Raw genomic sequence first — 111989 nt, forward strand, 5'->3', positions numbered from 1 at the left:
CGCCGCGGTGGAGGCGGCGACCGGCCGTCATCCGGCCCTGCCGCCGCGCATGGCGGATCTCTTCGAACGGCCCGAGCGGCAGACCATTCTGAAGAACGATTATGCCACCGTGCGGAATTTCATCGAAACGCGTAGAGTAAAAGCATGACAGTCAGGATTGGCACACTTTCCAACGGTATGCGGGTGGTCTCCGAGGCCATGCCGCTGGTGAAGACCGTTTCGGTCGGCGTCTGGGTCGATGCCGGCGCGCGCGACGAAACGCCGGAGATCAACGGCGTGGCGCATATGCTCGAACATATGGCCTTCAAGGGCACCGAGCGCCGTTCGGCCCGCGCCATCGCCGAGGAGATCGAAGCGGTCGGCGGCCATCTGAACGCCTTCACCTCGCGCGAGCAGACTGCCTATTACGCACGCGTCATGGCCGAAGATACCGGTCTTGCGCTCGATATCCTGTCCGACATCCTGCTGCATTCCGTCTTCGATGCAGAAGAACTGGAGCGCGAACGCGAGGTCATCATCCAGGAAATCGGCCAGTCGGAAGATACGCCGGACGACATCATTTTCGATCATCTGCAGGAAGCGGCTTTTCCGTCGTCGTCGCTGGGTCGTTCGATCCTCGGCAGCGTGGAGCGTGTCAGCGGCATGCAGCGCGGCGACCTGCAGGGCTTTCTGGATCGCTTCTATCATGGCCCAAGTCTGGTACTGGTCGCGGCTGGCGCCGTGGATCACGACCGCCTGATGGCCGAGGCCGGGAAGCTTTTCGGCGGTTTGAGCCGCATGCCGCGACCGCAGCAGCAGACCGCTCGCTATGGCGGCGGCGGCGAACGTCGCGCCGTGCGCGATCTGGAGCAGGCGCATGTCGCGATTGCGCTGCCCGGCCTCGCTTTCGACGATCCCGATTATTACGCGATGAAGGTCTATGCCACCGTGCTGGGTGGCGGCATGTCCTCGCGGCTGTTTCAGGAAGTGCGCGAAAAGCGTGGCCTGGCCTATTCGGTCTATGCCTATCCGTCTTCCTATCGCGATGGCGGCCTGATGACCGTCTATGCCGGCACCGGTGGCGAGAAACTGCCGGAACTGATGCCCGTGCTGGCCGATGAACTCGGCAAGCTCTGCGGTCGCGTCGATGACGACGAATTGCAACGCGCCCGGGCCCAGTTGAAGGTCGGGCTGGTCATGTCGCTGGAAAGCTCCGGCGCGCGTATCGAGCAGCTGGGGAGCCAGATGCTGCTGTTCGGCAGGCCGCTCGATATCGACGAGGTGCTGGCGGCGGTCGACCGCGTCGACGCGGCCGCGGTCCGCAAGGTGGCGGAGCGGGTGATGCGGTCGGCAAAGCCCACGGTGGCAGCGTTAGGTCCGGTCGAACGGCTGGAAAGTTACGACCGCTTCGCTGCACGGTTCGGCTGAGGCGAGAGAGGCGGGGAGGGGGAACATGCTGTTCGGCCGCTTCCTTCCTCCGCTTGCGCCCATCCTGCATGGCGAAAAACTCTATCTCCGCGCGCCCGATATCAACGACTACGATGCCTGGGCGACCTTGCGCGCCATCAGCCGTGAGCATTTGCAGCCCTGGGAGCCGACCTGGGCGGAAGACTCGCTGAGCCGGGATGGCTATCGGCGCCGGCTGGCGTGGTTCGAGCGGCTGCGTCGGCAGGAGCATGGCGAGGCCTATTTCATTTACCAGCGTCGTAACGACAATCTGGTCGGGGGCATCACGCTGTCGAATATCCGTCGCGGCGCCTCGCAATGCGGCGAACTGGGCTACTGGATCGGCAGCCCGTTCGCCGGGCAGGGGCATATGGGGGTGGCGCTGGCGGTGATGCTGCGGCACTGCTTCGAAGTGCTGAAACTGCACCGGATCGAAGCGGCCTGCCTGCCCGAAAATCTGCCGAGCCGGCGGCTGCTGGATCGTGCCGGTTTCCGCACTGAGGGCCTGCTGCGCGAATATCTCAAGATCAACGGAGTCTGGCGCGACCACCAGCTTTATGCGCGACTGGCCGGCGACTCACTGCCCGAGGCGTGATCAGGGCTGGGTCAGGCGTGACCTGCGGTGCTCGACAGTTTGGCGACGTCGACACCGATCTTGCGCACGGCGCGATCCCACAGATTGTCCAGGCTCGTTTCGAAGATAAGCTCGAAATCGGCAGGCACAGCCAGCCAGGCATTGTCCTGGATTTCGGCGTCGAGCTGGCCCGCGCCCCAGCCGGCATAACCAAGGGCGAACAGGCTGCGTTGCGGACCGGTGCCGGTGGCAATGGCGCGCAGCACGTCCAGCGTCGCGGTCAGACCGATGCCGATGGTCTCGTCGATCTTCACGCTGCCCTGGCGCATGTAGTCGGTCGAATGCAGCACGAAGCCGCGTCCGGTTTCGACCGGTCCACCGAGACGCACAATGATGTCGTTGTCAGCAGTCGATTCTATGCCGAGCTGGGTCAGCAGATTGGGAAAGGTGAGTCCCGGATAGGGCTTGTTGATCACCAGGCCCATGGCGCCCTCGGCATTATGCGAGCACATATAGATGACGGTGCGCGCAAAACGCGGATCGGCCATGCTCGGCATCGCGATCAGCAACTGCCTTTCGAGATAGCCGGATATCGCCTTTTCGCTGGTGTCGGTCATGACCACACTCCGGTTTCACCCGAATGTTACCCCACCGGCCCAACTTGTCCACATCGCCAGCAGATGACAGGTCTTGCAATTGGCAGGGCAGCATCCAGACTCGGGCCATGATCAACACCATTCGCAGCCCGGCCTCGCTTGCCGGTCTTATTATTGCCGCGTTTCTGGCCGTTTGGCCTGGCGCGGCGACCATGGCCCAAAACCTGCCGCTGCAGAATGTTCCGATGAAAATTGGACTGATTCAAGGCAGTGGCGATGAGGCGGGATTGCATATCCAGCTGTCGCCCGGATGGAAATTCTACTGGCGCACACCGGGCGAGGGTGGCGTACCGGCCCAGTTCGACTGGACCGCGTCGCGCAATGTGGCCCGGGTCGATGTGGCATGGCCGGCACCGCGGCGCATCATCATCGGAAAGACCGAACTCTACGGCTATGGCGGGGAGCTGGTGTTGCCGCTGCAGGTCGAGCGGCAGGAGGCGGGCAAACCTTATGGTCTCGATCTGATGCTGGAATACGGCGTGTGCAAGGATATCTGCATCCTGCGCAATGATCGCTTGGTATTGCGCAGTCAGGAGACTCCGGCGTCGGAAAATCTGATCCTGCTCGCGAAATGGCGCGCACGCGTACCGCAACCGGCAGCGCAGGCCGGCCTGCAGCTGGTGTCGCATCGCCTCAAGCCCGACCGGCTTGTCGTGACGCTGCAAAGCCAGGTGCCGTTGCAGAATCCGGACCTGTTTGTGGAAGGCTCCCCTGACAGCTGGTTCGGCCGCCCTGAGGTCAATCTGGGCGTGAATGGCCAGGAGGTCCGTTTCGAACTGCCGGCAGGCTATCCGCCGGACAAGGCGAACCAGCCGCTGCGGCTGACGCTGGTTGACCGGAATATGCAGGCCGAACTGGTGCTGCCGCCCTGACCCTTGTTTCAGTGCCCGGAGCAGATCATTTTACCCGCCGTATTCGCTAGTACCGGCCAAGATTCAAACTCATAAGAGGAAACCATGACTATCAAGGTTGGCGACCGTATCCCCGATGCCACGCTGTACGTGATGTCCGAACAGGGCCCGCAGGCCGTGAAGGCTGCCGAGTTCTTCAAGGGCAAGAAGGTTGCGCTGTTCGCCCTGCCGGGCGCTTTCACACCGACCTGCTCGGCCAAGCACCTGCCGGGCTTCATCGAGAAATATGACGACCTGAAGAAGAAGGGCGTGGAAACCGTCGCCTGCCTCTCGGTCAATGACGCCTTCGTGATGGGCAACTGGGGCAAGGCGCAGAATGTCGGCGACAAGGTGGTGATGCTGGCCGATGGTTCGGGCGAACTGACCAAGGCGATCGGCATGGAATTCGATCTCACCGCCCGCGGCATGGGCGTGCGCTCGCAGCGCTACTCGATGCTGGTCGACGACGGCGTGGTGAAGCAGCTGAACCTGGAAAAGCCGGGTGCCTTCGAGATCTCGGATGCCAACACCCTGCTCGGCCAGATCTAAGCCAGCAGGTTTGAATGCAAAGCCGGTCCGGGTTTACCGGGCCGGCTTTTTCTTTTTCGACGGCTTGATGCTGTCGCCGGCGATTTCAGTGGCAGCGTTGCGGGCCAGAACGTCGACGCGTTCATTCTCGACATGGCCGTCATGGCCGCGCACCCAGTGCCAGCTCACCTTGTGCGGGGCGACGGCTTCTTCGAACCGCTGCCACAGGTCGACATTCTTCACCGGTTTGCGGTCGGCGGTCTTCCAGCCGCGTGCTTTCCAGGAGCGCAGCCAGCCGGTGGCGCCATCGATTACATATCGGCTGTCGGAATAGAGCGCCACAGTGCAAGGCTTCTTCAGAGCCTCCAGCGCCATGATGGCGGCCAGCAACTCCATCCGGTTGTTGGTGGTGTCTGGCTCGCCGCCGCTGAGTTCCTTCTCGGTCTCGCCACGCCGCAGCAGGGCGGCCCAACCACCCGGACCCGGATTGCCGAGGCAGGCACCGTCGGTGAAGATTTCCACGGACTGCAGATCGCTCATTTTCAACGTTCGATGCCGTAAGCCGAAGCGCCCAGCACCTGACGGTGGAATTTCAACTTCTTCCAGTATTCCAGTGGATCCTTCGGCTTCACCAATGCACCCGGCACCTGGTTGAGCCAGTCATACAGTCGCGTCAGCAGGAACCGTAAGGCCGAGCCGCGCGCGAACAGCGGCAGGGTATGTACCTCGCCATCGGTCAGCGGGCGCACGCTTTCATAGCCACTCAGCAGCGCGCGGGCCTTGGTGACGTTGAAGGCGCCATCGGCCTCGAAGCACCAGGCATTCAGGTTGATTGCCAGTTCGTAGGCGAAATAGTCATTGCAGGCGAAATAGAAGTCGATCAGGCCGCTGAAGCTTTCACCGATGAAAAACACATTGTCGGGGAACAGGTCAGCATGGATCACGCCATGAGGCAGCGGCCGGTCGCCGGCGCGACCGGGCGTTTCCGGCCAGGCGGCTTTCAGCGCGTCGTATTCGCGCGCGATTTCATGGGCCAGGCCGGGTACCACGGTATCGGCTTTGTCGGCGCAGTCGGCGACCAGCTTGGCCCAGCCATCCACGCTGAGCGCATTCGGCCGGTGCATTGGAAAATCCTTGCCGGCCAGATGCAGCCGTGCCGTGGCGGCGCCGAGTTCGTTGCATTGTTTAGCGGTGGGCTTCTTCGGCCAGACGCCGTTCAGGAAACTGATGATGGCGCAGGGGCGGCCGGCCACTTCGTTCAGCAGATTGCCGTCGCGGTCATGGATCGGCGTCGGGCAGGCCAGGCCTTTCGCTGCCAGATGATCCATCAGGCCGAGGAAGTAGGGCAAGTCGTCACGTTTCACCCGGCGCTCGTAGAGCGTGAGGATGTAGTTGCCGGTTTCGGTGCCGAGCAGGTAGTTGGAATTCTCCACACCTTCGGCAATGCCCTTCACCGACAGCGCGCAGCCGAGCTTGTAGCGTTGCAGCAGGGCAGCGAGCTGCGTTTCGTCGATTTCGGTGTAGACGGCCATGGCGGGATGCGGATTAGGCGGCGGATGCGTCGAGGGCGACCGGCAGTTTGAACTGCACGGATTCGGTGGCGGTGGCGATTTCACGCATCGACACGTCATAGCGGTCGCGGAAGGCTGCGATCACTTCCTCGACCAGCAGTTCCGGCGCGCTGGCGCCCGCGGTAATTCCGACGGATTTGACGCCTTCCAGCGCCGACCAGTCGATCTCGCTGGCGCGCTGCACCAGCAGGGCGATGCGGCAGCCTTCGCGCTTGGCCACTTCCACCAGACGCAGTGAGTTCGACGAGTTTGGCGCGCCGATCACCAGGACGGCCTCGCTGTGGGCGGCAATTGCCTTCACGGCGACCTGACGGTTGGTGGTGGCGTAGCAGATGTCTTCCTTCTTCGGGCCTTCGATCTGCGGGAAACGCTGCTTCAGCGCGGCAATGATATGCGCGGTGTCGTCGACCGACAGCGTCGTCTGCGTGATATAGGCGAGCGGTTCGCCGGCCGGCGCCTGAAGCGTGGCGACATCGGCTACAGTTTCGATCAGCAGCACGGCGCCGGGCGGCAACTGGCCCATCGTACCGATCACTTCCGGATGGCCTGCATGGCCGATCAGCACGATCAGGCGGCCTTCGCGATGATGGCGTTCGGCTTCGCGATGCACCTTGCTGACCAGCGGGCAGGTGGCGTCGAGGTAGGAGAGCTTGCGGGCTTCGGCATCGGTGGGCACCGACTTGGGCACGCCATGGGCGGAGAAGACCACATGTGCGCCGGCCGGAACTTCATCCAGCTCGTCGACGAAGACGGCGCCCTTGGCGGCCAGGTTGTCGACCACGAAGCGGTTGTGCACGATCTCGTGCCGCACATAGACCGGCGCGCCGAAACGTTCCAGCGCCCGCTCCACGATCTGGATGGCGCGGTCGACCCCGGCACAGAAGCCGCGCGGTGCAGCAAGTACCAGGGAGATCGAAGGGCGGTCGGCGGAGGTCATCGGCAGTGCGTCACTCTTGGGCGTCACTCTGGGGGCGTCACTCAGGTCCGGGCAGTGATTTCAGGCCTGAATCAGCTATTTCATTTCAATAGCTTGCAGACCTGTCGCTTGTCTCGGGGAAGCCCCTCTTCTATACAGGACTGGCCCGGGAAACTGCTGGGCAAACTAATACACTCGCCTCGCGAAGGAAAGGCCGCCTGGATGCTCCGGTGTCGTTCCGCTCGCCCTGCCTCACCGAAGCTTTTGCCATGACCCTGCAGTCCTTCCGTTTCCCGCTGATTGCCCTGACGGCCGTTATGCTGGCTGGTCTGCTCTCCGCCTGCGGTGGCAATTATCAAAACCGCATGCCTGCCTGCCCGAAGGTCGGTATTCTGGGCGACGCGAGCAAGGCGACGCAGTATCGCGACGGTCCGGGCCGCGACCTGACCGATGTCACCTTCGAAACCGAGCTGGTCGATTTCAACGGCAACTGCAAATACGAAGACAAGCAGACCACGGTGATCATCAACTTCGTGCTGCAGGTTGGCGCCACCCGCGGTCCGGCCGCCACGCAGGCGGAAGCCCAGGTGCCCTATTTCGTCGCCGTGGTCGACAAGCAGCAGAATATCCTGTCGCGCGAGCGCTTCGTGGCCCGTATCCCGTTCAAGGCCGGCCAGCGCCGCGTGATCGTCGCCGACGAATTCGAACAGGTTCTGCCGCTGCAGGGGCGTCATACCAGCGAATTCGAGATCCTGGTCGGGCTCGAAATCCCGCAGGACCAGTTGAACCGCATCCGCCAGCAGCGCGGCTTCTGATCCCGCGATCATGGAACGTGTCCGCAACCTGTTGCCGGGGTTGACCGTCGCCGCCACGGTGGCGCTCGCTGTCGGCTTTATTGCCGATCATTACGGCGGCCCGCAATTCCTGCTCGCGTTACTGCTGGGCATGGCGTTCAACTTCCTCAGCACCGATGCCCGCGTACGCCCCGGCATCGACCTGTCGGCCCGCACGGTTCTGCGCATCGGCGTCGCCCTGCTCGGTATCCGCATCACGATGGACCGCATCACTGAACTCGGTCCGGTGCCGATTCTGCTGGCAGTCTGCGGCGTCACGGTCGCTATCAGCACCGGCCTGCTGCTGGCGCGTCTGGCCGGGCGCAGCCGCGAGGAGGGCCTGCTGTCGGGCGGCGCCGTCGGCATCTGCGGTGCGTCGGCTGCCATGGCGATTTCGGCAGCATTGCCGCGCTCACCACAGGCCGAGCGTCTTACCCTGCTCACCGTGATCGGCGTGACGGCGTTTTCCACCATCGCGATGATCATCTATCCCGTCCTGGCGAAGATCCTCGGGCTGGACGAAACCGCATCCGGCGTGCTGTTCGGCGCCACCATTCATGACGTGGCGCAGGTGCTGGGCGCCGGACTCACCGTGTCGCCGCATGCTGGCGATGTGGCGACTTTCGTGAAGCTGGTGCGCGTCGCCTGCCTGCTGCCGGTCGTCGTCGGCATCGGGCTCATCTATCGTACCCGCGCCGCCAGTGCCGGCACACAGACCCAGCCGCTGCTGCCGCATTTCCTGCTCGGCTTCATCGCGCTCGTCGTACTTGGCAGCGTGATCCCGCTGCCGGCCATTGTGGTCAGCAGCGTTTCGGAAGTATCGCGCTGGTGCCTGCTGATCGCGATCTCCGCGCTCGGTGTGAAGACCTCGTTCGCCGAACTCTTCGCGCTCGGCTGGAAACCGCTCGCGCTGATCCTGACGGAGACGCTGGTGCTGCTCTGCTTTGTGCTGGCAGGCCTATTCCTGTTCTTCTGAGCCGCCCGGCGTTTCTCTGGCCCAGTCCTCGGCCCAGCCCTGCAGGGCCATCAGGTTCGGTTGCAGTCGCCGGGCCGCTTCGGTAAGGGCGTAGCCCCGGCCGCCATCGTGGATGACCAGACGGGCTGCACGCAGCTCCTTGAGCCGCTGCTGCAGCACCGTGGGGGAAACCCCGTCACAGGCCGTCTGCAGGGCCCGGAAGGTCAGCGGGCCGCCCTGCAATTCCCACAGCACGCGCAGGCTCCAGCGGCGCCCCAGCAGGTCCAGCAGCGCCATGATCGGACGCCCGGTGGCGGAACCGCGGACGGGCTGGTGGGGCAGGGGTGGTTTGGCGGACATTTTTGGCCCTTGCGCTACGGATTTAATAGCACTAGTTTGCTACTGAATTCATAGCATAGCAGAAAGGCCGGCGCCATGACCCGTCTCGCTCCACTCACCCAGCCCTATCCGTCCGAGGCCGCTGCCGAACTGGCGCAGATGCCGGCCGATATTGGATTGTTTCGCACCGTGGCGCATAACCCGCGCGTGCTGTCGCGCTGGCGCGGCGGCGGACTGCTCGACAAAGGCTCGATCACGCTGCGCCAGCGCGAGATCCTGATCCTGCGCACGACGGCGAAGCTGAAAGCGGAATACGAATGGGGCGTGCATGTCGGCTTCTTCGCTGCGAAAGCCAAATTCAGCGATGCGGAAATCCGTGCCAGCGTGCATGGCGATGCTGCGGCCTGGCCGACGGCGGATGAATCCGTGCTGATCGAATTCGCTGATGCGCTGGTTACCACCGGCACGGTCGATGACACGCTCTGGCAGAAAGCGGCGGCCCATTATAAAGCCGACCAACTGATCGAGATCATCGCGCTGGTCGGCTTTTATCATCTGGTGTCGTTCACGGTGAACGCGACCGGCGTGGCGCTCGAACCCGAAGCGCCACGCTTTCCCTCAGCTTAGTAGGCGAGCGCGCAACCGTCCTTGCGCGGATCGGAGCCGGCCTGCAGCACGCCATTGACGCCGTCGATGAGGATGGCCTGACCGCCGCCATGCGGCATTTCGGCCTGCTTGATCTCGTGGCCGAGATTGGCCAGCCCGAGCAGCACATCTTCGCGGATGCCGCGTTCGGCCTCGAATTTGCCGGCAGTGTGGAAACCGCGCGGGCAGTCGATGGCTTCCTGCACGTTCATGCCGAAATCGACCATATTGGTCAGCACATGGCTCTGGCCGACCGGCTGGAAACCGCCGCCCATCACCCCGAAGGAAAGCCAGGGCTTGCCGTCCTTCAGCGCCATCGCCGGAATGATGGTGTGCAGCGGTCGCTTCCACGGTTCGACGCAGTTGAGATGGCCGGGCTCGACCTTGAAGCCGGCGCCGCGGTTCTGCAGCAGCACGCCGGTTTTCGGGCTGGTCAGCGCCGTGCCATAGGGCCAGAACAACGAGTTGATGAAGGAGCAGGCATTGCCCTCTTCATCCACCACGCTGAGATAGACGGTGTCGCGATAGGACTGGCCGCCGACCGGGCCCGGCGGGTCCATGGCTTTCTTCATATCGATGCGGCCGCGCAGTTCATCGGCGAATTCCATCGACAGCAGCTTCTGGATCGGCACATCGGCAAAGGCGGGGTCGGCCACGTAAAGGTCGCGCGCCTGGAAAGCGAGGCGGGTGGCCTCCGCTTCGATATGGAAACGCTCGACGCCGACCGGATCGTATTTGCTTAAGTTGAAGCCGCTCAGGATATTCAGCATCAGCAGCGTGATGATGCCGACGCCATTCGGCGGGATCTCCAGAATCTCGACATCCTTGTAACGCGTAGCTATAGGCTCGACCCAGAAAGCTTCCTGGGTGGCGAAATCTTCCAGCGTATGCGTGGCGCCGAGGCCGCGCAGGTAGGTCACGATGTCTTCGGCGACCCAGCCGGTATAGAAACCGTCGCGACCTTTGGCAGCGATCTCGCGCAGCACCTTGGCGTGTTCGGGCTCGCGGAAGGTCTCGCCGAATTGCGGCGGCCGGCCGTCCTTCAGCCACATGCGGGCGGTATTGGCATCGGCCTTCAGCTTGGCCTCGTTGCGGCGCCAGTCGGTGCTGACGCGCTCGGTGACCGGAAAGCCTTCCTCGGCAAACCTGATCGCCGGCTGCAGCAATTCGCCCAGCGGCATCTTGCCGAAACGCGCATTCAGCTTGCTCCAGGCATCGACGGCGCCCGGAATGCTGACGGCATGCGGCGAAGTCAGCGGAATTTCATTCAGGCCCTGCCTGATCAGCAGGTCGGCGGTCAGGCCCTTCGGCGCGCGGCCGGAGCCGTTCAGGCCATAGACCTTGCCGCCTTTCTTCGTATCGGTGCCGGCCGGCGCGTAGAGCACGAAGTTGTCGCCGCCGATGCCAGTCGAGCCGGGTTCGACCACGCCCTGCACGGCGCAGGCCGCGATGGCTGCATCCGTGGCGTTGCCGCCGCGTTTCAGAATCTCGATGGCGGTGATGGTGGCAAGGCTGTGCGAGGTGGCGGCGGCGCCGTGACGGCCCATGGCCACGGAACGGCCAGGCAATTGCAGATCGCGCATGAGGTCGAAACTCCGGAGAAGGCTGATGCGATCAGCCTACACCAGAGCAATCCGCATGCGACAGGCCTGCGTTAAATTTCATCTCTGCGCGCGCGCTGCTTTGCGAAAGAATCCGCGGCCCCCGATCGCGTATGGGCCTCTTCGCGTTCGCGCCTGCGCAATTGGTACAATTGGTCCCGCCCGGCCTCATACTGTTTCGGCCAGCTCGTGCCGCGCCAATCGTAATCCGCGGCAGCGTGGAGCGTGAAATACGGATCGGCCAGATGCGGACGGGCCAATGCGCAGAGATCGGCGCGGCCCGAGGCCACGATGGTGTTGACCTGATCGGCAGATGTAATGGCGCCGACGGCGATGGTGGCGATGCCGGCCTCCTGCCGGATCGCATCGGCGAATGGCGTCTGGAACATGCGGCCGTATTGCGGCTTGGCCTCGGCGGTGGTCTGCCCGGCCGAGACATCGACCAGATCGCAACCATGGCTTTTGAGCATCTTTGCGATCTCGATGGAGTCTGCGACCGAGAGGCCGTCCGGAACCCAGTCCACGGCCGACAGGCGCACCGAGATCGGGCGTTCTGCCGGCCAGGCGGCGCGCACCGCGTCGAAGATTTCGAGCGGGAAGCGCAGACGGTTTTCCAGGCTGCCGCCATACTCGTCGGTGCGCCGGTTGGTCAGCGGCGAAATGAAGGTCGAGAGCAGATAGCCATGGGCGAAATGCACCTCGATCATGTCGAAGCCAGCAGAGATCGCCAGTCTGGTTGCGGCGACGAAATCGTCGCGCACAGCATCCATGTCGGCCCGCGTCATGGCGCGCGGCGTCTGGCTGTCAGCGTAATAGGGCAGGGCCGAGGGCGCGACGATCTCCCAGTCCTCGCCCTTGGGCAGGGGGCGGTCGTAACCGCCTGACCACGGCAGCGTGGTGGCGCCCTTGCGGCCGGCATGGCCGAGCTGCACGGCGATCTTCGCCTTGCTGTTGCCATGGACGAAATCGGTGATGCGGCGCCAGGCTTTGGCCTGCTGGTCGTTCCACAAGCCGGTACAGCCCAGCGTGATGCGGGCCTCCGCCGCCACGTCGGTCATCTCGGTAATGATCAGTCCGGCGCCGCCGACGGCACGGCTGCCCAGATGCACCAGCGTCCAGTCGTTCGGCAGCCCTTCCTCGACTGAATACTGGCACATCGGCGAAACCACCACGCGGTTCTCCACCGTCATATTGCGCAGGCGGAAGGGCGTGAACATCGGCGGCGGCGCGGTCTTGGGCGCGGGCGTGCCGAGGTCTTTCGCCGTCTTCTCGGCAAACCAGCGGTCGATCTGCCCGATGAAGCCAGGATCGCGCAGGCGCAGGTTTTCATAGGTGATGCGCTTGGAGCGCGACAGCAGGCTGAGCGCCAGCTGGATCGGCTCGAAGTCGCGATAGCGGTCGGTATGCTCGAACCATTCCAGCGAGACCTGCGCCGCATGCTGCAGGATCGAGACTTCGGTCTGGCGGGCGTCTTCGAACGCCTTCAGTGCGGCGGGAATGGACGGATGGCCGGCATTCAGCGCACGGCTCAGTGCGATGGCATCTTCCATCGCCAGCTTGGTGCCCGAGCCGATCGAGAAATGTGCGGTATGCACGGCATCGCCGATCAGCACGACATTGTCATGCACCCAGCGTTCGCATTTGATCGTCGGGAAAGTGCGCCAGAGCGACCGGTTGGTCAGCAGCTTGTGGCCGTTGAGCTGCTTCGCAAACAGCGTCTCGCAATAGGCGGTGGTATCGGCTTCGCTGGCCTTGTCCAGCCCGGCGCGCTGCCAGGTTTCTTCCGTGGTCTCAACGATGAAAGTCGAGAGGCCGTCCTCGAAGCGATAGGCATGTACCTGGAACAGGCCATGCTCGTTCGCCTCGAAGATGAATGTGAAGGTGTCCAGTGGCAAAGTTGTGCCCAGCCAGACGAACTTGCTGCGGCGCCAGTCCAGGCTCGGTTGGAAAGTCTGCTTCCAGGTCTCGCGCACCAGGCTGTTGATGCCGTCCGCACCGACCAGCAGGTCGCAGTCACGGCGTAAGGACTCGAAATCCTGCTGCTCGCTGCCGAATTTCAGGATCACGCCCTCAGCGGTGCAGCGCTCCTGCAGGATGTGCAGCAGCTTCTTGCGGGCCAGCCCGCAGAAACCATGGCCGCCCGAGCGTACGGTCTCGCCGCCGGCCACCACGTCGATCTCGTGCCAGTAAGCGAAATTCTGGCGGATCGCCTGCGCGGTTTCGGCATCCTCGGCGAGGAACTGGTTCAGGGTCTCGTCAGAAAACACCACGCCGAAGCCAAACGTATCGTCGGGCTGGTTACGCTCGTAGATGGTGATCTGATGGCCGGGATCGGCCTTTTTCATCAGCAGAGCCAGATACAGGCCGGCCGGACCGGCCCCGACGATGGTCATGCGCATTGGATTACCCCTGGTCTCAGGCCGGCCTGTTCCACACGAGCCCCGGCCGGTATCCGAATGCAATATATTTTATATTTAAAATAATTTCCGGCAAGCGGCTCTTTTGCCATTACGTCAGGGCAGGGCGGTCAGCGGGCGCGTGCGGCGGTCAGGCCGAAAGCGGCCAGGGCAATGCCGAAACAGATGCGCGACAGTTCGCCCGGCGATAGCGGCACGAAACCGAGATAGCGGTAGCGGGCGAGTTCGGCGAAGGCGAGGGCCAGCACGCCCAGCAGCAGCCAGCGTGCCGGGACCGGGCGGTGACGCAGGCCGACCAGAACGGCGAGCATGAGGATGCCGAGCAGGATCAGCGGCAGCGGCAGGCTGCCGAGCGGCAGGCGGTCGGCAGCGACTGCAATCGCCACGGCGATGGCAATACCCGTGTACAGGGTGGTGCGCTTGGAACCGGGTGGAATGATCAGGCTGAAGACGGCGCCAAGTGCGATCGCGACCAGACCGAGGGTGAAGGCCAGGTAGCGCAGGTCGGATTCCAGTCCCGCCAGTCCCGACCAACCGGTCAGCGCGGTCAGTTCCGCCAGTGCAATCGCTGTATGCAATGCGCCGCCCACGCCCCAGAACAGCGCAGCAGGGATCGGGCTGCGGGCCACCAGCACCAGACACAGGATACCGCCGAGCAGATAAACCATTTGGGCGATCAAGGCGATGTCAGGCATGGCTGCACTATGCCGGTGCGACCGGGGTGCCGCAAGCCGCCGCCAAGTGACTGGAAGCCGGCTGAAAATGCAGGAAAAGTCGTGGCAGATGCTCTGTTTGGCGGGGTTGACGCCTGCCGGGGGTGGGGCTATAACCCCGGCCTCGAATTGGCCGCAAGGCATCTTACAAACTATCGGAAATTCCAAGCTATGGCTCAGCATAAGTCCGCGGAGAAGCGCGCCCGCCAGACCAAGAAGCGCACGGCAGTCAATCGTGCCCGTCGCAGCAAGGTCCGCACCGCTGTAAAGACCCTCGAAACCGCGATCGCCTCCGGCGACAAGGCTGCCGCAGCGGCCGCTCTGAAGAAGGCGCAGCCCGCCCTCGACAAGAGCGTGAGCGCGTCGGTGGTCCAGAAGCGCACCGCCTCGCGCAAGCTGTCGCGTCTGAACGCCCGCGTCAAAGCTATGGCTTGATTTAGTCAGCCGCATCCGCGGCGGACACAAGCTGTACTACATAAGAACATCGCCCGTCTGTTTATGCAGCGGGCGATGTTTTTTTATGCGTCTGCGAAGGACGATTTACGCCGCAGGTATGTTCGCAGACGTTTTATCAGCAGCGGGATTAGTTCGTGCGCTATACGCCCACCGCGCAAATTCGCAACGGCAAGTTCCAATTCTGCAACAGGTAAAAATATTTTTGGGGGAGTCATCATCTGTCCGCTTGCGTGGCCCTGATGATTTCCCTTTAATGCCCCGGCTGCCGCTTGTTGAAGAGCTTTTGAGGCCGCCTCGCGTAGCAAGAAATTTGCTTCGCTTTCGGGGATGAGCTTCAGGGCACGGTCTTGAAAAAAGATCGCAGTGCTGAAAATCACTGCTCCGCAACTGACAGCACGCGTGACGAAAACATAGATTTGAAACAACAAAACGTAACGCGAGGTTGGGGATGTTGGCTTCGGTGATGGCGGGGGATAAAGACTATGCTGGCGATATCTCGACGACCGAAGCCTGGAGCCAGCTGGCGAACGACCCCGACGCGCTGCTGATCGACGTCCGTACCCAACCTGAATGGAGCTTCGTCGGTTCGCCTGATCTGGGCAAACTCGACAAGCGTCCCCTGTTCGTGTCCTGGCAACTGTATCCTGAGATGAGTGTGAACCCGCGTTTTGCCGATGAATTGCGCAGCCAGGGCGTGAAGCCGGGCCAGGCGCTGTATTTCCTCTGCCGTTCGGGTGCCCGTTCGCGCGCCGCTGCCAAGGCCATGACGGCCGCCGGCCTCGGCCCCTGCTATAATGTTGCAGGCGGCTTTGAAGGCGATCTCGACACCGACAAACATCGTGGACGATTGGGTGGCTGGAAGGCTGCCGGTCTCGCCTGGATCCAGAGCTGAGGTCGGTCATGGTCAAGTCATCTCAGCCGCAGCCGCAATCCGTCTCCATGTCCGAACTGTCGGACAGTCTGCATCCCGGCGCCTCGGGCGAGCCGCTCGATGTGCAGTGGCAGCGGGTCCGCACCCGTCTGCGCGTCTCCTTCGGCGATGCCGCCTTCAATTCCTGGCTGAAGCCGCTGGCGCTCGCCGATGAGGGTCTCGCCAAGGACGGCGATGTGCATCTGGCCGTGCCGACCCGTTTCATGCGCGACTGGGTCGCCAATCATTATAGCGAACGCCTGCGCGAAATCTGGCGCCTGGAAAATGCCGACGTGCGCCGCGTGGTCATCCACGTCCGCCCGACCGCATCGACCCAGCCGCCGCAGGCCGGCAAGGCGATGGCGGCGACCGTGCCGGCCATCGAGCCCGGTGCGCCCTCGGGCCTGACCGCCCGTCCGGCTTCGACCGGTTCCGCCTCGGTCCGTCCGGCCCTGCAGGTGCGCGACATGGACGATGTCGAGCGCGAACTGTCCGCGCCGCTCGATCCGCGCTTCACCTTCGACAGCTTCATCACCGGCAAATCCAACGAGCTGGCCCGTGCCGCTGCCTTGCGCGTGGCCGAGAGCCCGACCGTGACCTACAACCCGCTGTTCCTCTATGGCGGCGTCGGCCTGGGCAAGACCCATCTGATGCATGCGATCGGCTGGCATATCCGCCAGCGCTTCCCCGAGCGCCGCGTGGTCTATCTTTCGGCCGAGAAGTTCATGTACCAGTTCATCCGTGCCCTGCGCTTCAAGGACACGATGGCCTTCAAGGAGCAGTTCCGCTCGGTCGATGTGCTGATGATCGACGACATCCAGTTCATCGCCGGCAAGGAAAGCACCCAGGAAGAGTTCTTCCATACCTTCAACGCGCTGTGCGACCAGAACCGCCAGATCATCGTCTCGGGCGACCGTTCGCCGTCGGATCTGGAAGGCATCGAGGAGCGCATGCGCTCGCGTCTGGGCTGGGGCCTGGTCGCCGATATCCATCCGACCGATTTCGAACTGCGCCTCTCGATCCTGCAGGCCAAGGCCGAGAAGAACGGCCTGACCAACATTCCGCAGGAGGTGCTGGAATTCCTCGCCCGCCGCATCACGTCGAATGTGCGTGAGCTGGAAGGCGCGCTGAACCGCATCTCGGCCTATGCCAGCCTGGTCGGCAAGCCGGTTACCGTCACTTCCGCTCAGGAAGTGCTGCAGGATCTGCTGCGCGCCAACGACCGCAAGGTGACGATCGAGGAAATCCAGAAGCGCGTCGCCGAGCATTACTCGATCCGCTTCGCCGACATGCACAGCCCGCGTCGGGCGCGTGCCGTGGCGCGTCCGCGCCAGGTGGCGATGTATCTGGCCAAGCAGCTCACCTCGCGCAGCCTGCCCGAAATCGGCCGTAAATTCGGCGGTCGCGACCACACCACGGTGATGCATGCCGTGCGCAAGATCGAGGAGCTGCGCGAGATCGACGCCGCCTTCGCGGAAGACATTGATTTGCTGCGCCGCAAACTGGAAAGCTGATTTTTCAGCAAAATCCAGTAAAATCAAATAGATAGAATTTACAAGGGCTCGTCGGAAGGCGGGCCCTTCGCATATGCAAAAATGGGCTCCGGCAGGGCCAAATCCCTCGCTAGCACAGGGGGGCTTTGATATACTTAACAGACTCGGCAGCTGCTGCCGCAAACCAACAAAAACATGACCGGTTTTCCACCATGAAACTGACCATCGAGCGTGCTGTCCTGCTGACCGCCCTGAGCCATGTCCAGAGCGTGGTGGAGCGCCGCAACACGATCCCGATCCTGTCGAACGTGCTGCTGGAAGCCGATGGCGACAAGCTGGCGCTGACCGCGACCGACCTCGATATCGCGGTGGTCGAGAAGCATCCCGCCAAGGTGTCGAAGTCCGGTGCCACCACGGTGGCCGCGCATACCTTCTACGACATCGTGCGCAAGCTGCCCGAAGGCGCGGAGGTCGAGCTGACCTTCACTGCCGCCGAACAGCGCCTCGACCTGCGCGCCGGCCGCTCCAGCTTCAAGCTGAGCTGCCTGCCGAAGGAAGATTTCCCGGTGATGGCGGCGGGCGAACTGCCGCACGGCTTCACGCTGCCGGCCGACCAGCTGCGCCGCCTGATCGACAAGACGCGCTTCGCCATCTCGACCGAAGAGACGCGCTACTACCTCAACGGCATCTACGTGCATGCCGCCAGCAGCGCCGGCGTGCCGATGCTGCGTGCGGTCGCCACCGACGGCCATCGTCTGGCCCGCGTGGAATCGCCGCTGCCGGCCGGTGCCGCCGGCATGCCGGGCGTGATCGTGCCGCGCAAGACGGTGAACGAGCTGCGCAAGCTGCTGGAAGGCGGCGCCTCCGAAGCCCGCATCGAGCTGAGCGACACCAAGATCCGTTTCGCCATCGGCGACCTGGTGCTGGTGTCGAAGCTGATCGACGGTGCCTTCCCTGAATACGAGCGCGTGATTCCGCGCGACAACGACAAGGTGATGGAAGTCGACAGCAAGGCCTTTGCCGCCGCCGTCGATCGCGTCGCCACCATTTCGACCGAGAAGAGCCGCGCGGTGAAGATGTCGCTGAAGCCGGAAGGCATCGAGCTTTCCGCCACCAGCCCGGACCAGGGTTCGGCCTCGGAGCAGCTGACCGCCGCCTACAGTTCGGCGCCCATCGAGGTCGGCTACAATTCGCGTTACCTGCTCGACATTGCCGGGCAGATCGAGGGCGAGAATGCCCGCTTCCTGCTGGCCGATGCGCTGGCGCCCACCGTTGTGCGCGATCCGAGCGACGACGGTGCGCTCTATGTGCTGATGCCGATGCGAGTCTGATTTGGCCGTAAGCGCGGTACGTGTTGCAGACCAGGCGTATGAGGGCGTAACAGCGGGCGGTACCGCGGTTCTGTCACTCCGTCTGCGCGACTTCCGCAATTATGCCGACCTGCATCTGCGCCTGAGCGGCGGCCCGGTGGTGCTGACCGGACCGAACGGCGCCGGCAAGACCAATATCCTGGAAGCGCTGTCTTTCCTGAGCCCCGGCCGCGGCCTGCGCCGCGCGAAGCTTTCGGATGTCAGCCGCAGCGATTGCACCGGTGCCGGCTGGGTCGCGCACGCCGATCTCGCCAGCTGCGTCGGTCCGGTGTCGGTCGGCACCGGTCTGGCCGAAGCGGGCGAGGACGACGGCGCCGAGCGCCGCGTCGTGCGCATCAATGGCGAGGCGGCGTCGAGCGCCAACGGCCTGGTCGAGTATCTGGATGTCGCCTGGCTGACGCCGCAGATGGATCGCCTGTTCGTCGAGGGCCTGTCGACGCGGCGGCGTTTCATGGATCGCCTGGTCTACGGTCTGGATGGCGGTCATGCGCGTCAGGTCGCGGCTTATGAGAAGGCGATGCGCGAACGCAACCGCCTGCTGAAGAACGCCAGTAGCGTATCGGGGGCCGATGCGGTCTGGCTGGCGGCGCTGGAAAGCCAGATGGCCGAGCATGGCGTGGCGGTGGCGGCCGCCAGACGCGACGGTCTGGCCCGTATCGAGGCCGGCATGGCGCTGGCCAGCGGGCCGTTCCCGAAGGCGCGGCTGGCGGCGCAGGGCACCGTCGAAACATGGCTGACCGAGATGCCGGCGCTGGCCGTGGAAGAGAGAGTCCGGAAGCTGCTGGCGGAAAAGCGCGGCATCGACCGAGATGCCGGCGCGGCCACCGAAGGTCCGCATCGCAGCGACATGGCGGTGTGGCATGCCGACAAGGACCAGCCGGCCGCGCAATGCTCGACCGGCGAACAGAAGGCGCTGCTGATCGCGATCACGCTGGCCAATGCGCGGCTGATCCGGGCGCGGCGCGGGATTGCACCGCTGATGCTGCTGGACGAAGTCTCGGCGCATCTCGATGTCACGCGCCGGACGGCATTGTACGAAGAGCTGCTCAGCCTCGGCGGGCAGGTCTGGTTGACCGGCACGGATGAGGACCTGTTCGCAGGACTTGCCGGCCAGGCGGAATTTTTCACGGTCAGCGACGGCGTTGTGACGCCGCGGGCCGTTATTTAGAGGTTGTGAAGCGATGAGCGAAGCAGTGAACCCGCAGGGCAACGAAGGCAACGGCGAGAATTACGACTCCTCCGCCATCAAGGTGCTGAAGGGNNCTGCATCACATGGTCTATGAAGTGGTCGACAACGCCATCGACGAGGCGCTGGCCGGCTATTGCGACGAAGCCTATGTCGGCCTCAATCCCGATGGCTCGGTCACGGTGCGCGACAACGGCCGCGGCATTCCGGTCGACATCCACCCGGAAGAAGGCGTCTCGGCCGCCGAGGTCATCATGACCCAGCTGCATGCCGGCGGTAAATTCGACCAGAATTCCTACAAGGTGTCGGGCGGCCTGCACGGCGTCGGCGTGTCGGTGGTCAATGCGCTGTCGGTGACGCTGGATCTGCGCATCTGGCGCGGCGGCAAGGCCTATCACATGCGCTTCCGCCATGGCGAAGCCGAAGCGCCGCTCGCCGAGGTGGGCGAAGCCGGTGGCAAGCGCGGCACGGAAGTCACCTTCCTGCCGTCGTCGGAGACGTTCACGAAGACAGAATTCGACTACAACACGCTGGAGCATCGCCTGCGCGAGCTGGCCTTCCTCAACAACGGCGTGAAGATCGTGCTGGAAGACCTGCGCGGCGTCGAGCCCAAGCGCACCGAGCTGCGCTACGAGGGCGGCGTCGAGGCTTTCGTCGCCTATCTCGACCGCAACAAGACGCCGCTGCACAAGCCGCCGATCGCCATCCGTGGCGAGCGCGAGGGCATCAGCCTGGAAGTCGCGCTGGAATGGAACGACGGCTATCACGAGACGATGCTGTGNNAAGGAAAAGGTGGCGATCACCGGCGAGGATTCGCGCGAAGGCCTGACCTGCGTGCTGTCGGTGAAAGTGCCGGACCCGAAATTCTCGTCGCAGACCAAGGACAAGCTGGTGTCGTCGGAAGTGCGCCCGGTGGTGGAAAGCATGGTCAACGACCTGCTGGCCAACTGGCTGGAAGAGCATCCGCAGGATGCCCGCCAGATCATCGGCAAGGTGGTGGAAGCCGCTGCCGCCCGCGAAGCCGCCCGCAAGGCGCGCGAACTGACGCGGCGCAAGGGCGCGCTGGATATTTCTTCTCTTCCCGGCAAGCTGGCGGACTGCCAGGAGCGCGATCCGGCCAAGGCCGAACTCTTCCTGGTCGAGGGTGACTCGGCGGGCGGTTCCGCCAAGCAGGGCCGCAACCGCGCCAACCAGGCCGTGCTGCCGTTGCGCGGCAAGATCCTGAATGTGGAACGCGCGCGTTTCGACAAGATGCTGTCGTCGCAGGAAATCGGCACGCTGATCACGGCGCTGGGCACCGGTATCGGCCATGACGATTTCGACGTGGCGAAACTGCGCTACCACAAGATCATCATCATGACCGACGCCGACGTGGACGGCGCCCATATCCGCACTTTGCTGCTGACCTTCTTCTTCCGCCAGATGAAGCCGCTGATCGATGCGGGGCATCTCTATATCGCCCAGCCGCCGCTCTACAAGATCAAGCGCGGCCAGTCGGAACGCTACCTGAAGGATGAGGCGGCGCTGGAAGATTTCCTGATCAGCGAAGGCATCGAGAATGCCGTGCTGAACCTGCATGACGGCAGCCAGCGCGCCGGCGGCGATCTCAAGACGCTGCTGGAACATGCGCGCCATGCCCGCATGCTGCTCAACGCCATCGGCAAGCGCTACAATCCCTGGATCGTCGAACAGGCCGCCATTCTCGGCATGCTGCAGACCGAGATCGTCTCCGATCCGGCCAAGGCCGGCCCGGCGGCGGAAGCGCTGACGACGCGGCTCAATGCGCTCACCAATGAACTGGAGCGCGGCTGGGTCTGCGAAGCGACGGGTGACGGCACCATGACGGTGCGGCGCGCCCTGCGTGGCTATACCGAAGGCTATGTGCTGGATGCCCAGCTGTTCCGTTCGGCCGAGGCGCGCAAGCTCAGCGAGATGGCCGGCGAAATGCAGTTGACCTATCTGCAACCGGCCGAACTGCGCCGCAAGGACGAGAAGCATGTCATCCAGGGGCCGCTCGATCTGCTCGAACGCGTGCAGGCCACCGGCAAGCGCGGCATCACCATGCAGCGCTACAAAGGTCTCGGCGAGATGAACCCGGACCAGCTGTGGGAAACCACGCTCGACACCGAGGCGCGCAGCCTGCTGCAGGTGAAGATCGACCACGCCGAAGAGGCCGACAACGTGTTCGAGACCCTGATGGGCGATGTTGTCGAGCCGAGACGCGAATTCATCCAGGGCAATGCGCTGAATGTGGTGAATCTGGATATTTGACTGTTTGTCGAGAATGGGATGTTTATCGCTGCGGCGCTGGACATGGGCTTTGTTGTCGCCCGGATTGAGGGTTCCCCGAACGCGTATTTCAACATCGGCCGACCGAAGCCGGAAAAGCCGCCGGGCCGGTCTGCCATCCTCGCCTCTGCTGCCAACGGGCCGACCTGGGATGCTTGGCGGAATATCATGGTGGCGGCTGTGAATGCCGGGCTGGACCAGGGTCATTTTGGCCTTGAGCCGGACGACAACCGGTTTGAAGGCCAAGACCATGTCTACCGCTTCGATTTGGAGGGGCTGCCCGGCATTGCCTATGTCCGGGCCATGGCGGATGGCGAGCTGATACTCCATGCGGCCATTAACGGGTCCAAGCAGGCTGAGCAGCGCATTCGGGTCGGAATGTCAGGCCTATTGGGTGGCGAGGGCTTTTCTGAGGGGCGGATGGAGCGGTTGGACCGGAAGTACCTGCATTCGGTCAGGCCCTATACGTCGTTCCGGACGACGCTGCTTTTCCAGGTGTCTGAAATGAAAGTGGAGCCCAACGGCTTCACGACAATGCCGCCGCTCCAGATTTGACAGCTGAGGCGCCGGGAAACCGGCGCCTCCAACTGGCGTCCGTCTCCGTCAATCCAGCTGACAGTCCAACAAGCCTGTCCCTAGGGACCGATTGCCTGTGTAGATAACACCTTAAAGTAATGTTATCTACATACGGCATAATATGGTATAATATTGTTTTATATATGATATTTTAAATGATAACATTAAAATTGAATAATAACATCAGTGGTGTTAGTATTTAATATCACTGTTAGGATTTATAGATGGCCCGTGAACGTGAACTCGGTACAGAGCAGTTAATCGATTACCTCGCCACGAACCTGAGCGCCAACTTGGTTATGGACCCAAGCTCGCTTCAGAGCCGGCTGCCAATTGTCCTGAGCAGGAAATTTAAACTGCTTGATTCCTTCATCTTCGGCAGGCGGGTGGTCTTCGCCGTCCTAGGGGCCAAGGCCCAGGTCAATCCGAAGGAAGTCCAGAAGCAACTTGATGTCATCAGCAGGATGGCGGACCACAAAGCGGCCGTTATCCTAGTGGCGGGACGGTTGCCATGGCCAGTTCGCGCACGTCTGAAGGAAATGGGAATTCAGTTCGTCATTCCCGACAGAGAAATTTTCCTGCCCAATTTCCAGCTTATCTCGACCGATCGCGGTCACAGCGAAGTAAATTTCGGGGACAAGTTCACGCCGTCTGCTCAGGTTATTCTCTTTGGATACCTCTTGGATCGAACAGAAGGCGCGATCAATTCGTCGGAGCTTGCAGCCTCGTTGCACATCACGCCCATGTCGGCAGGACGAGGTCTGGATCAACTTGAAGAGCTTGACCTGGTCGAGACCTCAAAGGAGGGGCGTGAACGACATTTCCGTTTCCGGCACGACAAGCATGAGCTGTTTGAGCGCGCGAGAAAGCACATCGCGAGCCCCGTGAAGTCTACGAAGTATGTCGCGAGCGGATTTGTTGACGATCTATTGGTCCTCGCGGGTGATACAGCCCTATCCGAGATGACAATGCTCAGTCAGAAGTCCCTAACAGTGTATGCGGTGGTGGCAAATGCGTGGAAGGGATTGGTCTTTTCACGGAAGTTGATTGAGACGAGAGAAGAGACCGCCGATTTTATTGTCGAGACATGGCACTATGATCCAGTGTCACTGAGTAGCGGTTCACTTGCAGATCCGCTTTCGATCTATGCGCAATTTAGAAATTCGGATGAGCCACGAGTAAAGCAGGCCGTGGGCGAGGTATTGGAGACGATGGAATGGTGGCGGGAATCGAAAAATTCAGAGATTACCTGGCAGGGCACGAACAGAAATATGTGATCATCGGGGGCGCTGCCTGCGAATTGGTGTTCGGCGAGATTGGGCAGGGTTTTCGCGGCACCAAAGATATCGACATGGTGTTTTGTGTCGAGGTTGTGGGCGCCGACTTTGCGGAACAGTTCCGTGCCTTCCTGGAGGCTGGTGGATATACCGCGCGCGAGCGTAGCAATGGCCGCAAGGAATTCTATCGGTTTCATAAGCCGACGACAGAAGGTTTCCCGAAGATGATTGAGATCTTCGCTCGGAAGCCTGGGATTATCGACTTCCCGGAGGATATGAAAATCATCCGTATGGAGGTCGAGGACGGCATTCTGAGCTTGTCGGCGATGCTGCTGAACGACGACTACTATAATGCGCTGGCTGCGAATGGACGGGTAGTCAACGGCCTAACTGTGCTCGATCAGGGAATTCTGGTGCCGTTCAAGGCGTTCGCCCACATAAACCTCCTAGAGGCCCGGGCAAACGGCGAGACGGTGAAAAATGGTGACATCGAGAAACATCGCGAGGACGTGTTCGGGCTCCTGGGGCTCCTGCCGACAGAGGGTGTGGTCGAACTTCCTGATGCATTGCGCAACGACTTGCGCAAGTTCATTGCTGCGGTCGAGGACGCGGGATACGAGCCTGCTGCCGCGATTGGCGTGACGCAGGCCGAAGGAATTGTGATCCTTCGACGGGTCTACGCTCTTTAGACAGCCTTCGCCTTTGCGAGCGACCTGCTCGCGCAAAGGCAATAGGGCTATTTTACCGGTCGACGACGCATGATGGTGTCTCCTACCGGGGAGTTTTTCAGCTTCCGGAAGCCAAATTTTTTGTACCACGCGATCGTCTGAGACATGTTCATCTCAGAGCCATCGTCTTCCTCGCAACCGTCTGCAACCCCTGCGGGGCGTAGATAGATGCGCTGCGAGTGATGGTCGGCCAGGTCGCACACGAGTTTCATGGCTTGTGTGCCGTAGCCTTTGTGGGGCGGAAAGGCATCTATCCCAGTGAGCCAGACAGAGTTCTCTCGCGGATGCCAGTGCAGTGATATCGGATCGAAGTCTATTGCGATTTTGCGGCCAATTTTATTGACGCGCAGAAGCTTCTTCGCCAGCTCTTCGAATTGATATGCGTCGATGTTGGTCGGCTTAGTCATGAGTACTCCATTTTTCCTGGGAGTACCGGCGGGAGCCTAAGCCGCCGAAACCCCGCGATTGCGTGGTTCGGTCGGTAGGCCCGCGCTTGAAAGCGCCTTCGGACGATCCCCGTTGGGACCGTGTTTTTCTGAAAACCCGACGTCGTGAATACGATTGTAGGGCTGAGCAGCCCGCAAGGCAAGATGGCGACTCGCGGCATTCGCTGCCTCTCCGCAGTACCTTCAAGTCATTCATTCGATTTGATTTTCGGTGGACTGGCGGCATCATCGTCACAGATCGGGTCGTAGGAGAGTCGCCGAAATGGATTCAGAGGAAGCAACTGGCCCGGCAGCAGAACTGGGCGTCATCGCGCTCGTCGATCCTGAGAAAGGCAAGGCGACGTCCGCAATGCTGGATGAGGCTGCAAGCCGGTTAGACGTTTTTGTGGCTTCAGAGCCACCGGCGCCGTATGTTGCTATCGCTCATTACTTCCGTGCCAACCTGCACTCGCATCGAGCGAGCATGACTGGTGAGATGAAGGAATGGTCGATCGACAGGCCAAACTGGAAGGCTGGAATATTCGAATTGCGGGCGGCGTTAAGGCATATCTGGAGCGACGTTTCGGCCGCACAGCAAACCGACGCCCCGCGCTGGCTGATGCGCGAGCATACACAGGAACGTCTCGGCGTGCGGGGCAGGGCTTCATAGTCGTTCGTGTCTTCAGGGCGCTGCTCGACGGTATCCACCGCTTCCTGATCGTCTGCGAACCCGAGATGCGACGGCGCTGGCCGCGTGCCCCTGTTTCGAATGCGCCCACGCCCTGGTCGCAGCGCATCATGCCGATCCTGTGACGAACCGCGCCGCGAAGGACGGGAAGCCGATGAGCCCGGGGCGGGTGGTCTGAAAAAAGCAAAAACCCGGCCGCGCAGGTGAGCGCGGCCGGGTCGAAGCTTGTCGCGCCTGTCAATTGATGGGCAGTGCGCTCGTCCGTTCCGGCAGGCCTTCCGAAAACACTTTCGGGTTCTCCGGGCCGGTGACATTCAGGAAGCCGGCCAGGCCGCGATTGACCCGCGACAGGGCGTGGTCCACCAGCACATAGGTGCCCGGAACCTCCAGTTTGAAATCCGCGAACATCGCGCCGCCCGGCGGCACCGAGACGGTCTGCACGTTCTTGACCGTGCCGCTGGTCACCGATCCCATCGGATAGATCTTGTCGAAGATCTCGCCGATGACATGGAAGGAGGAGGTGAAGTTCGGCCCGCCGACGCCGAAGAAGATGCGGATCGTCTCGCCGGTTTTGGCCTGCAGCGCGTTGGCGTTGCTCAGCGCACCCACCGCACCGTTGAAGACGAAATACTCCGGCCGCTCGTTCATCAGCTTGTCGTGGCTGTGGTTGAGTTCGCCCTTGGTGCCGAACGGCTCCTCGGTGTAGATCTCGCCCTGCATGACGTAGAACTCGCGGTCGACCTTGGGCAGGCCCTCCTCGGGCTCGACCAGGATCATCCCATACATGCCGCTGGCGATGTGCTGCGCCACCACGGGCGTCGCGCAGTGATACACGTAAAGCCCGGGGCTGAGCGCCTTGAAGGTGAAGCCCTTGGTTTCGCCCGGCGCCGCTTCCGTTGCCATGCCGCCACCGCCCGGGCCGGTCACCGCATGGAAGTCGACATTGTGCATCATGACGCTGTCATCGGCGTTCTTCATGGCCACTTCCACGGTGTCGCCAACCCGCACGCGAACGAAGGGGCCGGGAACCTTGCCGTTGAAGGTCCAGTATTGATAGGTCGTGCCGTCATCGAGCTGGCCGGTCACCTCAATCGTCTCGAGGTTCACCTTCACCCGCTGCGCGCCACGCCGCACCAGCGGCCTGGGCAGATCGGTGGGGCTGCGCACGATCGGGTTGACACCCGCAACGCCGGCCGGCGCACCATGGCCGTGGTCGGCATTATCGGCCATCGCAGGCAGGCTGAAACCGAGAGCTACGGCGAGGGCAAGTCCGCTTGCCGTCGCGGTGAGAGTCTTGAGCATACCGCGCATGGTGGTCTCCTTTCGCGCTGGGTATGGCTGTACTGTAGTGACGCGGTGTGGCCGCTCTTTGTGCAATCGCAAACCGGGCCGCAGCTTCCCCGCCACAGGCTGCGGCAGAAGCGCGCAGGCGGAATAGCCGGTTGGTGCCGCGTTGGGCTGCCCTGTTTCCGGGACTTGCCATTGCCTGCAGGGAGAGCTGTCATTAGTCTCGATCAGGAAATGAAGGCCTTCCCGGCTTTGTCATGGTCAAATCACCAACTGGGCTCGTCATCACGCATGCAGGGTAACGGCTTTCTCGCCATCTGGAGCGACGTGTCGGCCGCGCAGGAAACCGACTACCTGCACTGGCTGACGCGCGAGCATACGCAGGAGCGGCTCGGCGTGCAGGGCTTCCTCGCCGTCCGCGTCTTCAAGGCGCAGCTCGACGGCGTCCACCGCTTCCTGATCGTCTACGAACTCGAAGACGCCACGGCGCTGGCCGGGCAGCCCTATCTCGACCGCCTGAATGCGCCCACGCCCTGGTCGCAGCGTATCATGCCGATCCTGCAGAATTTCGCCCGCGGCGGCGGGCGGCGCGTGGCCTCCGCCGGCCACGGGCGCGGCGGCGTGGTCGCGGCGCTGCGCTTCGCCGCGGATGAACTGCCCGCGGCCGGTGTGGTCGAGCGCCTCGTCGGCCATGACCGCATCGCGGCTGCCCATCTGCTGGAAACCGACCGGGCGCGCACCGGCATCAAAACCAGCGAGAAGGGCCTGCGCGCCAACGATGGCGCCTTCGACGGCCTGCTGCTGATCGAGGGTCTGGACCAGGCGGCGGTGCGCGCGGCGCTGGGCGCCGTCCCGTGGCCGGCTGCCGATGCGCCGCCGCTCTACACGATGGTCTTCGCGCTGGCCGCGTCGCGGTAACCGGGCCGCTTCGCGGTCACCGGCGGCGCCGGGGCTGACGGCAGCCGGATTGACTTCGGGGCCGCGGTATTGTAGTATAAGTTATTGTTTTATAATGTGTTTTTGGAATAACCGGCAGATAAGCCGGCGCCGGCCGGCGACAAGCCCCGGACAAGCCGGAACAAGGGTCAAATAAGCAAAAATAAGGGTGATATAAGCTCAAACAGACTCGGGATAAGCGCGTACAACGGCCTGTCCCGATGCGGCAAGAGATTGAAAATTCTGGGAAAATGGTGAAATCCGGGCCGGCGGTTGCAGCCCGTCGGGCGGCTGACTAGGCTTTGCCGGATTTCACTCCGGAACAGGCGGTCGATGACACGGCGAAACCAGCTCCTGCCCGCGCGCGGATGCGCGTGATGGCCCGCCGCTCCCGTCCCTCCATCCTGCTGATCGGCCATGGCGCCATTGCCGCCGAGGTGCGCGCTGCCGCGCTCAGCACCGGGCTGTTCGATGTCGGCGCCGTGCTGGTGCGGCATGAAAAGGTCGGCAGCGTCGGCGCCGAACTGAACGGCTACAAGGTGATCGACAGCCTGGAAGAACTGGATTTCAAACCGGTGCTGGCGGCCGAATGCGCCAGCCATTCGGCGGTGCGGCAGCATGGTCCGGCGATTTTGCGGTTGGGCATCGATCTGGTGATCGCCTCGGTCGGCGCGCTGGGCGACGAGGCGCTGCATCGCGATCTGGAGGCGGCGGCGACCATCGGCGCTGCCAAGCTGATCCTGCCGGCCGGCGCCGTGCCGGGCATCGATGCGCTGAATGCCGCCATGCTGGGCGGGCTGGAGCAGGTGTCCTACACCTCGCGCAAGCCGCCCGCCGCCTGGAAGGGCACGCCGGCCGAAGACCTGCTCGATCTCGACAGTCTGGAGCGCCCGGCAACCTTCTATACCGGTACGGCGCGCGCCGCCGCCCGCAACTATCCGAAGAATGCCAATGTCGCGGCCACCGTGGCGCTGGCCGGTCTGGGCTTCGATGCCACCGAAGTGCGCCTGATCGCCGATCCGAGGGCCGGCAGGAATCTGCATGAGATCGAGGCCGTCGGCGCCTTCGGCCGGATGAATCTCAGTATCGAAGGCCAGCCGCTGCCGTCGAATCCGAAAACCTCGTCGCTGGCCGCCTACAGCACGATCCGCGCCATCCTGAATCGCGTGCGGACCACGGAAATCTAGAGGGGAAGCCCGTCGTCATGAAGAAGTCTGCCAAAAAGGCGAATGTCACGCCGCTCACGCCGCCGGCCAAAGCGGTCGCCGCGCTGCCGCCGCCGCTGATCGCCGGCATGTTCGCCGAAGCCGGTGTGTTGCTGCGGCCGGGCCGCGCCGACACGATTGCAGCCACCCTGGGTACGGCGCTGGCGAAATTCCGCGAGCAGTCGGTACGTCTGCCGCTGGAGCGCGAGCCGGGTCTGTTTCCGGTGCTTGTCGCCGAGGCGAAGAAGAAGGCGAAGCGGAAATGAAGAAGAAAGCCGTGACGAAGACAAAGGCGCCTGCCGCCGATCCGGCGCTGATGGGCCTGGCCGAAGCGGCGCGCGCCGTAGCGCAGGGCAAGGTGACCTCGCAGGCATTGACGGAAGCCTGCCTCGCCCGGATCGCGAAGTGGCAGCCGCGCGTGAATGCGTTTCTCCAGATCGAGGCCGACGCGGCATTGAAGGCCGCCAAGGCCGTGGATCGCGCGCGCAAGCGTGGGGCTGCGCTGGGTCGTCTGGCCGGCGTGCCGCTGGCGCATAAGGACATGTTCTATCGTGCCGGCAAGCAGTCCAGTTGCGGTTCGGCGATCCGCCGGCACTGGAAGGCGACCGAGACCGCCACGGCTTTGCAGCGGCTCGATGCAGAAGGCGCGCTCGATCTCGGCCGTCTCAACATGGCGGAATTCGCCTTCAATCCGACCGGCCATAACGTGCATTACGGCCATGCGCGCAATCCGTGGAATACCGACCGCATCACCGGCGGCTCGTCCAGCGGTTCGGCGGCTGCTGTAGCGGCGCGCATGGTGTTCGGTGCGCTGGGTTCCGATACCGGCGGCTCGGTCCGCCAGCCGTCGCACTACTGCGCCTTGGTCGGTATGAAACCGACCTGGGGCCGCGTCAGCCGCGCCCATGCCATGCCGCTGAGTTATTCGCTCGACACCATCGGCCCGATGACGCGCCGGGTCGAGGACAACGCACTGCTGATGGAGATTCTCGCCGGCGCCGATCCGCTCGATCCAACCAGCAGTCGTGAGCCGGTCGGGCAGTATGTCGCCGCCGCGAAATCCGGCAACGTGCGCGGGCTGAAGCTCGCCGTGCCGCGCCGCTATTTCTGGGACAAGCTGAATAAGCCGAGCGCCGAATGCCTTGAGGCTGCGCTGAAGACGTTCTCGAAGCTGGGTGTGAAGATCGTCGAGATCGCGCCGCCCGACATGGAGGCCATCGCGGCGGCCTGCATGGTGATGGTCTCGGCCGAGACGGCGGCCCTGCATGCGCCCTGGATGCGCACGCGGCCGCATCTCTACGGCGATCTGGCGCGGATGCGGCTGGAGAATGGTCTGGCGCTCAGCGCGGTGGATTACATCGATTCGCAGCGCTGGCGCGGCGAGGCGATTGCCGCCTTCCTCACATCCATGGGCGATGCCGATGCGGTCTTTGCCCCGGTGGCGGACCGTACGGCACCCGGCATCGACGAAACCGATACGGCCGGCCGGCCGCAGGCCGGCAAGATCGTCGCCACGCTCACGCGCCTGAACCGGCCGATCAATTATCTGGGCCTGCCGTCGCTGGCGGTGCCGGCCGGATTCGTGCGCGGGAAAATGCCGTGCGGCTTCCAGCTGATCGGCCGGCCATTCGCGGAGGCGATGCTGTATCGCTTCGGCGGCGCCTATGAAGCAGCGCAGCCGGTGTATCAGATCGCGCCGGTGTGAGTGTTATTTCTGTTCCTCGAAGGGCAGGCCGACATAATTCTCGGCCAGCGAGGTCATGGCGGCGCGTGAGCTGACCACGTAATCCAGCTCGGCCAGTTGCACTTCGTTTTCGAAGCTGCTGCGTTCGTCGAATTTGTGCAGCAGCGAGGTCATCCACCAAGAGAAGCGCTGCGCCTTCCAGACGCGACGCATGCAGATATCGGAATAGCCGGCCAGTCGATCACTGTTATTCTTGCCGTAGAAGCTTTCCAGCGCGCGGGACAGATAGCGCACGTCGGCGACGGCGAGGTTCATGCCCTTGGCGCCGGTCGGCGGCACGATATGGGCGGCGTCGCCGGCCAGGAACAGCCGGCCATGCCGCATCGGGCCGGCGACGAAGCTGCGCATCGGCGTCACGCCCTTCTGGAAGATCGGGCCTTCCGGCAGGCGGAGGTTGTCCTCACCTGCCAGGCGCATGTGCAACTCTTCCCAGATGCGGTCATCAGGCCAGTTGGCAATATCTTCGTCGGGATCGCATTGCAGATACAGCCGCGTGATCTCGGGCGAGCGCATGCTGAACAGCGCGAAGCCGCGGGCATGGTTGTTGTAGATCAGTTCTTCCTGCACCGGCTTGGATTTCGCCAGGATGCCGAGCCAGCCGAAAGGATAGACGCGCTCGTAAACCTGCTGGATCGAGGCCGGAATCGCCGGACGGCAGATGCCGTGGAAGCCGTCGCAACCGGCGATAAAATCGCAATCCAGCCGCTGGTCTTTGCCGGCCTTGTCGCGCCAGGTGACGTAGGGTTTGTCGCTTTCGAAGTCATGCACGGCCACGTCGCTGGCCTCGAATTCGATCCTGCCGCCGTCTTTCAGGCGCTGCGCGATGACGTCTTTCACCACCTCATGCTGGCCATAGACCGTCACGGCCTTGCCGGTCAGGTCGACGAAATCGATGTGGTGGTTGCGGCCGCGGAAGCGCAAGGTCGTGCCGTGATGCAGCAGGCCTTCCTTGTTCATGCGTTCGCCGAGGCCGGTGTCGTTCAGTACATCGACGGTGCCCTGTTCCAGCACGCCGGCGCGGATGCGGCCCTCGACGTAAGCACGGTCGCGCGCTTCCAGCACGACGGACTCGATGCCGGCCAGATGCAGCAGGTGCGACAGCAATAGCCCGGCCGGGCCGGCGCCAACGATACCGACTTGGGTACGCATGAAATTCCTCTCCCAGACAACAGTCGCAGAATGGCCCGATGTGGCCTTCAGGGAAATGGACTGAGCGGCCTTTGTCTTGTACTTTTGCGCTGCAGGGTGGCAGCGAGGCGATGGTATCGCCGTGCCGGATGCGCGCCGAGGATTTCGCCCAAATGGTTGATAAAATTCCGAGATTCTTCCTCTATGGCGAGGCCGACCAAGAGGCCGGGCTGCACTTCCTGCATGTCGAAACCATTCCTGCCCGCAGTATCTTGCACGATTGGCACATCGCGCCGCATCGCCATTCCAACCTGTTCCAGCTGTTGCTGGCGGTGGGTGGCGGCGGCGAGTTGCGGGCCGACAGCCTGACCCAGGATTTCCGTGCGCCGGCACTCGTCACCGTGCCGCCCGGCGTAGTGCATGGCTACCGTTTCCAGCCTGGCACCGAGGGCTGGGTCGTCACGCTGTCCGACAGTTTCGCCGGCGAAATCCTTGGGCCCCGCGACGCCGAGATCGGCCCGGTGATGACCGAGGCGCGGCTGATGCCGCTGGAGGTAAACGGCGCGACGATGCCGGCGTTGCGCGCGCAGTTTGTTGCCATCGCCGAGGAATTCCGCTCGCCCACATTGGGCAGCCTGGCAGCGATTGCCGCGCATATCCGGCTGGTTTTCGTGGCGCAGGCGCGGCTGCGGCAGGCCGACCGGCAGGCAGCATTAGCCCGCGATGCCGATGCTGCGCTGTTCGACCGCTTCCGCACCCTGGTCGAAAGCCATTACCGCGATCACCGCCCGATCAGCGCCTATGCCGAGGATCTCGCGATCACCGAAAAGCGGCTGACCGCGGCCTGCCGCCGCGTGGTCGAGAAGGCGCCACTGGATGTGATCCATGCCCGCCTGCTGATCGAGGCCAAGCGCAACCTGCTCTATACGTCCATGACCATTGCCGAAGCCGGCTATGCGCTGGGTTTCCGCGACCCGGCCTATTTCACGCGCTTCTTCACCCGCCGGGCCGGTATGGCGCCCAAGCAGTTCAAGGCGGCGGCCGGACACGAAGCCGTGCAGTTGTTGACCACCTGACGCTGCGTCATGCCGTGCGGGCAGCCTTGCACTGCGGCAGACCTGTTATAATCTGAAGAAAATACGCCAAGAGAGTGGCGGACCGGGAGCGAGACCATGGACCTGAATTTCACCGCCGACGAACTGAAATTCCGCGACGATGTGCGCGGTTTCATCGCCGAGAAATTCGACGCTGAAATGCGCGCGGCGATGTCGCGCACGCGCACCGGCTATATCGCCAAGCATCTGCATATCCGCTGGCAGAAAGCACTGAACGAGCGCGGCTGGGCGGCGCCGAACTGGCCGAAGGAACATGGCGGCCCGGGCTGGACGCCGACGCAGCGCTATATCTTCGAGCAGGAGATGGGCACCGCCGGCGCGCCTATCGTGGTGCCCTTCGGTCCGCGCATGCTGGCGCCGGTGATCATGAAATTCGGCACCGAGGCGCAGAAGCAGAAGTATCTGCCCGATATTCTCGCTGCCAATGTCTGGTGGTGCCAGGGTTATTCCGAACCGGGCTCGGGCTCCGATCTTGCCAGCCTGCAGATGAAGGCCGAAGACAAGGGAGATCACTTCCTCTGCAACGGCAGCAAGATCTGGACCTCCGAGGCCCAGCATGCCGATCTGATCTTCTGTCTGGTGCGTACGGCACAGACCAAGAAGCCGCAGGAGGGCATCTCATTCCTGCTGATCGACATGAAGTCGCCGGGCGTCACGGTTACGCCGATCGTGACCATCGACGAAGCCGCGCCGGGCATGCAGGAAGTCAACCAGGTGTTCTTCGACGACGTGAAGGTGCCGAAGGAGAATCTGGTCGGCGAGTTGAACCAGGGCTGGACCTGCGCGAAATACCTGCTCGAATTCGAGCGCGGCAATGCTTATTCCGGCCATCTCAAGCGCCACCTGTCGCATCTGAAGAAAATCGCCAAAGCGGAAATGGCCGGTCAGCGACCGCTGATGCAGGATCCGGATTTCGCCGCCAAGCTGGCCGAATGCGAAATGCAGATCATGGGCATGGAGATGCTGGAGCTGCGCGTGCTGGGCGGCACCAGGAGCGGCCAGAATCTCGGCGCGGCCTCGTCCATGCTGAAGACGCGCGGCACCGAACTGCAGCAGATGGTCAGCGAACTCTCGGCGGAGGCCATCGGCTATTACGCGGCGCCTTACACGGCGCTGGTCGAAGGTCAGAACGAGCCTGGTGTCGGGCCTGATTACGCCGACGGTGCAGCCGCGCGCTATCTCAACATGCGCAAGGTTACGATCTATGCCGGATCGAACGAAATCCAGCGCAATATCATGTCCAAGCTGATCCTCGGCCTCTGACCGTCAATTGAAGCCGGGCGGCCAGCGGTCCGCCCAGGGCGCCTGCGTTTCGTAACGCCGGCCCAGCGCCAGCAGCATCGCATCGCGGCCATAGCCGCCGATCAGCTGAAAACCGACTGGCATGCCATTGGCATCGAGATCGGCCGGCAGGCCAAGACCGGGCAGGCCGGCGAGGTTGGTCCAGCCGGTATAGATGGCATGGGCGCGCGGGCTGGCGGGCTTGCCGTCGATCGTCTCGGGAAACACCTTGTCCCTGGCCCAGGGCTGCGCGGCGACAGCCGGCGTCAGGATCGCATCCCATTGCGCGAAGAAGCCCGCCATCTGGCGACGCAGCCTGGTGGTGTAGTTCAGCGCGGAGAGATAGTCGCTGCCGCTGACTGACTTCGCCATCTCATACATCGGCAGCAGAGCGGGAGTGATGCGCTCCGGGCCGCCCAGCTTGTCGACGATCATCGCAAGGCCGGCCGGCATCATGGTGGCCAGCGCTGCTGCCGCATCGTCGATATCGAAGGGCATCGGACCGGTTTCGATGGCGCAGCCCGCGCTCTCCAGCACCTTGGCGACACGATCCGTGGCGGCGACGATCTCCGGCTCGACCGGATGCTCGTTGAAACGCGGCAGGTAAAGGATGCGCGCCCGGGCCGGGCAATGATGCGTCTCATCCATCGTCACGGCAGCCTGGAAGGCGAGCGAATGCCGGTCGCGCGCATCAGGTGCCGAGACCGCGCATAAGGTAAGCGCGACATCTTCGACTGTGCGGCCGAACAGGCCGAGGACTTCGATATCGTTGTAGATCTCGGCAAAGCCGCCATTCCGCGCGATCCGCCCGATGCTGGGCTTCAGGCCGACGAGGCCGGTATAGCCTGCCGGACGGCGCGTCGAGCCGCCGCCGTCAGTCCCAAATGCAATCGGTCCGAAACCGGCCGCAACGGCAGAGACCGCGCCGCCGCTGGAGCCGCCGGGTGTCAGATCGGGATTCCACGGATTGCCGGTGGAGCCGAACAGCAGGTTATGCGTGTAACCCTGCACGGTGAATTCCGGCACGTTGGTTTTGCCCAGCAGCACCGCACCGGCCTCGCGCAGGCGCGCCACCGGCAGTTCATCGGCCGGTGGTTTGTTGGTCTTGAGCAACTGGCTACCCCAGGTGGCCGGCATGCCGCCGACCACGAGACTGTCCTTGATCGTGGCCGGTACGCCGTCCAGCGGGCCATAGGGGTTCCCATTGCGATAGCGTGCCGCGCTTTCCTCGGCAGCGCGCATCGCACCATTCGCATCGACATGCACAACGGCGTTGAGCTTCGGGTTCAGGGTGACAATGCGGTCCAGGATCGTGCGGGTGACAGTCACAGGCGACAGTCTGCCGCTGGAATAGGCCCTGTGCAGATCGGTGGCGCTCATGCGCCAGACGGGTTCGGTCATCACGTTTCCCCTTTGCATCCTTCATTACGGATTGCTCCGGGGTTGGGCAATAACCGGCACCAGGGGGGAGTATCTGTATCCCGGAATGGCCAATGCTTAAGAACATAAGGCGAAAATTTGCCGATATGCACGACTCTATGTATACAATTGAGCCAACAAAGGCTCAGAGGAAACCCGGGATGGCCAGCAGCCAGCCTTTCACGATGGATCGCGATGCCACGCCCTGGCCATTCAATGCCTGGTATGCCGCGGCCTGGGATCATGAGGTGAAGCGTAGCCTGCTGGCGCGCACGGTCTGCGGCGAGCAGCTGGTCTTCTACCGCCAGCCCGATGGTCGCGTGGTGGCACTGCAGGATGCCTGCTGGCACCGACTGCTGCCGTTGTCGAAAGGCCATCTGCAGGACGATGGCAGCCTGGTCTGCGGTTACCACGGACTGGTCTATGACGCACGCGGCCGCTGCACGCATATGCCGTCGCAGGAGATCATCAATCCGTCTGCCTGCGTGCGCAGCTATCCGGTGGTGGAGCGTCATCGCTTCGTCTGGATCTGGATGGGCGATCCTGCTCTGGCCGATCCAGCCAGCATTCCCGACCTGCACTGGAACCGCGATCCGGCCTGGGCGGGAGACGGTGAGCTGATCGCCGTGGATTGCGATTACCGCCTGGTGGTCGACAACCTGATGGACCTGACGCACGAGACTTTCGTGCATGGCTCCAGCATCGGCAATCGCGCGGTGGCCGAGGCGCCGTTCGAGGTGACGCATGGCGACCGCTTCGCCACGGTGACGCGCTGGATGCGCGATATCGAAGCGCCGCCCTTCTGGGCCAAACAACTCGGCAAGCCCGACCGGGTCGATCGCTGGCAGATCATCCGCTTCGAGGCGCCGTGTACGGTGATCATCGATGTTGGCGTGGCGCCGACCGGGACCGGCGCGCCAGAAGGCGACCGCAGCCAGGGCGTCAACGGCTATGTGCTCAACACGATCACGCCGTCCACAGCCAATACCTGCCTGTATTTCTGGGCCTTCGTGCGCAATTACCGGCTGGAAGAGCAGAGCCTGACCACCGAACTGCGCCAGGGTGTCTCCGGCATCTTCCGCGAAGACGAGATCATCCTGGAGGCGCAGCAGAAAGCCATCGAGGCGCATCCCGGCAAGCTGTTCTACAACCTGAACATCGATGCCGGTTCGATGTGGGCCCGGCGCAAGCTGGATCGCATGATCGCCGCTGAGCGCGGCATCGCAGAGGCGGCCGAGTAATGTCGCAATCGCTCAAGACCATTCTGTCCCTGCGCGAGCTGATCCTCAGCGGCGAGCTGAAGCCGGGCGAGCGTCTGTCGGAACTCGCCATCGTCGATCGCCTCGGCGTGTCGCGTACGCCGGTCCGCACCGCGCTGCTGCGGCTGGAGGAAGAGGGCTTGCTGGAGGCGATCCCGTCGGGTGGCTATGCTGTGCGGCATTTTTCCGAAGCCGACATCTTCGATGCGATTGAAACGCGCGGCACTCTGGAAGGCCTGGCAGCGCGGCTGGCCGCCGAACGCGGGCCCAGCCCGGGTCAGATTGCCGAAATCAGAGGCTGCCTGCGCAAGCTGGATATCCTTGTGCAGCATGAAATCGCCACGGATACCTTTTCGGCCTATGTCGAACTGAACGAGCGCTTCCACCAGCTGCTGGTCGGCATGGCCGGCAGCCGGGTCGTGGCACGCCAGATCGAGCGTGCTGTGGCGCTGCCCTTTGCCTCGCCGAGTGCCTTTGTCGAGGTGCAGGCAGTGCTGCCGGAATCGCGCGCCATCCTGCTGGTGGCGCAGGAGCAGCATCGCAGCGTGGTGGAAGCCATCGAGCGACGCGAGGGCGCGCGCGCCGAGGCGCTGATGCGCGAACATTCCCGCGTGGCGCATCGCAACCTGGTGATGGCGCTGGAACACCAGAATGCCCATGACCTGGTGCCGGGCATGGCGCTGATCCGGCAGGCCTGAAATGCACGACCACAATGACTGGATGGACGCTGAACTGATCGTGACCCGCGACTATGGGCCGGATATCCGTCTGTTCGAGATCGCGCCTGCCGGCGGCGTCGTGACCTATGAGCCGGGCAGTCATATCAATATCACCGTCGATATCGGCGGGCAGGCGGATGTGCGGTCTTACTCTCTGGTCGGCCTGCCGCGCCGCAGCGTCTATCGCATCGCCGTCCGGCGCGTGCAGCCGAGCCGGGGCGGGTCCGCCTGGCTGCACAACCTGCTGCCGGGAGCAAAACTGCGGATCACGTCTCCGCGGAACCATTTTCCGTTGCAGCATGGCGCTTCCAGCTATCTGCTGATCGCCGGTGGCATCGGCATCACGCCACTATTGGGCATGGCGCAGGCACTGCAGCAGCGCGGCGCCGACATACGACTGCTGTATGCCGCGCGCCGCCGGCGCGATCTGGCTCTGGCACCAGAAATTGAGGCGGCTCTGGGCGAGCGTGTATCCTTCTTCATTTCGGAAGACGGCAACCGCCTTGATCTGCAGGCGGCATTGTCGGGTTTCCCGGCAGATGGCGACATCTACTTCTGCGGGCCTGCCCGCATGCTGCAGGGCCTGCGCGAGGCGATGGCGGCGCTGGGCCGGCCGCAGGGCAGCCTGCGCTTCGAGACATTCGGCAGCGGCGGGCTGCAGCCTGAGGAATCCTTCTGGGTCCGTATTCCCCGTCTGGGTGTGGAAGTGACGGTACCGCCCGGTTGCTCGATGCTCGATGCACTGGAAACCGCCGGCGTCGAAGTGATGTCGGAATGCCGGCGCGGCGAATGCGGTCTCTGTACGGTCGATGTCATGGCCCTGGAGGGCGCGATCGATCATCGCGACGTCTTCCTGAGCGATCATCAGAAACGCGAGAACAGCCGTATCTGTGCCTGTGTCTCCCGTGCCGTCCATGGCGGTCTTGTGATCGACACGGCCTGGCGCGCGGACCAATGAAAAGGGTTCACTCTCAGTAAAGTCGGTCAGATTCCCCTTGCTTCTTTTTGCGGTTTCGCCAAAGTCCCGGAAACACAGCTGATGACGCATCTGTATGTGCGAATAGCGGACGCGTTTATAATAATGAAAACGGAGGAAACGTTGATGAATCGCAGACATCTATTTGCTGCTGCCGCTGCCAGCCTCGCGCTGTTCGCTGCAACTGGCGCACATGCACAGCAGACCGTGAAGATCGGTCTGATCCTGCCGATGAGCGGGCCCTTCGCCTCGACCGGCCGCCAGATCGAAGGTATGGCGAAGCTTTATATGGCGCAGCACGGCAACATGGTTGCCGGCAAGAAAATCGAGCTGATCGTCAAGGACGATACCGGCACCGCCGACGTCACCAAGCGTATCGCGCAGGAGCTGGTGGTGAACGAAAAGGTCAGCGTGCTGGCCGGCTTCGGTCTCACCCCGCTGGCGCTGGCCACCGCGCCGATCGCCACCCAGGCCAAGGTGCCGACCATCGTGATGGCGGCAGCCACCTCGATCATCACCGAACAGTCGCCCTATATCGTGCGCACCGGCTTTACCCTGCCGCAGGTCACCGCGCCGCTGGCGGAATGGGCGCCGAAGAATGGCATCAAGAAAGTGGTCACGCTGGTGTCGGATTACGGCCCGGGCCATGACGCCGAGAAAGCCTTCAAGGAAACCTTCGCCAAGGGCGGCGGTCAGGTGCTTGCTGAACTGCGCGTGCCGATGGCCAATCCTGAATTCGCGCCCTTCCTGCAGCGCGCCCGCGATGCCAAGCCCGATGCGCTGTTCGTTTTCGTGCCGTCGGGCGTTGGCTCGGCGGTGATGAAGCAGTTCGCCGAACGCGAGCTGGCCAAGGACGGCATTCGCCTGATCGTCACCGGCGACGTGCTGGACGACGACATCCTGAACGGCATGGGCGATACGGCGCTGGGCGTGGTGTCGTCGCATCATTATTCGGCGGCGCATAATTCACCCGAGAACAAGGCGCTGGTCGAGGCCTTCAAGAAGTCGAACAACATGCGGCCGAATTTCCACGGCGTCGGCGGCTATGACGGCATGCACCTGATCTACCAGGCGCTGAAAAAGACCAATGGCGATGCCGACGGCACCAAGCTGCTGGAAGCCATGAAGGGCCAGAGCTGGACCAGCCCGCGCGGCCCGGTCTCGATCGATCCGGAAACCCGCGACATCGTGCAGAACGTGTTCATCCGTAAAGTCGAAAAGGTGAATGGCGAGCTGTACAACGTTGAATTTGCCACCATCGAAAAGGTGAAGGATCCGGTGAAGGCGGCCAAGAAATAAGCCGCATCATCTTGTAGTCTCGCGGCCGGCGGCATCCACGCCGGCCGTTTTTCACCCAAGCGCTCAGGTACGAGAGTCCCGTGCTGACCATCCTGTTCGACGGTTTTGCCTATGGCATGATTCTGTTCGTGCTGGCCTGCGGCCTGTCGGTCACGCTCGGGCTGATGAATTTCATCAATCTGGCCCATGGCGCCTTCGCCATGGCCGGCGGCTATCTCACCGTCGTGCTGATGAACCGCTTCGGCGTGTCCTTCTTCCTCTGCATTCCGGCCGGCTTCCTGGTTTCAGCCGCACTCGGCGTGGTGCTCGAACGCACCCTCTATGTCCGGCTCTATGCCCGCAGCCATCTCGACCAGGTGCTGTTCTCGATCGGCCTGGTTTTCATGGCGGTGTCCGCCATCGATTATTTCATGGGCGCGCAGCAGCAGCTGATCACCCTGCCGCCGTCGCTGCAGGGTCGGGTCAGCCTGTTCGGAATCCAGGTCGGCATCTATCGGCTGTTCGTGATCGCCATCTGCCTGGTGCTGGCGGTCGCGCTGCAGCTGATCCTGAGCCGTACGCGTTTCGGCAGCCAGCTGCGCGCCGCCGTGGATGACGCCCGCGTCGCGCGCGGGCTCGGCATCAATGTCAGCCTGATCTTCACCGTCACTTTCGCGTTTGGCTCCGGGCTTGCCGGCCTTGGCGGCGTGCTGGGCGCGGAAATCCTTGGCATGGATCCGACATTCCCGCTCAAATTCATGATCTATTTCCTGGTGGTGATCAGCGTCGGTGGCGCCACCACGCTCACCGGGCCGCTGCTGGCCTCGATCCTGCTCGGCATCGCCGATGTCGCCGGCAAGTATTACGTCCCCACGGTGGGCAGCTTCATCATCTATACCATCATGGTCGTCGTGCTGATCCTGCGTCCGCAGGGTCTGTTCGGCCGTGCCAATGCGCGCTGAGGCCGGTCGGATGTTCGCTTTGTTGTCTTATTTCAGGCCCGACACTGCCACGGCAGCCGGCACGCTGCTGGCGCCGGTGCGCTGGCGTCCGCTCGAAATCCTGTTCTGGCTGGTGGCCGCCTCGCTGCTCTGGCTCGCGCCCAGCAAGGTGCTGCTGCTCAACGAGATCGCCATCCTGGCGCTGTTCGTACTCTCGCTCGACCTCATCCTCGGTTATGCCGGTATTGTCTCGCTGGGTCATGGCGCCTTCCTCGGCGTGGGCGCCTATGCGGCCGGCCTGCTCGGCAAGCACGGTTTCACGGATCCGGTCATGGGGCTGCTGATTGCTGGCGCCGCCGCCGGCCTGCTCGGTTTCGTCACCAGCTTCTTGGTGCTGCGCGGTACCGATCTCACCAAGCTGATGGTGACGCTGGGCGTCGCGCTGATCCTGCGTGAACTGGCCAACAAGTTTGGCAATATCACCGGCGGCGCCGATGGCCTGACCGGCGTGGTGATGGGGCCCGTCCTTGGCCTGTTCGAATTCGACATCTTCGGCAAGACGGCCTATGGCTACAGCCTCACCGTGCTGTTCATCCTGTTCTATGTCGCCCGCCGTCTGGTGAATTCGCCCTATGGCCTGATGTTGCGCGCCATCAAGGGCAATAGTTTGCGGACCGGCGCGATGGGCGTGCCGACCAACCATCGGCTGGTCACCATCTACACGATTGCCGCCGTCTATGCCGGCATCGCCGGCGCGCTGCTGGCGCAGACTTCGCAGTTCGTCTCGCTCGACGTGCTGGACTTCCATCGCTCGGCCGATGCGCTGCTGATCCTGGTGCTGGGCGGCAGCGGTCAGCTCTGGGGCGCGGTGATCGGCTCGATCGCCTTCAAGATCATGTATGACTATCTGGCCGCCATCACGCCGCAATACTGGCAGTTCTGGCTCGGCCTCGTGCTGGTGCTGATCGTGCTGTTCGGCAAGGGCGGCATCCTCGGCTTCGTGAACAGCAGCCGTGAATGGCTGGCCCATCGCCTTGGCAAGGGAGCGGCGAAATGACACCCGTTCTCGAGACGCAGACTCTGTGCAAAGCCTTTGGTGGCCTGATCGCCACCAATGACGTCAGCTTCAAACTGCCGGCGGGTGCGCGTCATGCCCTGATCGGGCCAAACGGCGCTGGCAAGACCACTTTCGTCAACCTGCTGACCGGCGTATTGCAGCCCACCTCGGGTCGCGTGCTGCTGAAGGGCGAGGATATCACCGGGCTGCCCTCATATCAGCGCGTGAAGCGCGGCCTGGCCCGCACCTTCCAGATCAACCAGCTGTTCGCCGACCTCACGCCGCTGCAGCATATCGTGCTGGCGATTTCCCAGCGCGAAGGTGCCGCCACCGGCTGGTGGCGCCCGGTCGGCAGCCGCAGCGACATCGTCGATGAGGCCGAGGCGCTGCTGCGCCAGCTCAATCTGGTCGATGTGCGCGACCAGCGCACCGAAACCATCGCTTATGGCAAGCAGCGCCTGCTGGAAATCGCCGTCGCGCTGGCGGCCAAACCTGCTGTGCTGCTGCTCGATGAGCCCGCCGCCGGTGTCCCGGAAACCGAGCGCCACCAAATTCTCGACGTGATCGAGGCGCTGCCGGCCGATGTCACGCTACTGCTGATCGAACATGACATGCAGCTGGTGTTCCGCTTTGCCAAAACCATCTCCGTGCTGGTCAACGGCGGGCTGTTCGTCGAAGGCCCGGCCGCCGAGATCGCCCGCGATCCGCGGGTGAAGAAAGTCTATCTCGGCGAGGAGCTGGTCGATGTCTGACCTGCTCCCCACCGCTTTGTTAACCGTTCAGGATCTGCGCGCCGGCTATGGCGAGGCCATCGTGCTCGATGGCGTCAGCTTCAGTCTCGCGGCCGGCCAGTCGCTCGCCCTGCTGGGCCGCAACGGTGCCGGCAAGACCACGCTGATCAACACGCTGGTTGGCGCCACGCGCTATCGCGGCGGCCGCATCGGCCTGAACGGCTTGGATGTGACCGGCCATCGCTCGGATCGCCGTGCCGCCGCCGGCATCGGCTGGGTGCCGCAGGAACGCAATATCTTCAAGTCGCTGACGGTGGAGGAAAACCTGACCGCTGTGGCGCGGCCCGGTCCCTGGGGCGTGGCGCGCGTGTTCGAGATGTTTCCGCGTCTGGCTGAGCGTCGCCGCAACATGGGTAACCAGCTGTCGGGTGGCGAGCAGCAGATGCTGGCGGTCGGCCGCGCGCTGATGCTCAACCCGAAACTGATGCTGCTGGACGAGCCACTGGAAGGTCTGGCGCCGATCATTGTCGAGGAACTGCTGGCTGCCCTGCGTCGCATCACGCGGGAAGAGGGGCTGTCGGCGATTATCGTGGAGCAGAATGCCCGCAAGCTGCTGCCGATCACCGAGCGCGTCGTGGTGCTGGAGCGCGGCCGCATCGTGCATGCCGCCGACAGCACCAGCCTGGCCGCCGATGGGGCGAAACTGGAAGCCTGGCTCGCCGTTTCTGACGGCAGTCATTGATCACATAAGGGAGAGAAAGCATGCAACGCAAGAAACCGCCGTTCCGCGCCGACCATGTTGGCAGCCTGCTGCGTCCGCAGGTGCTGAAGGAAGCCCGCGCCCAGAAGAAGGACGGCAAGATCGATGCCGCCCGGCTGAAGGCGGTGGAAGACGAAGCGATCAAGCGCGTGATCAAGCAGCAGGAAGAGGTCGGCCTGCAGAGCATCACCGACGGCGAATTCCGTCGCTCCTGGTGGCATTTCGATTTCCTCGGTTTCCTCGACGGCGTCGAATACTACACCCATGCCGAACAGGGCATTCAGTTCTCCGGCGTGCAGACCCGTGCCGAAGGGGTGAAGGTCAAAGGCAAGATCGGCTATTCCGGTCACCCGATGGTCGACCACTTCAAATTCGTGAAGGCCAATACCAGCCGCACGCCGAAGATGACCATTCCGTCGCCCAGCGTGCTGCATTTCCGCAGTGGCCGGAATGCGATCCCAAAGGACGTTTATCCCAATCTGGATGATTTCTTTAACGATCTCGGTCAGGCCTACAGGAAGGCCGTGCAGGATTTCGCCGCTGCCGGCTGCCGCTACCTGCAGCTGGACGAGACCAACCTCGCCTATCTCTGCGATCCCGAGCAGCGCGAACTGTCGCGCCAGCGCGGCGATGACCCGGACGGCCTGCCGGAGAAATATGCGCAGATGATCAATACGGCCATCGCCGACCGGCCGAGCGACATGGTGATCTCCATGCATCTGTGCCGTGGGAACTTCCGCTCCACCTTCATTTCCAAGGGCGGCTACGAGCCGGTCGCCAAGACACTGCTCGATACGATCAAGGTCGACGGCTACTTCATGGAATACGACAACGAGCGCTCCGGTGGCTTCGAGCCGCTGCGCCATCTGCCCAAGGGTGACAAGACCGTCATCCTCGGCCTTGTCACCTCCAAGACCGGCCAGCTGGAATCGAAGGACAACATCAAGCGCCGGCTCGAGCAGGCGGCCAAGTTCGCCGACCTGGAGCAGCTCTGCCTCAGCCCGCAATGCGGCTTCGCCTCCACCGAGGAAGGCAACGTTCTGGCCGAGGAAGAGCAGTGGGCCAAGCTGCGCATGATCGTCGAAGTGGCGGAAGAGGTCTGGGGCAAGAACTAAGCCCCACACGTTCTTTCGCAATACCAGTCCCCATAAACCGTCGTTCCCGCGAAAGCGGGAACCCAGTCCTTCCGTCGACTGGATCCCCGCCCGTCGCGCCTTGCGCGACAGTATATGTAAGGCGGCAAAGCCGCCGAGCGCGGGGATGACGAATGGGGAGCAATCTCATCATTGTGACGATGCCGTCGGCCGGTTTCTGGCGTAAACTCTGCGTAACCGGAGCTGACCGCCCATGATTCGACGCACTCTCCTTGCCATCGCTTTGCTGGCGGCCACAGCACCCGTGCGGGCCCAGCAATCTCCCGCCGATGTGATCCCGCTGATCGATGCGCATGTGCATTACAGCCACGATGCCTGGGACTATCTGCCGACCCAGGAGGCCATCGCCATCCTGCGCCGTTCCAGCCTGCGCAAGGTGCTGGTCTCCAGCTCCAGCGATGACGGGACCCAGAAGCTTTTCGAGGCCGCGCCCGACCTGATCGTGCCTGAACTGCGGCCCTATCGCCGTCGCGGCGAACTGAGCAGCTGGGTGCGTGACGACAGTATCATCACCCATATGGAAGCCCGCCTGGCGAAATACCGCTATGTCGGGATCGGCGAATTCCATCTCTATGGTGCCGATGCCGATCTGCCGGTGCCGAAACGCATGGTGGCGCTGGCGAAGCAGCACAGGCTGTTCCTGCATGCCCATAGCGACGCGGCCGCTGTGCAGCGCCTGTTCGTCCATGACCCGAACGCCATCGTGCTCTGGGCGCATTCCGGTTTCGACCGGCCCGATGCGGTGCGCGACATGCTGAAACGCTACCCCAATCTCTGGGCCGATCTGGCCTTCCGCAGCGATCACGCCTCCAGCGGCAAGGTCGACCCGGAATGGCGCAAGCTGTTCGAGGAATTCCCCGAGCGCTTCATGGTTGGCACGGATACCTTCACGCCAGAGCGCTGGCACTATATCGAAGAACACGCGAAATGGTCGCGCGCCTGGCTCGCCGACTTGCCGCGCGCACTCGCGGAGAAGATCGCCTATCGCAATGCCGAGGCGCTGTTCGCCCGCACCGGCTATGGCTACAAGGTCCCACCGCTGAACTGATCATGCGTCAATCGGCAATCATTGCGGCGCTGTGTCTCGGGCTGATCTCCGCCCCCGCCTGGGCCTGTGCGGATATTCCGGCTCAGGCGCGGCAGGTGCAGGCGGCGCAGTTCCGCCTCATCGTGACGCCGGTGCCGGCACCCATTCCGCTGAACAAGCCCTTTGCGCTCGATATCCGGCTCTGCGACGGCCGCATGGCGGAATTTCCACAGCTGACTGCCGTCGACGCCCGTATGCCGGCGCATCGCCACGGCATGAACTACAAGCCGGCGCTGACCAAGATCGACTGGGGCCATTACCGCGCCGAAGGCCTGCTGCTGCATATGCCTGGTAACTGGGAGTTCAGCTTCGATTTCACCGGCGCCGGCAAGCGCGAGCGGCTGACCTTCAGCTTCGACGCCCAATGAAGCTGCCGGCAGCCATGGCGCTGCTGCTTGCGCTGATCAGCGCGGCGGCACAGGCCGCCGATTTCGATGCCGCGCAGACCCGTCGCATTCTCGGCCACGGTCCCTGGCCGCCGGCGGAATCCGCTGACCGCAGTAACCGCCTCTCGGGCAACCGCGATGCGGTTCGTCTCGGTGCCATGCTGTTCGGCGAGCCGCGGCTGTCGGGCAATGGCGCGATCAGCTGCCAGACCTGCCATCGGCCCGATCATGGCTGGAGCGAAGCCAAGGCCCGCAGCGAGGGGCTGCGGTTGCAGGACCGCAATGCACCGGGCCTGCTGAATGTGCGACTGCAGCGCTGGTTCGGCTGGGACGGCGCGAATGACAGCCTCTGGGCTGCCGGTATCCGGCCGATCCTGAAAGACAGCGAAATGGGCGGCTCGGCCGCCGCCACTGCCAAATTACTGCGTGAAGACGCGCCGCTCGCCTGTCTGGCGCAGCGTGTCGCGCCGGATTATGCCACCGGCGACGATGAAGCGGTGCTGGTGTTGGCGGCCAAGGCACTCGCAGCTTTCCAGGAGACGATCAACAGCCCGCGTACGCCCTTCGATGAGTTCCGCGATGCGCTGGCGGCGAATGACCGGGCAGGGATGGCACGCTATCCCGAAGCAGCACAGCGCGGGCTGGCGCTGTTCACCGGTCGCGGCCAGTGCGGCATGTGCCATACCGGTGCAAATTTCAGTAACGGCGAATTCCACGATACCGGGCTGGTTTTCTTCCTGAACGATCCGGATCGCAAACCCGGCACGCCGCGCCGCGCCGATCCCGGTCGCCATGGCGGCATCGCGCAATTGAAAGCCAATCGCTTCAACCTGCTTGGGCGCTACAATGACGACGCGAGTGGCCAGGCCAGTATCCCCGCGCGGCATGTCGAGCAGCAGCATCGCAACTGGGGCGAATTCAAGGTGCCGAGCTTACGCAACCTCACCGCCACAGCGCCCTACATGCACAACGGCAGCAAACCGAGCCTGCGCGACGTGATCCTGCATTATTCAGACCTGGATGAAGATCGCCTGCATTCCGATGGCGAGGCGATCCTGAAGCCGCTGAAACTGGCAGAGGGCGAGATTGCCGATCTGCAGGCATTTCTGGAATCGCTGAGCGTGCCTAACGATACGGCGGCGCGATATGAAAACCTGCGCCGCGAAGCAGCGGCCTGCCGCTAGAGCTGCAGCATCCTGCTCGGATTGCGCAGCGGCAGATTGATCGTTGCCACGGTGCCCTTGCCGGGCTGCGAGTCCAGGTCGAGGCTGCCGCCATGCAGTTCGGCCAGCGATTTCACCAGCGGCAGGCCCAGCCCGGTGCCCTGATGCTCGCGGCTCAGCACGCCGCGCACCTGACCGAACGGCGCCAGCGCCTTGGGAATGTCCTGTGCCGACATGCCCACGCCGGTATCGTGCACGGCAATCTTCAGGATGCGATTGGCCACGTTGGCGGCGACCCAGGCACGTCCGCCGCGCGGCGTGAACTTCACCGCGTTGCTCAGCAGGTTGAGCAGCATCTGCCGCAGCATGCGCTCGTCGGCCTGCAGGTCCGGCAGATTGTCGGGGATATCGGCGCTTAAGTTTACGCCGGCGCGGTCGGCCTGCATCTGCATCATTTCCAGACTGTCGATGATCACCAGACCGGGCCGCAGCGTTTCGATATGCGGTTCCATGCGGCCGGCTTCCACCTTGGCCAGATCCAGCACGTCGTTGATCAGTTGCAGCAGGTGTTCGCCCGACTTGCGGATATCGTCGACGTATTCCAGCTGCTTCGGCGGCATCGCGCCGAAATAGCCCGCCAGCAGCGATTCCGAAAAACCGATGATGGCATTCAGCGGCGTGCGGAATTCGTGGCTCATATTGGCAAGGAATGCACTCTTCGAACGGTTGGCCACCTCGGCCATTTCCTTGGCGTGCAGAAGTTCGCGTTCGGTGGCTTCGCGCTCGGCGATGTATTTGGTCAGCGCGACGGTACGCTCATCGACGCGCGCTTCCAGCGTATCGGCCAGGTCGCGCAGCTGGTCCTGCGTGCGGCGAAGTTCTGTGATGTCGGAATAGGAGGTGACGAAACCGATATCGGGGATTGGCGTGCCGATGATTTCCAGCACCCGGCCGTTCGGGCGGCGGCGCTGCAAGCGATGCGGCATGAAGTTGTGAGCCAGTGCGACACGCTCAGCCACCATCTCGTCCACGTTGCCGGAGCCATATTCGCCATGCTCGACATTCCAGCGCACGAAGCGTTCGAACGGCGTGCCGGGCGTACCCAGTTCGGCCGGATATTCCAGCAGGTCAATGAAACGCTGGTTGCACATCACCAGATTCAGGCTGGTGTCGAACAGGGTGATGCCGTGGCTGATCGTGCCCAGCACCACATCCAGCATGCGGTTCTTGTCGCGCAGTTCGGCGGTACGGCCCTGGACGGCATCTTCCAGTTCCTCGCGCACGCGTAGCAGCGCCTGTTCGTTGCGCCGCCGTTCGGTGATGTCGGTATAGACTGCGACCCAGCCGCCATTGGGCAGCGGGGCGCCGCGAACTTCCAGAATGGTGCCGTTCGGTCGTTCGCGCTCGAACTGGTGATGTTCGAATTTGCGCACCAGCGCGAGACGCGCCTGCACGATGGTTTCGACGTCGCCGGCCCCGTATTCGCCGCGTTCGGCGTTGTAGCGGAAGAAATCTTCCACCGAGGTGCCGGGCGTGCCGAAGGTATCGGGAAATTCCAGCAGGTCGAGGTAGCGGCGATTGCAGGCAATCAGCTGCAGCGCGCCGTCAAAGATGCTGATCCCCTGGTCTAGCTGGTCCAGCCCCTGCAGGAGGTGCACATTCTGGTGCATTCCGCCGAGTTCCTTGCCTGTTACCCTGGCGACCAAGCTAAACCTTTGGCAGCCGGAAAAAAATGGCGGAACGGCGCATCAATCCGTGATGACCGCCCGGCCATGAAAAAAGCCGCCTTGCGGGCGGCTTGATTCGCGTCTCGATAAACCAGAAGGCGTCGATTACATCGAACCTTCGCGCTGGGCGCGCTTGCGGGCCAGCTTGCGGGCGCGGCGGATGGCTTCAGCCTTCTCGCGGGCGCGGCGTTCCGAGGGCTTCTCGTAGTGGCCGCGCAGCTTCATCTCGCGGAAAATGCCTTCGCGCTGCATCTTCTTCTTGAGCGCCTTCAGCGCCTGATCGACATTGTTATCACGAACCAGAACCTGCACGTCGGTTCCATCCTTTCAGGTCAAAGAATTCCGTTTGCGGAGCCTCTGCTCCGACGAGTGGCGGGTTCTAACATGCTGATCCGGCTTTGTGAAGTCGCTTCGTGGATATCCGGGCGCAATCTGGATTTATGTCTAAACTATTGGTAACAAAAGTATATTCCGGTGACTTGGCCGCGCGGGCGCTCTGTCCTAGGCTGCAGATATGGCAATTCTCAAGATCGCGAAGATGGGGCATCCGGTTCTGGCCCGCCCGGCCGACTCGGTTCCCGACCCGACGGCCCCGGAAATCCGGCAGCTGATCGAGGATATGGTCGATACCATGATCGATGCGCCGGGCCAGGGCCTGGCCGCGCCGCAGGTGCATGTGCCGCTGCGGGTGGCGGTTTTTCTCACCCCGGACGAAGGTGACGGCAAGCGCGAGCTGGTGACCCTGGTGAACCCGAAATGGGAGCCTGCCGGTCCGGAGCAGGATATGGCCTGGGAAGGCTGCCTGTCGGTGCCGGGCATGCGCGGCCTGGTGCCGCGTTACACCAGTATTCGTTACGAGGGCATCTTGCCCGACGGCAGCCGGCTGGAACGCGAGGTCGGCGGCTGGCATGCCCGCGTGGTGCAGCATGAACTGGATCATCTGGACGGCATCCTGTATCCGCAGCGCATGACCGATCTGAAGGATCTGGTCTTCGAGAGCGAGCTGCGGCATCGCGCAGCACTCCGCCCGCAGGAGGAAGAGGAATGACTGACGACCATCTCCTGACTGAAAAGCGCGCCCTGCTGGAGGCCATGCTGCCGCATGTGCCCTTCGACGGCTGGACCGCCAAGGCACTCAATCTCGCCGCGCGCGATGCCGGTCTCGATACCGGCGTGGTGCTGCGCGCCTTTCCCGGCGGTGCCGCCGATGTGCTGGATTTCTGGGTGAGCGAGACCGATGCCGCCATGCTGCGCGTGCTGGAGGGCCGCGACCTTGCCGCCATGAAGGTGCGCGAGCGCGTCAAGCTGGCGGTGATGACGCGGCTGGAACTGGCGGCCCCGCATCGTGAAGCCGTGCGCCGCGCGCTGACCTTGGAGGCCCTGCCGCAGCATGCGCCGCGTGCGCTGAAGCAGCTTTACCGCACGGTGGATGCGATCTGGTATGCCGCCGGCGACACCGCGACCGACTTCAACTTTTACACCAAGCGCATGCTGCTGGCCGGCGTTTACGGCGCCACGCTGTTGCACTGGCTGGATGACAAGTCGGAAAACTTCGCCGGTACCTCGGCCTTTGTCGATCGTCGGCTGGCGGATGTGATGCGCATCGAGAAGGCCAAGAGCAAGCTTGCCAAACTGGCCGACCGGCTGCCGAACCCGTTCCGCAACCTGCGGCGGGCGTAGCTTTAGATTTTCAGAAGAGTTTAGGCGACGACGCTGAGGAACTGGCCGACCACGGCCGGCTTCTGCACCGGCGTGGTGCTGCCGTTGCGGCTGTAGTTCAGCAACGGTGCTTCGTCGTTGCCCGGGGAACCTGAGGACGTACCGGCGCCAGAACCGCTGCCCTGCTGCGAGGACGACTGCGAATACTGCTGCGGCTCGGTCTGTTCGACCGGCGCGTCGGTGAGATAGGAGGTGAAGCGGCTGACCTGCGCATACTGCTGCACGGCCGCATTGTCGGTGCTGCTGATCAGGGCATTCTTCGTCGGTCGCTGCGGGGTAGTCCGCGCAACGCCGGAAAGACCAGCACTGATATTCTCGACCGACATGATCATCCTGTCGCCAGACCCTATTTGGCCAGCGATATGGTTAACAAAGATTAACCATCATTATAGCGAAGGCTCGTCCGACCGCAAGCCGAGAATGGCGGTGCGACAGTTTGACTTATGGTTGTGGGGCGTGTCCGGAGGGGTAAAGCCGGTTGACATGGCCCATTTTGCGCCCGGGACGGGCTTCGGCCTTGCCGTAGAGGTGCAGTTTGGCATTCGGCTCAGCCAAAAGTGCCGGCCAGGCGTCGATTTCGTCGCCGATCAGGTTCTCCATCACGGCGTCGCAGAGCCGGTCGGCCGACCCGAGCGGCAGGCCGCAGATCGCCCGGATATGCTGCTCGAACTGCGAGGTGACGGCGGCATCCATGGTCCAGTGGCCGGAGTTGTGTACCCGCGGCGCCATCTCGTTGACCAGGACCCGGTCGCCGCAGTCGAACAACTCGACCGCCAGCGTGCCGACATAGTCGAGGCCATCGGCCAGGCTCGCGGCGATCTGCTCGGCCTGAGCGGCCAGCGCGGGCTCGATGATGGCCGGCGCATGGGTCCGCCACAGGATGTGGTTGCGATGGATATTCTCGACCGGACCCCAGGAGGCGACCTCGCCATCCAGCCCGCGCGCCAGCACCACCGAAAGCTCGCGTTTGAAGCTGACGAAACCTTCGGCAACCAGATGATCGGATGTCAGCGCGGCGAAAGCGGAGGCGGCCTCTTCGCGTTTCGTGACCTTCACCTGGCCCTTGCCGTCATAGCCCATGCGGCAGGTCTTCAGCACCAGCGGCAGGCCGAGCGCATCGATGGCAGCTTCGAGATCGGCGACGGAGCCGACCTTGCGCCACGGCGCTGTCGCGATGCCGCGGTCGTTGCAAAACTGCTTTTCGAACAGGCGGTCCTGGCTGATGCGCAAAGCTTCCGTGCCCGGACGAACCGGCACGATCTTTGAAATCGCAGCGACCGGATCGAAGGGGATATTCTCGAATTCGTAGGTCACGACATCGCAGGCGCGCGCGAAGGCCGCCATCGCCGCAGCGTCGGTGTAGTCGGCGCGGGTGAATGTCGTGGCGACCTCTGCGGCCGGCGGATCGGCCTCGGGCGCGAAGATATGACAGTGATAGCCGAGCCGGCTGGCCGCATTGGCCAGCATGCGGCCGAGCTGGCCGCCGCCGAGAATGCCGATCATGCTGCCGGGCGCGAGAGCGCTCACTTAGCCGTCTTCTTCTTTTTCTCAGAGACGGGCGCGGGCTTGATCGCCCTGGTCTGCTTCGCGCGCCAGGCCTGCAGGCGCTTCGACAAGGCCGGATTGTTCAACGCCAGAATGGCGGCGGCGAGCAAACCGGCATTGATCGCGCCGGCCTTGCCGACGGCGAGCGCGCCGACCGGAATGCCGCCGGGCATCTGCTGAATCGAGAGCAGCGAGTCGAGGCCCTTCAATGCGCGACTCTCCACCGGTACGCCCAGCACCGGCAGATGCGTCATCGCTGCGGCCATGCCGGGCAGATGCGCTGCACCGCCGGCGCCGGCGATGATCACCTGGATGCCGCGCTCATGTGCGCTGTGGGCATAATCGTACAGCCGCTGCGGCGTGCGATGCGCCGACACGATGCGGTGTTCGGCCGGCACCTTCAGCGCGGCGAGCACCTCGGCGGCATGTTCCATGGTGGCCCAGTCGGACTGGCTGCCCATGATAATCCCGACCAGCGGACCTTTACGCGGCGCCATGAGTTACTCCTGCAGCGGAAAGCGGCGGATTATAGGGAGCCGAGAGGGGCTGTAAAGCCGGACCGTGAGGGCGGGGAAAAGCCTGGAATCGATGCGATTCCCCCTTGCTGGAATGCCCGGGCGATCCATGCTTTGTTAACGCCTCCTGCGGCATGAGTAATGCAGATTGCCGCCTCAGGTGGCATGGCCAGGAGAACGACGCAGCGTGAAGATCGAGGACCGTCGACCGGTCGGGCTGGGTTCCACGACCCCTATTGGGTCGGGCGGTGCTGCGCGTCCGGCCGTGGTGGTCCCGGCCCAGGGCACCGGCGGGGTGACGGCGACCACGGTCAATCCGGCCGCCACCGCCACCGTGATGGGCATCCCCGAACCCGAACTGACGCCGCGGGTGCGCGACGCGATCGTGCGGCTGATGGGCGAGGTCGACCAGCTGCGCAATGAGCTCAACCGCACGCGGCATCGCCTCGCCGAACTCGAACGCCTAGCCGACCGCGATACGCTGACGCCGCTGTATAACCGCCGCGCCTTCGTGCGTGAACTGTCGCGCTCTATGGCCCATGTCGAACGCTACGGCCGCCCGTCCTGCCTGATCTATTTCGATCTGAACGGCCTGAAGGACATCAACGACCGGCATGGCCACGGTGCCGGCGATGCCGCGCTGATCCAAGTCGGCCAGATCCTGCTCGACAATACGCGCGAATTCGACGTGGTCGCCCGGCTCGGCGGCGACGAATACGGCGTGATCCTCAGCGAGACCGATGCCCAGGTCGGCCGCGAGAAGGCCGAGCAGCTGGCCGAGGCGATCCGCCGCCGGCCGCTGCACTGGGAAGGCAAAAGCCTGCCACTCGACGCCGCCTATGGCGTCTATCCGCTCAAGCCCGGCGAAGACCCCGGCTCGGCGCTGGCCGCGGCCGACCAGATGATGTACAGCCACAAGCTTTCCCGCCGCACGGCCCGGGGTTAGTCTTGTCTTTTCAGTAGCTTATCAGCATCTGAAGCAGTGTGCCCGGGCCGTTGGCCGGTGCTTATTCCCGCCTTATAAGATGCTTATTCGGTCTTATAAGACTCTTATTTCTCCTTATTCCGTGGAACATCGCCGTGAAACCTCTGGCGGCTTGCCTCGGGTCAAACGGGAACATATAATGAACATATTTCCGGTTTCAAGGGGGTGGGCATGCCAGCCGACAGCGATTTCGTCGACTACGTCTTCGACTGCCTGGCCGCCGCCAGAGTGGGCCCGGTGACACGCGAGCGGCTGTTCAGCGGCAGCGGGTTGCGCATTGACGGTGAACTCTTTGGCGTGATCCTGCGCGGCACGCTGTATTTCGTGGTCGACGACCAGACCCGGCCGCGCTTTGTCGAAGCCGGCATGGGGCCCTTCACCTACAGCCGCAAGAGCGTGCAGCGGAAGATCGAGCGCTGGTACGAACTGCCGGAAGACGTGCTGCTCGATCCGTCCGACCTGCGCGACTGGGTGCATGAAGCATTGGCAGCCTTCCGTCGCACGGCAAAGCCGGAACCGAAGAAAAAACCTGCGGCGAAGAAGATCGTGAAGAAACCTGCCGCGAAAAAACCGACTGCCAAAAAGCCGGCGAAAAAGCGCGCGATCAAACGCTAGGCGGCCTCGCTGCGCAATTCCGCCGTCAGATGCTCGGCCAGCGCGCGCGTGGCCGGGGTCTGTCGCCGCGGCGCCGTATACAGCGCGATCTCCGACAGCGGCAGCGGCGGCAAATCATCAGCCTCGTCGAGCAGCCGCAGACCCGGCCGCGCCGTGCCGGCCTTCACCACCGTCACCGCCATGCCGGCCGCCGCAGCGGCTTCGACCGCGCCGATGCTGGAACTGCTGAATACGATGCGCCACGACCGCCGCGCCTTGTTCAGCGCCTCCAGCGCCCATTCGCGATACATGTTGCCGGCCTTGAGCAGCGCCAGCGGCAGCGCGCCGTCGGCGGGAAAGGTGTTGCTGTCGGAAAACGCCCAGGAGGTGCGCTCGATACGCAGTACCTCGCCCTTGCCGGCGCCGTAGCGCTGGGTCGCCAGAACGAGATCGAACTCGTCGCCGAGCTGTTTCAATAGATCGCGGGTGAAGCCGGTGGTGACTTCCAGTTCGATCTCCGGGTGCTGGCGACTGAAGCGCGCCAGCGCATCGGGCAGGATGCTGGTGGCGTAATCGTCCATCACCGCCAGCCGCACGGTGCCGCGCAGGTCGCGCGCGCCGATCACATCCAGCGCCTCGTCATGCAGGGCAATAATGCGCCGCGCATAGCCGAGCAGTTCCTCGCCGCGTGGCGTCAGCGCCACGCCCTGCGGTGAACGGTCCAATAAATGTTGCCGCGTGATTTCCTCCAGCCGGCGGATCTGCATGCTGATGGCCGATTGGGAGCGGCCGAGGATGGCGGCGGCGCGGGAAAAGCCCTTCTGCTCGACCACGGCGGTGAAACAGCGCAGCAGGTCGACATCGATATTGCGAAGCATGCCGGGTCTCCGGATAGGCATCATCATGAAATCAAATTATACCTATCATTATAATTCATTTCGGTGATGCTGTCTTTGCCTCCAGGATGCGGGCCCGTCTTTCCGCCAGCACCGGAGTCCCCATGTCGAAGTCGCAGCCGCAGAACCGGCCCAACCGTCCGCAATATCCGTCGAAAATCTTCCAGAGCCGTTATATGGCCGGCGCGCGCGGCCTGTGGCGCGCCACCGGGCTCAACGATGAGGATTTCAAGAAGCCGCTGATCGCCGTGGTGAATTCCTTCACCGAATTCGTGCCGGGCCATGTGCATCTGCGCGAACCGGGCCAGCTGGTGGCGGCTGAAATCTGGAAGGCGGGCGGCGTCGCGCGCGAGTTCAACACCATTGCCGTGGATGACGGCATCGCCATGGGCCATGACGGCATGCTCTACAGCCTGCCGTCGCGCGAGATCATCGCCGATTCCGTCGAATACATGGTCAATGCGCATCGCGTCGATGCGATGGTCTGCATCTCCAACTGCGACAAGATCACGCCCGGCATGCTGATGGCGGCGCTGCGACTGAACATCCCGGCGGTGTTCGTCTCGGGCGGCCCGATGGAGGCCGGCAAGGCGGTGGTGGACGGCAAGGAAATTGCGCTCGACCTGATCAATCCGATGGTGGCGGCGGCGCGCACCGATGTCTCCGACAGCCANNGCCACGCATGCCGACCGGCGGCAATTGTTTGCGCGGGCTGGCAGCCTGATTGTCGATCTGGCGCGTCGCCATTACGAGCAGCAGGACGACAGTGTATTGCCGCGCGCCATCGCCTCGAAGGCCGCTTTCATGAATGCGATGGCGCTGGATATCGCCATGGGCGGATCAACCAACACGGTGCTGCATCTGCTGGCGGCGGCCTATGAGGCGGAACTCGATTTCACCATGGCGGATATCGACCGGCTGTCGCGCCGGGTGCCGGTACTGTGCAAGGTCGCGCCGGCGGTGCCCGATGTGCATGTCGAGGACGTGCACCGTGCCGGCGGCGTGATGGCGATTCTCGGCGAACTCGAACGCGCCGGGCTGCTGGATCGCAGCGTGCCGATGATCCATGCCGCCACACTGGGCGAGGCGCTGGACAACTGGGACATCACTCGCACCGAGCGGACTGATGTGCAGGAGTTGTTCCGCGCCGCGCCGGGCGGCGTGCGCAGCCAGGCGGCCTTCAGCCAGACCGCCCGCTGGACCAGCCTGGATACCGACCGCGCCAAGGGCGTGATCCGCAATATCGACCACGCGTTTTCGCGCGACGGCGGACTGGCTGTGCTGTCGGGCAATCTGGCGCCCGATGGCTGCATCGTGAAGACGGCCGGCGTGGACGAGAAGATACTCAGCTTTACGGGGCGCGCGGTGGTCTTCGAAAGCCAGGATGCGGCCGTGCAGGGCATCCTGAACGGCGCGGTGCAGGCCGGCAACGTGGTGGTGATCCGCTACGAGGGGCCGCGCGGCGGCCCGGGCATGCAGGAGATGCTGTATCCCACCAGCTACCTGAAAGCCAAAGGCCTGGCCGAGAAATGCGCCCTGGTGACGGACGGGCGGTTCTCCGGCGGCTCGTCGGGGCTTTCCATTGGCCATGTTTCGCCGGAAGCGGCCGATCGCGGCCTGATCGCACTGGTACAGGATGGCGATGAGATCCGCATCGATATAGCAGGGCGCAGCATCGTGCTGGAGGTGGATGAGGGCGAACTGGAACGTCGTCGCGCAGCGCTGGATGCCTCGCCGCAGGGCTGGGCGCCGCAGGCGCCGCGCGAACGGAAGGTCAGTCGCGCTCTGCGGGCCTATGCCGCCTTTGCTGCCAGTGCTTCTAAGGGCGCGGTTCGCATACTTTGACGCAATAAAAAGGCCCGGCCTGCGCGATAACACCGCGCGTGCCGGGCCCTGGTGCAGCCGCGGACTGGCCGCAGCGCGCCGTCCGGGAAGTTAGTGCCGTACCGCCTGCTGCAGCCGGCGCCGCTGCAGGCGTTCATTGCGCTGGCGCTGTTCGCGCGCCAGCCGGAACATGACGAACAGCGGCAGGCCGCTCAGCATGGCGGCAAAGTTGGCGGCCAGGACCCAGTCGATATGGAACCAGGTCACCATGCCGTCGGCGACGATGAAGAATTGCAGGACCGCGAGGACCAGGAAGAAGGCAGAACCGGGGAAAGCCATGATCGACTCCTCTTTTTTGTTTTAAGCCTCACGACTCGATGACTGCAGCCTAGCCAAAGCCGGGCGGCCCCGCCGCCGACAAGGCTGTGACCCCTGTGACGCCGTTGTGACTTGCGGCCTGGTTCGGCCGCTTAAATGACAGATGCGTGGCAATTTGCGGGATTTTCGGCGCCCCCGGGCGGCGGGAAGATGCGCCGGGACGGCCGCCGCGAGTTGTTCGAGGAACCGGGGAGGTAAGTTTACACTCCACATGTCACCCGCGGGCTTGGCCCGTGGGTCCCATTTAATGGGATGCCCGGGTCAAGCCCGGGCATGACAAATGAGGCGAGAGGCTTACTTGCGTCCGTACCGCCTCTCGATGGCGGCATAGAGCGCGCGCAGGCCGGTCGCTTCCGCGCCGAGCGGACGGCCCGCGCGCTGTCGCGGATTCCAGCCGAACATGTCGAGATGGGCGTAAGACTTCGTCTTGGTCACGAATTCCTTCAGGAAGAGTGCCGCGGTGATCGAGCCGGCAAAGGGCGTGTCGCCCGAATTGCTGATATCGGCCACCTTGCCCTCGATATAGTCGCGATAACCGGCATGCAGCGGCATCCGCCACAGCGGGTCGCTCACAGTCAGCCCGGCGTCCAGCAGGGCCTGCGCCATCGCATCGTCGGTTGCATACAGCGCGGGCAGATCGGGTCCGACCGCGACACGCGCCGCGCCCGTGAGTGTCGCGGCATCGATCAACCAGTCAGGCTTCTCGGTATCGGCTTCAGCCAGCGCATCGCCCAGCACCAGCCGGCCCTCGGCGTCGGTGTTGCCGATCTCAACGGTAAGCCCCTTGCGGCTGGTCAGCACGTCACCCGGGCGGAAGGCATTGCCCGACACGCTGTTCTCGACCGCGGCGATCAGCAGGCGCAGCCGCACCGGCAGCTTCATCGCCATGATGGCGGCAGCAAGGCCCAGCATCACCGCGGCGCCGCCCATATCCTTCTTCATCAGCAGCATGCCGGCCGAGGGCTTGAGATCGAGGCCGCCGGTATCGAAACACACGCCCTTGCCGACCAGGGTCAGTTTCGGATGCTTCGGATTACCCCAGCGCAGGTCGATCAGGCGCGGCAGGCGCACGCTGGCGCGGCCGACGGCATGGATCATCGGATAATTCTGTTCCAGCAGATCGTCTCCGATGATGGTGCTGATTTCGGCGCCGCCGAGCAGCGCCACGCCGCGCGCAGCTTCCGCCAGTTCGGCCGGACCCATGTCTCCCGCGGGCGTGTTGATCAGGTCGCGCGCCAGCACGATGCCGTCATGCAGCGCGGTCACGCGCTGCTGGTTCGCCCTGGCCGGCCAGACCAGGCGGATCAGCTTCTTCTCAGTTTTCTTGTACCGGTCGAAGCGATAGGCATTCAGCGCCCAGCCGAGGGCTGCGGCATCGCCGGCTTTCGCATCGGCCAACTTGTAATCGCCGGCCGGCAGCGCGCCGGCAATAGCGGCATAGCTCCACAGATCCGGCGTATCACCGATGCCGGCCAGCACGCGCGCCGGTTTGCCGCTTTTCGCATCCGGCAGTACCAGCACCTGGCCCGGCTTGCCCTTGAAGCCCTGCGCTTCGGCCAGGCCGGCGACGAGGCCCTTTTCCTTCACGGCACGCGACGTCCAGGCCTTGGCGGTCACGGTCTCGACCGGGATGGCGGCGGCGGATTTGGCAATCAGGCTGGCAGGCACGGGTGATCCTCAAAATTGCAGTGGGCAGTATCAACTGGGGTGCAATATCAATATGGGCGGCAGGCCGGCCGTCGTCTATAAGGTGCGGGCCTGATTTGCGAACAGGCTCGGCATCTGGGAGCACCACTCGTGAGCGATCTCACCCTCGTCATCGGCAACAAGAATTACTCGAGCTGGAGCCTGCGGCCCTGGCTGGCGCTGAAAGCCACCGGGCAGAGCTTCGACGAAGCGCTGATCGTGCTGCGCCGGCCCGAAACCAGGGCCGAGATTCTGCTACATTCGCCGGCTGGCAAGCTCCCCGTGCTGAAAGCCGGTGATCTGACGATCTGGGAGAGCCTGGCGATCTGCGAATACATTGCCGAGACCTGGCCCGAGGCCGGGCTGCTGCCCGAGGATGCACGCGCCCGTGCGGTGGCGCGCAGCGTGATGAGCGAGATGCATGCCGGCTTCGTCAACCTGCGCCGCGAACTGCCGATGGACATCAACAAGCTGAGCCCGCTGGCGCAGAACGGCGTGACGCCCGGCGAGGAAACGCGGCTCGAAATTGCGCGTGTGCAGCAGGTCTGGCAGGACTGCCGCGGCCGGTTTGGCAGGAAAGGCGATTTCCTGTTCGGCCGTTTCGGCATTGCCGATGCGATGTATGCCCCGGTGGCGACGCGCTTCCGCACCTATGGCGTGGCGATGGACCCGGTCTCCGAGGCCTATGTGAATGCGATCTACGCGCTGCCGGCGATGCAGGAATGGTGTTCGGCGGCGGCCAAGGAAGCCGCGCTGCCGGATTAAGTATGACAGTCGCTCCGTATCCGGTCTGTTGGATATGTGAACGAATGCGCGGGAAGGCGGATTCCGCCAGCGTCATCGCGGAATCCGTACTGCCCCAATACAGTTATGATGTATAACATTCCTGCGCGAAGGCGACGGCGCAGACAAAGTTGCTTTGGGCCGGCGTGAACCGGTCGGTGTGAATGCAATCGCCCCCGCGACGAGGCCACCGCAAGTGTGGCCGGAGATATATCGCCATCCGGGGAGATCGATCATGACCACAGTGACGAAATGGTTCGGCGTTCTGCTTGCGGCAACGCTGACCTGCAATGCCGGCACCGCCCTCGCGCAGGACAATCGCGCAAAACCTGACCTGATCGTCATGCTGGCGATCGACCAGTTCGGCTCGTTGCTGTTCGACAAATGGCGTCCGACCTTCCAGCGCGGTCTGAAACGAATTGCCGATGGCGGTGTGATCTACGCCAATGCGTATCAGTCCCACGGCATCACCGAAACCTGCGCCGGGCATTCGACCCTGCTGACCGGCAAGCATCCCGGCGGCACCGGTATTGTCGCAAACGAATGGTATAATCCGGCGACCGGCAAGCAGGTCTACTGCGTCGAGGATGCCGCCTATACGGTTGCTCTCAATCCGAAGCAACGCAAGGTCGGGCCGGGATTGCTGGCGACCTCGACCTTCGGTGACTGGCTGAAAGAGCAGAGTCCACAAAGCCGCGTGGTGGTGGTCTCGGGCAAGGATCGTTCCTCCGTCACCATGGGTGGCCGCAAGGCCGATGGCGTGTTCTGGTATATTGACGGTTTCGGCTTCACCACCTTCGTGGCGGCCGACGAGAACGCCGAAACCAAACTGCAGCCGCTCGCCAAGCTAAACGCGCGGATCGCGGCCGAGGCCGCCAGCGTGCCGCCCTGGACTTACGCCAACGAAGCCTGCCGTGCGCTGGAAAGCGAGATTGTGCTCGGCAAGCAGACCTGGAAGCTCAAGCTGCCGCCGGAAGCGCCGGCCGAGGAAGGCAAGCCGCCGGGCAAGGTCCGACCGATCCATATCATGGACCCGCTGACGCTGGAGGCGGCGCGCGAGCTGGTGGCCTATCACAAGCTGGGCAAGCGCGGGCAGACCGACCTGCTCGCCATCAGCCTGTCGGCCACCGACTTCATCGGCCACGGCTATGGCACGCAGGGCCCGGAAATGTGCGATCAGATGTATCGCCTCGACGCGATGATCGGCGATTTCCTGACATATCTGGATGGCTACGGCGCCCGCGTCATGCTGGTGGTGACGGGGGATCATGGCGGTTCCGATTTCCCCGAGCGTCTGGCGCAGCAGGGCGACGCTTCCGCCAGGCGGATCAGTCCCGCCAAACTGCTCGCCGACGCGAATGCACAGGTGAAAGCCCGGCTCGGTCTCACGGCGGATCCGCTGGTCTCCCCGGATTACGTGCAGTTCTATGCGGTCGATGCCAGCGGTCGCGGTCTGGCCGGGCCGGAACGGGCGGCCGTGGTAAAGGCCGCGATGGATGTCTTTAATGCGCATCCCGATGTGGAGCAGGCCTTCTCGCTCGACAGCCTGCTCAAGCATAAAATCACCAGCAGCGCGCCCTCCGACTATTCGCTGCAGGACCGTTTCGCCCAGAGTGTGATGGCGGGACGGTCCGGCGATATCATCGTGGCGCTGAAGTCCGGTGTTTCCGCGGCCCGCGCACTGCCGACAAGATTCATGATGGGCCATGCAGGGCCCTATCATCACGATACGGCGGTGCCAATCGTGTTCTGGTGGCCCGGCGCGAAGCCCGCCACACGCATTCTGCCTGTGGACACCACCAGCATCGCCCCGACCTTGGCCAACCTGGCCGGCATCAAGGCGCCGGCCGATCTTGATGGGCGCTGCATCGATATCGGATACGGCACGGCCTGTCACTGACGGTCCGTCGCGCGGCTTCCGCCTGAAGCCGCGCGACTCCGGCTCACGTAATCAGCTTCATCTCGCGGTAGAAGCGTTCGGCGCCGGCATGCAGCGGGATGCTGACGCCGAGCAAGGCCGTGCCGAGCCGGATACGCTGCGCCATCGGCGGGCCGGCATTGAGCATCTTGCGGTTCTGCGGATGCCATAGGGCGCGCAGCAGTTCGTAGACCAGTTCGGGATCGAGACTCTCCGGCCCGATCCACTGCATGCCGATGCTGAGCGTCTCGGTCTCCGGCACGCCGCGATAGGTCCCGGCCGGGATGATATCGCGCGTGAAGAAGGGGTGCCGGCGCAGCGCGCCCTCGATCTGCCGGCCGGTCAGCGGTACGATACGGGCGATCTCGCGGTCGGTCAGGTCGCCCACCGTTGGCGCCGGCTGGCCCGAGATCAGGAAGAAGGCGTCGAGTTCGTCGCGCGACATCAGGTCGGCGGCTTCGCCGGGATCGACTTCCAGCACCTTCAACTGGCTCAGCCGCAGGCCATACGCCGCGAGGATGATTTCGGCATTAAAACGCGTGCCCGAACCGGCGCGGTCGAGCGAGACGCGCTTGCCGGCCAGTTCGCGGATATCGCTGATGCCGGCATTGCCGCGCACCACCAGATGGATGGTTTCGGGGTAGAGATTGGCCAGCACCCGCAGATTGCCCTGCTTGGCGCGGCGGAAATAGATGCCTTCGCCCTGATAGGCGCTGGCGACCAGATCGGCCTGGGCAAAACCGCTTTCGATGCTTTCATTGCCGATGGCAGCGAGGTTGGCGACGGAGCCCTGGCTGGTCAGCGCCACGGCAATCAGGCCGGGGACCCCGCAGGAACCGCCCTTGTCGCAGGGGCGGCTGCCGGGCGGATTCGAAATCACCGAGGCCATGGTGACGCCGACGGGGAAGGCGGTGGTATGGGCCGAGCCGGTGAGGATGCGGAAAAAGCCGCCGCTGTCTTTCGGCCGGACCGGTTCGGTCTGCACCTGCTGGGCGGTTGCCGGGCGCACGGCAAAGCCAGTCCCGCCGATAACGGCACTGGCGGCGGAGCCAAGCAGGAAATCTCGCCTGTTCATGGCTTTTTTTATACGCCGGGCCGTGCGCAGTGACCAGTGATCAGCTGTTGGCGGCTTCGGACCGGTCGAATTTCAGCTTGGCGACCAGCACCGCCGCGGTCAGGCAGAGCGTGACCACATTGGCGGCGATCAGCCCGGGTGAGCCGATCAGCAGGCCGTAGGCCAGCCACAGCGCGATGCCGATATTCATCAGCAGGAACATGCCGAGCGAAATGTCGCGCGCCGAGCGGCTGCGCCACACCTTTACCACCTGCGGCACATAGGCCAGCGTGGTGAGCGCGCCGGCGATCAGGCCGATGATTTCGACGGTTTCAGATGTCATTGCGCCAGTATAGGCGCTCAGACGCGGGTGATGAAGGCGTTCTGCAGCTTGGCCACGCAGGCGCGCATGGCAGCGTCGTCATACGGCCTGGCCGGCAGCTTGCCCCAGACCGGACCAGGCCAGGCGCCATCTTCGCGGAAGCGGGCGATCACATGCACATGCAGCTGCGGCACCATGTTGCCCAGCGCGCCGACATTCAGCTTGTGCGGTTCAAACACATGCTGCAGCACGCGCTGTGCCTGCGCGATCTCGTTGATCAGCAGCTTGCGCTGCTTCTCGTTCAGATCGGCGATCTCGGTGACGTTCTCGACGGCGGGCACCAGGATGAGCCAGGGATACTGGCTGTCGTTCATCAGCTGGACCAGGCAAAGCTTCATACGGCAGACAGCGAAAGTGTCGCGGCGCAACTGGTCGTGCAGGGTGAACATCGACTAAAATTCGCTTTCTTCTTTGTACGGCGCCGTTGCCGTTCCCGCGCTGATACCGGGGTCTTGAGGATTTGTCCATGACTATCAATACGTTGCCCGTTCTGCGCGTGAAACCTCGAGAAGAGCGCCGCGCAAGAGGTGGACATCCGTGGGTGTATTCCAACGAGATTGCACTGGATGCCGATGCCAAGGCGATTGCACCCGGCAGCCTTGTGCGACTCGACGATGCGCAGGGAGCACTGCTGGGAATCGGCACATTCAACCCGCATTCGCTGATCGCAGCGCGACTTTTGAGTCACGAAGCAGCAACAATCGACGCCAGCTTCCTCAGCCGCCGGTTGCAGGCGGCCCTGCGGTTGCGCGAACGCTGTTTCACCCTGCCGTATTACCGGCTGGTGCACGCTGAGGCCGACGGCCTGCCGGGTGTCGTGATCGACCGCTACGGCGACGTGCTCTGCATCCAGTGCAATACAGCGGGGGCGGAGCGATTGCTGCCCGACCTGCTGGCGGCGCTGGAGCAGGTGCTGAAGCCGCGCGCCGTCGTGCTGCGCAATGATTCGCCGGTGCGCGCGCTGGAAGGCCTGCAGCCCGAGATCCGCCTCGCCGCCGGCAGCCTGGATGACGGTCCGGCCGTGGTGGAAGAGGGCGGCGTGCGGATCGCGCTCGACCTGCTGGAAGGCCAGAAGACCGGCTGGTATTTCGACCTTGCCGGCGCCCGCGCCCTGATCGCCGCCCAGGCCAAGGGCGAGGAAATGCTGGACCTTTATTGCAACTCCGGCGCTTTCGCTCTCACTGCCGCAAAGGCTGGGGCCAAGAGCGTGCGCGGCATCGACCGTTCCGAACTTGCCATTGCCCAGGCGGTGCAGGGCGCCAAAGACAACGACCTCAACCGGATCGCGAAATTCGAGAAGGCCGAAGCTTTTCCGGCGCTGGAGCAGTTGCAGGGCGATAAAGCTGCGCGGTTCGGCATCGTCGTCACCGACCCGCCCAATTTCGTCAAAAGCCGCAAGGATCTCGGCCCCGGTGCCAAGGCCTATCGCAAGCTGGCGAAACTCGCCGCGCCGCTGGTGAAGCCGGGCGGGCTGTGGTTTGTCGCCTGTTGCGCGCATCTGCTGCCGGGCGAACTGTTCGCGAAGGAAACCGCCATCGGCATCAGTCAGGCCGGCCGCTCGGGGCGGGTGCTGTATTCCGGTGGTGCCGGGCCGGACCATCCGGTGCATCCGCATCTGCCGGAAAGCGCCTATCTGAAATGGCAGATCCTGCAACTGGACTAAGCCGCCGCAATTCCGCCATCAGTTCGCAGCAGGATTCCGGCCCGGCAGGCTTCCGATAAAAGACCGGCATGTCCCGTGGCGGGCATGCCGCCCCAGCAAGATCGGCTGAAACGGGAAGTCCTGCTCGAGGACGGTCATGTCTTCCCTCATCGCTATCCGACGCATCGCTGCGCTGCTAGCGCTGGTCGCGTTTCTGCCGGGCTGCGCGCAATGGCATTGCGGCTCGCTGCCCAATGCCGAGCAGTGCTATGCCGCCTATGACGAATATGAAACCTGCCAGTATCAGTCGCGTCCGCTGATCCGCCAGGTCGGCGAAACCTGGCGCAGCGAATGCCGCACCGAGCGCGTCGCCTGTGGCAAGCGCGAAAAGCGCTGCGTCGAGCGCACCCGCGAAATCTGCCGTTCCTATCCAGAGCCGATCTACGACTATCGCGATTACAACAACGGCGTGTCGCACTGCATGAGTGGCAAGGGGCTGGCGGCCTACGATATGTATTTCAATCGGTCGCCCTTCTAAGAACCTTCGTCATGCCCGGGCTTGACCCGGGCATCCCATTCCATCGAGCGCTTCAGAAAATGGGATGCGCGGATCAAGTCCGCGCATGACAAAAGGAGTTTTCTTCAGCGTCGGTTCAGTCGCGAGAACCACGGATCGAGCCGTGCAATCGCGTCGTCGATGATCGAGGCATCCATGCAGAAGGAAAGCCGGATATAGCGGTGGCCATCGGCGGTATTGAAATCGACGCCGGGTGCGGCCACCACGCCGGTCTCGTCCAGCATGCGCTTGCAAAAGGCCACGCTGTCATCGGTGAAATCGCCGACATCGATATAAAGATAGAAGGCGCCGTCGGGCGGCGCGAAACGCGTGATGCCCCAGCGCGGCAGCGCAGCCAGCAACGTGTCACGATTGCGGCGATAGGCCTCGACGCGCGGGGTCAGTTCGGCGTCGGCATTGAGCGCGGCGATGCCGGCCAGCTGCGACAGCGTCGGCGCGGAAATCTGCAGGGACCCATGCAGCGCCTCGATCCGCTGCACCAGCCGCTCCGGCAGCACCAGCCAGCCAATGCGCCAGCCGGTCATGCCCCAGTATTTCGAAAAGCCATTGATGACGATGGCATCGTCGCCGACCGACAGCACGGTTTCGGCGGCGCGGTCATAGGTGACGCCGTGATAAAGTTCATCGACGATCAGCCACAACCCGCGCTGCTGGCAGAGATTGTAGATCGCGCGCAGTTCGGCGGCCGAGAGCATCGTGCCGGTCGGGTTGGCCGGGCTGGCGATCACCACGCCCTTCACCTGCGCAGGCAAGGCCGCAATCATCTCCGGTGTCACGCGATAACCGGTGGAGGCATCGGTGGTGAGACGATACGGCACGAGGTCGATGGCCTTCAGCGTGCCGCGATAGGCCGGATAGCTGGGTTCGACCACCGCCACCGTGTCGCCGGCGGAAAACGCCGCGAGGAAAGCGAGCATCAGACCTGATGACGTGCCCACCGTGACGGCGACGCGTTTGGGCGAAATCTGCAGGCCATGTCGGCGCCGATACAATTGCGCGATGCCTTCGCGCAGGGCTGGAATGCCGAGCGCTTCAGTATAGCCAAGCGGTTTGCCGCTGTTGAGCGCATCTTGCGCGGCTTTGATCGCGGCCTGTGGCGGCGGCAGGGTCGGTTCGCCGGCCAGCAGGCTGACCACCTTGCCGCCGGCCTTCACCTTCGCATTCACCGCCTTGAAGATCTCCCACATCTGGTAGATCTCGACATCGCTGCGCGACGAAGCAGCGGGAGCGGCGAAGACTTTGTCGATATGGTCGAGCATGAGCGCAATATAACTCGTCAATCAGGCGTGAAGCACACCGCTTCGATGCGATAACCGTCGGGATCGACCACGAAGGCCGCATAATAGGTCGGGGTGTATTGCGGGCGCAGGCCGGGCGGGCCGTTATCGGTGCCGCCATGTTGCAGCGCCAGTGCATGGAAGGCATCGACGGCATCGCGGCTGCCGGCGCGGAAGCAGAGATGCAGGCCGGATTTCGGATCGGACGGCACCGGGCTGCTGGTCTGGTCGATCCAGAATTGCGGCCGTGTCGCGCCCCAGGCGATGCCATGCTCGCCATCGTAAAGCCGCTTGTAGCCCAGCGGCGTCAGCGCCGCGTCATAGAAGCCGGCGGAGCGTTTGGCGTCGCGCACGCCGATGGAAACATGGTCGAACATCTCAACTAACCTCTTTAATGGTTAGTTCGGTTATATCGCGAAAACGCGCCATTTGCCAGGGCGACGCCGAGGCTGACCGCGCCGATCCCGATCCAGGTGACGGCTTCCGGCCATTCGCCCAGCAGCGGTATGGCGAGCAGGGCGGTGAGCGCCGGCGTCAGCGCACCGAAGGCGGCGGCCGGCGCAGCGCCAAGCCGGCGCACGGCATAGCCGTAAAGCGCCATGCTCAGCAGACCTGACGCGACCGACTGCACGATCTGGAGGCCGATATCGAAAAGCGGTGCCGTCAGCACACGGCTGTCGAGCCACAGCAGGTAGACCGGCGTGTAAAGCGCGAAGGCACTGGTATAGGCCAGCGCCGCCGCCTGCCAGGCACCGATGCCGCTCTTTCTCAGCGCCACGGTGTAGCAGGCCCATAGGGCGCCCGCCAAAACAAACAGCAGATCGCCGCGCCATGTGTCGCCCGCCGTTTCGCCTATCTGGCCGCCAATGATCTGCCAGCCCCCGACAGCGATGGCGCCCAGCAGCATCAGTATGGTGCCGGCGCGGCGCTGCGCGGTGAAGCGTTCACCGAGAAACAGCACGGCCAGCAACGCAGCGAACAGCGGCATGCTGCCGGGCATCAGTGCGCCGGCATGGGCGGCTGGGGCGAAGAACATGCCGGTGCTGCCGGCCAACATGAAGGGCAGGCCGGCGCCGGCGGCAACAACGAAAAGCAGCAGGACATACCGGCCGCGCGCCCGCCCAGGCGGCGGCGCGGGCAGGCGCCACAGCAACGGCAGCAGAAGCATGGCCGGCAGCACCATGCGCAGGAAGATCACATCCCACAGCGACAGCGATCCCGAGGTCAGGCCGAAGCGTGTGATCACCAGGCCAATCGCCCAGAGCGACACGGTGGCCAGTGCCGCGGCGGCGCCGAGCCAGCGGCCGGTCTCGATCGCGGGCACGGCAGGGGCCAGGCCAGAGGGTGAGGCAACGCGGCTTTCGGCAGACATGAACGCGGACTCCGGGATAAACGGCAGACGCAGGATGGGTGGGAAACCCACAGCATGTCCTTGCTATTTCTGCCTGCTTTGAGATTATTCCAGCAATTTATGACAATAAGTGACAGCAGTGGAGGCAGAAAGTGCCAAAACAGAACCTCGATGACTTCGACCGCAAGATCCTGGCTGCCCTGCAGGCCGATGCCCGACTAAGTAACGTCGACCTGGCCGAAAGGGTAGGGCTGTCGCCTTCGCCCTGCCTGCGCCGTGTCAGGCAACTGGAAGAAGAGGGCTATATCCGTGGCTATCGCGCGGTGCTGGACCGCCGCAAGCTCGGGCTGGGCCTCACTGTCTATGTCGATATCAAGGTGGAGAAGCATTCGGCCGAGAATGCCGCCAGCCACCAGCGCATGCTGGAGGCGATCCCCGAAGTGGTCTCGGCACATATGGTCTCGGGCGAGGCCGACTTCTTCGCCGAGGTGGTGGTACCCGATCTTGCGGCCTATGAGGAATTGCTGACCCAGCGCTTGTTGTCGCTGCCGATGGTGAAAGACATCCGCTCCAACTTCGTGATCCGCCCGATCAAGACCGACGGAGCCTTGCCGCTGGAGCATCTGGAGCAGGGGTAGTGGCCGGCTTAGCCATCAACAGCTAACCTGCCGTGCTCTCGACTCTTTTTTGACCTGCCCCTATAGTCCGGCGTCTGCCGTAAAGCCGCCATATTGCCTGCCTATTCAGACTGCCAGCCGGGGACCGGTACGGGCGGTTTGGGCCGGTACGGGGTCACCGGCGCTGTGTTGTCATCTCTGCCCCGGGGCCCAAGTGTCCAAGTCTCTTGCCATGCGCTATTCGGGACTGTTCGTCCTGCTCATCGTCGGCGTCCTCAATCTGGCCGGCTGGGCCTACATGAACCGTTCGATCGAGCCGCGCCCCTGGGGCGAAGTGATCAGCGGCTTCGATTATACGCCGTTCCGCGGCGACCAGGATCCGCGCAACAACAAGTTTCCCTCCGAGGCCGAGATCGAACACGACATGCAGATCCTGTCTGGCCAGGTGCGGCAGATCCGCACCTACTCGACGCTGGACGGCCAGGGCGAGATCGCCAAGATTGCCGGCCGCTATGGCCTTGAGGTGATGCAGGGCAGCTGGCTCGACGGTCGCCTGGAGCGCAACGAGGAAGAAATCAAAAACCTGATTGAGCTGGCGGCGACGCATGACAACATCCGTCGTGTGCTGGTCGGCAACGAAACGCTGCTGCGCGCCGACATGCCGATCCAGGATCTGGTCGAATACATCCGCCGCGTCCGCACCGGGCTGGCCAATCGCGGCAAGCATGTCGAAGTATCGACGCCGGAAACCTGGGATGTCTGGCTGCGCTATCCGCAGCTCGGCCGCGAAGTCGACTTCATCGCCATCCATCTGCTGCCCTACTGGGAAGGCCAGGCGCCGGACAAGGCGGTGGAATATTCGCTCAGCCGCTATCAGCAGGTGAAAGACGCCTTCCCGACCAAGAAGGTGGTGATCACCGAAATCGGCTGGCCGTCGGAAGGCCGCACGCGCCGCGACGCAGTGCCGAGCCCGACCACGCAGGCTGCCTTCCTGCGCGCCTTCCTCAACATCGCCAACCAGCGCGGCCTCGACTATTACGTCCAGGAAGCCTTCGACCAGCCGTGGAAGCGCAACATCGAAGGCTCGGTCGGCGCCTATTGGGGCGTGTTCAATGCCGACCGCACGCCGAAATTCCCGATGACCGGTCCGGTCAGCGACCGGCCGCACTGGCCGCAGCTGGCGGCAGCCTCGATCCTGCTGGCGCTGCCGCTGATGGCATGGTTCCTGGCGCGCTGGGCCGACCTGCGCTTCTCGGGCCGCACTTTCTTCATTGCGCTGATCCAGATCATCACCAGTGCACTGGTGATGGTGGTCGATTCAGGTTTGCGCACTTACATGAGTCCCGGTATCGCGCTGATGTGGGCGATGCTGCTGCCATTGCTGCTGCTGCTGTTCATGGTGGTGCTGGCCGAAGGCCTCGAACTGTCCGAAGTGATCTGGGCGAGCCGGCGCCAGCGGCATTTCCTGCCCTTCCGCACCGATGTGGAACGCAACTGGCCCAAGGTCTCGATCCATATTCCGGCCTATAACGAACCGCCGGAAATGCTGAAGCGCACGCTGGATGCGCTCAACCGCCTCGACTATCCGAATTTCGAGGTGATGCTGATCGACAACAACACCAAGGACGAGAAGGTCTGGCGGCCGGTCGAGGAATACTGCCGCACGCATCTCGACCCCGAGAAATTCCGCTTCTTCCACGTCTCGCCGCTGAAGGGCTTCAAGGCCGGCGCGCTGAATTTTGCGCTGCGCAACATGGCGAAGGACGTCGAGATCGTCGGCGTGATCGATGCCGACTACCTGGTCGAGCCCGACTGGCTGAAATCGCTGGTGCCGTATTTCGACCGCGCCGATATCGGCTTCGTGCAGGCGCCGCAGGATCACTACGACTGGAAGGACGATACTTTCAAGGAATTCATCAACTGGGAATATGCCGGCTTCTTCCAGATCGGCATGGTGCAGCGGAACGAGCGCGACGCCATCATCCAGCACGGCACGATGACCCTGGTACGCAAGGCCGCCATCGAACATGTCGGCCCCTGGGCCGAATGGTGCATCTGCGAGGATGCCGAGATGGGGCTCCGTTTGCTCGCCGGCGGCTGGCACTCGGTCTACACCGACAAGCGCTACGGCTACGGCCTGACGCCTGATAGCTTCTCGGGTTATAAGAGCCAGCGTTTCCGCTGGGCTTATGGTGCCGTGCAGATCATCAAACGACACTGGCGCGACATGCTGCCGGGCGACGAGCGCAAGCTGGATGCCATGCAGCGCTACCATTTCGTCACCGGCTGGCTGCCGTGGTTCGCCGACGCGCTCGGACTGATCTTCGCCATCGCCTCGCTGGCCTGGACGGTCGGCGTGCTGATCCTGCCAAAATATTTCGAACTGCCGCTGGCGCTGTTCCTGCTGCCGGTGGTGGCGGTATTCGGCGCCAAGCTGGCGCAGTTCCTCTGGCTTTACAAAATCCGTGTGCCCTGTTCGCTGCGGCAGCGTTTGGGGGCCGGGCTGGCCGGCCTCGCGCTCACATACACGATTGCCAAGGCGATGCTGTTCGGCCTGTTCACCTCGACGCTGCCCTTCATCCGCACGCCCAAGCATGAAGACCAGGCCGCCGTGGTGCAGGCCTTCATCATGGCGCAGGAAGAAACCCTGATTGCCGTGCTGCTGCTGCTGGCCGGCATCGGCATGTGGAATTTCCAGGGCGGCGAAGATCCCGAAGCACGACTCTGGGCCATCGTGATGTGGGCGCAGTCGATGCCTTACTGGGCCTCGCTCATCCTCGCCTTCATCAGCACCGCGCCGAAACCGCCGAGCAAGACTGCGGCGATTCCGGCAGCGACCCCGGACGACGCTGCCTCGCAGGGCAGCCCGGCGCAGTAACTCCAGAACAGGCTCGTCATCATGACTGCGTCGACATCCCGGCCGGCCACGCGCTTCGTGTGGCTGCTGTTGCTGATCCTTCTTGCCGCGCTTGCCAATGTCGTTGCCTGGTGGTGGCCGAACCGTCCGGTCCAGGTCGGCCATGCGCCATATGCGGCGCAGGAACATGTCGTCGAGAGCATGTCCTTTGCGCCGTTCCGGCGTGGCCAGAGTCCGCTGACCAAGGCCTACCCGACGGCGGAGCAGGTGACCGAAGACCTGCAGAGCCTGAAGGGCATTACGCGTGGCATCCGCACCTACACCTCGCGCGAAGGCCTGGAAGTGGTACCGCCGGAAGCGGCGAAACTCGGCATCAACGTGATGCAGGGCATCTGGCTCGGGCCCGAGCGCGCCATCAACGACCAGGAAGTGGCCGCCGCGATCGAACTGGCCAACAAATACCCCGACGCGATCAAGTCGCTGGTGGTCGGCAATGAGGTACTGCTGCGCAAGGATCTGCCGGTCGACGAACTGATCGGCTATATCCGCAAGGTGAAGGCCGCCGTGAAACAGCCCGTCACCTACGCCGATGTGTGGGAATTCTGGCTGCGCTTCCCGCAGCTGCTGGCGGAAGTCGATTTCATCACCGTGCATTTCCTGCCCTATTGGGAAGACCTGCCGATCGCCGCATCGCATTCGATGCCGCATATCATGGAGGTTTACCGCGAGGTGAAGGAGAAGCTGCCGGGCAAGCCGATCACGATTGGCGAGGTCGGCTGGCCGTCGGAAGGCCGCTCGCGTCGCGATGCCATTCCGTCGCGCACCGAAGCGGCGGGATTCATTGCCGATTTCATGCAGGTCGCCCAAAGGGAAGGCCTGTCCTACAACCTGGTTGAGGCTTTCGACCAGCCCTGGAAGGTGAAGCTGGAAGGCACCGTTGGTGGTGCCTGGGGCGTGCTGAACGAACTGCGTCAGCCGAAATTCGAAGTCGGCGGGCTGGTTTCCAATCTTCCCGAATGGCCACTGTTTGCCGGGCTGAGCGTCCTGATGACACTGATCCTGCTGGTGCTGCATGCACAGTTGGTGGTGCGGCTGTCGTCCGGCGGCATGGCCGCGGCGGTGCTCTTCGCCCAGACGCAGGCGGCGCTGCTCGCGGCTGCCATCGAACACGCGCTGGAGTATAATTTCTCGCTGATGCACCAGGCCGAATCCGGGCTCGCCATCCTGCTGCTGGCGGTGTTTGCGATGCTGCTGTTCCGCCGCCTGCTGGCGCTGCTCGGCAACAGGGTCGATCTCACGCATCCGCCCCAAAAGGTATCGTTGATGGCGCTCGGCAGCGTTTTCGGCCTGCTGCGTCAGGTGACCGGTGTGCTGTCGCTGCGCAGTCCGCGACTGGGCGAATTGATTTACGGGCTGCTCGGATTGTGGGTGGTCTATCACGCGGTGATGCTGGTGGCAGCCGGCCGCTACCGCGATTTTCCGATCGATTATTTCCTGGCGCCGATTGCCGGACTGCTGCTGTTGCGGCTGATTGCTGGCCTGTTCGGCCGCAATGGCAACCAGGGCCTCGCACGCATCGCGCTGGCCAACACCTTCTCAGATCCGCAAATTCATACTGCGGCGCAAGGTCGTTTCGGCTGGGAGGCGGTGCTGGCCTTCCTGCTGCTCTGCCTGCCGGTGCTGGTGCTGCGGATCGAGACGCTGAGCAACCGCGAGGCGCTCTACTGGTGCGCCATCACAGTCTTTTACGCGCTGCCGCTGCTCGGCAATCTCGCGCTTGCCGCGCAGCGGTCGCCACAGCCGATGGCTGCCTGAGGCTCAGGCCGCGCGGCTTCTCACCATTGCCCGCCCCCGCTGGAAAATCGCCAGCACGATGGTGAGTGCGACACCGATCGACTTCATCATGTCGATATGCTCGGGGCCGAGTGCGCTGGTGAGTGTCTCCAGCAACGACGGGAACAGCAGCAACGTGCCGCCGGCAACCAGGCCCACCTGCACCAGGCGACTGGTCTTGCCGAACAGCCAGCCCTGCGTGGCGCCGGCATAGGCCCAGATGCCGAGGGCGGTGGTCGCCGTCACCCAGACGATCTGCATCCAGTCGCCGCCCTTCGGTGTGTTCAGCAGCAGGCCGACGCCGTTCGGATCGAGCACGAAGACAAATGGCACCAGGAAGGCCGGCATGGTGTATTTCCATGACTGCAGCGTGGTGCGGTAGGGATCCGCGCCGGTGATGGCGGCAGCGGCGAAGGGCGACAGCGCGGTCGGCGGCGACACTTCCGACAGTACGGCATAGTAGAAGATGAACATATGCGCGGCATAGTCGGGCACGCCGAGCTTGATCAGCGCCGGAGCGGCGATCACCGCGCAGATGATGTAGGATGCCGTGACGGGGACGGCGAGGCCGACGATCCAGACGATCAGCGCAGTGTAGATGGCGGTCAATACCAGGCTGCCGCCGGCATAGGCGATGGCGATGGCGCTGAACTTGAGGCCTAGGCCGGTCAGCGTGACCACACCCACGATAATACCGGCCGAGGCGCAGGTGGCGGCTGTGCCCAGCACGCCGACCGAGCCGGCGGCGAGCGCATCGATCAGCTTCTTCGGCGTCAGTGCGGTGTCGCGCCGGCAGTAGCTGACGACGATGGCGGCGATNNCCATAACGCTTGGTCAGATTCCACAGACTTTCACGCTTGCCGATGTCGACATTGGCGATGTTGTATTTGCCGGCATCGAATTCGACCATCGACAACAGGCAGAAGTAGTAGAGCAGGGTCGGAATCGCCGCCATGCGAATGACGTCGAGATAGGAGATCTTGAGGAATTCGGCGATCAGGAAGGCGGCAGCACCCAGCACTGGCGGTGAGATGATTGCGCCGAGACCGCCGGCGGCGAGAAGCCCGCCCGCAGCAGAAGCGGCATAGCCGGATTTCTTCAGCATCGGCCAGGCGACCGAGCCGATGGTGACCGTGGTCGCCACGCCGGAGCCCGAAGGACCGCCGAGCAGGAAAGAGGACAGCACGATGGCGCGGCCCGAGCTGGTGCTCTTGCCGCCCATGGCCGAGAAGGAGAAGTCGATGAAGAATTTGCCGGCGCCGGAGAATTGCAGAATGGCGCCGAAGATGGTGAACAGGATGATCAGGCTGGACGAGACATCGACGGCCGAACCGAAGATGCCTTCCAGTGTCATGTAGAGATGGCCGATCAGGCGTTCGGCATCGTAGCCGCGATGAGTCCAGGGCGCCGGAAGGTAGGGGCCTAACATCGCATAGGCGATGAAGATAACGCCGACCACCGGCATAATGGGGCCGGTGGTACGGCGCGTCGCTTCGAGGATCAGCACGACAAAGACGGCGCCGATCAGAACATCGGTCTGATTCGGCAGGCTGGCGCGATCGGTCAGGTCGTCGCCGCCCATCACCAGATAGACCATGGTGCCGATGCCGATCAGCGCGGTGACCACGTCCCACCAGCGGATGCGATCGCGGAAACGCAGGGCCACGGGATAAAGCAGGAAGATCAGCAGCATGACGAAGCCGACATGGATCGGCCGCAGCTGCTGGGTCGGCACGATGTCGTAAGCGGCATACATGTGGAACAGGGTCATGATCACAGCGAGTGCGGTGATCAGATGGCCGGACCAACCTGACAGCCGGTTGGCGGCGCCTTCTTCCTGCTCGATATATTCCTCGACCTTGCGCTGGGTTTCCTTGTCCAGCGCGCCGGGTTCGATCATCGCCTCGGTCGCGCTCTTGGTGGTTTCCTGCGTCATGTCACTACTCCCCTCGCATCGCCTGTCATGCGATGTCCCCGTTATGGGCCCCTATTATGGAGTGTTCTTTTAACAGTGAGCCCCGCTCCGGCCAATGCCGGAGCGGGGCTCATATTCAGGTAAAATTTATATAAAATGCTGACGGATCACTTCGGGTCGATCTTGATGCCTTTTTCCGCCAGATATTTGATCGCACCCGGATGGAACGGAACCGGCGTGTTGTCGCGCTTCTGGTTTTCCAGCTTCACGTTCTTCGCCTCGGCATGCACCTGGGCCCATTCGTCGCGCTTCTCGAAGATGGTCTTGGTGATGTTGTAGGCCGTGGCTTCATCCATCGAGTCCGCGACGAACAGAATGTTCCACACGCTGGACATCGCATTCGGCTTGTCCTGGCCAGGATAGGCGCCGGCCGGAATGGTGCCGGTGGCATAGAGCGGACCGTACTTGTCGTTCATCTTCTTCACGACATCCGAGTGGTCGATCAGCTTCAGCTTCACGCCCGGAGTTGCGCCCAGATCGGTGACCGCCGAGGTCGGCACACCGCCGACCCAGAAATAGGCATCGATCTTGTTGTCCTTGACCGCATTGGTCGACTCGGCAGCACCGAGACGTTCGCGCTTGATGTCCTTGTCTTTGTCGAGACCGGCGGCTTCCAGCACGCGGAAGGCCATCACCTCGGTGGCCGAACCCGGCGAACCGGTCGACACGCGCTTGCCTTTCAGGCCAGCCATGTTGGTGATGCCGCTGGCTTCGGTGGTGACGACATGCATCACGTTCGGATACAGCACGGCCAGTGTGCGATGGTTGACCGGTGCGCCCTTGAACTTATCTTCGCCACGCGCAGCATTCAGCGAGGCATCGGCCATGCTGAAGCCGATATCGGCGCGCTTGGCGCCCACGAGCTTCAGATTGTCGACCGAGCCGCCGGTCACTTCGGCAGTGGCCTGCCAGCCCGGCACATGCTTGGTCAGCAGGTTGGCGAGGCCGCCGCCGAGTGGGTAATACACACCGCCAGTACCACCGGTCACGATGGAAAGGTTCTTGCTCTGCGCCAGCGCACCATTGGTGGCGCCAACCGCTGCGAATACCAGGCCGGCCAGAGCCGCGCCGATCATCAGGCGTTTCATTCTCATTTCCTCCTCGCTGTCCGCCCCATGACATATCTCTGGGCGGCCCACTCCTTGTGCGGAGGACAGACGATAAGGAGTCTGGGCGCCAAATATCAACCCTCTTTTCCCCTGCCGCAGCGCACAAGACAGCGGGTGGCTGTACAACCATTGTATTTCAACGTCCCAGGGTCTAAGCCCGGGTCTGACTTTGGGCCCGGTTGCCCATGAAAAAAGCAAATTCCCAGTAAAGCAAAAAACAGTCATGCCTTCCGCTTCCGTCGCATCGTCGCATGTTGCCCAGCGCTTGGCTCTGGCTGCCCTGATCCTGGGCGCGCTTGCCATCGCCTTCTCGCCGATCTTTGTCCGCCTCTCGGAGGTCGGCCCCACCGCGACCGGTTTCTACCGCACCATGCTTGCGGTGCCACCGCTGTGGTTAGTCTGGTTTCTACGACCTGCGCAGGATACCGCCGCGCCACGTACATCGGGTATGCCGCCGCTCGGCGTGCTGCTGCTGCCCGGCTTGCTGTTCGCCGGCGACCTGTTCTTCTGGCATCTGGCGATCCAGTACACGTCTGTCGCTAATTCCACGCTGCTGTCGAATTTTGCGCCGGTCATCGTCACGCTCGGCGCCTGGCTGGTTCTGCGCGAGAAAATCTCACCGGCCTTTCTGGTGGCGCTGCTGGTTTCGATCTGCGGTGCGATGATGCTGATGGGGTCCAGCTTTCGGCTCGGCGGCGATTATATCTTCGGCGATCTGCTGGCGCTGCTCACAGCCTGTTTCTACGGTGCTTATATGATCGCGGTGGCCAAACTGCGCGGCAGTCATGGCAGCCAGGAGATTATGCTGTGGTCCAGCCTGGTCAGTGGTGCGGTGCTGCTGCCAACGGCCTGGCTGATGGGCGAGACATTTCTGCCGGCGACACTGAGCGGCTGGGCAGTCCTCTTCGGGCTGGCATGGCTCAGTCATGCCCTGGGGCAGGGTCTGATCGCCTATGCGCTGGGCCACCTGCCGGCGTCATTCTCATCGCTGGTCGTACTGGTGCAGCCGGTCGCCGCTGCCTTCTTCGGTTGGCTCTGGCTCGGCGAGGGGCTGCAGACGCTGCAGATCGCCGGCGGTGGCGTCGTGCTGTTCGGCATCCTTCTCGCGCGCCGTGCCCAATTAAAGTAGGGGCGCCTCTTAAGACAACTTAAGCCGCCCGCTGTTTCGCGAAATCGACGAACCAGGCCAGACTGCCCGGATTGGCCATGGTGCCGGGATTGGACACCTTCTCAGCCGGCTGGCCGAGAAGGATCTTCTTCACCGGCACTTCCAGTTTCTTGCCTGACAGCGTGCGCGGCACTTCGGCCACCTGGAAGATATCGTTGGGCACGAAGCGCGCCGACACGGCCTTGCGGATCGCCTGGTTGATACGGTCTTTCAGCGCCGCATCCAGCGTGAGGCCGGGGCGCAGCACGACGAAAAGCGGCATATAGCTGTCGCGGCCAAGGTATTCGAGGTCGACGATAAGGCTGTCCAGTACCTCAGGCAGTTCTTCCACCGCGCGGTAGATTTCGCTGGTGCCCATCCGCAGGCCATAACGATTGATGGTGGCGTCCGAACGGCCATAGATGATCGCGCCGCCGCGTGGGGTGATGCGCAGCCAGTCGCCGTGGCGCCAGACGCCAGGATACATGTCGAAATAGCTGTCGTGATAGCGCTTGCCGCCTTCGTCGTTCCACAGGAACAGCGGCATGGATGGCAGCGGCGAGGCACAGACCAGTTCGCCCACCTCGTCGGTCAGCGACTTGCCATGGTCGTCCAGCGACTGGATATCGGCGCCGAGGCAGCGCACCTGCATCTCGCCAGCATAGACAGGCAGCAATACGCAGCCGGCGACGAAAGCGCCCGCAAAATCGGTGCCGCCGGAAATCGAGGTCAGCCAGACGGATTTGTCCAGCTTGTCGTAGATCCAGGCGTATGAGTCTTCCGACAGCGGCGAACCAGTCGAACCGATGGTGCGCAGGGCCGACAGATCGGCCATCTTGCGCGGCTCGACGCCGGCCTTCTGGCAGTTGGCGTAGAAGGCTGCGCCGGCGCCGAAGAAGGTGGCTTTGGTTTCGCCGACGAACTGCCAGAGCCGGTTCCAGTCCGGCCAGCTCGGGCTGCCGTCATAGATGGCGATGGTGGCACCCACGAGAAGCCCGGCCACCTGCGCATTCCACATGATCCAGCCAGTGCTGGAATACCAGTGGAAGATATCATTGGGCCCGAGATCGTTATGCAGGGCGGTCATCAGCATGATCACGATGACCACACCGCCATGGCCATGCACGATCGGCTTCGGCAGGCCGGTGGTGCCAGAGGAGTAGACCACCCAGAGCGGATGATCGAAGGGCACCGGCTCGACCTTCAGCTCGGCTGGCTTTGCAGTCACCTCGGCCCACCGCGCGGTCGGTACTTTCGGCAATGCCTGCTGCGTTTCGCCCGGCATCAGGATCAGGTTCTTCACTGTCGGCAGTTCGGCGATCAGTTGCGCCAGCACATCGCCCTTGTCGAGATGCTTGCCGTTGTAATGGCTGGAGGGCACGGCAAACAGCACCACCGGCTCGATCTGGCGGAAGCGGTCGAGCACCGCGTTGAGCCCCATATCGGGGGAGCAGACCGACCAGATGGCACCGATGCTGGCCACTGCGAGAAAAGCCACGATGGTTTCCGGCGTATTGGGTGCATAGGCCACCACGCGGTCGCCGCGCTTCACGCCCAGCGACCGCAGGTGCGCCGCCATGGCCCCGACCTGTTCGCGCAGGCCGGCCCAGGCCATCTGTTTCAACGGCTGGGTTTCGGAGGAATACAGGATGGCCGGCCGGGCCGCGGTCTCATGCCGGAAAACCTGGTCGACGAAATTCAGTTCGGCGCCGGTAAACCACTGCGCGCCCGGCATCTCGCGCTTCGCCAGTACCTTGTCATAGGGCTTGTAGGATTTGAGTTCGAAATGATCCCAGACGGCGGCCCAGAAGCCTTCGAGATCGCTGACCGACCAGCGCCACAGGCTGTCGTAATCCGGGAAGTCGCGGCCACGCTCCTGGCGCAGCCACGTCATGAAACGATGCAACTGGCTGCGCTGGATACGCTCGGCCGTTGGGGTCCACAGCAGGGCGGGGTCTGCCGTCTCGGTCATGGTCTCTCCCGGAAATGCTTAAGCTTTTGCGATCAGCTTAGCGATCTCGGGCGAGAATGCACCATCCAGCAGGATGAAGGCCATGCGGGCCGGGTTGGTTTCCGACGGATTCTCCCAGGCGTGGTCGGTGCCGCGCTGCACCACCACGTCGCCGGCTTTCAGGTGTGTCCGCGAGCCGTCGTCCAGCACCAGCACGATCTCGCCATGCACCACGATACCGTAATCGACCGATTCGGTGCGATGCATCATCGGGTGCGGCGAGCCGGGCTTCCAGGTCGAGGCATGAGCCGAACCGACCATCGTGAAGGCAGCCTGTGCAATTTCCCTGGTCATCGGCGGGGTGCCGGTAGCGACGGCCTGTTTGGGACCGAAGTCGACAAAACGTATGATGCTGCCCTTTTCGGGCGGCTCGATCTGCAACTGGCGGTCGGTCGGGTCTTTGCCGTTGTCGACACTGACCGGGCTGCCGGCAGTATTCCACACCTCGAAGAAGGCGACACCGAGTTCCGGCTTCTCGATGGTCGGCGTCATTACTGTGTCGAGGGCGACTACGGACTGGCCGGCAGTGTTATGCCCGGTGACGATGCGGCGGGGTGCTTTCATCTTTCGCTCCAGTGAACCATCACCAATGAACCATAGGCAGGCCAGCAACCGGGCTGCGGAACCACGGAATATTCGTGCCGAACAATGTGCCGATATAAGCATTGCGCAGATCAGGGCCACCGAAGGTGACGCTGGCGATCCAGGGCGTCACGCTGCTGCGGGTTTCCATCATCTGCTCGGGCGTCGGCTTGCCGGCCTGATAGCCGGCTTCCAATGCTGCAATCTTCTCCGGTTTGCCATCATCGTAGAGCGTCAGCACCTCGCCATCGGGGGTGAGGGCGATCAGCCGTTCCGCCATCACCAGCGTGACCCAGAGATTGCCGTAAGCATCGAATGCGCAGCCATCGGGGAAGCCGGCCGGGCCGAAATCGCTTGGGCCGAATATCTCACGCCCCGACAGGCTGCCATCGTCGCCCACACGAAATCGCGTGATGCGGCGGCCACAGGTTTCTACGGCATAGAGGTATTCTTCCCTGGCATCCAGCCGCACTTCGTTGGTGAAATGCAGGCCATCGGCCACGATGCGCAACCCGCGTTCGTCGGCCAGGGCAATGAAGCCGTCGTCAAGGCCCGGGCGGATCGCCTCCATCCAGTTCTTGATGCGCGTCGAAACCGTGAGCCAGACACGGTCTTTCGAATCGCGCAGCACGAAATTGACCTTACCGATCGGCTTGCCGTCGATGCTGTCATACAGCACGCGGCTGCCGCCCTCGCGGGTCATGATTTCCAGGCGGTCAGTGCCGAAATTGGAAATCAGGATATCGCCGTTGCGGGCAAAAGCCAGGCCGTTGGGCAAGGTGCCCTCGGTGAAGCGTTTGGCGAGATCCGTCGTGCCGGCGAAATGGCTGTCGGCCTGCTGTGCGATCAGGCGTTGGCTGCCGTCGGCCGCGATGCGCATGACGCCGCCGCGCGCATCGGCCGACCACAAAGTTCCGTCGCGCTCGGCCAGGATACATTCCGGCCGCTGCAGATCCTTGCCGACGAATTGCAGCTCGTCGCGGTTGATACGGAAGCCCTTCAGCGGGTTGGTAGCGGTCATGTCACACCAGCGTGAGCGTCAGTTTCGGGAAGATCACCAGCAGGATCAGCGTCAGCAGCATGATGACGGCAAACGGCATCGTCCCCATGAAGATGGTGCGTAGTGTGATGGCCGAATCATTCAACGTACTTTTGATGACGAAGACGCTCAATCCGAAGGGTGGGGTCAGCAGCCCAATCTCGACGGCAACGATAGTGACGATACCGAACCAGATCAGGTTCATGTCAAAGCCGCTGGCGATCGGCAGCATCAGCGGCAGCACGATCAGCAGGATCGAACTGGAATCGATGAAGCACCCCAGGATGACGATCAGCAGGATATAGATGGCAAGGAAGGCCATCGGGCCGAAGCCGGCCGCACTGATTTCGCCGACCAGGAACTGCGGCACGCCGCTGAGCGCCAGCATGCGGGTGTAAAGGCTGGCACCGATGATCAGGAAGGAGACCGAGACAGTGACATGCCCGGTCTCGACCAGCACCTGCCAGAATTTCTTGCCATCCAGCTTGCGCTTCCACAGCGCAATGGCCAGCGCGCCGGCAGCACCCACGGCGCCAGCATCGGTGGCGGTGAAGAAACCGGCATAGATGCCACCCAGCACGACGCCAATCAGCAGCAGGATCGGCAGCAGCTTGGCGGACATTTCCTTGCCACCCATCAGCGTCACGCCAGCCGCATCGCCTTCGGCATGGCCGCCGACGTAGGAGGGCCAGAAACGCGCCATCAGCATGATGCCGACAGAATAGGTGATGGCAAGCAGCAGGCCTGGCACCACGCCGGCCATAAACATGGCACCGACCGATACTTCGGCTAGGAAGCCGTAAAGGATCATCAGCAGGCTGGGCGGGATCAACATGCCGAGCACGGAAGAGCCTGCCACCACGCCGGTGGCGAAGCCGGGCTTGTAGCCGTAGCGCAGCATCTCTGGTACGGCGACGCGGGTGAAGACGGCGGCCGAGGCGATGCTGATGCCGGTGATGGCGGCGAACACTGCATTGGCAGCCACGGTGGCGATGCCCAGCCCACCACGCAGCCGGCGCAGGCCCTGGTTGGCGACCTCGAAGGCATCCTTGCCGATATCGGCAATCGAGACGAGGAAGCCCATCAGCACGAACAGCGGCACGACGCCGAAAATATGGCTGGCAATCGAGTCCGATGCGCCCTGCGCCAGCATGCTGGTGGCGACGCCGAGATCGTCCTTGATCAGCCAGACGCCGACGAAAGAAGTGAGGCCCAAAGCTACGGCGACATGCAGGCCCATCCAGACCAGCAGCATCATACCGGCCAGGGTGAGGAAGCCAGTTTCAAGGCCGGTCATTTGTCACCTGCAAAAGCGAAACGGAAATCCTGCCAGGCCATGATCAGATATTGCAGTCCGGTGGCAGCCGAACCGATCAGGATCAGCAGGCGGATCGGCCAGGTGGGAGCGGTGAAGTCGCCGACCGCACCGACATATTCGCCGATCTCGATGGCTTCTTCGAACAGCGCGAGACTGCCCCAGAAAATGATGGCGAGAAACACCACGCCCAGCAAATTGAAAAAGCCCTGCATCGCACGACCGAAGCGCGGACGCGCGATCAGCAGGTTCTCGATTATCATGTCCGAACGGGTCATGCGCCCGCTCATGAGTGCATGGCCGAGTTGCAGGAAGACGATCCCGACGATGGAAAGGGCCAGCAGTTCGGTGGTGCCGCGTACCGGGGCGTGAAACAGTTCACGCCCGAGGATGTCGGAGTTGATCAGCACCATGAGGAGGAAAATCCACACGGTGCCGAGCGCGTTCATTGCGCCAAGCAGTCGAGGAAACATTACGGCACCACCGAAGTTGGGCTGGCTCAGAGCAGAGACTGGTTTACTCTTTCGACCAGTCGCGCGGGAACTTCGCACCCGCGGCCCGCATCTGACCGACGAACTCGTTCAGGACGACGGTGCCGGGCAGGCCCTTGGCATCCAGATCCTTCGCCCAGGGCAGCGCCACATTGGGCAGTACCGCAGCCCACTGCTTGCGTTCCTCGGCCGAGAGTTCGCGCGGCTTGGCGCCGCTATCGATCATCTTCTGCATCAGCGACGCAGATGTCGCGGTCAGCAGTTGGGCGAATTTGGTGTCGTATTCGGCGCCCACTTCCATGACGATCTTCTTGGCATCTGCCGGCAGCTTGTCGTAGACGCGCTTGCTCATCACCAGAGCACCGGCGAACTGCGCACCGTAATTCACCTTGGTGATATGCGGCGCAACTTCAATGATCTTGGCCGGGAAGGCGCCGGTGATGAAGGTGAGTGCGCCTTCAGTCACGCCGGTCTGGATGTCGTTGTAGTAGGTCTGCAGCGTGCCGGCGACGGCAACAGCGCCGGTGCCCTTCACCCAGTTGGCCGAGGGACCGGGCGCGTTGATTTTCTTGCCGTTAAGGTCTTCCAGCTTGTTGATCGGCCCCTTGGTGAAGAGGTGATAGGTGTCTAGGCCGGTGCCGCCGAGGAAAATCATGTTGTTCTTGGTCCAGGCCTGGGCCATGGCCGGAACCTTGGCCTGCACGCCCTTGATCACCTTCGACATCATGGCGACGTCATCGGTCATGAAGGGGGCGACGTAGGACACGTTCTGCAGCGGGAATTTCGGCGCTTCAAAAATCGTCGAGACAAAGGCCAGTTCGGCAATACCGTCCTTGATCGCGCCGGATTCGCTGCCCAGCTTGACGGCGGTGCCGCCCCAGGCGCGGGTCCATTCGAACTTGGCCTTGCTGTTGGCTGCAGCTAGGCGCTTGTCGACTTCGGGGATGAAGAATTCATCGGCCAGCTTCACCCATGGGAAGATCACCGGATGGCCGGCCACTGCCGTCATCTTCACGGTCTGCGCAGTTGCCGGCTGTGCCAGCGCAAGCAGTAGGCCGGCGCCGACGACGCCGGAGAGTGTCTTGATTGCGGTCATGGTTTCCTCCCGAGGATTTTTCCGCGTGTGTTTTTCTGTGTCAGGCAGTCACGGTGGTGCCGTCTGCCTGGCATTCGCTGCGGCGTCCTCGCCGTAGCAGAATTCGTAAGTGTGGCTGAGATGATGGTACAGGCTGGAGCAGGCGCCATCTGAGTCGCGTGCCAGCACCATGTCCATCAGCTGCTTGTGTTCGCGCATCAGCATGCCATGCCCGATCATGATGAAATTCTGCATCATGCCCTGGCGATAGCGCTCGGCCTGATCGTAGAGCCGGCTTTGTTCGTCCAGCAGGCGCGGCGAGCCGCAGGCTGCGATCAGCGCGACATGAAAGGCTTTGTGCAGTTCGCTGAACTCGGTGAAATTCTCCAGCGGTTGGCCTTCCATGCGGGCGACATAACGGTCGAGCCGGTGATAGGCAGCCAGGATGGCGCCCTCCCACGCATCGTCGCCGCGCGCGATGGCCAGTTTCAACGCGGCCGGCTCCACCACCTGGCGCGCCAGGGTGATATCGGCGAGATCCGCGGCGCTCATGGCGGCGACGCGGAAGCCGCGCTGGCTTTCCACCGAGACGAAGCCCTGACTGATCAGCCGGGCGAGACCCTCGCGAAGCGGACTGGCGCTCAGGCCATAGCGCGATTTCAGTTCGTCGATCTGCAGTTTGGTGCCGGGCGGGAAGCGGCCGGCGATGATGTCGGCGCGAATATTCCGGTATGCAGATTCCGTCAGGCTGCCGGCTTCGGCGGCCAGGTCGCGGATATCTACCTTGGTCCTCTCGTTTCCCATGGCGTCACTGTGGCGGCCGGACTCCGATACTGTCAACGATAAAAAAGAAAAAAATCGACAAAATCTCTTGCAGTCGTTATTGTATCCTCCAACCGCCCACCAGAGCCGGCCCCGTCAGATTTCCTTGGGAGGAATTATGCCCCGTCGCTTTGTCGACCTCTCCATCTATCTCGAAAACGACGTCCAGTCCGATCCGCCGGGCTTCGGCCCGAAGATCGACTACATCCGACACAAGGACAGCGCGTCTGACGTCGTGAAGTTCTTCCCTGGCCTGAAGGAGGAAGATCTGCCCGAAGCCGAGGGCTGGGCGGTGGAGAATGTGCAGCTCAACACGCATAACGGCACACATCTGGATGCGCCGTATCATTTCCATTCGACGATGAATCATGGCGAGCGCGCCTGGACGATCGATGAGGTGCCGCTGGAATGGTGCTTCGGCGACGGCGTGAAGCTTGATTTCACCAAACTGCCCGACGGCTATGTCGTCACCGACAAGGATGTTGAGAACGAGTTGAAGCGGATCGGCTATACGCTGAAGGAACACGACATCGTCGTGGTCAATACCGCGGCTGGAAAGGCCTATGGCAAGCCAAACTACGTCAGCACCGGCGCCGGCATGGGCTACAAGGCCACCATGTATCTGCTGGAGCGCGGCGTGCGTGTCACCGGCACCGATGCCTGGAGTTGGGATGCGCCGTTTGTGCATACCGCCGAGAAGTTCAAGGAAAGCCAGGATGCGTCGCTGATCTGGGAAGGCCACAAGGCCGGTCGCCATATCGGCTACTGCCATCTGGAGAAGCTGCATAATCTGGAAGTGCTGCCGCCGTTCGGCTTCACCATTTCCTGCTTCCCGCACAAGATCCGCGGCGCTTCCGCCGGCTGGACCCGCGCCGTCGCCATCTTCGAGGAATAAGTCATATGAAATTCTGCACTTACAGTCATGCGGCGCATGGCGAGAAGCGTCCGGGTGTGCTCACGGCTGACGGCGCCACGATTGTCGATCTGGGCGGCAGCTTCGACAGCACGCTGGCCATCATCAAGGGCGGCGACGAAGCCAAAGTGAAGGCGAAGAGCCTGCAGGATCGCGCCGAGACGCGCATAGCGCTCGGTGAAGCAAAGTTGCATGCGCCGGTGCCGGTGCCGGAGCAGATTCGCGACAGCATGTTGTTCGAAAAGCATGTGCAGCAGGCGATGGAGCGCATGACGATCATGCGCAAGCCGGTGCTCGGCCCGTTGCTGGTCAAGATGGGCAAGGTCAAGGTGCCGCCGACCTGGTACCAGATCCCGATCTACTACAAGTCCAACCGCTTCTCGGTGAACGGCCCCGAAGGCGACGTGATCTGGCCGCGCTACAGCCAGGTGATGGATTTCGAACTGGAATTCGGCTTCTTCCTCGGCAAGACCGGCAAGAACATCAAGCCGTCGGAAGCCCGCAATCACATCTTCGGCTTCACCATCTTCAACGATTTCTCGGCCCGTGATGCTCAGTCGATCGAGATGCAGAGCATGCTCGGTCCCTGCAAAGGCAAGGATTTCGACACCGGTAATTCGATGGGTCCGTTCCTCGTGACCTTGGACGAGATCGGCGATCCCTATGCGCTGCGCATGCAGGCGCGCGTCAACGGTGAAACCTGGTGCGACAGCAACTCGCGGACCATCCATCACAAGTTCGAGGACCTGCTGGCGCGCGTCTCGTCAGACGAGACCGTGCATCCGGGCGAGTTCTTCGGCTCGGGTACCGTCGGCGACGGCTGCGGCCTGGAACATGGCCGCTATCTCAAGGATGGCGATGTGGTCGAGCTGGAAGTCGAGAAGATCGGCATCCTGCGCAACCGCGTTATTCGCCAGAAGTAAACGGTACCTCCGGCAACCCCGGGACATCGACAGGGATCGCGAAAATGCCGCCGGCCAGCGGTGTTTTCGCCAGATCCTCGGCTGTGTGGCGCTGACGTGCCGTGGTGATGTAGAGCGTTTTGAAATCCGGCCCGCCGAAGCAGGGCATCGTCGTGGCATTTGCCGATACCCGCACATCGCGGAGGCGTTTGCCCTCCGGCGAAAACTGCGCCACCGTGCCTGCGCCATAAAGCGCGATCCAGTAATTGCCGGCTGAATCCACCGTGGCGCCATCCGGTCGCTCGTCGCTTTCGCGCAGATCGAGGAAGAGGCGGCGGTTCGAGATCGCCGCCGTCTTCACGTCGTAATCGTAGGCGTAGACGCAGCCTGTTGGCGTGTCGGCGTGATACATCGTCGCGCCATCCGGGCTCCAGGCCAGTCCGTTCGAAATGGCGATGGCGCCGACAAGGCCCTGTCGCAACACGCGGTCGCCATCCAGACGATAAAGTGCGGTATCGGGTTGACGGTCGTCGGTCATGCCGCCGGTCCAGAAACGACCCTGGCGGTCGCAGCGGCCGTCGTTGAAGCGCGCATCCTCCAGCGGCGAGGCGGCCAACAGGGTTTCGTTTTCGGTGACCGGATCGAACAGCCAGATGCCGTCGCGGCGGGCCAGCAGCAGTTCATGGCCCCGGGTTGGCGCGATGCTGCCCAGCGCGCTCGGCATCGGCCAGGTTTCCAGTTTCTGCGTGGCCGGATCAAGACGATGCAGGTTTGGCGTATGGATGTCGACGAACCAAAGTTTCTGATCGGTCGCTGACCAGACCGGCGATTCCGCCAGATCGAATTTGCCGTCGAGAATACAGGTCGCATCCATGGTCACACCATTTCATCAGCCATATCGGCAACCATTTCGCCGATGCTGAGCGACGCGGTCAATCCCGGGCTTTCGATGCCGAACAGATTGATCAGGCCCGGTACGCCATTCTCGTCCGGCCCCTGGATCATGAAATCGTCGCCTGCTTTACTTGCGCCACGGCTCAGCTTCGGCCGGATGCCGCAATAGCCGGGCTGGATCGAGCCATCGGGCAGGGCAGGCCAGTATTGCCGCACGGCTTCGTAGAAGCTTTCGCCACGTTTCGGATCGACGGTGTAGTCAATGGCATCGATCCATTCGACGTCTGGGCCGAAACGCATCTGCCCGCCCATGTCGATGGTGACATGCGTGCCAAGGCCGCCCGGCGTGGGGATCGGGTAGATCAGGCGCGAAAACGGTACTTTCACACCGGACAGTACGAAATAATTGCCCTTGGCATAGTAGCAGCCGGGAATGCTTTCCGGTCGTACGCCTTTGATCTTGGCGGCAATGCCCTGCGCAGCAAAACCAGCGGAGTTCACCACGATCTTCGCCTTCAGTTTCATCGGATCGGCGCCGCCGGTTTCGATGACGATGCCATCGTTCATCGCGTCGCCGCGGATCACCGGTGCGCCCAGCGCCAGCATCGCGCCGTGATCTTCCGCCTCGCCCTGATAGGCCAGCATCAGGCCGTGGCTGTCGATAATTCCGGTGGAGGGTGAAAACAGCGCGGCGACACAATGCAGTTGCGGCTCCATTGCCAGCGCCTGTTCGCGTGTCAGCCATTCCATGTCCATCACGCCGTTGGTCTCGGCTTTTGTCCTGATCGCTTCCAGATCGCTAATCTGGCCGTCGTCGGTGGCGACGATCAGTTTGCCGCAGCGCCTGTGGCTGACATGGCGTTCTTCGCAATAGGCATAAAGCGCCTGCTTGCCTTCGATGCAGAGTTTCGCCTTCAGGCTGCCGGCCGGATAGTAGATGCCGGCATGGATCACTTCGGAATTGCGCGACGAGGTCTCGCTGCCGATGAGGTTGGCGGCCTCGGCAATCACCACCTCGCGACCGCGCCGGGCCAGAGCCCGGGCCACCCCCAAGCCGACCACACCGGCCCCAATCACCAGACATTCGACGCTATCCATCGGCCTTTCAGCTCCTTGCTTCTTCCCGTTATCGGCAGCCGGCCGCGGCGGTGCAACCCCTTGAGCGGCCAGCCGATAACTGTGCCCCGAATACTTGGGGGCGGCGCTTGACTTCCAGCGGCCGGGGCCGTAAACACTCGCCTCGGTTCGGGCAGCCCTCGGTTGTCTGCATCGCCTGCCCAGGTGGCGGAATTGGTAGACGCGCTAGCTTCAGGTGCTAGTGACCGAAAGGTCGTGTAAGTTCGAGTCTTATCCTGGGCACCAATTCCTCGATTTGCTTCGCCGTTGAAAGGCGCCTTGCAAGTCGAGTGCAGCACCCGAGAGTGCACCGCAAATGGCCATCACCGTATATCAGAACGACCTGCCTGCCGGCCTCGACCTTGGCCCGGTTGTGGCGGTCGATACCGAGACCATGGGCCTGCGCACGCTGCGCGACCGCCTCTGCGTCGTTCAGTTGTCGTCGGGTGACGGCAATGCCCATCTGGTGCAGTTCCGCTCCGGTACCGGCTACAGCGCGCCGAATCTGAAGCGCCTGCTGGAAAACCCCCAGATCCTCAAGCTGTTTCACTTCGCCCGCTTCGACCTCGCGGCGCTGAAGCAGTATCTCGGCGCCGAAACCTCGCCGGTTTACTGCACCCGCACTGCCTCCAAGCTGGTGCGTACTTTCACGGACCGTCACGGTCTGAAGGATTTGTGCCGCGATCTGATCGGCGTCGAAATCTCCAAGCAGGAGCAGTCGTCGGACTGGGGTGCGCATGATCTGACCGAGGCGCAGCAGCGCTACGCCGCGTCGGATGTACTGAACCTGCATCAGCTGAAAACCGTGCTGGACAAGATGCTGGCCCGCGAAGGCCGCACGGCCTTGGCCGAGGCCTGCTTCGGCTTCCTGCCGGCACGTGCCGCGCTCGATCTCGCCGGCTGGCCGGAAGACGACATTTTCGCCCACTGATCCCCTTTTTATTCCGGGGCTTACCCTCTGAACGGCCAAGTATCTGAATTTGGCTGCGAACCGGCCATCAGGTTTGCAATTTGAAGACCGATTCTCCATACTTGGCACGATTCTTGTTAGTGTTTTCCAGGCGGTGAAAGCCCATGACATCCGCACCCGCCGCCGCGCGTGTTAAGCGCGCCGGAAAGAAACGTGCGAAAGCGCAGCCCAAGGCCGCCCAGGCAAAGGTGGTGCAGGTCGCCAGCCGGCGTCCGGCGGCAAGTCCTGATATCGAAGTCGGCCGCCGCGTCCTGATGATGGAAGCCAACGGGCTGGCTGCGCTCGCAGCCGGGCTGGACGGCGATTTCAGCAAGGCGCTCGACATTCTGATGAATGTCAGCCGCGCCGGCAGCCATTTCCGCGTCATCGTGTCAGGCATGGGCAAGAGCGGTCATGTGGCGCGCAAGATTGCGGCAACCATGGCCTCGACCGGCACGCCGGCCTTCTTCGTGCATCCGGCCGAGGCCAGCCATGGCGATCTCGGCATGGTTACCAACGGCGATGTGTTGCTTTGCCTGTCGAATTCCGGCGACGTGCCGGAGATGGCCGATCTGATCGCCCATGCCAAGCGCTTTGCCATTCCGCTGATCGGCATGACCAGCAAGGCAAAGTCGGCACTCGGCCAGGCCTCGGATGTGGTGCTGCTGCTGCCGCAGGTGGAAGAGGCATGCCCGATGGGATTGGCGCCCACCACCTCCACCACCCTGATGCTGGCACTGGGCGATGCGCTGGCGGTCGGCCTGATGGAACGCAAAGGCTTCACCCGCGACCACTACCGCGTATTCCACCCCGGCGGCCGTCTCGGCAAGCAGCTGATCAAGGTGAAGGATCTGATGCATACCGGCGCCCAGATGCCCCTGGTGGTGTCTGGCACGGGCATGCGCGAGGCTCTCGTCACCATGGCCGGCCGCAGCTTTGGCAGCATCGGCGTTGTCGGCAAGTCTGGTCGCGATAAGGACAGGCTGATCGGTATCATCACTGACGGCGATTTGCGCCGTCACATCGAAGGCGATCTGCTGTCGCAGAAAGTCGACGCGGTGATGACCAGGAAGCCGATTACCATCACTGAGGACTTGCTCGCGGTGGAAGCGCTGCGCGAAATGAACAGTCGGCGCATCACGGCCTTCTTTGTGGTCAAGGCTGGCCGTCCTGCTGGCATCCTGCACATGCACGACTGCGTGCGTGCGGGAATTACCTGAAGCATGGCGCCATGATGACCGCAGACCTCAGCCAGCAAGGATCGCCGAAGCCCCGTCGCAGTGCGGAATTCACGCCGCGCGACGCCGGCCAGATTCTGTCGGCGCTGCCGCGCCGGCGCGGCTTCGTGCGGTTCATGAAATTCATCCTCCCGCTGATTGCGCTGGGTACGGTGGTGGCTGTTATCGCCTGGCCCCAGATGGCGAAGCGTCGTATGGCGATTCCACTCACATTCAGCGACCTGGAAACTGCCAATGCTGCGCTGGTGATGAACAATCCGCGCTATCGCGGAACCGATACCAGCGGCCAGCCTTATGTGGTGACGGCCGACCGCGCGATCCAGGATCCGGACGACGACAAGCAGGTGACGCTCGACCGTGTGCAGGCCGATATGCAGATGACCAGCGGCGAATGGTGGTCTCTGACCTCCGATACCGGCCTCTACAACGGCAATGCGCAGATGCTCGACCTGTTTGGCAACATCAATGTCTATGGCGATCGCGGCAGCGAGATGCATGGCCATTCCGCTGAGATCAATCTGCAGACCAAGGTGATTTCCAGTGACGAAAAGGTCTGGGGGCATGCCAGCTTTGGCAGCATCCAGGCCAATGGCATGCGGATCTATGACAGGGGGCGGGTCATCGTGTTTATCAATGGCGTGAAGACAAAGGTCTTTTCGCGGGAGAAGCGGGGATGAGGGCGATGGATCGCTTGCGTCGGCATCTGCCGGCTGGCACGGCCGCCATGGCGCGGGGCGCACTGATTCTGGTCGGTGCGGTTGTTGCCGCGCTTCCGGCAATGGCGCAGATCGGTCTTGGTGCACGACAGAACAACAACGAGCCGATCGATATTTCTTCCGATACACTGGAAGTGCAGCAGGACAAGCAGCTCGCAATCTTCCGCGGCAAGGTCGACGTGATCCAGGGCGAAAGCCGGCTGCGCTCCGACGAGCTTTTCGTCTACTACAAGGATCGCAACGCTCAGCAGAGTGGCGGTCAGCCGCAGCGCCAGCCGGCCCCGCGTCCCGCTGCGGGCGCGGCCGCCGGCCCCGATTCCAGCACGATCAGCAAGATCGAAGCCAAGGGTAATGTTTTCGTCTCGACGCCGAAGGAACGCGCGCAGGGCGATTTCGGCATCTACGACGTCGATAAGAAGACGATCACGCTGACCGGGAACGTGCTGCTGACCAGCGACGACAGCACGCTGCGTTGCGCGCGTGCGGTGATGTATCAGGATACCGGCCGCAGCACCTGCGACCCGGCCGCCGGCCAGCGCGTGCGCGGCGTGATCATACCCAATAACAGCAACAATGCCGCGCCTGCACCCAATACCCAGCAGCAGGGAGGGCAGCGCCGATGACGGCAGTCGGCGAAAAGCCCGGCGAGAAGCAGGACGCGGCTGAAGGCCTGCGCCTCGTTGCAGAAAATCCGTATCCCGGTTTGGCGGCGCATCGCCTTGGGAAGAGTTTCAAGAAGCGTCCGGTGCTGCGCGATGTCTCGCTCTATGTGCAGCGTGGCGAGGCGGTCGGCCTGCTCGGTCCGAACGGCGCCGGCAAGACCACGACCTTCTACATCATGACCGGCCTGATCCGGCCCGATCACGGCAACATCACGCTGGATGGCCATAACATCACTGGCCTGCCGATGTATCGCCGCTCGCGGCTCGGCATGGGCTACTTGCCGCAGGAAGCCTCGATCTTCCGCGGCCTGACCGTGGAGCAGAATATCCGCGCTGTGCTCGAACTCGTCGAGCCCGAGACCGACCGCCGCGAGGCGATGCTGGACGATCTGCTGGCGGAATTCTCGATCACGCATCTGCGCCGTACGCCGGCACTGGCGCTGTCGGGCGGCGAACGTCGCCGCTGCGAAATCGCGCGTGCTCTGGCCACGCAGCCGTCCTTCATGCTGCTGGATGAACCTCTCGCCGGCATCGATCCGATTGCTGTCGGTGAAATCCGCCAGCTGGTGTCGCATCTGAAGGATCGTGGTATCGGCGTGCTGATCACCGATCACAACGTTCGTGAAACCCTCGATATCATTGACCGTGCCTACATCCTGCATGACGGCAAGGTGTTGATGGAAGGCAGCCCGAGCGAAATCGTCGCCGACGAGAATGTCCGGCGGGTTTACCTCGGCGAACGGTTTAGCTGGTGATGGGCCTGTAAGCCATGGCCTTGGGTCCGCGTCTTGAACTCAGGCAGGGCCAGGCGCTCGTTATGACGCCGCAGCTGCAGCAGGCTATCAAGCTGCTGCAGCTCTCCAACCTCGAACTGACGGCCTATGTCGAGCAGGAACTTGAGCGCAATCCGCTGCTGGAGCGCGTCGATGGCGAAGGCTCGGGGGACGACAATCGCGATGCTTTCGACGTCGCAGATGGCGACGCGCCGGTCGAGCGCCTGGATCTGGAGTCCGACCGCAGCGCCGACAAGGCGCGTGAGGCGATGGATGCCGACTCCGATGGCGACAACACCTTCAATAACGACAGTGGCTATGATGCTGCGAATGCCGATATCGGCCTGGCCAGCAACTATATCAAAGGCAGTGGCGGCGACAGCCGCTTCGATGAGGAAGGCGGCGGCCTTGAGCAGACGCTGTCGGAGAATCCAAGCCTGCGCGAGCATGTGCAGGAGCAGTGGTTGTTGATGCCGGCCAATGCCGGGGACCGCCTGATTGGCGCTGCCCTGATCGATGCGCTGGACGAGGCCGGCTATATCACCGAGCCGCTGGATGACATCGCCGCTCGCCTGGGCATTGAGGCCGACGAAGTGGAAGCCGTGCTGGTCGACCTGCAGACCATCGAACCGGCCGGGATCTTTGCCCGTTCCCTCAAAGAATGTCTCGGTGTGCAGTTGAAAGCGCGTGACCGGCTCGATCCCGCGATGCAGGCCTTGCTGGACAATCTGGAACTGCTGGCCAAGCGCGACATTCCAGGCCTGATGCGCATCTGCGGCGTCGATCAGGAAGACATCGCCGACATGGTGCAGGAAATCCGCGCGCTGAATCCGAAGCCCGGCCTGCTGTTCGGCGGCGAGCCGGTACAGACGCTGATACCTGATGTCTATGTCCGACGTGCCAATGACGGCAGCTGGACGGTCGAGCTGAACAGCGACACGCTGCCCCGCGTGCTGGTCAATAGCCGCTATTACGCGCGTGTCACCAGGCCGGAAAAGACCAACGGCGCGCAGAACAGCCAGCTCAAGCAGACCAAGACCTATATGTCGGACTGCCTGAATTCGGCGAACTGGCTGGTCAAGTCGCTGGATCAGCGTGCGCAGACCATCCTGAAAGTGGCGAGCGAGATCGTGCGGCAGCAGGATGCCTTCCTGCGCCATGGCGTGTCGCATCTGAAACCGCTCAACCTGCGGGCCGTCGCCGAGGTGATCGAGATGCACGAAAGCACGGTCAGCCGCGTGACCTCGAACAAGACCATGGCCACGCCGCGCGGCATTTTCGAGATGAAGTATTTCTTCACCGCCAGCATCGCCGCCACCGACGGCGGCGAGGCCTTCTCGGCGGAATCGATCCGTCATCGGATCAAAACGCTGATCGATGCCGAGGGCGCCGACGATGTGCTGTCGGACGATAAGATCGTCGAGATGCTGGCCGGCAAGGGCGTCGATATTGCCCGGCGCACGGTGGCGAAGTATCGCGAAGCGATGAACATTCCTTCTTCAGTCGAGCGTCGGCGCCTCAAGAAGGCCGGCCTGCTGAAGGCAGGCTGAAACGGGAGACGTCATGGCCGATATAGCGCCGCTGTTCGATAGCAATCGTGCCTGGGCAATGTCCAAGCTGAGGGTCGATCCGGGTTTCTTCGGGCGCCTGGCGGAACAGCAGATGCCGGCTTATCTGTGGATCGGCTGCGCCGACAGCCGCGTGCCGGCCAATGAAATCGTCGGCCTCGATCCGGGCGAATTGTTCGTGCATCGCAATGTGGCCAATCTGGTGCATCCGGCTGACATGAACTGCCTGGCGGTATTGCAGTACGCCATCGAGTTCCTGAAGGTGAAGCATGTGATTGTTACCGGGCATTACGGTTGCGGTGGTGTACGCGCAGCCATGCAGCCCGAACAACTCGGCCTGATCGACCACTGGCTGCAACCGATCCGCGATGTCTATGCGAAAAACGAGGCCGAATTGAAGGACGTGGTGGACGAGTACAAGCGACAGAATCTGCTCTGCGAAATGAATGTGCGCGAACAGGTGGCCAATCTGTCGAAGACCACCATTGTGCAGAATGCTTGGCATCGCGGGCAGGAACTCAGCCTGCATGGCTTGGTGTACGGAATATCGAACGGCTTGATCCGCGATTTAGGCGTCACCATATCCGGCGTCGACCCAGTGGACCCAATCTTCCGTACAGAGCCGAAGCAACCGGCGCCTTAACCATTAATGACATCAGTTAATCGCAGCGCGACAGCTGTGGATAGTTTATGAATCAATGAGTTAACGAATTTCACATGCGGTTGACAGGGAAAACGGCCTTCTCTATGGTCCGCGACCGCATGACGGGCGAAGGCCGCTGTACTAAACTCATGCTCTGACCGATCGAACTCGGATTTCGACACAGATGAAAATCCTGACTTCCGGACAGCAGCTCGACCTTGGCGACTCTCTGCGCGCCCATGTCGAGGAACATCTCTCCGTCGCCGTGTCCAAGTACATGGACAATGCCATCGAGGCCAATGTCGTCTTCCGACGCGATGGTGCGATGTATCATTGCCAGTGCACGGTCCATATCGGTGCGGGGATTTCCATGCAGGCGGCTGCCGACGGCAACGACATCTACGTCAGCTTCGACGCAGCACTGGACAAGCTGGCCAAGCAAGTCCGGCGCGACAAGCGCAAGCGACGCAATCATCACCAGCGGCTCCCTGAGACCGGAGATGCAGCCTGAGCCTCGTTAAAGAGGCCAGCATGCATCGATGGTAGGCGCCGCGGAGGCACTGTTCCCCATGGAAATCTTTCAGCTCTTGAGCGCGGATGGCGTGATCGCCAACCTCAAGGCCAACAGCAAGAAACAGGCGCTGCAGGAGCTTTCTGCTCGCGCGGCTAAAATCACCGGTCAGCACGAGCGCGCGATCTTCGACACGCTGCTGGAGCGCGAGCGGCTGGGCACCACCGGCGTCGGCAACGGCATTGCGATCCCGCACGGACGTCTGCCCGGTCTCGACAAGCTCTACGGCCTGTTCGCCCGCGTGGAGCGGCCGATCGATTTCGACTCCATCGACGAGATGCCGGTCGATCTGATTTTCCTGCTGCTGGCACCTGAATCGGCCGGTGCCGATCATCTGAAGGCGCTGGCCCGTGTATCGCGCCTGCTGCGTGACAAGGGTGTGTGCGAAAAGCTGCGCGGGGCGGAAAGCGCCGACGCCATCTACGCACTTCTCACTGACAGCCCGACCAGTCACGCCGCCTGACCAATGGGGTCAGGTGGGGCGTGACGGTCTCTCAATTTACTGGACGCTGACCGGTAGCAGGTCGTTCTGCACGGCGGCTGCAAAGGCCAGATCGCGTTCCGGCGCGAAACCCAGCTGCGTACCATTGGCGGAATAAATGCCCCAGGCCAGACCTTCCGGCGTCTGTACCGGGCGGATATAGGCCAGGTCCGGCGCGCCGAGATTGGCGAAGGTTTCTTCCGTCATCAGCGGTTGGGCATGCAGTGTTTCAGGCTTACGGTCTTGATTACTGGGGATAGCCATCTGTTTCTCCTTCCGGCCGCCTTTAATTGCGTCCGGTTCCTGGCTTGCCGCCAACGCCTAATGTGTCGCTGCGACCGCCGTCCGTCGTACTAATAGCAATATTGCGGACCTGAGGTTCCGGACGCGGCCGGTGCAAGTCGATATGCAGCAGGCCATTGCCAAGCTCCGCTCGCACCACTTCGATGCCGTCCGCCAAGACAAAGCTGCGCTGGAACTGGCGTGCGGCAATACCGCGATGCAGATAAATCCGCTCTTTTTCGTCGGCCTGCTTGCCGCGAATGACAAGCTGGTTGTCTTCGACGGTAATGCCAAGATCGCTCGGGCTGAAACCGGCCACAGCCAGCGTGATACGCAATTCGCTCTCGCCGGTCTGTTCGATGTTATAGGGCGGGTAGCCTTCCGATCCAGCTTTGGTGGCGCGCTCGATCATGCGTTCGACATGGTCGAAGCCGAGCAGCAGCGGGCTGGAGAAAATGGAAACGCGGCTCATGATGCACTCCTTGGGAAAGCGAGTTGCGCCCGGACCCTCAAAGGCATCCGGACATCGAAGATGTGGGGTGCGGCGGGTTGCGGATCAAGGCCTGTCTGGGCAGGATGTTGCTGCGCAAACGGAGGGTTATTGTGGCGGAAACCGGGCAAAAAGTTGGAACAGCCAATATCCAGACAGTTGGCGTGATCGGCGCCGGCGCCATGGGGCGGGGCATTGCGCAGGTCGGCATGACCGGCGGCATGACAGTCCTGCTGTATGACGCTATGGACGGTGCCGCGGCCAAGGCGCGGGACGCGATCTTTGCCCAGCTCGATCAGATGGTGAGCAAGGGCCGTCTGGCCGAAGATGCCGCTGCAACCGCCAAGACGCGGCTGACCGTCGTCGATGCGATGGAGGCTTTCGTTCCGGCCGATCTGGTGGTGGAAGCCATTGTCGAGAACCTCGCCATCAAGCAGGAGGTCTTCCGCAAGCTGGAAGCTGTCGTGCGACCGGACTGCCTGTTGGCCTCGAACACCTCCTCGCTGCGCATCGCCAGCATTGCCACTGCCTGCCAGCATCGGGCGCGGATTGCCGGCCTGCATTTCTTCAATCCGGTTCCGCTAATGAAGCTGGTCGAGGTGATCCGCGCACCTGGCACCAGCGATGCCACCATTGCTGCACTCGTCACGGTCGGCGAACGGATGGGGCGTCTGCCGGTGGTGGTGCAGGACAGCCCCGGCTTCCTGGTCAATCTCGGCGGCCGCGCCTATACGCAGGAAGCGCTGCGCATCGTGTCCGAAGGCGTGGCGACACCGGCGCAGGTGGATGCGGTGATGCGCGACAACTGGGGCTTCAAGATGGGGCCCTTCGAACTGATGGACCTGACCGGCATCGACGTGAATTTCCCGGTCAGCCAGATCATTCACGAAGGCTATTTCTACGACCGCCGGCTGGCCACCGCGCCGCTGCACCAGCTGCTGAAGGAAAGCGGCCAGCTGGGACGCAAGACGAAGCAGGGCTTCTTCCCCTATGACGAGGCCGGCAGGGGCGTGGTGCCGTCGGCCGACGCCACCAGCGCCGCGGCGCCGGCCGCGAAGGTCGTGCTGGCCGATGCCGATGACGACGCACTGGGCGAGTTGCTGCGCAGCTTCGGCTTCGAGGTCAGCGGTTTCGACGACGGTGACAGCGCCATCCTGTGCGCGCCGCTGGGGGAGGATGTATCCACCTATGCCGCGACGCGGAAGCTCGACCATCGCCGGCTGTTCGGCCTCGACATTGCAGGCAAGCTGGACAAGCGGTTGACGTTGATGCGTGCGCCGGGCGCGCGCCGCGATCTGCTGGATGCCGTGGTGGCGCGCCTGCATGGCGCCGGTCGTGCCGTGACCGCGATTACCGACAGCCCTGGCTTCATCGGACAGCGCATCGCCGCCATGGTGGCCAATCTGGGCTGCGAGATGGCGCAGATCCGGGTCGCCACACCTGCCGATATCGACAAGGCCATGACACTCGGCCTGAACTATCCGTTCGGTCCGCTGGCATTGGCCGATGCGATGGGACTGGAGACCGTGCATACGGTGCTGACCCAGTTACAGGCGATTACCGGCGACGACCGTTATCGTCCCAGCCTGTGGCTCCGTCGCCGCGCCCAGTTGGGTCTCTCGGCACTTACCAACGACTAAGCGGTCAGGCGTACGAAAGGTACCGGGCGGTCGAAGCCCTTCAACTCGGCGCTTTCGTGGCTCGCCACGCGATCCTGCAACAAGGGCGCGACAGCGGGATCGGCTGCAAGCGACTCGGACAGCACCACTTCGCCGCGCCGGCTGCGGCCTTGCAGCCGCGCCGCCAGGTTCACCGTGCTGCCGAAATAATCCAGCCGGTCATTCAGATTGACAGCGATGCAGCGTCCGCCATGCAGGCCCATCTTGAGACCGATGGCCGCATCGGTGCTGCCGGTTTCGCGGCCGTAGTCGGCATTGAAGGCGGCGATGCGGTCGTGGATATGCAGCGCCGCCTGTACAGCTTGCTCAGGCGTGGCAAACGCCGCCATCACCGCGTCGCCGATGGTCTTGATCAGGGCGCCGTCATGTGCGCGGATGGTTTCTGCCAGGACGCCGAAATGCCGCCGCACCAGACGATAGGCCGCCGCATCGCCCAGCCGTTCATACAGCGCCGTCGAACCCTCCAGGTCGGTGAACATCAGCGTGATGCTGTCGATGCCGACATCTTCGCCGGCGCGCAGCACCTGGTCCGGCAGCAGGTCGCGGAAAGCTTGCAACGTCGTGACCTCATGGGCGGTGAGGGCTTCGCTGCGCCACGCCCGGGATTCGATCACGAAGGTCAGTTCCCGGCTGCTGCGGTTGCGCATTGCGATGGTGCCGGTGGCGGTGCCGGTTTCTGCCCGCATGGCGAAGGCCGGCGCATCGGCATCCTCAGCCAGCATCGTCGGGAAAACATCGCCGTCATGGCTGACGATACATTCGTCGCCAGGTTCCAGTGTGCGCAGCCTGTATTCGCCGGCGGGCAAAGTTGCCGTGATATGGCGTTCCTCGCCGGGGGCCAGAATCTGCTGCACCAGGATGTGGCGAGAGATATGCGGTCCGCCCATGCAGAACTCGCCTTCGCCGATGCTGCGGATCGCCGTGGCCGGACGGAAGCTGATTTCGATATTGCTGGTGAAGCTGCCGTCATAGGCGATGTTGCAGGATGGGCAATGCGCCTGTTTGGGCAGCGCTTCCAGCGTATCGGCGGAGGCTTTGGCGCCGCCGCATCGCGGGCAGAGCAGGTTCCACGACAGGCCGAGCAGGCCGAGCCGGGTGGCATCGAGGCAGAGTTCGGCGGTGTGGCGCACCGGCACCTGCCATTCGCGCGCCAGTCTGCGCGGCCGAATCCGAACCAGGTCGACCTCCTGCGCCGTGATGATGTGGCGGGCGAGGCGGTCGGCAAGATCGTGATGGTACGCGCCGGCGGAAATCTGGCGGGTCAGGCCATCGAGTCTTGCCCGCTGCTGCGGCGTCAGGTCGGGAGGCGTATAGTCGAACGGCATTTCCGCCTGGCCGATGGCGAAGCGGCCAGCCTGACGCACCATCTCCTCCAGCCCTTTGCCGATCTTGTCGAGAAGCCCGGTGGCAAAGAGCAGGTGTCCAACGATGCCGCGTGGCGTGCCGCTGATCAGGTAGGTGACGCGGCTGCCGCCATCGGGGCCGGGTGCAAGCCGCAGGGTCGGGCTCAGGCTTTTCAGCGGGCCGCGCCGGAAAATGCGGGTCTGGCGGAATTCGCGTTCGGCCACCCATTCATAAGGCGGATCGTCCCACTCGACCGCGACGCCCTTGTAGCTGGCGGTGGCGCGGCGCCTGACCGAGCCGTCCGCCTGCGGTTCTTCGGCGACGGCATAGCGCGGCGTGCCGGCCGCTTCGTTGAAACGCGCGGTGTCCGACAGATAGGGCCACAGGGCGGCCGGCGGGGCGGGCAGATCCCAGGTCCAGACGCGTTCATGCTGCTTCTGCATGGAGCAGAAGCTAGCACGCCTGCGTCATTGGCAAGAGGCGAGTTCGGTGATGCCGATCACATCGGCTTGGTTGCCGGATCCGGGGCCGGCTCAATCACCATCACGTCGGCCGGCAGGGGCTGTGTCGGCGGCAGCGGCTGATGCTGCGGCTGGCTGTCCGGATAGCTGGCAGTGCTGCCCGGCGCGTCATAGGGCATGGTGGCGAGCTGCGGCTCGGCCCGGCGGCCCGGCGGCGTCATCGGCATGCGCGGATCGGCCAAGGCGCGCGGCGGGCCAGGCAGCTGCCGGCCTTCCAGCGAATAAGGATCTGGCTCTACGTAGCAGTCGACACCGCCGAGCGTCTTGAAGCAGAAAACTTCCTGGCGGTCGGTCGGCTTGAAATTGCTGACGCAGTAACTGCCTTCGATGACGATGTTTTCGAGATTGCAGGTCATACCCAGGCGCTTCTCGACGCGCGCCTTGTAGATCTCATAGCCGACGCTGACGATGCCACTCTGAGCAGCAGGGGTGAGATCGCCACGTTGATCGGAGCAGGCCGACAGCAGTCCGGCCAGCATGAGCGGCAACAGCAAGCTCTGGATTGTGAAACGCATGGGGTTCTCTCCTGCACGCGGCCTCTCCTGAAGCCGGTCTGCCATTCTGGCGGCGCCATTATCGTGCCGGCGGACTTGAATATCCAGTTAAGTGATATGGTTAAAACGCGTTAGCCATACCGATCGGAACTGCGGACGGGCGAGGCTTGGCCGTCAATCCGGCCAGGATCGGGCCGTAATCAGGCTTGGGCCTGCGGCAGGACGATGCGGAAGGTGGTTCCCAGCGGCCCGGTGCGGATCAGTTCCAGGTCGCCGCCATGGCCGCGGATCAGTTCGCGTGCGATGGCCAGCCCCAGGCCCGTGCCGCCGCTGCGTCCGCCGCGGAATGGCTCGAACAGGTGCGCGCGCGCGGCATCGCTCAAGCCGCCGCCGCTGTCCGCGACTTCGATGACGACATCGGTTTCCGTTGCCGTCGCCGCTACGCGCAGATCGCCGCCCTCGGGCATCGCCTGTACGGCATTACGCATGAGGTTGTTCATGATGCGGTAGAGCTGATCGGGATCGGCAGTCAGCGGCAGGGTTTCCGGTACCGCATTGTGCCAGCGGATACCGGTGCCGTCAGGGAGGCCGAGTGCAGACGCCACGTCATCGATGAAATTGCGCAATGCGATCTGGCAGGTCTGCGGTGCGCGTTCCTCTGCCTTGCCGAACTGCAGGGTCTGGGCGCAGAGGGAAATGGCCCGGTCGATCGATCCGACCAGCCGCGGTGCCACCTGGCGTACGGTCGGATCGTCGGACGCTTCCAGACGATCGGATACCAGCTGCGCCGCGGCCAGCATGTTGCGCAGATCATGGCTGATCTTGCTGACGGCGATGCCGAGCTGGGCAAGTCGCGTGCGCTGTGTCAGTGCGTGGCGCAGATCCTGCTGCATCATCTGCAGCTCGCGTTCCGCGAGGCCGAGTTCATCGCGCCGGCGCGTCGGGCGGATGATCTGACGCGCATCTTCCGGCGCCGCATGGAAGCCGACGATACTGCCGATCAGGCGGCGGATCGGCCGGACCAGCAGCAGCTGCAGGCTGACATAGACCAGACTGCCGGTAATCATTGAGATCAGCAGCGCCACCCACAGCACGCGCCAGGAAAAATCGCGGAGTGCCTCGCTCATGGGGGCGGTTGGCAGCACCACTTCGATACGGGTGTGCGGATCGCGCGGAGACAGGCCGACCACGCGCACATAGTCGGTGGATGGCTTGACCAGCACCATCACGGCATGGGCGATGGCTTCCCACCATTGCTGGTCTTCCAGATTGACCGGTTTACCCAGCATTGGCAGTTCCTGGCGGTCGCTCAGGATCAGTGCATTCGATTCCTTGCGTCGCATGGCGACCAGCTTGCCGCCGACATTGTGCAGCAACTCGTCCTCCAGTTCTTCGCTGACCATGCCGTCCGGCGCTGCCAACAGCGCGAGCGCAGCCTGGTCGGCCAGTTCGATGCGGGCCTCAAGATAGCTGATACGGAAGCGACTCATCGCCGGCAGGTAGATCAGCACCGCCGACAGCATGGTGAAGCCGACTGTCAGCAGTAGCAGCCGGCCAGACAGGCTGGCCACCACGGGCGAGCGTGGCAGTCGCGACAGGTCGGTCGAGGTACCCGGATCGGCGTTCATGGTATGGAATAATACAGTGTCTCAGTCGAAACGGGCGAGGAACTGCACCACGCGGCGGCCGAACGGACTGAACAGCTTTGGGCGGTAAAAATCGGTTGCGGCCTGGGCGGCGGTGTTCCCGCGCGCCGGGAAGGGAGCAATCATCGCCTGCATCGCGCCGATGCCGAATCCGTTGCCGATAGCCAGCCCCCAGGGCTGCAGGGTTTCTGCGGCCTGAGGCCCGACGGCGGCCGCACCGAGGATGCTGCCCAGTGGCGAGGCGACGACCTTCAGCAAGCCCTCGCTGCTGCCGTCGGCCAATGCGCGTTCGTTCAGGGCGAACGGCCGGCGCAGGATGCGGATGCTGCGGCGACTGCGCCGGGCCTCGCTTTCGGTCTGGCCGACGAAGGCCAGTTCGGGATCGCTGGGTACCAGGCTGGCGGCGGCGCTGGCTGCGATGCGTGCCGGCAGCCGGAACAGCAGGTTCTTCAGCGCCACGCTGGCATGGTGCTGCACCACCGGCGTGGTGGCCTGCAGGTCGGTGGCGGCGCCGATGGCGAAGACACGGCGGTTGGTCGTGCGCAGCCGGCGATCCGTGACAATACCCTGCGCACCGGTTTCGATGCCCGCGGCCATGGCATTGAGTGTGCTGTGATCGGCCTGCCAGCCGGCAGCCAGCAGCAGATGCGAGGCGGCAATACGCGTCCTGCTGCCATTGGTATGGCGCAGGGTCAGCACGATGCCCGGCACGGTATTTTCCACCTGCGCGATCTCGGTCTGCTCATGCAGGGTGACGCCGTCGCGGCGCAGTGCATCGATTACCAGGTCGCTCAGTTCCGGATCGTGGCGCGACAGGAAACGGCCTTGCTCGACCAGCGTCACTTTCACGCCGATGCGGCAGAAACCCTGCGCCAGAGCAACACCAGCGCCGCCGCCGCCGATGATCAGCAGATGCAGCGGACGTTCGGTCAGATCGAAAGCGGATTGTGGCGTCAGGCAGGGAATGTCGGCCAGGCCCGGAATTGTCGGCAGGGCCGGGCGCGCGCCGGTCGCAATGACAAAGCGCTTCGCCGTCACGGTGCGGTCGCCGACCGCGATGCTGGCTGCGGATGTGAAGCGGGCCTCGCCCTGCAGCACGGTGACGCCCAGCGCAGACAGCCGTTCAATCGAATCATTGGCGGCCTGCGCGGCGGTCGTGTTTTTTGCATGGCGCAGTACAGCGGCGAAATCGATGTCGGGTTCTTCATACCGGATGCCGAAGCCGGCGGCCTCGCGCCAGGCAGCAGCATGCCGGGCTGCGGCAGACAGCACCTGTAACGGCAGTTCGCCATGCAGGCGATAGCCCCCCATACGGTCACGTTCGATCAGGACGGTTTTCATGCCGAACAGGGCGCTGGCGGTCGCCACTGCAATGCCGCCGGTTCCAGCGCCGATCACGGCGATCTCGCAGTCGATCCGCTCGCTCATGCTGCCAGCAAGACAGCGGCCTCCGCCCAAGTCAAGCAATCGACTCGGGGGCGGAGCGTCCCGGCCCGCCCCGTTTTTGCCGCAAAGCCACGCCAAAGAGAGCATTCGGCGGCCATTTGAGCTATAGCTGGGCCGGCATTCGCGCAGGGGTTTGCCCTGCATCCGTTACAGACCCGCATCGACACCATGACACTCCGACCGATCCAGTTCCTGCTCCGTTTGGCCATGCTGTTCTGCCTTCTGGCGGCGGTGGCCGATCCTGCCGGCGCGCAGCCGGCCGGCGCCGCCGCACCCGGCGCACTGACCCCCACCAACTGGACTGCTGCCCTGTCGCCGATCACGCGCCAGCTGCGCGATCCCCGCATGGACGACGAGGGCTTTGCGGTGCTGCGTGCCGATCTCGACCGGTTGCGCGTGCAGGCGACGACCGAACGCGACCAGTTCCGGCAGGCGACAGCGGCGACACAGACCCAGCTCGATGCGCTTGGGCCGCCACCGGCAGCCGGCCAGCCCCGCGAAGCTGCAGGCGTGACGGAATCGCGCCGCCAGCTGGCTGTGCGTCTGCAATCTGCCCAGGATAGCGGCAAGCAGGCTGAACTGGCGCTGACACGCATTGTCGCCCTGCAGGATGAAGTGGCCGACGAAGCACGCCGGCAGTTCACGCGCCAGCTGATGTATCGCGGCGCCTCGCCGTTCAATCCGGATTTCTGGCGCAGTGGCGTGGACGACATCCGCGCCACCTCCGACGAGGTGCTGGCGCTGCCGGCGCAGTGGTGGACGGCTGAGGACGGCCGGCGGCCGGGGCAGAGCACCCTGCTGCAGATCGTCGTCGTTGTGGCGCTGGCCAGCGCACTGCTGCTTCCGACCCAGCGCTGGCTCAGCCGCCACTATGGCATCCGGCCGGAAATTGAGGCGCCATCGCCGGTGCGGCGCACGATTGCGGCTTTCACCGTGCTGCTGCGCTATACGGCCATGCCGCTCGCCGTGCTGTGGGCTGCCTATGGCGTACTGCTGGGCAACGATTGGCTGAACGGCCTGGTCGGCAGCATGGTGCTGATGCTGATGCAGGCGGTGTCCATCGCCCTGCTGGCCTACGGTCTGGGGCAGGCGACGCTGGCACCGGGGCAATCCGCCTGGGCACTGATCCCGCTGCAAAAGCCTGAGCGCGCAAAACTCCTGCGCCGCACGGCTGCCGTCGCCATCGGCATGATCCTGCTGGCCGTGCTGGTGGCGCCGTCGCGCGTACCGGATTTCGGCTTCGCCGGCCGCAACATGGTGATTGCCGCCGTCGCGCTGTTCCTGTTCGTCTCCAACCTGGCTTTCTCAGATCCGCGACTGTGGCGCTCGCTGCCGGACGACTGGCGCCCGCTGCGGCTGCTGGCCGGACTGATCTTCGGCCTCAACCTGCTTGCGCTGGTCGCGCTGCTGCTCGGCTATTACGGCGCTGCTGCCTTCCTTTCCTATGGTCTGCTCGGTTCGGCGCTGACGCTGGGTGCCTACGCGCTGGTCCGCATCGCCATTCGCGACGGCCTGGCCAATCTCGCCGAGAATCCCGACAGCCGCTTCCGCATCTGGCGGCAGTCGCTGGGCCTGAGCGGACCGCTGAGTACCACGAGCCAGCTGCTGCTCGGCCTGCTGGCGGACATCGTGCTGTTCGTGCTGCTGCTCGCCGGTCTTGCCGTCTCCTGGGGCGTCAGCCGCGCCACGCTGATCAGCTATACGCTGGAACTCTTCTACGGCGTTACCATCGGTCCAGTGACGATCTCGCTCGGCAACATCCTCGCCGCCATCGTGGTGCTGGTGATCGGCATCGGTATTACCCGGCTGTTGAGCGGCGGGCTGAATTCCCGGTTGGAAACGCAGGCAGGTATCGACCCCGGCGTGCGCAATTCGATGGTCACCGGCCTGACCTATGCCGGCTACCTGCTTGCGATCGTCGCCGGCGTCGGCGTGGTCGGCCTGGATCTGTCGAACCTGGCGATCATCGCCGGTGCCCTGTCGGTCGGTATCGGTTTCGGCCTGCAGAATATCGTCAACAATTTCGTCTCCGGCCTGATCCTGCTGATCGAACGGCCGGTGAAGGTCGGCGACTGGGTCGTGGTCGGCAGCCGCGAAGGCTATGTCCGGCGCATCAACGTGCGCTCCACCGAGATAGAAACCTTCCCGCGCGCTTCGGTGATCATCCCGAATTCCGAACTGATCTCGCAGTCGGTGATGAACTGGACGCACCGCAACCGCCTCGGCCGCATCGATATCCAGCTGAACCTGTCCTATGCCGCCGACCTGGAGAAGGCGCGTGAGGTGCTGTTGAAATGTCTGACCGAACATCCCGACATTCTCAGCATGCCGGCGCCGCTGGTGATCTTCCGCGATTTCGGTGCCGGCACGCTGCAATTCGCGCTGCGCGGTCATATCTCCGATGTCGAAAAGCGACATGTGATCGAGAGCGGCCTGCGCTTTGCGATTCACAAGGCATTGAAAGAGAGCGGTGTCGGTCTGCCCTATGGCGGACCGAGTACACTGTTCCTTGGCGATATTGAAAGACTGGAAAAAGCTTTGGGCGGACTGAGTAACTCAGCCCGCCCAAAGTCGGATGCTTCAGACGCCGATGCTTAATTCGGACGCTGCTGCGGACGCGGCAGGTCGAACAGCAGGAATTCCGCAGCGCTTTCCGCCGCCTTGATCTCCACCGGCGTGTCGGCGGCGATGGCGACGCCATCGCGGGTCTTCAGCGTCACACCGTTGAGTTCGACACCGCCTTCGGCCACCACCAGATAGGCCATGCGATCCGGCTTCTGCTCGTAGGTCACCGACTGGCCCTTTTCGACCAGTGCGCCGAACAGCGTGGCGTCCTGGTGGATCAGCAGCGTGCCCGTGTTGGCCGAGAGCACAGCCTCTTCACCAGATGCCAGCGGCACCAGACGATTGGCGCGGTCGCCCTTGGGGAACTGCGCCTGGTCCCAGCGCGGCTTCAGCTTGGCCTGACGCGGCTCGATCCAGATCTGGAACAGATGCGTCATTTCGTCTTCGGCATTGTATTCCGAATGCATGATGCCGGTGCCGGCCGACATCACCTGCACATCGCCAGCCGGAGTCCGGCCTTTGTTGCCCAGGCTGTCTTCGTGGCTGATCGCGCCCTTGGTGACATAGGTGATGATCTCCATGTCGCGGTGGCCGTGCATCGGAAAGCCCGACTGCGCTGCGATCTCGTCGTCATTCCACACCCGCAGCGGACCGAAGCCGAAACCCATCGGCGCGGCAACGCCCGAGAAGTTGAAGTGGAAGCGGCTGTTCAGCCAGTCGATATTCATCCGGCCGAGATTGTCGAAGGGAACAACATGAATCATGGAAACCTCCATCGGCGACGGCCGATCATATCCCGGCCGTCGCCTTTCGGTAGAGTGTTAAGCCTTCAGCTTGGCGGCGATACCCGCCACATGCTTGCCCTGGAAGCGGGCGATCTTGAGTTCCTTTTCGCTCGGGCTGCGGCTGCCGTCCGCACCGGCGATGGTGCCGGCGCCGAGCGGTGAGCCGCCCTTCACCTCAGAGATGTCCATCGTCTCCGGGATGGCATAGGGCAGACCGACGACCACCAGGCCATGATGCAGCAGGGTGGTATGGAAGCTGCTGGCGGTGGTTTCGTTGCCGCCGCCGGTGCCGGTCGAAACGAAGACGCTGCCGACCTTGCCGACCAGCGCGCCCTTCACCCACAGACCGCCGGTCTGGTCGAGGAAGCTACGCATCTGACCGGTCATGTTGCCGAAGCGGGTACCGGTGCCGAAGATGATGGCGTCATAATCGGCCAGTTCGGCTGGGGTCGCGATCGGCGCGGCCTGATCCCACTTGCCGCCGGCCTTCCTGAAGGCCTCTTCCGGCATGGTCTCGGGGACACGCTTGATGGTGACCTGGGCGCCCGGGACTTCGCGCGCACCGGCAGCGACGGCCTCGGCCATCTTTTCCACGTGGCCGTACATCGAATGATAGAGAACGAGAACCTTGGTCATGGCTGCCTCCTGGGCGGTCCGGGTTGGTGTTGGTTCGCGCTGGAAGGTAGGCATTTGCTGAATTGAAACAATATCTCCATTGGAATATGATTGTTTCTCATGAGAAACAATATGGACCATCTCGCCGACCTGGCCGTCTTTGCCCGCGTGGTGGAGCAGGAGAGTTTCAGCGGTGCGGCTGAAAGCCTCGGCCTGTCGAAATCCGCCGTTTCGAAACAGGTCTCCCGGTTGGAGCAGCGCCTGGGCGCGCAACTGCTGCAGCGGACGACCCGCAAACTCTCGCTGACCGAGACCGGACGCATTGTGCTGGAACATGCGCAGCGCGTGCTGGTCGAGGCCGAAGCCGCCGAAGCGGCCGTGCAGAACCTGCAGGCGCTGCCGCGCGGCCTGCTGCGGGTCAATCTGCCGATGAGCTTTGGGCTGGGCTATGTCGCGCCGTTGCTGCCGGAACTGCTGGCGCTCTGCCCGGAGCTGCGCATCGATCTGACCTTCAACGATCGCACCATCGACCTGCTGGAAGAGGAGGTCGATGTCGCCATCCGCATCGGCGCCAATCTGGCCGATTCCACGCTGACCGCGCGGCGGCTGGCGCCGGTGCGGCCGATCACCTGCGCCTCAGAGTCTTACCTGCGCAAGGCCGGCGTGCCGCTGGTGCCGGAAGATCTGCGCCAGCATGAATGCCTGCTTTACAAATACCTGCCCGAGCAGGGCATCTGGAATTTCGACGGGCCGACGGGGGCGCAGGCTGTAAAGGTGTCGGGACGGCTGATCACCAACAACGGTGAGTCGCTGCGCGATGCAGCCCTTGCCGGCCATGGTGTCGCCCGGCTGCCCAGTTTCATTGTCGGACCGGACATTGCCGCGAAACGTCTGGTCCCGCTGCTGGAAGCCTATGAACCGGCACCGTTCAGCATCTACGCGGTCTATCCGGCGCAGCGTTACCTGACGCCGAAAGTGCGGGCCTTCATCGACTTCTTCGCCGAGCGCTTTGGCCCTGAGCCGCCCTGGGAGTGTGTTCTGGCCGACACAGCCAGACAGGGGAATATGAAATCGGCGTGAAATCCGGTTTACGCCTCCTGCCGGCTATGCTATCCGACTTCCGCGACCAAACAGGATTCTGTGTCATGACCCGCCAGTGGCGACATCGACGAGCCCGTATGAGCGCACCGTCCTCGCAAATGATGCGAAAGCGGTGCGTTACGGCCGTTCGTGCCCACTGAAGCCAGGTCATCGTCGCCTACTGACCCCGACATCCCTGCTTCCCCAATGAGCACGACACGGCCAATCGGACGGAAGGCTAAGGCCGAACGTCCGCCTCTGGTGTCCGACATCGTTGCTGGAAGCAAACTCATGTACCCCATTCTGCCGGAGCGGCCCGCTGACGCCGCCCAGATCGACAGCCTGCTGGATCTCGCCTTCGGCTCGGATCGCACGCGCAAGACCGTGTACCGGCTGCGCGAGGGCGTGGCGCATATCAAGTCGCTTGCCTTCGTGGTGCGCGACGAGGATGGCATCGTGCTGGGCTCGATCCGCTACTGGCCCGTCATGATCGGCGAAGCGGCGACACCGGCGATCATGCTCGGCCCCGTTGCCGTACATCCCGACTATCAGGGGCAGGGCATCGGCCGGGCGCTGATCCGGCACAGCCTCTATGCCGCCACGCGGCTGAACCATGGCCTGTGCATCCTGGTCGGCGACAAGCCCTATTACGAACCCTTCGGCTTCGTGAATGCCGCCGACCGCGGCATGGAGATGCCGGGCTGGGTGGAGCGCGAGCGGTTCCAGGTGATGGAACTGGCGGCCGGCGCGTTGCAGGGTGTCGGCGGCATGGTCGGCAAGCCTGCGAAAGGCGGCAGTCGCAAGAAGGCGGCGGCCTGAGCATGGCGCGCACCGTCTTGCCACACGGCAGTGACGGGCATGTATTGCTGCTCGACAGCATCGCCGAAATCCTGCCTGAAGATGCCGGCTGGCTGGTCATCTCCGGCAGCCATGGCGGTATCAGTGCGGCGCAATTCGCTGTCGCGGTGCAACTGCGCGGCTGTTTCCTGAACGATGCCGGACTCGGCAAGGACAATGCCGGCATTGCCGGCCTCGCGCTGCTGGCGTATCCGGCGGCCGCCTACAGTCATTCCTCTGCGCGCATCGGCGATGCGGCCGATGCTTGGGCGAATGGAATACTGACTCACATCAATGCAGCAGGCCGGGCAGCGGGCTGGCGGGACGGGCAGTCGGTGCAGGACGCGGCAGCGATGCTGCGCCAGCTCCGTCCCGTTTGAGCCAGTTTCGTCCTGTTCGAAGGCCAGTTCCGTCCCGTTTGAGCCAGTTAGAGCCAATTAAAGCCAGTTTCGTCCAGTTAGAGCCAGTTCGATCCCGCATAAGCCGTTGGCGTTACGTGCCAAGGCATTGATTCTCTTATCAACGATGTCCAACGGCATCGGCATTTCGGCCGTGAAATCACTCATTTTGCATACCAAGGTATGCGAACAAATGTTCCATATATAGGAATATTAGCATTAAAATGGACCCGCATCAAGCCAGCTCAGTGGCTCGCCCTAGCGGCTTTCGCGCCGCCACATCAGCAGCATGCCCAGCAGCAGCGCTGTCAGCATCGCCAGCGGCAGCACCAGCGGCGTCAGCGTCAGCCCGGTGACGACATAGTCGTTCTGGCGATAGAGCCCGATCCAGTTGCGGCCAGCCTGTTCGCGCACGGCGCTGCGCGTCGGCTTGTCGACCATGCGGATGTCCGGCGTCCCATCCTGCAGCCAGCGCACACTGCCATGACTGGCATCGGCCAGCGGCTTCAGCACGGCCGGCGTGGCGCGCGGATCGGAGAATTCCTTCGGGTTGATGGCGCCCATGGTGGCGACGGTCTCGCGCTCGCCATCGCGAACACGGTAGATGCCGGGTAACTCTACAGGCAGCCGTCCGCTGGCGATGCCGTTGCCCTGGTCTTCCAGGGTCAGGCGGGTTTCGCTGCCATCAGGACGGATCACCGTCACCGGCTCCTTGCGTTCGGTCAGGCTGCGGCGCTCGACTTCGAGGCGTCCGCCCTTGGCCTCGGCCCGCAACGCTTCTTCCTCAAGATCCGGTTCCTTCATCAGCCAATGCGCCAGCCGGCGCAGCAACTCGCTCTGCGGGCCGCCGCCTTCATAGCCGCGCGACCACAGCCAGATATGATCGGAATAGAATTGCGCCACGCGGCCTTTCTCGACGCGATCGAGCACCAGCAGGGGCTCACGGTTCGGGCTTTCCATGACTGAATTGCCGCGCGTGACATCGACATTGACGACGCGGAACCAGCGGCTCCAGGTTGGCTGGCCATTCTCGCCCACCGAGCCGGGCAGGCCGGCGGTGACCGGATGGCGCTTGCCGATGGCGCTGAGCTGCGGCGTAAACGGCTCGGTCCGCATGGTGCCATGCGGGCGGCCGGGCAGGACTTCGGAGACCGGCGTCCGGTAAATACTGAGCGGTGTGGCATAGGCCGGACCGGAGACTTCAAGGAAGGCGCCGCCGCGTTCGACATACCGGGCGATATTCTCGTAATACGCGGTCGGCAAAATGCCGCGTCGCCGGTAGCGGTCGAAGATGATCAGGTCGAACTCATTCAGTTTGAGTTCGAACAGTTCACGGATCGGGAAGGCGATCAGCGACAGTTCGCGGATCGGCGTGCCGTCCTGTTTGTCGGGCGGACGCAGAATGGTGAAATGCACCAGATCGACATTCGGATCGGCCTTCAGCAGATTGCGCCAGACACGCTCGCCGGCATGCGCCTCGCCGGTGACCAGCAGGACACGCAGCCGGTCGCGCACGCCATTCACCGACAATGCCACGCGATTGTTCAGCGGCGTCAGTTCGTTCTGGA

At 63.3% G+C, this 111989-nt stretch carries 110 protein-coding genes, 1 tRNA gene and 3 pseudogenes (2 of these 114 cut by a window edge); 66 read left to right on the forward strand and 48 right to left on the reverse strand.

Going from position 1 to position 111989, the window contains the following annotated elements; genetic code table 11:
* The 3 genes in view from thrC to CTR53_RS14810 are tightly spaced (at most 25 nt apart) and all read left to right on the forward strand, a layout consistent with a single transcriptional unit that may run on beyond the window.
* On the forward strand, positions 1-148 hold the 3' end of the coding sequence (gene thrC, locus CTR53_RS14800) for a threonine synthase (RefSeq protein WP_290814916.1). The gene continues 1265 nt to the left of window position 1, outside the view; only the last 148 of its 1413 coding nucleotides appear in the window; its start codon lies off the left edge, out of view; its stop codon occupies positions 146-148.
* Positions 145-1407 carry a pitrilysin family protein gene (locus CTR53_RS14805; RefSeq protein WP_290814919.1) on the forward strand — a complete coding sequence of 421 codons (1263 nt, stop codon included), beginning with the start codon at positions 145-147 and terminating at the stop codon, positions 1405-1407. Before thrC ends, CTR53_RS14805 begins: the two co-directional genes overlap by 4 nt.
* A gap of 25 nt (positions 1408-1432) precedes the next feature.
* Complete coding sequence (locus CTR53_RS14810) at positions 1433-2020, forward strand: GNAT family protein (protein WP_290814923.1); 588 nt, start codon at positions 1433-1435, stop codon at positions 2018-2020.
* A gap of 11 nt (positions 2021-2031) precedes the next feature.
* Here the strand turns inward: CTR53_RS14810 and CTR53_RS14815 are convergent, their stop codons facing one another.
* Entirely contained in the window at positions 2032-2616 is a 585-nt protein-coding gene (locus tag CTR53_RS14815) for a YqgE/AlgH family protein (RefSeq protein WP_290814926.1), read from the reverse strand.
* A 224-nt stretch (positions 2617-2840) separates the two neighbouring features.
* On the opposite strand from CTR53_RS14815, the gene CTR53_RS14820 reads away from it, so the two are divergent.
* Both CTR53_RS14820 and CTR53_RS14825 read left to right on the forward strand, forming a co-directional pair.
* Positions 2841-3527 (forward strand): protein-disulfide reductase DsbD domain-containing protein, encoded by a 687-nt coding sequence (locus CTR53_RS14820; RefSeq protein ID WP_290814929.1) that lies wholly within the window; start codon positions 2841-2843, stop codon positions 3525-3527.
* An 84-nt stretch (positions 3528-3611) separates the two neighbouring features.
* On the forward strand, positions 3612-4094 hold the full coding sequence (locus tag CTR53_RS14825) for a peroxiredoxin (protein WP_290814932.1): 483 nt from the start codon (positions 3612-3614) through the stop codon (positions 4092-4094).
* Positions 4095-4127: 33 nt separating this feature from the next.
* On the opposite strand, the gene rnhA is transcribed toward CTR53_RS14825, so the two are convergent.
* From rnhA to ispH, 3 genes are read right to left on the reverse strand one after another with little or no spacing between them, the layout of a single operon-like run.
* Positions 4128-4613: a ribonuclease HI gene (rnhA, locus tag CTR53_RS14830; protein WP_290814935.1), complete on the reverse strand. Its 486-nt coding sequence runs from the start codon at positions 4611-4613 to the stop codon at positions 4128-4130.
* Positions 4614-4615: 2 nt separating this feature from the next.
* Positions 4616-5605 (reverse strand): homoserine kinase, encoded by a 990-nt coding sequence (locus CTR53_RS14835; protein WP_290814938.1) that lies wholly within the window; start codon positions 5603-5605, stop codon positions 4616-4618.
* Positions 5606-5618: 13 nt separating this feature from the next.
* The gene (gene ispH / locus CTR53_RS14840; protein ID WP_290814940.1) at positions 5619-6581 is read right to left on the reverse strand and encodes a 4-hydroxy-3-methylbut-2-enyl diphosphate reductase; all 963 of its coding nucleotides are present in this window, start codon (positions 6579-6581) and stop codon (positions 5619-5621) included.
* A gap of 209 nt (positions 6582-6790) precedes the next feature.
* On the opposite strand from ispH, the gene CTR53_RS14845 reads away from it, so the two are divergent.
* Together CTR53_RS14845 and CTR53_RS14850 are read left to right on the forward strand one after the other, a co-directional pair.
* Positions 6791-7375 (forward strand): hypothetical protein, encoded by a 585-nt coding sequence (locus CTR53_RS14845; protein ID WP_290814943.1) that lies wholly within the window; start codon positions 6791-6793, stop codon positions 7373-7375.
* Positions 7376-7385: 10 nt separating this feature from the next.
* Complete coding sequence (locus tag CTR53_RS14850) at positions 7386-8369, forward strand: putative sulfate exporter family transporter (protein WP_290814946.1); 984 nt, start codon at positions 7386-7388, stop codon at positions 8367-8369.
* Here CTR53_RS14850 and CTR53_RS14855 read toward each other — a convergent pair.
* Positions 8352-8645 (reverse strand): helix-turn-helix domain-containing protein, encoded by a 294-nt coding sequence (locus CTR53_RS14855; protein ID WP_290814949.1) that lies wholly within the window; start codon positions 8643-8645, stop codon positions 8352-8354. The two genes, CTR53_RS14850 and CTR53_RS14855, sit on opposite strands and share 18 nt — an antisense overlap.
* 138 nt (positions 8646-8783) lie before the next feature.
* On the opposite strand from CTR53_RS14855, the gene CTR53_RS14860 reads away from it, so the two are divergent.
* Positions 8784-9314 (forward strand): hypothetical protein, encoded by a 531-nt coding sequence (locus CTR53_RS14860; protein WP_290814952.1) that lies wholly within the window; start codon positions 8784-8786, stop codon positions 9312-9314.
* Here CTR53_RS14860 and ggt read toward each other — a convergent pair.
* From ggt to CTR53_RS14875, 3 genes are all read right to left on the reverse strand, one after another.
* Positions 9311-10915, reverse strand: coding sequence for a gamma-glutamyltransferase (gene ggt, locus CTR53_RS14865; RefSeq protein ID WP_290814955.1), 1605 nt, complete (start codon positions 10913-10915; stop codon positions 9311-9313). The genes CTR53_RS14860 and ggt overlap by 4 nt on opposite strands.
* A 71-nt stretch (positions 10916-10986) precedes the next feature.
* On the reverse strand, positions 10987-13332 hold the full coding sequence (locus CTR53_RS14870; RefSeq protein WP_290814958.1) for a bifunctional salicylyl-CoA 5-hydroxylase/oxidoreductase: 2346 nt from the start codon (positions 13330-13332) through the stop codon (positions 10987-10989).
* 128 nt (positions 13333-13460) lie between these two features.
* Positions 13461-14045 (reverse strand): hypothetical protein, encoded by a 585-nt coding sequence (locus tag CTR53_RS14875; protein WP_290814961.1) that lies wholly within the window; start codon positions 14043-14045, stop codon positions 13461-13463.
* A 189-nt stretch (positions 14046-14234) separates the two neighbouring features.
* Here CTR53_RS14875 and rpsT point away from each other — a divergent pair, with 189 nt between their 5' ends.
* A complete protein-coding gene (gene rpsT / locus CTR53_RS14880; protein ID WP_290814963.1) occupies positions 14235-14498 on the forward strand; it encodes a 30S ribosomal protein S20 in 264 nt (87 codons plus the stop codon).
* 83 nt (positions 14499-14581) lie between these two features.
* Here the strand turns inward: rpsT and CTR53_RS14885 are convergent, their stop codons facing one another.
* On the reverse strand, positions 14582-14896 hold the full coding sequence (locus CTR53_RS14885) for a hypothetical protein (RefSeq protein ID WP_290814966.1): 315 nt from the start codon (positions 14894-14896) through the stop codon (positions 14582-14584).
* Positions 14897-14982: 86 nt separating this feature from the next.
* Here CTR53_RS14885 and CTR53_RS14890 point away from each other — a divergent pair, with 86 nt between their 5' ends.
* The 8 genes and pseudogenes from CTR53_RS14890 (at position 14983) to CTR53_RS14925 (ending at position 24309) form a co-directional block, all read left to right on the forward strand.
* Positions 14983-15411, forward strand: coding sequence for a rhodanese-like domain-containing protein (locus tag CTR53_RS14890; RefSeq protein WP_290814969.1), 429 nt, complete (start codon positions 14983-14985; stop codon positions 15409-15411).
* A gap of 47 nt (positions 15412-15458) precedes the next feature.
* Positions 15459-16943, forward strand: coding sequence for a chromosomal replication initiator protein DnaA (gene dnaA / locus CTR53_RS14895; RefSeq protein WP_290815219.1), 1485 nt, complete (start codon positions 15459-15461; stop codon positions 16941-16943).
* A gap of 191 nt (positions 16944-17134) precedes the next feature.
* The gene (gene dnaN / locus CTR53_RS14900) at positions 17135-18253 is read left to right on the forward strand and encodes a DNA polymerase III subunit beta (RefSeq protein ID WP_290814972.1); all 1119 of its coding nucleotides are present in this window, start codon (positions 17135-17137) and stop codon (positions 18251-18253) included.
* Between the two features lies 1 nt (position 18254).
* On the forward strand, positions 18255-19460 hold the full coding sequence (gene recF / locus CTR53_RS14905) for a DNA replication/repair protein RecF (protein ID WP_290814975.1): 1206 nt from the start codon (positions 18255-18257) through the stop codon (positions 19458-19460).
* Between the two features lie 95 nt (positions 19461-19555).
* Positions 19556-21749 (forward strand): annotated as a pseudogene (locus CTR53_RS14910) (DNA gyrase subunit B); the annotation flags it as partial.
* A gap of 18 nt (positions 21750-21767) precedes the next feature.
* The gene (locus tag CTR53_RS14915) at positions 21768-22322 is read left to right on the forward strand and encodes a hypothetical protein (RefSeq protein ID WP_290814978.1); all 555 of its coding nucleotides are present in this window, start codon (positions 21768-21770) and stop codon (positions 22320-22322) included.
* 245 nt (positions 22323-22567) lie between these two features.
* Positions 22568-23620, forward strand: coding sequence for a winged helix-turn-helix domain-containing protein (locus tag CTR53_RS14920; RefSeq protein ID WP_290814981.1), 1053 nt, complete (start codon positions 22568-22570; stop codon positions 23618-23620).
* Entirely contained in the window at positions 23560-24309 is a 750-nt protein-coding gene (locus tag CTR53_RS14925) for a hypothetical protein (protein ID WP_290814983.1), read from the forward strand. The genes CTR53_RS14920 and CTR53_RS14925 overlap by 61 nt, the downstream gene beginning before the upstream one ends.
* A gap of 47 nt (positions 24310-24356) precedes the next feature.
* On the opposite strand, the gene CTR53_RS14930 is transcribed toward CTR53_RS14925, so the two are convergent.
* Complete coding sequence (locus CTR53_RS14930) at positions 24357-24755, reverse strand: hypothetical protein (protein ID WP_290814986.1); 399 nt, start codon at positions 24753-24755, stop codon at positions 24357-24359.
* Positions 24756-25056: 301 nt separating this feature from the next.
* Between CTR53_RS14930 and CTR53_RS14935 the strand changes: the two genes are divergently transcribed.
* On the forward strand, positions 25057-25443 hold the full coding sequence (locus CTR53_RS14935; RefSeq protein WP_290814989.1) for a hypothetical protein: 387 nt from the start codon (positions 25057-25059) through the stop codon (positions 25441-25443).
* A gap of 255 nt (positions 25444-25698) precedes the next feature.
* Here CTR53_RS14935 and nirK read toward each other — a convergent pair whose 3' ends face one another.
* On the reverse strand, positions 25699-26772 hold the full coding sequence (nirK, locus tag CTR53_RS14940; RefSeq protein ID WP_290814992.1) for a copper-containing nitrite reductase: 1074 nt from the start codon (positions 26770-26772) through the stop codon (positions 25699-25701).
* 210 nt (positions 26773-26982) lie between these two features.
* Here nirK and CTR53_RS14945 point away from each other — a divergent pair, with 210 nt between their 5' ends.
* The 4 genes from CTR53_RS14945 to CTR53_RS14960 all read left to right on the forward strand — a co-directional run bounded on the left by CTR53_RS14945 (position 26983) and on the right by CTR53_RS14960 (position 30594).
* Positions 26983-27666: a DUF4286 family protein gene (locus tag CTR53_RS14945; protein ID WP_290814995.1), complete on the forward strand. Its 684-nt coding sequence runs from the start codon at positions 26983-26985 to the stop codon at positions 27664-27666.
* A gap of 395 nt (positions 27667-28061) precedes the next feature.
* Entirely contained in the window at positions 28062-28871 is an 810-nt protein-coding gene (locus CTR53_RS14950) for an aspartate dehydrogenase (RefSeq protein ID WP_290814998.1), read from the forward strand.
* Positions 28872-28888: 17 nt separating this feature from the next.
* Positions 28889-29155, forward strand: a complete 267-nt coding sequence (locus CTR53_RS14955) for a hypothetical protein (protein ID WP_290815001.1) — start codon at positions 28889-28891, stop codon at positions 29153-29155.
* A gap of 11 nt (positions 29156-29166) precedes the next feature.
* Positions 29167-30594 (forward strand): amidase, encoded by a 1428-nt coding sequence (locus tag CTR53_RS14960; RefSeq protein ID WP_290815004.1) that lies wholly within the window; start codon positions 29167-29169, stop codon positions 30592-30594.
* 3 nt (positions 30595-30597) lie between these two features.
* Here CTR53_RS14960 and pobA read toward each other — a convergent pair whose 3' ends face one another.
* Complete coding sequence (pobA, locus tag CTR53_RS14965) at positions 30598-31782, reverse strand: 4-hydroxybenzoate 3-monooxygenase (protein WP_290815007.1); 1185 nt, start codon at positions 31780-31782, stop codon at positions 30598-30600.
* 152 nt (positions 31783-31934) lie between these two features.
* Between pobA and CTR53_RS14970 the strand changes: the two genes are divergently transcribed.
* Positions 31935-32837 (forward strand): helix-turn-helix domain-containing protein, encoded by a 903-nt coding sequence (locus tag CTR53_RS14970; RefSeq protein WP_290815010.1) that lies wholly within the window; start codon positions 31935-31937, stop codon positions 32835-32837.
* Positions 32838-32933: 96 nt separating this feature from the next.
* Positions 32934-34139 carry an acyl-CoA dehydrogenase family protein gene (locus CTR53_RS14975; protein ID WP_290815014.1) on the forward strand — a complete coding sequence of 402 codons (1206 nt, stop codon included), beginning with the start codon at positions 32934-32936 and terminating at the stop codon, positions 34137-34139.
* Between the two features lie 3 nt (positions 34140-34142).
* Here the strand turns inward: CTR53_RS14975 and CTR53_RS14980 are convergent, their stop codons facing one another.
* Entirely contained in the window at positions 34143-35558 is a 1416-nt protein-coding gene (locus CTR53_RS14980; RefSeq protein WP_290815017.1) for an amidase, read from the reverse strand.
* 179 nt (positions 35559-35737) lie between these two features.
* Between CTR53_RS14980 and CTR53_RS14985 the strand changes: the two genes are divergently transcribed.
* The 12 genes from CTR53_RS14985 (at position 35738) to CTR53_RS15040 (ending at position 47108) form a co-directional block, all read left to right on the forward strand.
* Positions 35738-36817, forward strand: coding sequence for an aromatic ring-hydroxylating dioxygenase subunit alpha (locus CTR53_RS14985; protein WP_290815020.1), 1080 nt, complete (start codon positions 35738-35740; stop codon positions 36815-36817).
* Entirely contained in the window at positions 36817-37533 is a 717-nt protein-coding gene (locus CTR53_RS14990; protein ID WP_290815023.1) for a GntR family transcriptional regulator, read from the forward strand. Before CTR53_RS14985 ends, CTR53_RS14990 begins: the two co-directional genes overlap by 1 nt.
* A 1-nt stretch (position 37534) precedes the next feature.
* A complete protein-coding gene (locus CTR53_RS14995; RefSeq protein WP_290815026.1) occupies positions 37535-38512 on the forward strand; it encodes a PDR/VanB family oxidoreductase in 978 nt (325 codons plus the stop codon).
* A gap of 144 nt (positions 38513-38656) precedes the next feature.
* The gene (locus CTR53_RS15000; protein WP_290815029.1) at positions 38657-39829 is read left to right on the forward strand and encodes an ABC transporter substrate-binding protein; all 1173 of its coding nucleotides are present in this window, start codon (positions 38657-38659) and stop codon (positions 39827-39829) included.
* A gap of 80 nt (positions 39830-39909) precedes the next feature.
* Positions 39910-40770, forward strand: coding sequence for a branched-chain amino acid ABC transporter permease (locus CTR53_RS15005; protein ID WP_290815031.1), 861 nt, complete (start codon positions 39910-39912; stop codon positions 40768-40770).
* A 10-nt stretch (positions 40771-40780) separates the two neighbouring features.
* On the forward strand, positions 40781-41806 hold the full coding sequence (locus CTR53_RS15010; protein WP_290815034.1) for a branched-chain amino acid ABC transporter permease: 1026 nt from the start codon (positions 40781-40783) through the stop codon (positions 41804-41806).
* Complete coding sequence (locus CTR53_RS15015) at positions 41803-42558, forward strand: ABC transporter ATP-binding protein (RefSeq protein WP_290815037.1); 756 nt, start codon at positions 41803-41805, stop codon at positions 42556-42558. The genes CTR53_RS15010 and CTR53_RS15015 overlap by 4 nt, the downstream gene beginning before the upstream one ends.
* Entirely contained in the window at positions 42551-43279 is a 729-nt protein-coding gene (locus tag CTR53_RS15020) for an ABC transporter ATP-binding protein (protein WP_290815040.1), read from the forward strand. Before CTR53_RS15015 ends, CTR53_RS15020 begins: the two co-directional genes overlap by 8 nt.
* A 20-nt stretch (positions 43280-43299) precedes the next feature.
* On the forward strand, positions 43300-44412 hold the full coding sequence (locus CTR53_RS15025) for a 5-methyltetrahydropteroyltriglutamate--homocysteine S-methyltransferase (protein ID WP_290815043.1): 1113 nt from the start codon (positions 43300-43302) through the stop codon (positions 44410-44412).
* A 232-nt stretch (positions 44413-44644) separates the two neighbouring features.
* The gene (locus tag CTR53_RS15030) at positions 44645-45499 is read left to right on the forward strand and encodes an amidohydrolase family protein (protein ID WP_290815046.1); all 855 of its coding nucleotides are present in this window, start codon (positions 44645-44647) and stop codon (positions 45497-45499) included.
* 2 nt (positions 45500-45501) lie between these two features.
* Positions 45502-45906: a hypothetical protein gene (locus CTR53_RS15035; RefSeq protein ID WP_290815049.1), complete on the forward strand. Its 405-nt coding sequence runs from the start codon at positions 45502-45504 to the stop codon at positions 45904-45906.
* Positions 45903-47108, forward strand: a complete 1206-nt coding sequence (locus tag CTR53_RS15040; RefSeq protein ID WP_290815052.1) for a cytochrome c peroxidase — start codon at positions 45903-45905, stop codon at positions 47106-47108. The genes CTR53_RS15035 and CTR53_RS15040 overlap by 4 nt, the downstream gene beginning before the upstream one ends.
* Here CTR53_RS15040 and CTR53_RS15045 read toward each other — a convergent pair.
* Positions 47105-48757, reverse strand: a complete 1653-nt coding sequence (locus CTR53_RS15045; RefSeq protein WP_290815055.1) for a PAS-domain containing protein — start codon at positions 48755-48757, stop codon at positions 47105-47107. The two genes, CTR53_RS15040 and CTR53_RS15045, sit on opposite strands and share 4 nt — an antisense overlap.
* 162 nt (positions 48758-48919) lie before the next feature.
* Positions 48920-49126 (reverse strand): 30S ribosomal protein S21, encoded by a 207-nt coding sequence (gene rpsU, locus CTR53_RS15050; protein WP_144069020.1) that lies wholly within the window; start codon positions 49124-49126, stop codon positions 48920-48922.
* Positions 49127-49328: 202 nt separating this feature from the next.
* Between rpsU and def the strand changes: the two genes are divergently transcribed.
* Together def and CTR53_RS15060 are read left to right on the forward strand one after the other, a co-directional pair.
* Entirely contained in the window at positions 49329-49862 is a 534-nt protein-coding gene (def, locus tag CTR53_RS15055) for a peptide deformylase (protein ID WP_290815060.1), read from the forward strand.
* Positions 49859-50494, forward strand: coding sequence for a COQ9 family protein (locus CTR53_RS15060; protein ID WP_290815063.1), 636 nt, complete (start codon positions 49859-49861; stop codon positions 50492-50494). Before def ends, CTR53_RS15060 begins: the two co-directional genes overlap by 4 nt.
* Before the next feature lie 20 nt (positions 50495-50514).
* On the opposite strand, the gene CTR53_RS15065 is transcribed toward CTR53_RS15060, so the two are convergent.
* The 3 genes from CTR53_RS15065 to purE all read right to left on the reverse strand — a co-directional run bounded on the left by CTR53_RS15065 (position 50515) and on the right by purE (position 52575).
* A complete protein-coding gene (locus CTR53_RS15065; protein WP_290815066.1) occupies positions 50515-50859 on the reverse strand; it encodes a hypothetical protein in 345 nt (114 codons plus the stop codon).
* A gap of 115 nt (positions 50860-50974) precedes the next feature.
* Positions 50975-52060 carry a 5-(carboxyamino)imidazole ribonucleotide synthase gene (locus CTR53_RS15070; protein ID WP_290815069.1) on the reverse strand — a complete coding sequence of 362 codons (1086 nt, stop codon included), beginning with the start codon at positions 52058-52060 and terminating at the stop codon, positions 50975-50977.
* Positions 52057-52575 (reverse strand): 5-(carboxyamino)imidazole ribonucleotide mutase, encoded by a 519-nt coding sequence (gene purE, locus CTR53_RS15075; RefSeq protein WP_290815072.1) that lies wholly within the window; start codon positions 52573-52575, stop codon positions 52057-52059. The genes CTR53_RS15070 and purE overlap by 4 nt, the downstream gene beginning before the upstream one ends.
* A gap of 205 nt (positions 52576-52780) precedes the next feature.
* Here purE and CTR53_RS15080 point away from each other — a divergent pair, with 205 nt between their 5' ends.
* Together CTR53_RS15080 and CTR53_RS15085 are read left to right on the forward strand one after the other, a co-directional pair.
* Complete coding sequence (locus CTR53_RS15080) at positions 52781-53539, forward strand: GGDEF domain-containing protein (RefSeq protein ID WP_290815075.1); 759 nt, start codon at positions 52781-52783, stop codon at positions 53537-53539.
* Positions 53540-53749: 210 nt separating this feature from the next.
* Complete coding sequence (locus CTR53_RS15085; RefSeq protein ID WP_290815078.1) at positions 53750-54193, forward strand: TfoX/Sxy family protein; 444 nt, start codon at positions 53750-53752, stop codon at positions 54191-54193.
* Here the strand turns inward: CTR53_RS15085 and CTR53_RS15090 are convergent.
* Entirely contained in the window at positions 54190-55050 is an 861-nt protein-coding gene (locus CTR53_RS15090) for a LysR substrate-binding domain-containing protein (RefSeq protein WP_290815081.1), read from the reverse strand. The genes CTR53_RS15085 and CTR53_RS15090 overlap by 4 nt on opposite strands.
* 194 nt (positions 55051-55244) lie before the next feature.
* Here CTR53_RS15090 and CTR53_RS15095 point away from each other — a divergent pair.
* A pseudogene (locus CTR53_RS15095) lies at positions 55245-56913 on the forward strand (dihydroxy-acid dehydratase).
* 90 nt (positions 56914-57003) lie between these two features.
* Here the strand turns inward: CTR53_RS15095 and CTR53_RS15100 are convergent.
* Entirely contained in the window at positions 57004-57231 is a 228-nt protein-coding gene (locus tag CTR53_RS15100; protein WP_290815084.1) for a hypothetical protein, read from the reverse strand.
* 333 nt (positions 57232-57564) lie between these two features.
* Positions 57565-58938, reverse strand: a complete 1374-nt coding sequence (locus tag CTR53_RS15105; protein ID WP_290815086.1) for a M17 family metallopeptidase — start codon at positions 58936-58938, stop codon at positions 57565-57567.
* A gap of 129 nt (positions 58939-59067) precedes the next feature.
* Here CTR53_RS15105 and CTR53_RS15110 point away from each other — a divergent pair, with 129 nt between their 5' ends.
* Together CTR53_RS15110 and CTR53_RS15115 are read left to right on the forward strand one after the other, a co-directional pair.
* On the forward strand, positions 59068-59721 hold the full coding sequence (locus CTR53_RS15110) for a glutathione S-transferase family protein (RefSeq protein WP_290815089.1): 654 nt from the start codon (positions 59068-59070) through the stop codon (positions 59719-59721).
* A 253-nt stretch (positions 59722-59974) separates the two neighbouring features.
* Entirely contained in the window at positions 59975-61639 is a 1665-nt protein-coding gene (locus CTR53_RS15115; RefSeq protein WP_290815091.1) for an alkaline phosphatase family protein, read from the forward strand.
* 43 nt (positions 61640-61682) lie between these two features.
* Here the strand turns inward: CTR53_RS15115 and CTR53_RS15120 are convergent, their stop codons facing one another.
* From CTR53_RS15120 to CTR53_RS15130, 3 genes are read right to left on the reverse strand one after another with little or no spacing between them, the layout of a single operon-like run.
* The gene (locus CTR53_RS15120; RefSeq protein WP_290815093.1) at positions 61683-62732 is read right to left on the reverse strand and encodes a TAXI family TRAP transporter solute-binding subunit; all 1050 of its coding nucleotides are present in this window, start codon (positions 62730-62732) and stop codon (positions 61683-61685) included.
* Positions 62733-62772: 40 nt separating this feature from the next.
* Complete coding sequence (locus tag CTR53_RS15125; protein ID WP_290815095.1) at positions 62773-63054, reverse strand: SemiSWEET family sugar transporter; 282 nt, start codon at positions 63052-63054, stop codon at positions 62773-62775.
* A gap of 17 nt (positions 63055-63071) precedes the next feature.
* Complete coding sequence (locus CTR53_RS15130) at positions 63072-63482, reverse strand: HIT family protein (RefSeq protein WP_290815097.1); 411 nt, start codon at positions 63480-63482, stop codon at positions 63072-63074.
* 77 nt (positions 63483-63559) lie between these two features.
* On the opposite strand from CTR53_RS15130, the gene CTR53_RS15135 reads away from it, so the two are divergent.
* The gene (locus tag CTR53_RS15135) at positions 63560-64756 is read left to right on the forward strand and encodes a class I SAM-dependent rRNA methyltransferase (protein ID WP_290815099.1); all 1197 of its coding nucleotides are present in this window, start codon (positions 63560-63562) and stop codon (positions 64754-64756) included.
* A 136-nt stretch (positions 64757-64892) separates the two neighbouring features.
* Entirely contained in the window at positions 64893-65273 is a 381-nt protein-coding gene (locus CTR53_RS15140; RefSeq protein ID WP_290815101.1) for a hypothetical protein, read from the forward strand.
* A 104-nt stretch (positions 65274-65377) separates the two neighbouring features.
* Here the strand turns inward: CTR53_RS15140 and CTR53_RS15145 are convergent, their stop codons facing one another.
* Genes CTR53_RS15145 through CTR53_RS15155 form a run of 3 tightly spaced genes read right to left on the reverse strand, consistent with a single transcriptional unit; the run spans position 65378 to position 67961 of the window.
* The gene (locus CTR53_RS15145; protein WP_290815104.1) at positions 65378-66571 is read right to left on the reverse strand and encodes an aminotransferase class I/II-fold pyridoxal phosphate-dependent enzyme; all 1194 of its coding nucleotides are present in this window, start codon (positions 66569-66571) and stop codon (positions 65378-65380) included.
* A gap of 17 nt (positions 66572-66588) precedes the next feature.
* Positions 66589-66966 carry a VOC family protein gene (locus tag CTR53_RS15150; RefSeq protein WP_290815106.1) on the reverse strand — a complete coding sequence of 126 codons (378 nt, stop codon included), beginning with the start codon at positions 66964-66966 and terminating at the stop codon, positions 66589-66591.
* A gap of 14 nt (positions 66967-66980) precedes the next feature.
* Positions 66981-67961 (reverse strand): DMT family transporter, encoded by a 981-nt coding sequence (locus CTR53_RS15155; RefSeq protein WP_290815108.1) that lies wholly within the window; start codon positions 67959-67961, stop codon positions 66981-66983.
* A gap of 131 nt (positions 67962-68092) precedes the next feature.
* Here CTR53_RS15155 and CTR53_RS15160 point away from each other — a divergent pair, with 131 nt between their 5' ends.
* The 3 genes from CTR53_RS15160 (at position 68093) to CTR53_RS15170 (ending at position 73229) form a co-directional block, all read left to right on the forward strand.
* Positions 68093-68578: an Lrp/AsnC family transcriptional regulator gene (locus CTR53_RS15160; RefSeq protein WP_290815110.1), complete on the forward strand. Its 486-nt coding sequence runs from the start codon at positions 68093-68095 to the stop codon at positions 68576-68578.
* A 193-nt stretch (positions 68579-68771) separates the two neighbouring features.
* Positions 68772-71435 carry a glycosyltransferase gene (locus CTR53_RS15165; RefSeq protein ID WP_290815113.1) on the forward strand — a complete coding sequence of 888 codons (2664 nt, stop codon included), beginning with the start codon at positions 68772-68774 and terminating at the stop codon, positions 71433-71435.
* A gap of 21 nt (positions 71436-71456) precedes the next feature.
* Positions 71457-73229 carry an exo-beta-1,3-glucanase gene (locus CTR53_RS15170; protein WP_290815115.1) on the forward strand — a complete coding sequence of 591 codons (1773 nt, stop codon included), beginning with the start codon at positions 71457-71459 and terminating at the stop codon, positions 73227-73229.
* A gap of 3 nt (positions 73230-73232) precedes the next feature.
* On the opposite strand, the gene CTR53_RS15175 is transcribed toward CTR53_RS15170, so the two are convergent.
* From CTR53_RS15175 to CTR53_RS15185, 3 genes and pseudogenes are all read right to left on the reverse strand, one after another.
* Complete coding sequence (locus CTR53_RS15175; protein WP_290815117.1) at positions 73233-74072, reverse strand: TRAP transporter large permease subunit; 840 nt, start codon at positions 74070-74072, stop codon at positions 73233-73235.
* A 67-nt stretch (positions 74073-74139) separates the two neighbouring features.
* Positions 74140-75183, reverse strand: a pseudogene (locus tag CTR53_RS21305) (TRAP transporter permease); the annotation flags it as partial.
* 146 nt (positions 75184-75329) lie between these two features.
* Entirely contained in the window at positions 75330-76310 is a 981-nt protein-coding gene (locus tag CTR53_RS15185; RefSeq protein WP_290815119.1) for a TAXI family TRAP transporter solute-binding subunit, read from the reverse strand.
* A gap of 244 nt (positions 76311-76554) precedes the next feature.
* On the opposite strand from CTR53_RS15185, the gene CTR53_RS15190 reads away from it, so the two are divergent.
* Positions 76555-77460, forward strand: coding sequence for a DMT family transporter (locus CTR53_RS15190; protein WP_290815121.1), 906 nt, complete (start codon positions 76555-76557; stop codon positions 77458-77460).
* A 19-nt stretch (positions 77461-77479) separates the two neighbouring features.
* Here CTR53_RS15190 and CTR53_RS15195 read toward each other — a convergent pair whose 3' ends face one another.
* From CTR53_RS15195 to CTR53_RS15225, 7 genes are read right to left on the reverse strand one after another with little or no spacing between them, the layout of a single operon-like run.
* On the reverse strand, positions 77480-79450 hold the full coding sequence (locus CTR53_RS15195; protein ID WP_290815124.1) for an acetoacetate--CoA ligase: 1971 nt from the start codon (positions 79448-79450) through the stop codon (positions 77480-77482).
* Between the two features lie 18 nt (positions 79451-79468).
* Positions 79469-80053 (reverse strand): cupin domain-containing protein, encoded by a 585-nt coding sequence (locus CTR53_RS15200; protein ID WP_290815126.1) that lies wholly within the window; start codon positions 80051-80053, stop codon positions 79469-79471.
* A gap of 19 nt (positions 80054-80072) precedes the next feature.
* Positions 80073-81092 carry an SMP-30/gluconolactonase/LRE family protein gene (locus tag CTR53_RS15205; protein ID WP_290815128.1) on the reverse strand — a complete coding sequence of 340 codons (1020 nt, stop codon included), beginning with the start codon at positions 81090-81092 and terminating at the stop codon, positions 80073-80075.
* 1 nt (position 81093) lies between these two features.
* Positions 81094-82407: a TRAP transporter large permease subunit gene (locus CTR53_RS15210; protein WP_290815130.1), complete on the reverse strand. Its 1314-nt coding sequence runs from the start codon at positions 82405-82407 to the stop codon at positions 81094-81096.
* On the reverse strand, positions 82404-82898 hold the full coding sequence (locus CTR53_RS15215; RefSeq protein WP_290815132.1) for a TRAP transporter small permease subunit: 495 nt from the start codon (positions 82896-82898) through the stop codon (positions 82404-82406). The genes CTR53_RS15210 and CTR53_RS15215 overlap by 4 nt, the downstream gene beginning before the upstream one ends.
* Before the next feature lie 43 nt (positions 82899-82941).
* Positions 82942-84012: a C4-dicarboxylate TRAP transporter substrate-binding protein gene (locus CTR53_RS15220; protein ID WP_290815134.1), complete on the reverse strand. Its 1071-nt coding sequence runs from the start codon at positions 84010-84012 to the stop codon at positions 82942-82944.
* A gap of 48 nt (positions 84013-84060) precedes the next feature.
* A complete protein-coding gene (locus CTR53_RS15225; protein WP_290815136.1) occupies positions 84061-84795 on the reverse strand; it encodes an FCD domain-containing protein in 735 nt (244 codons plus the stop codon).
* Positions 84796-84931: 136 nt separating this feature from the next.
* On the opposite strand from CTR53_RS15225, the gene CTR53_RS15230 reads away from it, so the two are divergent.
* Together CTR53_RS15230 and CTR53_RS15235 are read left to right on the forward strand one after the other, a co-directional pair.
* Complete coding sequence (locus CTR53_RS15230) at positions 84932-85708, forward strand: cyclase family protein (RefSeq protein ID WP_290815139.1); 777 nt, start codon at positions 84932-84934, stop codon at positions 85706-85708.
* A 5-nt stretch (positions 85709-85713) separates the two neighbouring features.
* Positions 85714-86649 carry a fumarylacetoacetate hydrolase family protein gene (locus tag CTR53_RS15235; protein WP_290815141.1) on the forward strand — a complete coding sequence of 312 codons (936 nt, stop codon included), beginning with the start codon at positions 85714-85716 and terminating at the stop codon, positions 86647-86649.
* On the opposite strand, the gene CTR53_RS15240 is transcribed toward CTR53_RS15235, so the two are convergent.
* Positions 86633-87502 (reverse strand): SMP-30/gluconolactonase/LRE family protein, encoded by an 870-nt coding sequence (locus CTR53_RS15240; protein ID WP_290815143.1) that lies wholly within the window; start codon positions 87500-87502, stop codon positions 86633-86635. The genes CTR53_RS15235 and CTR53_RS15240 overlap by 17 nt on opposite strands.
* Before the next feature lie 2 nt (positions 87503-87504).
* Positions 87505-88620 carry an NAD(P)/FAD-dependent oxidoreductase gene (locus CTR53_RS15245; RefSeq protein WP_290815145.1) on the reverse strand — a complete coding sequence of 372 codons (1116 nt, stop codon included), beginning with the start codon at positions 88618-88620 and terminating at the stop codon, positions 87505-87507.
* Between the two features lie 177 nt (positions 88621-88797).
* Here CTR53_RS15245 and CTR53_RS15250 point away from each other — a divergent pair.
* The 10 genes from CTR53_RS15250 (at position 88798) to ptsN (ending at position 96221) form a co-directional block, all read left to right on the forward strand.
* Positions 88798-88884: transfer RNA gene (locus CTR53_RS15250), tRNA-Leu, on the forward strand.
* A 70-nt stretch (positions 88885-88954) separates the two neighbouring features.
* The gene (locus CTR53_RS15255; protein ID WP_290815147.1) at positions 88955-89569 is read left to right on the forward strand and encodes a ribonuclease D; all 615 of its coding nucleotides are present in this window, start codon (positions 88955-88957) and stop codon (positions 89567-89569) included.
* Between the two features lie 143 nt (positions 89570-89712).
* Positions 89713-90807 (forward strand): KpsF/GutQ family sugar-phosphate isomerase, encoded by a 1095-nt coding sequence (locus tag CTR53_RS15260; protein WP_290815149.1) that lies wholly within the window; start codon positions 89713-89715, stop codon positions 90805-90807.
* An 11-nt stretch (positions 90808-90818) separates the two neighbouring features.
* Entirely contained in the window at positions 90819-91502 is a 684-nt protein-coding gene (lptC, locus tag CTR53_RS15265; RefSeq protein ID WP_290815151.1) for an LPS export ABC transporter periplasmic protein LptC, read from the forward strand.
* A gap of 5 nt (positions 91503-91507) precedes the next feature.
* Positions 91508-92164 (forward strand): LptA/OstA family protein, encoded by a 657-nt coding sequence (locus CTR53_RS15270; protein ID WP_290815154.1) that lies wholly within the window; start codon positions 91508-91510, stop codon positions 92162-92164.
* Complete coding sequence (lptB, locus tag CTR53_RS15275) at positions 92161-92958, forward strand: LPS export ABC transporter ATP-binding protein (protein WP_290815156.1); 798 nt, start codon at positions 92161-92163, stop codon at positions 92956-92958. The genes CTR53_RS15270 and lptB overlap by 4 nt, the downstream gene beginning before the upstream one ends.
* 14 nt (positions 92959-92972) lie before the next feature.
* Positions 92973-94526, forward strand: coding sequence for an RNA polymerase factor sigma-54 (gene rpoN, locus CTR53_RS15280; protein WP_290815157.1), 1554 nt, complete (start codon positions 92973-92975; stop codon positions 94524-94526).
* A gap of 13 nt (positions 94527-94539) precedes the next feature.
* Positions 94540-95187, forward strand: a complete 648-nt coding sequence (gene can / locus CTR53_RS15285) for a carbonate dehydratase (protein WP_290815159.1) — start codon at positions 94540-94542, stop codon at positions 95185-95187.
* A 184-nt stretch (positions 95188-95371) separates the two neighbouring features.
* Positions 95372-95698: a ribosome-associated translation inhibitor RaiA gene (raiA, locus tag CTR53_RS15290; RefSeq protein WP_290815162.1), complete on the forward strand. Its 327-nt coding sequence runs from the start codon at positions 95372-95374 to the stop codon at positions 95696-95698.
* Between the two features lie 58 nt (positions 95699-95756).
* Entirely contained in the window at positions 95757-96221 is a 465-nt protein-coding gene (gene ptsN / locus CTR53_RS15295) for a PTS IIA-like nitrogen regulatory protein PtsN (RefSeq protein WP_290815221.1), read from the forward strand.
* A 36-nt stretch (positions 96222-96257) separates the two neighbouring features.
* Here the strand turns inward: ptsN and CTR53_RS15300 are convergent, their stop codons facing one another.
* Positions 96258-96503: a DUF1150 family protein gene (locus CTR53_RS15300; RefSeq protein ID WP_290815164.1), complete on the reverse strand. Its 246-nt coding sequence runs from the start codon at positions 96501-96503 to the stop codon at positions 96258-96260.
* Positions 96504-96525: 22 nt separating this feature from the next.
* Positions 96526-96993: an Hsp20 family protein gene (locus CTR53_RS15305; protein WP_290815166.1), complete on the reverse strand. Its 468-nt coding sequence runs from the start codon at positions 96991-96993 to the stop codon at positions 96526-96528.
* 131 nt (positions 96994-97124) lie between these two features.
* Here CTR53_RS15305 and CTR53_RS15310 point away from each other — a divergent pair, with 131 nt between their 5' ends.
* Entirely contained in the window at positions 97125-98651 is a 1527-nt protein-coding gene (locus CTR53_RS15310; protein WP_290815167.1) for a 3-hydroxyacyl-CoA dehydrogenase, read from the forward strand.
* Here CTR53_RS15310 and CTR53_RS15315 read toward each other — a convergent pair.
* The 4 genes from CTR53_RS15315 to CTR53_RS15330 form a co-directional block, all read right to left on the reverse strand.
* Positions 98648-100477, reverse strand: a complete 1830-nt coding sequence (locus tag CTR53_RS15315) for an adenylate/guanylate cyclase domain-containing protein (protein ID WP_290815169.1) — start codon at positions 100475-100477, stop codon at positions 98648-98650. The two genes, CTR53_RS15310 and CTR53_RS15315, sit on opposite strands and share 4 nt — an antisense overlap.
* Positions 100478-100533: 56 nt before the next feature.
* Positions 100534-101070, reverse strand: a complete 537-nt coding sequence (locus tag CTR53_RS15320) for a hypothetical protein (RefSeq protein ID WP_290815172.1) — start codon at positions 101068-101070, stop codon at positions 100534-100536.
* Positions 101071-101249: 179 nt separating this feature from the next.
* Positions 101250-102677: a HAMP domain-containing sensor histidine kinase gene (locus CTR53_RS15325; protein WP_290815174.1), complete on the reverse strand. Its 1428-nt coding sequence runs from the start codon at positions 102675-102677 to the stop codon at positions 101250-101252.
* A 21-nt stretch (positions 102678-102698) separates the two neighbouring features.
* Positions 102699-104123 carry an FAD-dependent oxidoreductase gene (locus CTR53_RS15330; RefSeq protein WP_290815176.1) on the reverse strand — a complete coding sequence of 475 codons (1425 nt, stop codon included), beginning with the start codon at positions 104121-104123 and terminating at the stop codon, positions 102699-102701.
* Positions 104124-104309: 186 nt separating this feature from the next.
* Between CTR53_RS15330 and CTR53_RS15335 the strand changes: the two genes are divergently transcribed.
* Entirely contained in the window at positions 104310-106739 is a 2430-nt protein-coding gene (locus tag CTR53_RS15335; RefSeq protein ID WP_290815178.1) for a DUF3772 domain-containing protein, read from the forward strand.
* Here CTR53_RS15335 and CTR53_RS15340 read toward each other — a convergent pair.
* Both CTR53_RS15340 and wrbA read right to left on the reverse strand, forming a co-directional pair.
* Positions 106736-107470, reverse strand: coding sequence for a pirin family protein (locus CTR53_RS15340; protein ID WP_290815180.1), 735 nt, complete (start codon positions 107468-107470; stop codon positions 106736-106738). The genes CTR53_RS15335 and CTR53_RS15340 overlap by 4 nt on opposite strands.
* Before the next feature lie 57 nt (positions 107471-107527).
* Positions 107528-108127 carry an NAD(P)H:quinone oxidoreductase gene (wrbA, locus tag CTR53_RS15345; protein ID WP_290815184.1) on the reverse strand — a complete coding sequence of 200 codons (600 nt, stop codon included), beginning with the start codon at positions 108125-108127 and terminating at the stop codon, positions 107528-107530.
* 99 nt (positions 108128-108226) lie between these two features.
* Between wrbA and CTR53_RS15350 the strand changes: the two genes are divergently transcribed.
* From CTR53_RS15350 to CTR53_RS15360, 3 genes are all read left to right on the forward strand, one after another.
* The gene (locus CTR53_RS15350) at positions 108227-109186 is read left to right on the forward strand and encodes a LysR family transcriptional regulator (RefSeq protein WP_290815186.1); all 960 of its coding nucleotides are present in this window, start codon (positions 108227-108229) and stop codon (positions 109184-109186) included.
* 291 nt (positions 109187-109477) lie between these two features.
* On the forward strand, positions 109478-110005 hold the full coding sequence (locus tag CTR53_RS15355; RefSeq protein ID WP_290815188.1) for a GNAT family N-acetyltransferase: 528 nt from the start codon (positions 109478-109480) through the stop codon (positions 110003-110005).
* Between the two features lie 2 nt (positions 110006-110007).
* Positions 110008-110403, forward strand: a complete 396-nt coding sequence (locus tag CTR53_RS15360) for a hypothetical protein (protein WP_290815190.1) — start codon at positions 110008-110010, stop codon at positions 110401-110403.
* Positions 110404-110679: 276 nt separating this feature from the next.
* Here CTR53_RS15360 and CTR53_RS15365 read toward each other — a convergent pair whose 3' ends face one another.
* Positions 110680-111989, reverse strand: partial view of a hypothetical protein gene (locus tag CTR53_RS15365; protein ID WP_290815192.1) — the 3' portion only. It continues 793 nt past the right edge of the window; the window shows 1310 of its 2103 coding nt (coding positions 794-2103); the start codon falls outside the window, past its right edge; its stop codon occupies positions 110680-110682.

This window comes from Ferrovibrio sp. (genome assembly GCF_002796975.1).
In the GTDB taxonomy this organism is placed as follows: domain Bacteria; phylum Pseudomonadota; class Alphaproteobacteria; order Ferrovibrionales; family Ferrovibrionaceae; genus Ferrovibrio.

Coding starts and splice junctions, on each gene's coding strand:
- ptsN (WP_290815221.1), top strand. CDS start 95,757: ATGGAAATCTTTCAGCTCTTGAGCGCGGATGGCGTGATCGCCAACCTC.
- CTR53_RS14930 (WP_290814986.1), bottom strand. CDS start 24,755: ATGACTAAGCCGACCAACATCGACGCATATCAATTCGAAGAGCTGGCG.
- CTR53_RS15000 (WP_290815029.1), top strand. CDS start 38,657: ATGAATCGCAGACATCTATTTGCTGCTGCCGCTGCCAGCCTCGCGCTG.
- CTR53_RS15125 (WP_290815095.1), bottom strand. CDS start 63,054: ATGACATCTGAAACCGTCGAAATCATCGGCCTGATCGCCGGCGCGCTC.
- CTR53_RS15220 (WP_290815134.1), bottom strand. CDS start 84,012: ATGACCGCAATCAAGACACTCTCCGGCGTCGTCGGCGCCGGCCTACTG.
- CTR53_RS15145 (WP_290815104.1), bottom strand. CDS start 66,571: ATGCTCGACCATATCGACAAAGTCTTCGCCGCTCCCGCTGCTTCGTCG.
- CTR53_RS15030 (WP_290815046.1), top strand. CDS start 44,645: ATGATTCGACGCACTCTCCTTGCCATCGCTTTGCTGGCGGCCACAGCA.
- dnaN (WP_290814972.1), top strand. CDS start 17,135: ATGAAACTGACCATCGAGCGTGCTGTCCTGCTGACCGCCCTGAGCCAT.
- def (WP_290815060.1), top strand. CDS start 49,329: ATGGCAATTCTCAAGATCGCGAAGATGGGGCATCCGGTTCTGGCCCGC.
- CTR53_RS14950 (WP_290814998.1), top strand. CDS start 28,062: ATGGCCCGCCGCTCCCGTCCCTCCATCCTGCTGATCGGCCATGGCGCC.
- CTR53_RS15255 (WP_290815147.1), top strand. CDS start 88,955: ATGGCCATCACCGTATATCAGAACGACCTGCCTGCCGGCCTCGACCTT.
- rnhA (WP_290814935.1), bottom strand. CDS start 4,613: ATGAGCGATCTGCAGTCCGTGGAAATCTTCACCGACGGTGCCTGCCTC.
- CTR53_RS14870 (WP_290814958.1), bottom strand. CDS start 13,332: ATGCGCATGACCATCGTCGGGGCCGGTCCGGCCGGCCTGTATCTGGCT.
- lptB (WP_290815156.1), top strand. CDS start 92,161: ATGACGGCAGTCGGCGAAAAGCCCGGCGAGAAGCAGGACGCGGCTGAA.
- CTR53_RS15245 (WP_290815145.1), bottom strand. CDS start 88,620: ATGGATAGCGTCGAATGTCTGGTGATTGGGGCCGGTGTGGTCGGCTTG.
- CTR53_RS15115 (WP_290815091.1), top strand. CDS start 59,975: ATGACCACAGTGACGAAATGGTTCGGCGTTCTGCTTGCGGCAACGCTG.
- nirK (WP_290814992.1), bottom strand. CDS start 26,772: ATGCGCGGTATGCTCAAGACTCTCACCGCGACGGCAAGCGGACTTGCC.
- CTR53_RS15045 (WP_290815055.1), bottom strand. CDS start 48,757: ATGCACCAGAATGTGCACCTCCTGCAGGGGCTGGACCAGCTAGACCAG.
- CTR53_RS14860 (WP_290814952.1), top strand. CDS start 8,784: ATGACCCGTCTCGCTCCACTCACCCAGCCCTATCCGTCCGAGGCCGCT.
- CTR53_RS15155 (WP_290815108.1), bottom strand. CDS start 67,961: ATGTCTGCCGAAAGCCGCGTTGCCTCACCCTCTGGCCTGGCCCCTGCC.
- CTR53_RS15315 (WP_290815169.1), bottom strand. CDS start 100,477: ATGCAGAAGCAGCATGAACGCGTCTGGACCTGGGATCTGCCCGCCCCG.
- CTR53_RS15325 (WP_290815174.1), bottom strand. CDS start 102,677: ATGAACGCCGATCCGGGTACCTCGACCGACCTGTCGCGACTGCCACGC.
- CTR53_RS15300 (WP_290815164.1), bottom strand. CDS start 96,503: ATGGCTATCCCCAGTAATCAAGACCGTAAGCCTGAAACACTGCATGCC.
- CTR53_RS15140 (WP_290815101.1), top strand. CDS start 64,893: ATGTCTTCCCTCATCGCTATCCGACGCATCGCTGCGCTGCTAGCGCTG.
- CTR53_RS15215 (WP_290815132.1), bottom strand. CDS start 82,898: ATGTTTCCTCGACTGCTTGGCGCAATGAACGCGCTCGGCACCGTGTGG.
- CTR53_RS15120 (WP_290815093.1), bottom strand. CDS start 62,732: ATGAACAGGCGAGATTTCCTGCTTGGCTCCGCCGCCAGTGCCGTTATC.
- CTR53_RS15185 (WP_290815119.1), bottom strand. CDS start 76,310: ATGAAACGCCTGATGATCGGCGCGGCTCTGGCCGGCCTGGTATTCGCA.
- CTR53_RS15205 (WP_290815128.1), bottom strand. CDS start 81,092: ATGACCGCTACCAACCCGCTGAAGGGCTTCCGTATCAACCGCGACGAG.
- CTR53_RS15040 (WP_290815052.1), top strand. CDS start 45,903: ATGAAGCTGCCGGCAGCCATGGCGCTGCTGCTTGCGCTGATCAGCGCG.
- CTR53_RS14890 (WP_290814969.1), top strand. CDS start 14,983: ATGGCGGGGGATAAAGACTATGCTGGCGATATCTCGACGACCGAAGCC.
- dnaA (WP_290815219.1), top strand. CDS start 15,459: ATGTCCGAACTGTCGGACAGTCTGCATCCCGGCGCCTCGGGCGAGCCG.
- CTR53_RS15060 (WP_290815063.1), top strand. CDS start 49,859: ATGACTGACGACCATCTCCTGACTGAAAAGCGCGCCCTGCTGGAGGCC.
- CTR53_RS15015 (WP_290815037.1), top strand. CDS start 41,803: ATGACACCCGTTCTCGAGACGCAGACTCTGTGCAAAGCCTTTGGTGGC.
- CTR53_RS15320 (WP_290815172.1), bottom strand. CDS start 101,070: ATGCGTTTCACAATCCAGAGCTTGCTGTTGCCGCTCATGCTGGCCGGA.
- CTR53_RS15025 (WP_290815043.1), top strand. CDS start 43,300: ATGCAACGCAAGAAACCGCCGTTCCGCGCCGACCATGTTGGCAGCCTG.
- CTR53_RS14955 (WP_290815001.1), top strand. CDS start 28,889: ATGAAGAAGTCTGCCAAAAAGGCGAATGTCACGCCGCTCACGCCGCCG.
- CTR53_RS14850 (WP_290814946.1), top strand. CDS start 7,386: ATGGAACGTGTCCGCAACCTGTTGCCGGGGTTGACCGTCGCCGCCACG.
- CTR53_RS14820 (WP_290814929.1), top strand. CDS start 2,841: ATGAAAATTGGACTGATTCAAGGCAGTGGCGATGAGGCGGGATTGCAT.
- CTR53_RS15150 (WP_290815106.1), bottom strand. CDS start 66,966: ATGTTCGACCATGTTTCCATCGGCGTGCGCGACGCCAAACGCTCCGCC.
- CTR53_RS14990 (WP_290815023.1), top strand. CDS start 36,817: ATGTCGCAATCGCTCAAGACCATTCTGTCCCTGCGCGAGCTGATCCTC.
- CTR53_RS15240 (WP_290815143.1), bottom strand. CDS start 87,502: ATGGATGCGACCTGTATTCTCGACGGCAAATTCGATCTGGCGGAATCG.
- CTR53_RS15085 (WP_290815078.1), top strand. CDS start 53,750: ATGCCAGCCGACAGCGATTTCGTCGACTACGTCTTCGACTGCCTGGCC.
- CTR53_RS15100 (WP_290815084.1), bottom strand. CDS start 57,231: ATGGCTTTCCCCGGTTCTGCCTTCTTCCTGGTCCTCGCGGTCCTGCAA.
- CTR53_RS15020 (WP_290815040.1), top strand. CDS start 42,551: ATGTCTGACCTGCTCCCCACCGCTTTGTTAACCGTTCAGGATCTGCGC.
- CTR53_RS14985 (WP_290815020.1), top strand. CDS start 35,738: ATGGCCAGCAGCCAGCCTTTCACGATGGATCGCGATGCCACGCCCTGG.
- CTR53_RS15135 (WP_290815099.1), top strand. CDS start 63,560: ATGACTATCAATACGTTGCCCGTTCTGCGCGTGAAACCTCGAGAAGAG.
- pobA (WP_290815007.1), bottom strand. CDS start 31,782: ATGCGTACCCAAGTCGGTATCGTTGGCGCCGGCCCGGCCGGGCTATTG.
- CTR53_RS14915 (WP_290814978.1), top strand. CDS start 21,768: ATGTTTATCGCTGCGGCGCTGGACATGGGCTTTGTTGTCGCCCGGATT.
- CTR53_RS15090 (WP_290815081.1), bottom strand. CDS start 55,050: ATGCTTCGCAATATCGATGTCGACCTGCTGCGCTGTTTCACCGCCGTG.
- CTR53_RS15330 (WP_290815176.1), bottom strand. CDS start 104,123: ATGAGCGAGCGGATCGACTGCGAGATCGCCGTGATCGGCGCTGGAACC.
- ispH (WP_290814940.1), bottom strand. CDS start 6,581: ATGACCTCCGCCGACCGCCCTTCGATCTCCCTGGTACTTGCTGCACCG.
- CTR53_RS15260 (WP_290815149.1), top strand. CDS start 89,713: ATGACATCCGCACCCGCCGCCGCGCGTGTTAAGCGCGCCGGAAAGAAA.
- CTR53_RS15235 (WP_290815141.1), top strand. CDS start 85,714: ATGAAATTCTGCACTTACAGTCATGCGGCGCATGGCGAGAAGCGTCCG.
- CTR53_RS14970 (WP_290815010.1), top strand. CDS start 31,935: ATGGTTGATAAAATTCCGAGATTCTTCCTCTATGGCGAGGCCGACCAA.
- CTR53_RS15335 (WP_290815178.1), top strand. CDS start 104,310: ATGACACTCCGACCGATCCAGTTCCTGCTCCGTTTGGCCATGCTGTTC.
- raiA (WP_290815162.1), top strand. CDS start 95,372: ATGAAAATCCTGACTTCCGGACAGCAGCTCGACCTTGGCGACTCTCTG.
- CTR53_RS14920 (WP_290814981.1), top strand. CDS start 22,568: ATGGCCCGTGAACGTGAACTCGGTACAGAGCAGTTAATCGATTACCTC.
- purE (WP_290815072.1), bottom strand. CDS start 52,575: ATGGCGCCGCGTAAAGGTCCGCTGGTCGGGATTATCATGGGCAGCCAG.
- can (WP_290815159.1), top strand. CDS start 94,540: ATGGCCGATATAGCGCCGCTGTTCGATAGCAATCGTGCCTGGGCAATG.
- rpoN (WP_290815157.1), top strand. CDS start 92,973: ATGGCCTTGGGTCCGCGTCTTGAACTCAGGCAGGGCCAGGCGCTCGTT.
- CTR53_RS15350 (WP_290815186.1), top strand. CDS start 108,227: ATGAGAAACAATATGGACCATCTCGCCGACCTGGCCGTCTTTGCCCGC.
- CTR53_RS15035 (WP_290815049.1), top strand. CDS start 45,502: ATGCGTCAATCGGCAATCATTGCGGCGCTGTGTCTCGGGCTGATCTCC.
- lptC (WP_290815151.1), top strand. CDS start 90,819: ATGATGACCGCAGACCTCAGCCAGCAAGGATCGCCGAAGCCCCGTCGC.
- CTR53_RS15340 (WP_290815180.1), bottom strand. CDS start 107,470: ATGATTCATGTTGTTCCCTTCGACAATCTCGGCCGGATGAATATCGAC.
- CTR53_RS14810 (WP_290814923.1), top strand. CDS start 1,433: ATGCTGTTCGGCCGCTTCCTTCCTCCGCTTGCGCCCATCCTGCATGGC.
- rpsT (WP_290814963.1), top strand. CDS start 14,235: ATGGCTCAGCATAAGTCCGCGGAGAAGCGCGCCCGCCAGACCAAGAAG.
- CTR53_RS14995 (WP_290815026.1), top strand. CDS start 37,535: ATGCACGACCACAATGACTGGATGGACGCTGAACTGATCGTGACCCGC.
- CTR53_RS14935 (WP_290814989.1), top strand. CDS start 25,057: ATGGATTCAGAGGAAGCAACTGGCCCGGCAGCAGAACTGGGCGTCATC.
- CTR53_RS15230 (WP_290815139.1), top strand. CDS start 84,932: ATGCCCCGTCGCTTTGTCGACCTCTCCATCTATCTCGAAAACGACGTC.
- ggt (WP_290814955.1), bottom strand. CDS start 10,915: ATGCGCGATCTGCAATTGCCTGGCCGTTCCGTGGCCATGGGCCGTCAC.
- CTR53_RS15190 (WP_290815121.1), top strand. CDS start 76,555: ATGCCTTCCGCTTCCGTCGCATCGTCGCATGTTGCCCAGCGCTTGGCT.
- CTR53_RS15195 (WP_290815124.1), bottom strand. CDS start 79,450: ATGACCGAGACGGCAGACCCCGCCCTGCTGTGGACCCCAACGGCCGAG.
- CTR53_RS14980 (WP_290815017.1), bottom strand. CDS start 35,558: ATGACCGAACCCGTCTGGCGCATGAGCGCCACCGATCTGCACAGGGCC.
- CTR53_RS14875 (WP_290814961.1), bottom strand. CDS start 14,045: ATGCCTGACATCGCCTTGATCGCCCAAATGGTTTATCTGCTCGGCGGT.
- CTR53_RS15360 (WP_290815190.1), top strand. CDS start 110,008: ATGGCGCGCACCGTCTTGCCACACGGCAGTGACGGGCATGTATTGCTG.
- CTR53_RS15170 (WP_290815115.1), top strand. CDS start 71,457: ATGACTGCGTCGACATCCCGGCCGGCCACGCGCTTCGTGTGGCTGCTG.
- CTR53_RS14975 (WP_290815014.1), top strand. CDS start 32,934: ATGGACCTGAATTTCACCGCCGACGAACTGAAATTCCGCGACGATGTG.
- CTR53_RS14835 (WP_290814938.1), bottom strand. CDS start 5,605: ATGGCCGTCTACACCGAAATCGACGAAACGCAGCTCGCTGCCCTGCTG.
- CTR53_RS14945 (WP_290814995.1), top strand. CDS start 26,983: ATGAAGGCCTTCCCGGCTTTGTCATGGTCAAATCACCAACTGGGCTCG.
- CTR53_RS15225 (WP_290815136.1), bottom strand. CDS start 84,795: ATGGGAAACGAGAGGACCAAGGTAGATATCCGCGACCTGGCCGCCGAA.
- CTR53_RS15210 (WP_290815130.1), bottom strand. CDS start 82,407: ATGACCGGCCTTGAAACTGGCTTCCTCACCCTGGCCGGTATGATGCTG.
- CTR53_RS15010 (WP_290815034.1), top strand. CDS start 40,781: ATGTTCGCTTTGTTGTCTTATTTCAGGCCCGACACTGCCACGGCAGCC.
- CTR53_RS14815 (WP_290814926.1), bottom strand. CDS start 2,616: ATGACCGACACCAGCGAAAAGGCGATATCCGGCTATCTCGAAAGGCAG.
- CTR53_RS15065 (WP_290815066.1), bottom strand. CDS start 50,859: ATGTCGGTCGAGAATATCAGTGCTGGTCTTTCCGGCGTTGCGCGGACT.
- CTR53_RS14825 (WP_290814932.1), top strand. CDS start 3,612: ATGACTATCAAGGTTGGCGACCGTATCCCCGATGCCACGCTGTACGTG.
- CTR53_RS15355 (WP_290815188.1), top strand. CDS start 109,478: ATGTACCCCATTCTGCCGGAGCGGCCCGCTGACGCCGCCCAGATCGAC.
- CTR53_RS14925 (WP_290814983.1), top strand. CDS start 23,560: ATGGTGGCGGGAATCGAAAAATTCAGAGATTACCTGGCAGGGCACGAA.
- CTR53_RS15270 (WP_290815154.1), top strand. CDS start 91,508: ATGGATCGCTTGCGTCGGCATCTGCCGGCTGGCACGGCCGCCATGGCG.
- CTR53_RS14855 (WP_290814949.1), bottom strand. CDS start 8,645: ATGGCGCTGCTGGACCTGCTGGGGCGCCGCTGGAGCCTGCGCGTGCTG.
- CTR53_RS15305 (WP_290815166.1), bottom strand. CDS start 96,993: ATGAGCCGCGTTTCCATTTTCTCCAGCCCGCTGCTGCTCGGCTTCGAC.
- CTR53_RS15130 (WP_290815097.1), bottom strand. CDS start 63,482: ATGTTCACCCTGCACGACCAGTTGCGCCGCGACACTTTCGCTGTCTGC.
- CTR53_RS15200 (WP_290815126.1), bottom strand. CDS start 80,053: ATGAAAGCACCCCGCCGCATCGTCACCGGGCATAACACTGCCGGCCAG.
- CTR53_RS14805 (WP_290814919.1), top strand. CDS start 145: ATGACAGTCAGGATTGGCACACTTTCCAACGGTATGCGGGTGGTCTCC.
- wrbA (WP_290815184.1), bottom strand. CDS start 108,127: ATGACCAAGGTTCTCGTTCTCTATCATTCGATGTACGGCCACGTGGAA.